Below are 112,403 nucleotides of genomic sequence, written 5' to 3' on the forward strand. Positions count from 1 at the left end.
GGCTCAACTGAAGACAGCAGCGTTTCGAACATTGTCGCCAAAGTTCCAAAGCGCAATTTGCGTTCTTGAGATAAATCCCCGGCGACCAGAATTCCAATCTTCATGCGTTTAATGTCCATCAAACAGCGCCTTACCGCGCGCCTTTCGGTCAGCCCAAAGAATGCCGCAAGACGACAAGAGTCAACATACCGACAGCCACCATAGGCAATATCGATAGGCGCAGCCCTGCGGCGGTGGCGACAGCCATTGCAGCCCATTCAGCAGGCCCGCCGCTGACCACGGCAGGGGCCATCAGTGTAGTCAGAACAGCAGCGGGAACCGCATCAAGTCCTGCTTGGACACGAGGATGGATGTGTTTAAAGCGCGATAAAACCACATGGCCGCCAAAGCGCGTCAAATACGTAACGAGGGCTCCGCCAAGGATAATCCAAAGAGTTGAAGACATCACACCGCACCCTCATTCGACACGCTCACTTCGGCGGGGGGCTGGCCTTTGGCATTGGGCGCAAAAACCGCGGCAAATAGAATGCCCGCCATAGCGCCAATGGAGACGTGCCAAGGCGAGCCAACCGTCTTGCTTGCGATGATTGATGCTACCGCACTCACGGCCACAACAGGCAGCCAGAAGGAGCGCTTGCGGAACCCTAACACCAAACCCATGAAGTAGATCGGCAAGATGAAATCAATCCCCCATTTTTGAGCATCGTTTAAGAAGTTACCCAGAATTGCGCCCAGCCACGTCAGTGCGATCCAGCCGATATAAATAGGGATTACAAGACCCAAATACCATGCAAACTGGACTTCAAAGCCCCTTTCATGGCGGCGCTCAGCTTCTGCATACACAGGATCGATCAAAAAGAAGAAGCCGAAAGCTTGCTGCAATATTGGCCAATGCGAGATATGCCGGCCAAGTGACGCGGAATAAAGAATATGTCTGAAATTGACTGCAAAAATGGACATGACAACAACCCAAGCAGGGATGGCCTGTCCAAACAATTCAAGCCCCACCAACTGGCTGGCACCAGCAAAAATTGAAGCACTCATAATCACAGCTTCGGAGACTGTCATGCCAGCTTCAACAGCCAAGGCACCAAACAAAGCACCAAAAGGGCTAGCGGCAAGAATAACGGGTAGGCAGCGTTTTGCGCCTTCAAGGAACAAAGTGCCGGTCGTCATACTATCATCGGGGAGTCTTTTTGAGGTCATGAATGATCTATAAGGCAGTCTGCTTCAATCGTCACATCAATAAATTTGAATCATTGATCATTAATTCCGATTGAAGTGTTACGCCAGTTTACCCGCTATGACATATTTGAGAATTTGCACGACCTGAGCAGGTGTTTGTGCCACCGCCAAAGCTGCGGCATCGACCTCCTTCAAGGCATGCTGATGATCGTCACCATGCATGACAATGATAGGTTTGTTTCGTGCAGCAGCATAACCAGCGTCAAACGCTGCATTCCATTGTTTGTATTTTTCACCAAAGCGAACAACAACAATATCAGCAGCCTCAATCAAAGTTCGGGTGCGAATGGCATTCATCTGGGCGCCTTTGTGGTCATGCCAGAATTTGTCGTCCTCAGCGCCTAAAATAGCAACACCACAATCATCAGACGCGGCATGATCGGTCACGGGGGCTGAAAATTGCACCGCCAAACCCAACGCTTCGGCCCCCTGCTCTACTTCTTGGCGCCAATTGCTGTGAATTTCCCCTGAAAGATAGACCGACCAAATCATTGTGCATCTCCAAATTTTGAATTGCCGTCATCACCACCATAAACCGGATACAACAACAAGACCGGATGTTGATTCCGACAGGCATTAAACCGAATTATCCCATTTTTCATGCCTGTTAGCAGATCAATGTTCATGTAAGCAGTGGGTATGGTCGGCAAGACTCTCAATGACCTCGCAATCAGCCACGCTGTGCCCCTCACATTGGGTCATACGGACCAGTTCGGTTTCCAATCGCGCCAATTTGGCAATCCGTGCTCGAACATCGTCGAGATGGCGGGCAACAATCTCGTCTGCTTGAGTGCAGGAGTGACTGTTATCCTCGCTAAGTGTCAAGAGCGATCGGATATCGTCCAGCGAGAACCCCAAATCTCGCGCATGACGGATAAAAACCAGACGTTTCAAGCCATCACGCTCATAGCGCCGTTGATTGCCTTCACTTCGGTCTGCAGGTTGCAGCAGACCAACTTGCTCATAGTAGCGAATGGTTGGAACCTTGACGCCGCTGGATTTCGACAATTCACCGATCGAGAACATTTGTCACTTTTCCTCTTGAAGCTATAGCCACTAGAGCAATTATAGTCTGGGTAACCGAAACAAATCCAGTCAGAAGAAAGACAATTCATGAGTAAATCCTGCACAGCATCTAAAGATTGCACATCGCCCTGCTGTGATACGCAAAGTGATAAGAACCAATCAGAAAGCCAAACCACGTCATGCGGATGTTCAGGCAATCCGGTTTTTGATGGTGTTGATGCACGTTACAAGACCATTCTTTGGGCGGTGATTGCCTTGAATGGTGTGATGTTTCTGGTTGAACTGCTTGCGGGCAAGTTGGCAGGGTCTCAGGCTTTGCAAGCTGACGCATTGGACTTTCTGGGCGATTCCGTCACATATGGAATGAGCTTGGCAGTCATCGGCATGAGTTTGAAGGTGCGTTCAACTGCGGCGATGATCAAGGGATTGAGTTTGTTGGCAATGGGGCTTTGGATATTTGGATCGACGCTTTATCAGATCGCTTTTCTTTCCGTCCCCAAAGCAGAAATTATGGGAAGCATCGGATTTTTGGCGCTGGCTGCAAATGTCGCCTCCGTGCTGTTGCTAGCTCGCTATAAAGACGGCGATGCCAATGTGCGTTCGGTGTGGCTGTGTTCCCGAAATGATGCCATCGGCAATGTCGCCGTAATGGGAGCAAGTCTGACCGTATATTTCACAAGTTCAGCGTGGCCGGACATTGTGGTTGCCCTGGTTATGGCAGGTCTTTTCCTTCGCTCTGCTCAACTCATTCTCATACAGTCGCGTCAGGAATATCAGCTAAGCCACGCCTAACATGCGCCATTAGGCGGGCGACATAACGCCCGCTCCAGCGGGAATTTAAGGCAATCAGTAGCGTATAAAATGTGGTATACTTGCTCCATCAAAATTATATTTTTGGGGGAAGGATTGATTTGATGCGTGCACTTCGATGGATGGCCCTATTGATCGCCACACTGCTTGTCCCTTCACAGGGATTGGCGTCGGACTTGGCTGACAAACTCGCCACTGCTGAGACACTTTTGGTTTCAGGACAACCAAATGCCGCATATGAAGCATTGGATGAACTGATGGATGCCTATTGGCAACGTTCACCGATGTTTGTGCGAAAAGCAGAGTTTGCCACAGAAATCACCGGATACGGTATTTACAAACCACATGGCTCCATTTTCAAACCCAATGAACCACAGATAATATATGTTGAACCCATCGGATTCGGGTATGGCACCACAAGCGACGGCAGCAGCTTTGCCAAATGGTCGATTGATTTTGCCCTGTCCAATCCCGGCGGCACAACGCTGTTTCAGAAAGATGATTTTCTCAATCTCGCCTTACCTCTGGGGCAGCATAATCGCGAGATCCATTTGACGCTTACCGTCAATCTTTCGGGGCTTAAACCAGGCAGCTATGTGTCGCATTATTTGCTCAAAGATGCCAACTCCGAGAAAACTGCCAAATTTTCTATGCCGTTTAAAGTGGTCCAATAATGCCACTAGTCCTGAGGCATTGCGGATATTGCTGTGATGCCTTTGTGAATGTCCTTGCTATGATGCCACGCGGGCAAGAAAGAGCTATTGCAACGTTGGACGCAGTTCGGCAGTCTCTATGCCCGCTGGCACTTGGTACAGAACGACACTTGACGCCATTTCCGTCATCTTTTCACTCAGCATAGACAGCATTACATCGCTGCCCATAAAGGTGGCGCTAATAGCACCAGTGACGATCAAGCTATATAAAGCGAATTGCAGGACCATCAGCCGTAGCCAACGATTGAACCCGGATTTTATGGGCAATGCTTTAGTTACAGCTGCCTTTAACTGGGCCCAATATGCGTGACTAAAGTGAGATACCGGCTGCATGAAACTTCGTGTTTGTTCGTTACTGATCCAAACATTTACGCCTCGCTGCACAATTCTGATTTGATTGCCTTCCCTTGCCATCATTTTTCGTCTCCCAGCCCATCTGTTCGTTTTTTGGCTGCATTCCTACAGTGAGGATAGCTCCCCTTTGCAGATATGCTTGTCTGTGGCGTTGGGTTCAGAATGGCTTGGAACAATCTCCCAATTATAAATTACGCAGCAAGTTTCGCCCTTCGGATGCGTGTTTGCAAAAGTAGCCTTTTCAAATGGTTAAGAGCTTGGATTAAATCTTACCGACTTGTTTCGATGCCGTTCAAAATGAACGAACGGCACCTGTACAGCGTTAACGCGCGATGCAGAAATATGGTTTCGCAAGTGTTGAGCCTTGAGGGCTCACTGGCCTTGCATTGGCTTTTTTTGCTTTTGGGATTGTAATTTCAACCCGCGCGCAGCACCCTGTCAGCCGTCCTTTTCATGTCAAATACGGTCGAGAAAATGCAGTCCTCCTCCTTCACCCCACCCACTCTTAGATCAATGCAGACAGAAGACGCGGATGCCGTTCTTAGAATTTATCAAGAGGGTATAGACACAGAGAACGCGACATTTACCGCCAAGGCCTCTGAATGGTCTGATTGGAATCAATCGCATTTGCCCAATTGCCGTATTGTCGCAACCATAGACAGCATCGTAGTGGGTTGGGCTGCATTGTCGGGTGTTTCATCGCGCTGTGTTTATGATGGAGTGGCGGAGGTCAGCATCTATGTTTCTCCGTCAGTGCTTGGCAAAGGAATTGGCTCCATGCTGATGAAAGCGCTGGTTAAAGAAAGCGAAGAGTCAGGAATCTGGATGCTACAAGCCAGTATTTTCCCTGAAAATGAAGGCAGCATTGCGTTGCATCGTAAATTTGGCTTCCGCATCGTCGGAATGCGCAAAAAAATAGCACGTATGAACTACGGCAAAATGAACGGCACATGGCGTGATGTTGCATTCGTTGAGAGGCGTAGCAGTATTGTCGGCCTCGACTGACCGCTCAAAAATTAAATTTCCCTAGTCTGTTACAGGTCGCCTTTGGGCAACATCATTATGGCTGCAGCCATCGCTACGCTGCATAGCGTGATTAGCAAACCAAAAAAGAGCAGCGCCATCGGAATTAGCGGGTTTTCGCTGCTAGAAATCAGGTCATATAGTCCCGCTGCATTGGTAATCAACAATCCGCTAAACACCACGATCGTTGCAACCAGCCCAATGAGCCAATTGATCGCGAGTAGCCGGAATAGAGGGTTCTGAAAAACACCCTTGGCTCCTTGTTCAATGCGCCTTTCTGGAGGCACCAGATCTGTAATGGGCATCAGGCATATATCCTAAATCAGATGATATTTGGTTGAGATCACTCTACCCCATACGCACTTTTCCGTAAGCTTTTATCAGGCGCTCAGCAAAGACACATTGACGCATATCCACCTGTCATATATTTATTTGATATATGAACTAGAAATATATATCAAACGTACATATACAGAGCAGCAAATTGCTTAGAAACCAGAACGCTCAGTCTGGTTTTTGTTACGATGAATTGAGCAATCAAGATCAGGAATAAATCCATGAACGTGCGTACCATCTGTTTGGCAGTTTTGTTTTGCGGGGATAAATCCGGTTATGACATCCGCAAGTCATCGACTGAAGGTCCTTTTAGTTTCTTTGTCGAAGCAAGTTACGGATCAATCTATCCTGCATTATCCAGATTGGAAGCGGACAAACTGGTCATCGGCCGTCACGAAACGCAAGAAGGAAAACCTGCACGCAAGATCTATTCAATCACGGATGCTGGACGCGAAGCGTTCTTAAGTGAACTTATTCTGCCGCACCGACCAGATATATTTCGGTCAGAGTTTTTGTTGATTTCAATCTTTGCAAGAATGATTGGCCCTGACGCAATTGAGGCCGCTATTGAAAGACAAATTTCCCAACTTGAACAAGAGATTATGTCGATCAACTCATGCGATGAAATGAACCAGGAGGGTGCTTTGAATTGTCCGGCTCAGGATAGCGAAGAGCAATTTGAGGACGTGGCACTTTGGGCTCAAAACTACGGCCGCTATTGTGTTCAGGCAAGCATAGACTATCTGAGGAAGCATGGTGTGGAGTTGGTGGAGATTGCCCGGCAGAGCGTTCTGCCACAGAATTTAAATCAAGCGGGCCTTGAGTAAGATTCAAAAAGCTTTGGCGAATTTTGTCAAAGAGCATTGTTTTATTGGATGAGACCACCCTTCTTTGCTGAAGGGATTAGGATGAGGGATAAATCATGGCATTGCGACTTAAAGGCTCATACGGCCTAGCTCTGCTGTTTACCGCTGGCATTGTCGGTTGGATGGCAACCGGACACACTGTAATTAGCGGTGAGGCAAGCGAAGGCGCGGTTCCGCCGCCAGCCGTTCGCAATCAACTAACCGAGACAGAGGCCGTTCGGGTCGCTGTACAAACATTTTCATCACAGGAACGCCAATCGCTCCTGACCATTCGCGGACGCACACAGTCGGACAAAACAGTCACTGTGCGTGCTGAAACGACTGCTACAGTTCTCTCGCGTTCAATAGAGAAGGGCCAATGGGTCGAAAAGGACACCTTGCTGTGCGAACTGGATGCTGGCTCTCGCCTTGCAAGTTTGGCGCAGGCCGAGGCAGCCCTGGCACAGGCCGAGTTTGATCTGGACGCCAAAGAAACCCTCGCGAAAAAAGGCTTTGCAGCCCAAACCCAAATTGAAGCGCTTAAAGCACAACGAGATGCAGCATTGGCTGGGGTAAAAATTGCCAAAGTCGAACTGGCCCGAACCAAAGTACTCGCGCCGATTGCCGGATCGGTTCAAGGCCCCTTGGCTGAGGTGGGAGATCAACTCAAATCCGGCGATGCATGCGCTGTGTTGATGAATCCCGATCCAATGCTCGTTGTTGGTCAGGTTTCCGAACGTGATATTCCCAGAGTACATGTTGGTGCAAAAGCACAGGTGGAGCTGGTTACGGGTGAAAAAGCGGATGGTGTTGTTCGCTATGTCAGCACCGCCTCAAACATAGAAACCCGCACATTTCTCATTGAAGTCGAAGTCCCTAATCCTGATCGTTCCCTGCGCGATGGTGTCACTGCGATAGCTAATTTGGTTCTGGATCCCTTACAGGCCCATTTGATGAGCCCCGCTCACCTGACCCTGTCTGATGAAGGCATTGTTGGCGTTATGCGGGTGGAAGACAGTCATGCGATTTTCACACCGGTGAGCATTCTGGCCAATGATGCTGAAGGCGTTTGGGTGGGTGGACTACCCAGCATTGTAGACGTGATTACGGTCGGGCAAGAATATGTAAAGAGCGGTCAGCTTATTGAAGCCGTCTCGGCCAGTTCATTACGCGAAGGCATGGACAAAAAAGCATCCCTTAAAGCGGAGAGTGCACAATGAATGGTATTCTTGACACAGTCCTGCGGGCGCGACGAACTGTCCTGACGATGATGATTGTATTGGTGGCAGCCGGTATCGTCAGCTATATCACCATTCCTAAAGAATCCCAGCCGGACATTGATATTCCGGTTCTCTATATATCAATTAGCCAAAGTGGCATTTCACCTGAAGATTCTGCACGGCTTTTGGTCAAGCCAATGGAGAATAAGCTACAGGCTTTGGACGGCGTCAAAGAAATCACAGCCACCTCCTCTGAGGGCCACGCAGGGATTCTGCTTGAGTTCGATGTCGGGTTTGACAAGGACAAGGCTGTTGCCGATGTGCGAGACAAGGTCAAGCAGGCGCAAGCCGAGCTACCAGCCGATGCTGACGAACCGACCATCAACGAAGTCAATTTCTCTCTCCAGCCAACTCTCTATGTGACACTGTCCGGTGAAGTCCCCGAGCGGACGCTTTATCGCCATGCACAGCGACTACAGGATGAAATCGAAGGTATTTCAACGGTTCTGGAAGCCAGCCTTTCGGGGCATCGCGAAGAGCTGCTTGAAGTTGAAATCGACCTGCTCAAGCTCGAATCTTACAATGTTACCCAAACTGAACTTGTTAATGCAGTCACAATGAATAACCGCCTTGTTCCTGCTGGTTTTCTGGACAATGGCAAAGGCCGCTTTAACCTCAAAGTACCCGGCTTGATCGAGTCAGCCGAAGATGTCTATTCGATCCCCATCAAACAATTTGGTGAGGGCGTGGTCACTTTGGGTGATATCGCGACGATCAAACGGACCTTTAAAGACCCCTCCTCTATTACCCGTGTGAATGGCAAACCTGCGATCTCAATCGAGATCAAAAAGCGCCTTGGCACCAACATCATTGAAAATAATGAGGCTGTGCGAGCGGTTGTCGAAAAAGAAATGGCAACGTGGAACCCAGCCATTAAAGTTCGGTTCCTGCTTGATGAAGCCAAACCGATTTTTGAAATTCTGGGATCTCTCCAGTCTTCGATCATGACTGCAGTTGCGCTTGTGATGATGTTGGTTCTGGCGGCTCTGGGCTTGCGATCTGCCATATTGATCGGGATTGCGATCCCCACCTCCTTCATGATCGGGTTTTTGATCCTGTCCGGCATCGGCATGACCGTGAATATGATGGTTATGTTCGGACTGGTATTGACTGTCGGCATGCTGGTCGACGGGGCTATTGTGATCGTGGAATATGCGGACCGAAAGGTGGCAGAAGGCATGGAGCGAATGGAGGCTTATATTCGAGCCGCCAAATTGATGTTCTGGCCGATCTCCTCTTCAACAGCGACCACATTGGCCGCCTTCCTGCCTATGCTCTTGTGGCCCGGCGTGTCAGGCGAATTTATGAGTTATCTGCCGATCATGGTGATCATCATTCTATCGGCAGCTTTGCTTACTGCAATGGTCTTCCTTCCGGTTATGGGTGGTTTCATCGGCAAAAAGCGAGCAACAGAGGAAGAAGTTGCCAACGCCAATCATTTGTCCGGTGGCCACACGTTCAACCCCAGTGACATGACCGGCCTGACAGGCATTTATGCGCGTGTATTGCATGTTCTGGCCTCAAGCCCGTTAGGCAATATCGCAACCATTTTGTCGGTGATCATCGCCTGTTACGTCATTGCGACCAGCTTCGGCACCCATAACGCCGGTGTTGAATTTTTTGTTGATGAAGAGCCGGACAAGGCCATGGTTTATGTCTCGGCTCGAGGCAACATGAGTGCCTTGGAAAGCCGTGTTTTGGTCAAGGCAGTGGAGGACGAGGTTCTGCAGGTTGTTGGCGTGCGCGATATTGTCACCAACTCCGCTCCGTCTGGCGTTAGCACCGGAAGCATCGGGGGCGGCAACAATTCCAAGCCAATCGATGCCATCGGTACCATCAATATGGAGTTTGATGATTTTTGCTGCCGTCGTCCGGCTAAAGAAATTTTCAATGAAATCCGCGAACGGACCGCTGATATCCCTGGCATCCATATTGAAGTCCAGAAAGTCGAAGGCGGGCCGCCAACCGGCAAAGATATTAGTCTACAGATCTCATCATCCAGCTATGAAAAAGTTGCTGAAGCCACACGCATGGTGCGCGACCATTTCGACGGAGTTGACGATCTGATTGAGATTGAAGACAGTCGTCCCCTGCCCGGCATTGAATGGGAGCTTAACATCGACCGCGAAGCTGCCGGTCGCTACAACGCGACCATTGGATCTGTCGGCTCGATGGTTCAGCTCGTCACCAACGGTGTGATGATCGGTAAATATCGCCCAGATGATTCCGAAGACGAAGTAGAAATTCGTGTTCGTTTGCCGCAAGAACAACGAAGCATCAAACAGTTGGATCAACTCAAGTTGTTGACACCAAATGGTCAGGTTCCCATTAGCAACTTCGTGCAGGTAGAACCACGCAAGAAAGTCTCGTCCATCACAAGGCGCGACGGTTTCTATGCCATGAATGTCAAGGCAACCGTGGTGCAGGATAATGGCGTAACGATCGACGAAAAGGTCAAACAGATTGACCAGTGGATCAATGCTCAGACCTGGCCTGAGGGTGTGTTGTTCAAATTCCGTGGTGCGGATGAAGAGCAGCAGGAATCCATGGTATTCCTTGGCAAAGCGGCCATCGGTGCGCTGTTTATCATGGCGATCATTCTCATCACCCAGTTTAACAGCTTCTATCAAACCTTCCTGACGCTTTCGACGGTGGTGTTGTCCGTCATGGGTGTGCTGCTCGGCATGATGATCACGGGGCAGAAATTCTCTGTTATTATGACCGGAACAGGTGTGGTTGCCCTTGCTGGGATTGTGGTGAACAACGCCATTGTTCTGATCGATACCTACAACCGGTTCCGCGAGGAAGGGGTTGAAGTGATCGAAGCGGTGGTAAAAACCGCCTCACAGAGGATTCGCCCGATTCTTTTGACGACGATCACCACCATCGCAGGCCTCATTCCCATGGCGACCAGCGTGAATTTTGACTTCTTTGAACGAGTGATTTCGGTAGGTTCGATAACCGCTGGATGGTGGACACAGCTGTCAACCGCGGTGATATCTGGCCTAGCATTCTCCACTCTATTGACGTTGGTTCTGATCCCTGTGCTTTTGGCCTTCCCGTCTGTGACGCTGAAACCAACTTTCGCGTTGCTTTGGCGATTGGTAACGGGCAAAAGAAATGGCGCCAAAGAACCCATGCCCAGCATTGCCCTGGAAACAGCTCTTAACACCGGTTTGGCAACTACTTCCGGAGCGTCGGTCACTGCACAACAATCAAAGCTGGTTGATCTGCAGGAACGCAAAGCAAAAGAAAAACCGGTTGATCCGATATCGGATTTGCCACAAGCAGCAGAATAACAGGGCACTCCCTTCGTTATTATCAAAACAAAAGGCCCGCCGAGTTAGATCTCGGCGGGCCTTTTGTTTATCGGTTCGAAGCGCAAGTTGAATGAATCCCGAAAGACACATTAATCCGATGGACTATAAAATCAGCAGGACTGGCTAGTCTTTCAGATCGTCCTGCTCATTGATTTCATTCTGGTTGGTTGTTGCCTCTTCTGCCATTTCTCGATTGGCTTTATGCCAAGCGCGTCTGGCCAAGGGAATCGAGATCAGATAAAGCGCGACGACCACCAGCATGGTAATCCACGTATAGGAAAACAGCATCGCTATGGTCGCAACAAAACCAACGATCAACGGCACCACATGGGCCCGAGGAATGCGGAGCCCGACTGTTTTACCCGAGTAAGTCGGAATGGAAGAGACCACCAACATGGCAATGAACAAAGTGTAGATCATCACCAGAATCGCCAGTTGATCGTAATGCGGCATGCCTGCCAGCTCCAGATAAATTGGCGCCAAGACGGCAATTGCACCTGCAGGCGCTGGCACTCCGACAAAAAAGCCCCGTTTCCAAGCTGGCTTGTTTTTCTCATCGAGAGCAACGTTAAAGCGGGCCAACCGCAGAACCATCGCGATCGCGAAAAGCAAGGATGCAATCCAGCCGATTGATGGGATGGCGTTCAAAATCCAGATATGGAGAATAAGCGGCGGGGCAACACCAAAATTGACAAAATCGGTTAGTGAATCGAGCTCAGCACCAAAGCGAGACGTCCCTTTGAGCATGCGAGCCACACGGCCATCAACCCCATCAAGGAAAGCAGCGGCGAAGAGCGAAATCAACGCCATCTCAAAGCGGCCTTCGATGGCCATGCGAACGCCGGTCAAACCGGCGCACAACGCCATCAATGTGACCAGATTGGGCGCAATCAACCGAAATGGAACAGCCTTGAAACGTTGTTTCGGGCTATTTTCTTCTGGTTCAAAAGGCTGAAACGGATTGGTTAAGCCGTGATCCTGTTCGTCGTCCATGAACGTCCTGTCCGTTTTGATGAGTTTGTTGATCGCTCTTATTTTGCCAGTTTTCTTTATTGCTCGCGATGAGCGCGAGAATCGCTTTGTGGGCCTTCCATATTGGCAAGAACGGTTTCACCGGCGATCATCGTTTGGCCAATCACAACCGTAGGAACGATGTGAGAAGGCAGATAGACATCAACCCGACTGCCAAAGCGAATGAGGCCAAAGCGTTCACCAACAGGGAGTTCTTCACCATCCTGAGCCCAGCAGACAATACGGCGGGCAATGAGGCCCGCAATCTGGGTCACACCTACAGCACCATATTCGGTGTCGAGGATCAAGCTGTTGCGTTCATTATATTCACTGGCTTTATCCAGCTCGGCATTAAGGAACTTACCCGGCTTATAGGCCACACGACGCACTTTTCCCGGCAGAGGCGCACGGTTCACATGGACGTTAAACACATTCATGAAAACAGACACCCGCATCATGGACTCGTCTGACAAACTCAGCTCTTTTGGTGGTGAGGCGAGACCAATGCCAGAGACAATGCCGTCGGCAGGTGAAATCACCAAGCCTTTTTGCAAGGGTGTGATACGCGCAGGATCTCGGAAAAAATAAGTACACCAAAGCGTCAGAAACAGACCGATCCAGAAGAATGGTGCAAAGAACCAGCCCAGAACAACGCTTGCCAAAGCAAACAAAGCAATGAAGGGGTAACCTTCGGGGTGGATGGGAACCACGCTTTTGCGAATGGAGTCGATGATGGTCATGGTGACGTGCCTTTTTGCAGCAAACGGGCCTTTAAAGTGAGGATAGTACAAAAAGATCACACACCAAAACAGGAAACTGACTATTCGCAAGCCGTTTTGCATGTTTGTTGGTCACTTTTAACGAAACTTTTGCCACTCGCCAACCCGAAAGCACACGCGCGTCCGAACAGTGGGCTGAAATGAGACTGAAGGGCCTATTCTCCAGCTCTTTGAAGCGCCGCCTTCGGAACAGGAACCACCGGTGCCCCGCTTTGCTTGATGTAACTGTCTAGCAGGATTTGTTCCGTTTGTGTCAGGGTGACATTGCGCGGGTAGAAGGGTATATGGCGATCTTGCACGATTGGAGTTTGCCAACCGTCAGTCTCCGCGATAAAGCGTTCAACGCCTGCCTCACCAAATTTGTGCAAGAAACCCTGCATCACTGCGTCTACATAAGACTGCAAAATCGGGAAATGCGGATCAACGGTGTCCGAGTGAGCTGGCTGTCCCACATAGATGTAACAATCCACGCCTAGAGGCATCGCATGTTCGGTTTGGAAATCAGCCAAATCGATCAGAATACGGTCATACATATTTTCGCGTTGATCGACATTGGGCAGATGGTCTTTGCGGTCAAAGATCAGTAATCCATCACAAAAAGCTTGGCTATTTGCTGTGACGGAGAGTGCTGCGACACCACCAAAGCCAAAGGCCTTGCGCTCTTCACTGCTGTGCCAAATAGACCAGCGGCGGCGATATCCTTTTAGCCGACCGGCAAATCCAAAACTTTCAGCATTTCTCGTATTATCATTGACCAATGAGCCATAGCCGAAGTAGCCCACCCATTCGTGCGGCGCACGTCTTACTTCCTCAAGTGTCACGTCTTGTCTTTCTACTTTTGTTCGCTTCGCTCATAATGAAACAATACCAGACACGGGCCTATATGCCAGCGGCAAGCGCATCTGGATTTTCTCTACCATGCACTCCAGAATTGGATCACGCTCAACTTTTCGTCCACATTCCACAAAATCATGTTTGTGATAGAAGGCGATGGCACGTACATTGCCGACTTGAACCTCAAGCGTCAGGTTGGCATGGCCAAACTCACGAGCTGTGGCCATAGCGTCCCGAAGCATCAAGCCTGCTGTGCCCTGCCCTTGCCATTGTTGCGGAACCCACAAATCAGTCAGTTCAGCTGTAACACTATCGAGGTTATAGAAACCGGCAATCTGACCGTCCAGCTCAGCAACAATTAGATGGTCTTGATCATTGTCCCGCTTCATCAAGTGGGCGAGGAAAAAATACTGAAAGGTCTGCTCGATCTTAGAAAGATCTGAAGCTTCGAATTTGTCAAGCAAGGGCGCAATTGTACTGACCCATGCAGCAACGCCGCATAGCGTCGCTGCATTCAGGTCATGAGCCGTTATGGGGCGAAGAACCGCCGTCATGAGACATCGCCCCTTTAATCAGTTTATTCAACCGTTTTTACGGATGCGCGAGGTAGGCTCTTTCATTGTCACCAACTCTTCAGAAGCAGTTGGGTGAACCGCCATGGTCGCATCAAAGTCGGCTTTTGTCGCGCCCATCTTGACCGCGATTCCGAGCAATTGGGCCATTTCGCCTGAATCGGACCCTAGGACGTGACAACCGATGACTTTATCGCTGTCCGCATCGACGATGATCTTCATCAGCATTTTCTCGTCATTGCCGGCCAGTGTATTCTTCATCGGACGAAACTTGGCCATGTAGATATCGAGATTGTCAAAGGCGGCTTCTGCTTCAGCCTGCGACATACCGACTGTGCCGATTTCAGGCTGTGTGAACACCGCCGTTGGGATGTTTTCATAATCAATCACAGTTGGATTGTTATTGAACAGGGTTTCGACCAAAGCCGCCCCTTCCCTAATCGCTACGGGGGTTAGGTTTACCCGATTGGTGACATCACCAACAGCAAAGACATGATCGATATTGGTGCGATTATGCTCATCCACTTTGATGGCACCCTTGGCATCCAGCTCTACACCCACGCGTTCCAGCCCGAGGCCTTCGGTGTAAGGCGAGCGACCGATGGCAGAGAGGATTTGATCGGCCATGAGAGTTTCACCGCCCTTGGTCTTGACGATCAGTCCGTCTTCGCCCTTTTCAATGCTCGAGATCACATCATTACAGATGATCTGAACACCTTTCTTTTCCATTTCTTCATGCAGCGTCGCACGCACATCGTCGTCAAATCCGCGCAAAATTTCTTCGCCGCGATAAAGGACAGTGGTATCTACACCAAGCCCGTTGAAGATACCTGCAAACTCGAGGGCAATATAACCGCCACCAACCACGACAACCCGATCGGGTTTGTCTTCGAGGTGAAACACCTCGTTTGACGTGATCATATGCTCGGCACCGGGCAAGTGCTGTGCAAAATTGGGCCGGCCGCCCGTTGCAACCAGAATATATTTGGCTGTCACGTGGCGATCTTGACCGGTCAAACGCACACGATGGGGGGATTCAATCTCGGCACGAGACTGGATAATCTCCACATTATGGCGTTCGAGATTCTTGATATAGAGACCATTGAGCCGATCGATCTCGGCATCCTTACGGGCAATAAAATCTGACCAGCTGAAACTGGAATCGCCGACAGTCCAGCCAAACCCTGCAGCATCTTCGAAATCATGGGCAAATTTTGAAGCATAAACCATCAGTTTTTTCGGTACGCAACCACGGATGACGCAGGTACCGCCGACCCGATATTCTTCAGCCACAGCCACTTTTGCACCATAGGTCGCCGCCATGCGTGCAGCACGAACACCACCCGACCCCGCGCCAATCACGAACAGGTCATAATCAAATTCATTCATCGATGAGCCTCACAAATTTCGCAGCGCCCTCTTCGTCATTCCACCTTGTGGCTGGCATGATTGAGAGCCTTGAGTTACTCCCAACATAAGCAGACTGGCAAAGAATTAAAGTCCTGAAAGGATTTAACTGTTCACACTATCCAGCACCGCGATGACATTTGCGCGACTGAATGCCCATAGCTGAACGCAGCAGCAATCAAATAGACAAAAAAACGCACCGTAAAAGGTGCGTTCTTTGGATATCATAAGTCTCAAAGTGTCATATGAGTCTGCTGAAAGTCTACTGAAACTTATGACCTTTTGCATTGAGTGTTTTTTTGGCTTCTTGGACGATTGCCTGTGTCATCAAACCCGAAAAATCTTGAATGCTTTTAATTGTTTCACCCAGAATTCGAGGTTGATAGTTGGCGAATTTCTGACCAGCAGGCGTTTTGAAAAATGCCAAGACTTCCTTCAGTTCATCTTCTTTCAAATAACGCGCCCAAGCAACAGCAGCAGCTCTTGCGATGGAATCGGTCTGGTCTTTGTAGAGTTCTGCAGCAGCATCGACAGCAGGACCGATGTCTTTTTCCGCATCTGGTTTTTCGCGAATGAGCCAGTTTTTCGAATTTGTAACGATCAGCTTGAATTGGTCATTAAAGTTAGGAAGGTTGCCAGTCTGTTGGACAACCTCAACCGCGGCATTCAAATGAGAGTCAATTTTGGTGTTTACTTCGGTCTTGGTTGCATCTTGTGCGAGAGCAGGCACGACAAGGGTGAAACTCATCGCAACGCCGGCGAGCATGGAAGCAAGGGCGGTATTATTCATGTTTCAGTCCTTCATTTTACAATTTTTGAATGTCTTTTCCAAATTCAGTTTTGGCCGTTCACGCGCGCGGTTCAAGTATGACCACACCCTCTTTACCCGCGACAACAGCTTTAGAGGCGATACCGATAAACAGGCCGGTTTCGACAACACCGGGAATAGCCCTCAATGCCATATCCAGACCGTCTACATCGGAAATGCGGCCAAAAGAGGCATCAATGATAAAATGCTGCCCATCAGTCACAAAATTCTCACCATCGGCCTTTTTGCGGAGAGCGAGCCCACCTTGCATGCCAAACCGTGCGCAAACATTTTCAAGTGCAACCCAAGTTGCTCCCAACCCGAATGGCATGACTTCTATCGGCAATGGAAAGGCACCCAGAGTTTCAACGACTTTGGATTGATCTGCAATGACGATCATATTTTTGGAAGCGGCCGCCACGATTTTCTCGCGCAACAACGACCCCCCACCACCTTTGATCAGTCGCATCTGAGGGTCAATCTCGTCGGCTCCATCAATGGCCAAATCAAGTTGTGGCGTTTCTTCCAGAGTCGTTAGTGGCACGCCCACTTTTTCGCAAAGCCGTGCGGTCCGCTCCGAAGTCGGAACACCAACCACGGTCAGCCCTGCAGCCACTTTTTGCCCGAGAAGTTCGACAAGATGAACGGCTGTTGATCCTGTACCAATGCCCAATTTCATGCCGTCGTTGACAAATTCCAGCGCAGCCGCAGCTGCTTCCCGTTTGAACTCTTCGCTCATTTTCCCACACTTCTTTTAATTTGCCTTCTTGCCTAACAAGCTTTGACCAAACGGGTCGTTGCAACGCAAGCCGAGCGTGTTACGCATTCTGTGTCGCTCATATCACGCAACCGGCACAAGGAAAAGGCCAAGATGCTTCGTTTCAGAAATTGTATTAAACAGAAGCTCCGTTTTATTAAGGTAGGCAAGTTGGTTGAATTGACGGTTGATCTGACTTTGATCGTCGGCTAGGTGATATATAAAGCAGTCAAATTACCCTCCTCAGAGCCACAGCTTCACTCCAACACAATCAAATGGGATCATGTTTCATGTCAACCGGCCCTTTTTCCTGCATTCTCTTTGATCTCGATGGCACTTTGGTTGACACAGCGCCGGACTTAACCGGTGCGCTCAATCATGTTCTCGCCCTTAACAAGCTGGCTCCGGTATCGGTTGACCATGTTCGGGATATTGTCGGTTTGGGTGCCCGAGTAACGATTGAGCGGGGCTTTTTTCACTATGGTCGCACCCTTACAGATGACGCACTGGACGAGGCCCTCGAACAGTTTCTTGCCCATTACAGTGCAAACATTTGCGACACAAGCGTTCTATATTCTGGCGTGGAAGAATCCGTTAAAGGGTTTCGCGATGCAGGCCTAAAGCTTGGCGTGTGCACCAACAAGACCGAGCATCTTTCGGTCTCCCTTTTGGAACAGTTGGGTCTGGCGCATTGCTTTGATACGATTTGTGGCTCTGACACCGTACCAAACCGCAAACCGCATCCTGATCACATTCATGCAGCCCTTGCTCGTGCGGGAGGAAACGCCGCCGCCAGCATCATGATTGGAGACAGCCAAGCCGACGTGGACTCAGCCAAAGCGGCAGGCTTGCCCGTCATCGCCATGAGCTATGGTTACACAGCAGTTCCGGCGCATGCGTTAGGAGCAGATGTTGTTCTGGATGCCTTCTCAGACATCCCCAACGTTCTGGCCAACTGGAAGCGGTAAGGTCTTGTTAAGCATCTCCCATTGAAGCCACCTGACGGCTCAGGTCTCTATATCAATTCAAGTGAAATGTTTAAAAGATCCTTTTATTCAATCTCTTAATAAAGTATTTCACCTGCACGGATGTTTACTCTTTTGAAATCATAGCAACAGAAACCGCATCAACTCAGCACTAATTCAGGGCTTCTTTGATGGCGCGGCGACATGAAATTAACCATTGACCACCAGTCTGATCACATCAAAACGGCGCGTTAGTACGCGAGCGCAATGGTGAGGAAGAGGAAGCAGATATGTTGGTTGATCGCAGAATAAGCATCGTTGCAAAGACCTTATTGGTCGCAGGGACCCTATCGCTTTTCGGATTGGTCCCAGCTGCTGCTTTTCCAAAACTGGCGTTACCGAACGTTATTCAGCAAAACCTGGAACCAGGGAAAACACAGCCACGAGCTTCTGCTAACAGTCACAGAGACCAGAACACATCGCGATCGCCTCTAATCATGGACATCGGAGCCCGGACACAATTGTTCGATGGTGACTTTCTTTGTGTATCGAGCGACCAACGTTCCAACCTGTTCGCAAATTCAAACCAGTTCTAGCTCTTTTGAGACGAGCCTAGTCGGCGTCACTTTTTTTGTTTCCAATTGATTCCAACAATTGATCTTTTACGTGATTGATGTGATCGGCGAGCAGTGCAGCTGCGACTTTTGGGTTTTTGTCTCTGGCAGCATCAACAATCGCCTGATGCTCTTTGTGCGCGCGTTTCTGACTATCCTGTGTTAGTGCAATCTGCAATCGCACATACCTATCGATATTGTCATGGATACGGCGCAATATTTTCATTGTTGCGTGTTTTTGTGCTGACCGGTAAAGCGTTTCATGAAATTTCCAGTTGAGTGTGCCCCACTCCTGAATGGAGGCCTCGTCGCGCATCTGACTGATTAAAAGCTCTGCTTTTTGCAAGTCTTCTTCTGTGATGCTGGCAATCGCTTTTTCAAATAGCCAGTTTTCGAGCATGATACGAATTTCGAACAATTCCGCTATTTCGGATGGTTCCAGTCGCGTCACCACGGCGCCTTTGTGGGACACCAAAGTGATCAACCCCTCAGCTTCCAATTGACGCAGGGCTTCTCTTACCGGAATCCGGCTGACCCCCAACTCGTTTGCAATGGCTTCCTGTTTGACCTGCACACCTTCGTTGAGCTGTCCGGTAAGGATCCGTTTGCGCAATTCATCAGCAACAATGGTAGTGGTGGTGCGTCGCACGATCTGAGCCATATCGATCTTTCCAACTTGGTGTAACAGCCGAACAAATCGTCGAAGGATGCCAGCTCTGAAATAATATAATATCCAATACTCAACGTTGCGCAATAGCAATTGATGCGTCCACAGGGTCATGCAGTACCATAACGGGCTGTTTCAACATATTGATTTTCTATAATTAATTATCGCTTAGCCCATGAGAAACTCATAATACTGTCCTCTTTTATGGCTTTCCTTGTAGCAGTTTCTTTCATTTTTGGATCCAAGATTTGTTTCGGACTTGCGCCATGATCCGTATTTATGCATATTGTATCCAATTATTGATTTACAAAAATCTGAAACCGGATTGTGCGCAAATCATTCGCATACAAGGCTATCGGGTGCAGACTTCGCTTCAAAAACACGAAAAGCACCCCACTTCACGTATTAGACAGGAGGCTACAATGGTTAAATGGCAGGGTGTTTTTCCCGCAGTTACGACAAAATTTAATGACGATATGTCCTTGGACTATGCTGGCAACGTCTCCCATATCGCATGGCAAATCGATAATGGCGTCGACGGTGTTGTCGTGTGTGGTTCCCTTGGGGAAGCCAGCACTCTGGAGGTTGATGAAAAAGTCCAAATTGTAAAAGCAGCCAAAGAAGCCTCTCAAGATCGCATTCCGGTTATTGCAACCGTGTCCGAAACAGCAACCCTGCGCGGGCTTTCCTTTGTCGACAAAGCCCAGAAAGCAGGAGCTGACGGCTTTATGGTGCTACCCGGAACGCTTTATCATGCGGATAGTCGCGAAGCAGTCGCACATTATCAGACGATTGCGGATGCGTCCGACAAACCGATCCTGATTTACAACAACCCAGTGGGGTATCGCGTCGATCTGGGGGAAAGTGAACTTGCTGAACTGGCGAAGGATCCCAAGTTCCAAGCCATTAAAGAAAGTTCGGATGACATCCGGCGCACAACCACCCTACGCAACCGCTTTGGCAACAGGTTTTCACTGATGATGGGTGTCGACAATCTGGCGCTCGAAAGCCTTATGATGGGAGCTGACGGTTGGATAGCCGGTCTTGTAGATGCGTTTCCGGCCGAAACGGTTGCCATTTACAAGCTGGCCAAAGCAGGTCGTTGGGATGAAGCCAGAGAAATATATCGCTGGTTTGTTCCGCTCCTGGAACTAGATGTAAGCACCAAGCTGGTTCAAAATATCAAGCTGGCCGGATTGGTGGTCGGACGGTGTAACGACGTGGTTCGTATGCCTCGCATGCCACTGGCCGGTGCAGACAGAGACAAGGTTGTTGGCATTGTCGAAAAAGCCATAGCCAGTCGCCCGACATTGCCTACCGATATCTAACGCTCAAAGATTGGCCACAGTTGAGGGGGCATGCTTGCCCAAAACACTTTCGAACTCTCTTCATGTGGTAGTTACCCTTGCTGGATAATCACAGCGATGGCACGATACTGGCGGGACGTTGCATTGCCTGACGCCCTGCCCCTTTGTTCAGACCTTGAGGGAAAGTTATGCCGAGCATAAAGCCCAATACATTTTTGTGCATTGATGGCCACACCTGTGGCAATCCCGTGCGTTTGGTTGCAGGCGGTGCGCCAATACTTAAGGGAGAGACCCAGAGCGCAAGACGGCAATATTTTCTGGAGCATTATGACTGGATCAGAACGGGGTTGATGTTCGAACCACGTGGTCATGACATGATGTCGGGGGCTATCCTTTCACCGTCAACCAGAGACGACTGCGATATATCTATTCTCTTTATAGAAACCTCGGGCTGTTTGCCGATGTGTGGGCATGGCACCATCGGCACGGTGACGTTTGCGCTGGAACGCGGATTGGTTCAGCCAGCACAACAAGGCACTTTGACATTGGACGCCCCTGCTGGACGCATTGTCGCGCATTATGAACAGACTGCCAACGGCAAAGTCAGCAAGGTCAAGATCACTAATGTGCCATCCTATCTGGCGGCAAAAGGCATAAAAATTGAATGTCCAGAACTGGGCACATTGACAGTCGATGTGGCCTATGGTGGCAACTTCTACGCAATCATCGAAGAACAAGAAGGGTTTGACGGTCTCCAGACCATGAAACCGGCTGATGTTCTGAGACTGTCGCCCGTCGTCCGTGAACGTGTCAACGAAGCCATCACGCTTTCGCATCCGGAAGATAAGACAATCGAAGGCGTAAGCCATGTCATGTGGACCGGTTCCCCTACCAATGCAACGAGCGACATGGCAAATGCAGTTTTCTACGGAGACAAAGCCATAGACCGAAGCCCCTGCGGCACAGGAACATCGGCACGCATGGCGCAATTGGCAGCGACAGGCAGACTGAAGGTCGGCGATCACTTTGTTCATGAGTCGATTATCGGCAGCCAGTTCACTGGTTGCGTAGAATCAGCAACCAAAGTGGGTGACTTTGAGGCCATTATTCCCAGCATTGAAGGCTGGGCCGTTCAAACGGGATACAATACAATTTTCCTCAATGAGGAAGATCCGTTTGTTCATGGGTTTCAGGTTGTTTAAGTCCCATCCAACGCCTTGTTCGGCGCCGTTCGCCCTGGAAATTTGGGTTTTCAGCTTTTGGCCAAGGCGCTCTCAACCGCTTGTTCCAATCGGTCGTCACCCCAAAACATTTCCCCGTTTTGAGTCACAAAGAATGGAGCGCCAAACACACCCAGAGAATCTGCTTCATCTGTAAGGTTTCGTAATTTTTGTTTCACCGTCAGACTGCCAGCCTTTTCCAGAACACTTTTGGCATCAAATCCAAGCTGCTCGAGAATGTTTGTAAGTGCTGTCGCATCGGTCAGCCCCGCGCCCTTTTGGAAATGAGCGGAATAGACCGTTCGTGCAAACTCTGGCAACCGACTGTCACCCATTAGATGGCAGGCAATACGGGTGGGTAACAATCCATTTTGAGGGAATGGGTCGGGGACCTTAAAAGGCGACAACCTGTATCGGTGACTTTGACGCGCAACATCCATCCACATGTAATCGGCTTTTTTGGGATTCTTCGTCATTGGACTGTCGATTGACCCCAAATCTTTCTTAAAAATGGCCCCAAGCAAAAACGGACGCCAGTCCAGCTCCACACCAGAGCGATTTGCGGTCTCCTCAATACGCATTGCGGATAGATAAGAATAGGGTGAAGCAAATTCGAACCAGAACTGTAACCGTGCAGTCAAAATGATATTTCCCCACCCTTAAGACGATTATTTATCCAGACATATACGTATAGAAACCAATTTCCAGTCTCAAAACTGCAATATCTTGTGGTTATAACCTATAAAATCGTAAACTGCGCGGAGCTGCGACTTAAAGTGACAGGAGCCATGCGCATGTTTCATAGATTTTCCCATAAGAAGCACTTGATCTTTTGCGCTGGGAGTCGCACCAATGGGACGTTGCTTTTTCCGCCTGCTGGCCAGGGCCAAGCCCTCTCGATAGAGACACCAGCTGCGGACCCCGATCACGCAGATCTAAGCGGGCGATTTGGCCAGCTATAAAAGGACCAATGATGAGCTATCAGGCGAACAAACTGTTCCCACTTGGGAAAGACCAAACACCCTACCGCAAATTGACTTCCGATTATGTTTCAGTGGAAACTTTCAAGGGCAAAGACGTGCTCGTGGTTCAGGAAGAAGGCATTCGCATCCTTTCTGAACAAGCCTTTATGGATATCAACCATTTGTTGCGCCCCGAGCACCTAGCGCAGCTACGCAAAATTCTCGACGATGAAGAATCAACTGGCAACGACAAATTTGTCGCTTTCGATCTTTTGAAAAATGCCAATATTTCTGCCGCCGGTATTTTGCCTATGTGTCAGGACACGGGCACAGGGATTGTTGTGGGCAAAAAAGGCACCAGCGTTTGGGTTGAAGGCTCTGACGAAGGCGCGCTTAGCCAAGGTGTATTTGACGCTTACAACAAAAAGAACCTGCGCTACAGCCAGCTTGCTCCGATCTCCATGTTTGAGGAGCAAAACACCAAGAACAACCTGCCGGCACAGATCGATATTTTCTCAGAAGGCGACGACGAGTATAAATTTCTATTCATGGCAAAAGGCGGCGGCTCGGCCAACAAGACGTTCCTTTATCAGGGCACCCCTTCCCTGTTGACCAAAGAGCGCTTGCTTGCCTTCCTTGATGAAAAGATCAAGACTCTGGGCACAGCTGCTTGTCCGCCATACCATCTGGCTGTCACCATCGGTGGCCTCTCGGCAGAGATGAACCTAAAAACCACTAAATTGGCCTCCGCTCATTATTATGACGCATTGCCAACCACGGGGTCCGAGACAGCCAACGCGTTCCGCGACCTTGAGATGGAAGAAGAAATCCACAAAATGACCCAAAAAATGGGTATTGGCGCACAGTTCGGTGGCAAGTATTTCTGCCATGATGTGCGTGTGGTTCGTCTTCCTCGTCACGGGGCATCATTGCCCATTTCCATTGGCGTATCCTGTTCTGCTGACCGTCAGTGTAAAGGCAAGATCACCAAAGACGGCATATTCATTGAAGCCCTGGAAACAAATCCCGCAAAATACTTGCCAGACGTAGACAGCGAGGAGCTCGGCGGCGATGTGGTCAAAATTGACCTCAATGCACCAATGGCTGAGCAATTGGCCGCGCTTTCAAAATATCCGACCAAAACCCGTTTGTCGTTGACTGGCCCGCTGATTGTGGCTCGTGATTTGGCCCATGCCAAAATCCGCGCACGTCTGGAAGCTGGCGAGCCGATGCCGGAATATATGAAAAACCATCCAGTCTATTATGCAGGTCCTGCAAAAACACCTGAAGGTTTTGCTTCAGGGTCCTTTGGCCCAACCACTGCGGGACGTATGGACAGCTTTGTTGATCAGTTCCAGTCATTCGGTGGCTCAATGATCATGTTGGCCAAAGGCAACCGCTCCAAAGCGGTCACCAACGCCTGTAAAGAGCATGGTGGTTTCTATCTTGGGTCCATTGGCGGGCCTGCCGCACGACTGGCTCAAGACTGCATAAAAAAGGTCGAATGTGTTGAATATCCAGAACTGGGTATGGAAGCTGTATGGCGCATTGAAGTCGAAGATTTCCCTGCATTCATCGTCGTCGACGACAAAGGCAACGATTTCTTTGCTGAACTGAATTTGGGTTAATTTCCATTCTTCTGAGTTCTGCACAAACAAAAGAAAAGCCCGGTGATCAGCCGGGCTTTTTCTTTTGTATCAGCACCTTGAATCAAACTCCTAAGAAAATGATTCCACCTAATTCAGGTTACCTTACCAACGGACACGCAATCCAACCGTGCCTGTGTGATTGCGTTCAATGCTGTTAAAGGCAGCAGAATATCCAGCAGACAGAGCGACATTTTCGTTCAGATTTGCCATTACAGACGCATAGATATTAGCGACATTCAGCGGCGGTTTTGCCCCCACATATTCGTAGCTAGACCCTTGATTGGTTGAAATGCGACTGGCATTGGACAGTTCGCCAAAACGATGGCTCCAGTATCCTCCGATGGTTGGGACGATCGACATATAATCTCCCACGAAAGCGGATGATAGATTCAGCCCCAGCTTGGTGCTACCAATCATTGTCGTATTCTTGTCGGTCAAAACGGCTGCAGATGCATTGCCCTGTTCAAGCACCTCATCTTGCATGAGCCAATTCATTTCGACTCCGGCCAGCGGCTGGATCACCACGCGGCCCGAGGTTAAACGGAACCCGGATTCAAAGACTGCACTAATGCGCTTGTTGGTGAATTTTGACCACATAGGCCACAAATTGCCATTGTTGTTGACATCGACGGTGCGGCTGGTTTTGGTACGCTCGATGCCATATGTGCCAAGCCCATCCAAATACCATTTACCCACTTCCAGGGTTGCTGTGACGCCACCTTTTAATGCGAGAACGTCGAATTCGTTGTTGTTCTCGTTGATCGCAACGGCAACGTTGGCAACAGAGCCAAGCAGGCCAACGCGGAAATATTCATTTGAATAAATGTCCATCCCAGCCATCAGGCCCCCAGATTCAATTTTAACGCTCGCGAGGTTTGCTGTTGCGTTCTTGCTGCCAATGGTACCCAACAATTTTACCCAAATGCCTTTTTCCAGCGGCGGCACATCATCTTCGCTCATTTCTTCATTAATGGCCTCTGATCCTGCAGCGTCGGCAGCACCGGATGCATATCGAAGAACCATCGCACCAGCTGATACGCGCTCACTGGGTGTCATCGTCATAGCGCCAGTTGCTGCACCTCCACTAGAACTCGCAGCTACCGAGCCGGCAGAGGCGGAGCCAGCAGACGATTTACCGCCGGATGACACTTCACCAACCTGAGTTTGATAGGTCCAGAAAGCGGCTGGAATAGAGGTACAAAAGGGACGTGTTGCTGAAGACAGAAATATATATTGAAAATATTCCGAAAGATCGCAGCTGTTGTTGCAAGTCCCTTTGTGCTTGGGACCAGCGGCGACCGTACAATCATCTGTCGCTTGAGCAGATGCCTTGTCAGACATCAGCGTGAAGGCGAAAAACGCAACAACCACAATAATGGCGAACTTCACAAAGGCATTCAGATTTTGCTTCATCATTTCAACAAACTTAAAACAAACGGCCCTGATTGCTCACCAACGACCTAATGATCATTTTTGGCCCAGACTAATTTTGCATTAACAACATGTTAAGCTCAGGGGCATTTTTAAGCAAACTGAAACCAAATAGCAACTGCATCGCGTGCCTGCATATTGAGCAATCGCGCAAAGAAGCATGATGAAAACAGCATGGACCCGCATAATGAAGTGCAACCCCAATTGAAGTATAGAATCATTTTTGATTGGCCTGAGAATTAGCATCTTTCAAAAGATACCAATTGGTGCGGTTTTTGAATAACCACCTAAAAACGCTTCTCAAACTGTTGCAAAAACGCCACAAAGGACAATTGCTTAGATCAAAAACATAATTGTGATCGAGAATTGATCAAATAAATCTTGCGCTCCCTACCCTTTTTTAGAAATTATCGTATCAAATAACGCTGGTATATTCGTTCGGCTCTGTCTTTTTCTGATTTTTTAGGTCTGAAAGAGGGCGGAACAGGCAAATCATTAGGTTCGGGACAAACTAAATGCGGAAAATCATTACACTTGCGGCAAGCCTTGCTATCGGTTTTGCTGTTGCCGTAACGGGTGCTCAGGCTTCCAAATATTACGATATGGAATCGCAATCTTGGAAAGAAGTCAGCGGCAACACTCGCGGCGGACGCTCACCAATTAAACGCGCTACAGTTAGCTATGATGGGCCTCACTCGAAGGCCCCCAAAGGTACAATCATCGTCAACACCAAAGAGCGTCGCCTGTATTACCTATTGGGTGAAGGCAAAGCGGTCAAATACGGTATTGGTGTTGGTCGCCCTGGTTTTCAATGGACTGGCACAAACCGCGTGAGCCGCAAGGCGGAATGGCCGGGCTGGACACCTCCTCCTGCTATGCGCAAACGGGTTCCAAATCTTCCTGCACACATGGAGGGCGGACCGAAAAACCCACTGGGCGCTCGGGCAATGTACATTGGCTCCACAATCTATCGAATCCATGGTTCTAATGAACCTTGGTCAATCGGTCAGGCTGTTTCTTCTGGTTGTATCCGTCTTGCCAATGAAGACGTGATTGATCTGTATGAACGCGTACAGGTTGGTGCCCGCGTGCACGTCATTCAGGCAAACAAATAATCAAATTCGGGGTCTTTTATACCCAGATATAGAAAAAGCCGGTCACTTTTGTGATCGGCTTTTTTATGCGGACCCGACGGAGCAACTACCCCCTATTGAGCCCCTTAGCACTCAACTCAGATAGGTATGTTTGCCAGATTTCGTCTTTTGCCTTACCCGATTGCAAAAAATAATCCCAAGTATAGTATCCAGTGTCGTGTAGATCGGTGAAAGACAGACGTACAGCATAATTACCGACAGGCTCAATATTCATAATTTCAACGTTGCGTTTGCCGCCAATAGTCTTTTTTTCATCAGCATTATGCCCCTGCACTTCAGCGCTGGGTGATGTCACACGAAGAAACTCTGCGGAAAATTCATACTTTTCACCAGTATCAAAGGACACAGCCAACGTCTTCTTATCTTGGCTCAGACGGATATCAGAGGGCCAGGCTTGGGTCATGTCACACGATTCCTTCGTTTCTTCGATGTTGCATTTCTAGGTATTTTATAACGCACAAATAGAATTTCACTTGTGAAAGGTCAATGAGCCAGCCGCTTAGCTTAATTGACGCAGGGACTATCGTCTGGATACCCTGCCTTCTCTGCCATGCTCCGCCAATACCCGCATCTTGGCGAATTTGTAATCTAGTACGCATGATTGATGATGGATTTTTATCGCTGAGGTCGGTAAAATCCCATATCGTCGAGACGCTGGGCCTATTATGGGAATCCAGTATTTTTTGGAGACGATCTGGCGGAACCTGAAACTCCGTCGGAAAGTAGGAGCATGTAATGCGGTTTGAAGATGAGCAACATAGCAGCCCATCCCTTATCGACCCATTCGGTCGCACGGTTAGCTATCTTCGGGTTTCCGTTACAGATCGTTGCGATTTTCGATGCTTCTATTGCATGGCTGAAAATATGCATTTCCTACCCAAAAAGGAAGTTCTCAGTCTGGAAGAACTGGATCGGCTTTGCACGGCGTTTGTTGATCAGGGTGTAAAGCGATTGCGTCTGACAGGCGGGGAACCTTTGGTTCGAAAGGGTATATTGACCCTGATTTCATCGCTATCGCGTCATTTGGACAGCAGCAAACTCGATGAACTGACATTGACAACCAATGGCTCTCAGCTCAAGCAGATGGCTGGCGATCTTGCCAGCATGGGCGTCAAACGGATCAACGTATCGCTTGACAGTTTACGCGAGGACCGATTCCAAGAGATCACCCGCTGGGGACGGTTTAAACAAGTCATGGACGGCATAGAAGCCGCGCTGGCTGCCGGCATTAAACTCAAACTCAATGCGGTTGCCCTCAAGGGCGTCAATGAAGATGAATTTGATGATATGATCCGCTTCTGCCATCAGCGCGGTATGGACCTGACATTTATCGAAACCATGCCGATGGGTGACATTGATCACGATCGCCTTGATCTGTATTTGCCTTTGTCTCAGCTCAAGCAAGACCTTGCCGAAAGATGGACATTGGAGCCATCCACGCACAAGACCGGTGGCCCTGCCAGCTATATGACCCTAGCCCAGACCGGGGGCCGTATCGGTTTTATCACTCCGATGACCCATAATTTTTGTGAGAGCTGCAATCGCGTTCGTGTGACATGCACCGGGACATTGTATATGTGTCTCGGGCAGGATGATGCCACAGACTTGCGTGCGCCCCTGCGCGCTTCCGAGAGTAATGACCTGCTCAATCAGGCTATCCGAGAAGCAATCACCCGAAAACCAAAGGGTCATGACTTTGTCATTGACAGAGACAATAATCGCCCTTCTATTGGAAGACACATGTCTGTAACTGGCGGCTAGCTATTTTTACTGTCAGAATTTCAAAGCAAGGTTATACCCAATGACAACGGCTCCGCAAGGAACGGCCGCGCGCCGATTGGACTCTTCTCCTCAGCGTGAAGACAAAGGCAATCTATATGGCATTGTGGTCATGCAGATCACAATGTTGTTCTTTGTTACCACTGACACACTATCCAAACTGGTTAGCGACGAGCTGGCAACCGGCCAATTGATTTTTGTGCGAGGCATGTTTGCCGTTGTCGCCATTCTGGTTATTCTAATTTGGCGCGGCGAATTGCGTCATTATCGGCATGCCTTCAATAAAATAGTTCTCTTGCGCGCGGTTTGCGAAACGGTCGCTGCGATTCTATTTTTAACAGCTTTGAAGCATCTGCCACTTGCCAATACAGCCGCGATTCTTTTGACGATTCCACTGGCCACCACCGCCGCTGCCGCGTTGTTTTTGGGCGAACAGGTGGGCATTCGTCGCTGGACAGCGGTTTTTGTTGGATTCTTAGGTGTGATGGCCATCGTAAGGCCGGGGCTAGATGGGTTTAATTCTTACTCTCTCTTTGCGCTTGCCGCTGTGGTGGGGGCATCCACGCGAGATTTGGTGACACGGCGCATTCCAAGTGGCACCTCCTTGTGGGTTGTAACCCTTACAACTCTGTTTATTTCCGCAATCGGAGGTGGGTTGTTAGGGGTGACGGAAACCTGGCAACCCGTCAGCAATCAGAATCTTATTATTCTTTTTGCAGCGGCGTTTTTCCTGACCATGGGACAATTTGCTGTTGTGATAGCCATGAACAGCGGAGAAATTTCTGTTGTCTCTTCCTTTCGCTACATCTCCATGCCCATTGCGCTGACTTATGGTTATCTGCTTTGGGGTGATATACCCGATACCCTGACATGGGTTGGCATTTGCCTCATTCTAAGCGCGGGTATATATACGATATTTCGCGAACGAAAAGTGAGCAGACTGCGTAAACAAGCTCAACAGGACGCCTCCATATCTAAGTAATGCAAGACGTTTTATTGGGTCGGTTGCGAACCAACGACCAACGGTCAGCCCTTAAATCCAACCTTAAATCCAAAGCTTTTGTCGTTGACAGATGCTTTCGACGCCTTTTACTGTCCGCAAATGATATCCGGTTTACCGGTTTGATCCTTCTACTTTTTCACATATCTCATAACTCTCCACTTCAACCTTCTTTGTTTTGAGGCAATTGCTTCCATGTCTACCGCACCGCGATCTTCGGCGGCTGGAGGTGGTGATATCCAATCATCACGCTCTGGCACCAATCGAGGAAATCTCTATGGGATCCTCATGATGCAATTGGCAATATTTGGGTTCGTTACAAATGATACCATGACCAAAATGGTGGGAGCAGATCTACAAGCTGGACAGCTGATATTTGTGCGGGGAATCTTTGCATTTGGTCTGATTTTTACTATTTGCTTGATTACCGGCCAAATCAGCCACTATCGACAACTGGCCAACCGCGCAGTCTGGATAAGGTCTGTACTGGAGGGCTTTACAGTTATTCTATTTGTCATCGCATTGCTGCAATTGCCCTTGGCCAATCTTACAGCGATCATGCTGACGGTTCCCATGGCAACGACCGCGTTGGCGGCCATCTTTCTGGGAGAAAAGGTCGGCATTCATCGCTGGAGTGCCGTTTTCTTCGGATTTGTGGGCGTATTGATCATCGTGCGACCAGGCACAGACGGTTTCAATTTCTACTCACTGTTTGCCCTTTGCGCGGTTGTTTTTGCCGCCGTGCGCGAAGTCATAACCCGCAACATTCCCGCCAGCTATTCCACCTGGATCGTTACTCTGGGCACAATGATCGGCTCATCCGTAGCAGGCATTCTGATGGGCGTCACGGAGACATGGGGAGCGATTGAGACTGAGAATCTGCTGTATCTCGCAGGATCTGCAATATTCTTTATTATCGGGCACTATTTTTTGGTGATCGGCATGAGTCACGGTGAAATATCGGTTGTTTCATCCTTCCGTTATTCCAGCATTTTTATCGCATTGATCTATGGCTATGTTATTTGGTCCGATATTCCCGACGCCATAACTTGGCTAGGAATTGCTCTGATTATGATGGCAGGGCTGTATACCATCTATCGGCAGCGCAAGATTGCACGACAACAACGAGGCCATGCAAAGGTCGAGACAATAACGGAAGTAAATTCATGACCATTGCAACATCGGGCGCCCCTGTCCCCGCCCCATCAGGCACTCTGCGGCCTTCCATTGCGATTTTGGTAGCAGTCACTGCTGTCAATCCTCTGGCTCTGAATCTCTATGTTCCGTCGATGCCAAGTGTACAAGCAACCTTTTCGGCTCCCGCTTCACTTGTCCAGCTTACCTTGTCACTGGGGTTGGTCGGCACAGGGCTTATTCAATTGGCTATTGGCCCGCTTTCAGATCAATTCGGTCGCAGGCCAGTGTTGCTGTGGGGGCTGGTATTCGCTGTCGTGGCCTCGATCTATTGCTCAATCACCCCGTCCCTCAATGGTTTGATTGTCGGGCGCGTTATACAGGTGGCAGGCGGTGCTGCCGGTCTGGTTTTGGGCCGTGCGATCGTCCGCGATCTGCACAAACCTTCAGAAGCTGCCAGCATGTTAGGCTATGTCACAATGGGCATGGCCATGGCTCCGATGATTGCCCCGACCATCGGCGGGATGCTGGATGATTTTGCGAGTTGGCGCGCCGGCTTTGCCTTCACGGCAGTTTTTATAATCATTGTGCTCGCTTGGGCTTGGTATTCATTGCCCGAGACAAACCAACATATTGGTCAGTCTCCTTCAATTAGAGCCATGTTAGGCGACTACAAGCTTTTGCTTGGTTTGAAGAGTTTTTGGGTGTTTACGATGGTCACGGCCTTCACAGGGGGATCCTTCTTTGCCTTTTTAGGCGGCGCGCCCTATGTCAGCCGGCATATTTTTGATTTGGGTGCCACGGAGTATGGCCTGTATTTCATGCTTGTTGCCATCGGCTATAGCTTGGGCAACTATATCACGGGTCGTTATGCCTCACGTCTTGGCCTGTTCCGCATGATCCTTGGCGGTGGCTTGGTGACGCTAGGAAGTTGCGCAAGCATTGTTTTGCTTAGTCTTGTTGGCATAGAAACACCTGCAACCCTGTTTGGTGGGATGTTCTTTTTGGGTGCAGGCAACGGCATGGTCATGCCCAGTGCCAGCGCTGGTGTTGTCAGCGTTCTACCGCGTCTTGCGGGAAGTGCGTCAGGTTTATCCGGGGCAATTGTGACCCTGATTTGTGCTCTATTCAGCTATGTAGTGGCATTTGTGCTCACAGACAGCCTCATGCCAATGGGGCTATTAATGACGGCTTCAGGTCTGGCGATCCTCGTGTTTGCCATAATGGTGCCAAGCGTCTTGCAGGACGCAGACGCTTAGCACATTTCAGGCAATCACCAAGGATTGGTCTTACTCAAAAGTGATCTTGGGGGCTGGTCTACTGGATGTTTGCAGGCCTTGGGCCACATCTTTTGCGAGTTGCAAATAGATTGCGCTGTGTGGGTCGTCGGGTTCGGTCGCCACGATCGGGCAACCGGAATCAGACCTCTCGCGAATGTCCATATACAGCGGAATTTCGCCCAAGAATGGAATGCCGATTTTTTCTGCCGTTTCGCGTGCTCCACCATGGCCGAAAATATCATGTTTCTCGCCGCAACTGGGGCAAAGGAAATAGCTCATATTCTCCACAATACCAAGAATGGGAATGCTGACTTTCTTGAACATGGCGATACCCTTACGGGCATCCAGAAGAGCCAGATCCTGAGGGGTAGAAACAATCACTGAACCGGAAAGCGGCACCTGTTGAGCCATAGTCAATTGTATGTCGCCGGTTCCCGGAGGCATGTCGACAACCAGCACATCCAAATCGCCTTCCATGTTCCAAGCGACATCGCGCAGCATTTGTGTCAGGGCGGAAACCACCATCGGGCCGCGCCAGATCATTGGAGCATCTTCCTCAACCAACAACCCGATAGACATGGCCGCAATGCCATATGCCATGATTGGTTGGAGAATGCGGGTGCCTTCCACTGTGGTTGGCTTTTCCTTGATATTAAGCAGGCGTGGGATCGACGGGCCATAAATATCGGCATCCAGAATACCAACCTTCAGACCGTTTGCCTTCAAAGCCAAAGCTAGATTAACGGCTGTTGTCGATTTACCGACGCCACCTTTAGCCGAAGAAACAGCGACAATATGCTTGACGCCTTTAACATCCAGTTTGGCAGGTGGCGCTCCTCTTTGTGCCGGCGCTTTTGGGGGCTGAGGACGCGGCTGTGACGGGTGCGGAGGCGTCGCAGCCTGCGCACGATCTCCGGCTTTGCGCTCCGCAGTGAGTGCGACCATCGCTTTTTCAATACCGGGAAGGGATTTGATCTCTTTTTCAACCAACTGGCGCAACGGCTCCATAGCCTGCGCCTCCTCTGCGGGGACCGTCAGCGAGAACATCACCGAGCCGTCTTTTATGAAAATGTCAGAAACCAGCCCAGCCGAAACAATGTCTTGCGCACCGGGGCGCACCGGGATTCTTTTGAGTTTTTCCAGAATATCATCTTTGGTCACAGCTTGGTCACTCTTCTTTTTCCAGAACACGGGAGAAACCCCTATCAATTCTATGGTGGACAGCAGTCGTTTTGATCAACAACGGATCGATTTAACAATGCATCTTTGCAATGGAACTTACAGCCATTTGCCTGAGGCTTCTTCAATGTCAGATATAGCTGGAACTTATCTTGTCAATCGTCAAGATCGTACTGACCATTTGCCGCACTATGCCAGATTCTTGTTTGCTTACACAAAGAGTTGTTGTTTTCAACCAACGGACCCTGTGCCCACGCAGAAAACCTGATTATAGTCGCTACACCCTAAAGCCAACTTTCATAGAGGCTTTTAGCGCACAAATCCATTGCTGCGCGATTGGGGACAGTTGGAGCCAAATATGATCTACACGAAAGAAGACCTCCTTAAATTGGATCGCGCAGCGATGGAACAGTCAGGCTCGCTGTTTGATCAACCGGTCTACGCCAAAGACTTTACAAATCGCTGGGCCCATCGTGCGGTTGGCGCTGTTTTGGCTGGCGGCCAAGCGACCCGTATGGGAGGATTGGATAAGCCCTTTATCAACATTTCAGGCAAATCCTTGCTTGACCGGTGTGTGGATCGCCTTTCGATACAGGCCGACAGTGTTATTGTGAGTGCCAATGGGGATTTGAACCGTTTTGACACCGATCTTCCCGTTGTTGCGGACACATTCGCCGATTTTGCCGGGCCGCTGGCAGGTATACTTTCAGCGATGCGATGGACACAAGCCAATGCTCCTCACGCCTTTTGGGTCGCCTCTGTGGCAGTGGATACACCTTTCTTTCCTGAGGATTTGGTCTGCAGGTTCGTGATGGCAATGGGTGGCCCTGCTCCATCCGTGGTTTTGGCGCAATCTGGTGAAAACATCCACCCGACCTTCGGGCTTTGGCCCGTTGCCTTGGCTGACGATCTGGAAGACTTCCTAAAATCCGGAGAGCGAAAAATTCGGGTCTGGGCAGAGAAACACAATTGCTGCCACGCGGTATTTGGTGGCATTGCCATTGATGATTTGGACATTGACCCCTTCTTCAACGTCAATAACCGCGAAGACATCCCCGTCGCGGAAGCCATTGCTGACAGTCTTGCTGAGTTGACGGCGTAATGCAGTCCCTATTCACCCTACAGACGAGGGCATTTTCATGGCGCGCAACGATCAAAATGCTGACGATGTCGACTTGCTGTTTGGCCACAAGGTATTTGGCATTACTGGGTGGAAGAACTCAGGTAAAACGACCCTGATCACAGCGTTGATTGCTGAACTGACCAAACGTGGATACAGAATCTCGTCGGTCAAGCATGCCCATCACAAATGCGATATCGACAGAGAAGGCACTGATAGCTATCGGCATCGGCAAGCAGGCTCCGGAGAAGTAGCGCTGGTCGCTGCCGGTGTGCGCTGGGCGATCATGCATGAATGCGTTGATGAGCAAGAACCCTTGTTGAATGATATTCTACCGCGCTTGGCGCCGTGTGATCTGGTTTTGGTGGAGGGCTACAAAACAGAACCCTTCCCCAAAATAGAAGTGCGCCGCGCCGATGCCAATCATACAGACCCTCTTTCGCCACATGACAACAGGATTGTCGCGGTGGCCAGTGATGCCCCTGAACGATTGTGCGGCATTCAGTCTTTGACGGTCTTTGAGCTGGATGCAGTGGCTGAGATAGCCGACTTTATCGTCCGAAAAATGAAGTTAGCGATTTGATCAACCACCTGACGCCAGCAATTTGCCGGCCATCGCGATTTGCTCGTCATTTTGCCAATACATAGAATTTTCAAGACTGCATAAACCTTCTTCATTTGCCTAAATATCGGGCATCATTAGGTATTTTCCCGCAAGCTCTGTGGAATTCTTGCCAGCGAAATTTTCACCTTTTCCCAAAAACCACCGCATATCCTTTCAAATAGACGGCACTAGAAACATTTTTATTCTAGGTACGCCTAGGAATTGGGCGAAATCGAACGATCGTGCAAGTTTTATAGAATTGCCTGTTGTCAAATTGAGCAAAATAGTGGGAATATGTCCTCCAAGCGGAGTTTAACCCGCCAAATCCGGAGTAACCTGACACAGGTTCAAATATTGTGAGACCGCTCGTCTTTATGGGCAGTCTATCTTCATACAATATGTAAGAGGGAATATCTTATGCGTCTCGTAAAGAAACTCGCACTCACCGCAGCAGCTGTCATGATGGTCGCTGGTGGCGCAGAAGCTGCTGACAAAGTTCGCATCGGCACCGAGGGTGCCTATCCTCCATTCAACACACTCACCTCAGATGGCAAACTGGTCGGCTTTGATATCGACATGGCCGACGCGCTGTGTGCTGAAATGAAAGTTGAGTGTGAGTTTGTCGTACAGGATTGGGACGGCATGATCCCGGCTTTGATCGCCAATAAGTTTGACGCGGTGATCGCATCCATGTCCATCACACCAGATCGCCTGAAAAAAGTTGATTTTTCCAAGAAATATTACAACACCCCACCGGCAGTTGCTGTTCTTAAAGACTCCACACTAGAAGCCAACGTGGACGCTCTTGCAGGCAAGGTGATCGGAGCGCAATCATCGACAACACATTCCAATTATGCTGAGCAAAAGCTCAAAGATATTGAGCTCAAGCTTTACCCGACCCCTGATGAGTATAAGCTCGATCTTGAAGGCGGCCGCATTGACGGTGTGGTTGATGATATTGTGGTTCTGTCTGACTGGGTTGCTTCTGAAAAAGGCGCTTGTTGCAAAATCCTGATGCCTCTACCAATTGACCCTGTAATTCATGGCGAAGGTGCCGGCATTGCCGTGCGTAAAGGCGACACCGAGCTGGCTGATAAATTCTCTGCAGCCATCGCCGCCATCCGTGCAAACGGTAAGTACAAAGAAATTAACGACAAATACTTCTCATTTGACGTTTATGGTGGCGAATAAGATACGCCGCTAGATTGATTGCCCGGCGGGATATCCCGCCGGGTTTTTAATATGGGTTAACACTGCATGACAGACTATCTGACACTGCTGTCTTTCGGCCCGAAGGGCTGGAGCGATGAAATTTTCAATGGCATACTGGTCACAGTTTCGCTGGGGCTCGCAACTCTGCCCTTCGGCCTGCTGCTTGGATTCTTTCTTGCTCTGGGCATCAATTCCAAAGAACCGACAATACGAGCCGCGTCTAAAATTTTTACAACGATTTTCCGCGGTTTACCCGAGCTATTGACCCTTTTCATTGTCTATTACGGCGGTCAGATCCTCATCAATATGCTGTTTCAAAAGCTGTTTGGAATGACAGTGGAGGTCAATTCCTTCATCGCGGGCATGATAGCCTTGGCTTTCGTGTTTTCGTCCTATGCAAGTGAAGTGTTTTTATCTGCTTTTAAGGGCATCAATCAGGGGCAATATGAAGGCGCCTTTGCGCTTGGTCTGACACGTTCCAAGACCATGCGGCTGATTATCCTGCCGCAACTGATCAAACTTGCCTTGCCCGGCCTCTCAAACCTATGGCTTGTCTTGCTAAAGGAAACATCACTCGTTTCACTCATCACCTTGGTCGATACTATGCGTATGACTGGCCTTGCTGCTCGTAACACCAAAGAAGCCTTTCTGTTCTTCTCGCTGGCCTGTTTGATCTACCTTGCACTCACCTTCCTATCGTCGATTGGTCTTGAAAAAATAGAAAAGCGCGTTAATCGCGGCGAGGTGCGATCATGAAAATCGAAAGCACTGTCGCTGCAGCCATGATCGAGGAGCGCCCTCGCCCCGAGTCGATCAAAGGCGCTTTGATGAATATAAGCCGTGCTGTAGGCCTCATATTGCTGCTCGGATGGGTTGTCTTTTTTACAAGTATTATCTGGTTTCTTTACACTAGTTATGATCCCAACTATATAGCTCGCTATGGTCCCAAGTATTTTCATGGTTTCTGGACCACACTTGAACTGGTGTTTTGGTCGCTGATTCTTGGTGGCTTGCTGTCATTGCCTGTTGCATTCGGCCGGATGTCATCCAACACTCTGGTGAGCCGTATATCGTTTGGCTATATCTATTTTTTCCGCGGGACGCCGCTGCTTGCACAGTTGTTCTTGCTCTATTACGGCTTTGGACAATTTCGCCCCTTCTGGCAGGATATGGGTCTGTGGTGGTTATTCAGAGACAGCTGGTCCATAGCGCTGTTATCCTTCACGCTGAATACCGCGGCCTATCAGGCTGAAATTTTGCGTGGCGCGATTATGAATGTGCCAAGAGGCCAACTCGAAGGGGCCCAGAGTCTGGGCTTGCCCAAGCTCGTGACCTTTTTCAAGATCACACTGCCGCAAGCATTGATTGTGGCCCTGCGCCCCTATGGCAACGAAATCATTCTCATGGTCAAAGGATCCGCTGTGGTATCTATCATTTCAGTGTTTGACCTGATGGGCGAAACCCGGCGAGCGTTCTCCCAGACATATGATTTCCAAGCCTATATTTATGCGGCGATTTTCTATCTGCTTTTCGTGGAAATCATGCGCCGTCTATGGGACATATTGGAACATCGCCTCACCCGCCATTTGCATCGGGATACCGACTAAACGGCGCTCAAGCTTGCAAATTTTGAAAAACAATGGGGGCTATAGGCACTCAAACACGGTTTTATGTCATTTTACCAGTGACATTTTGCCCCCTGCTTGCTAGGTCAAAGCCTCAGATATTTCCAACAATTCGCGCAAATCGAGACCACTATGCCAGACCTTCTGCTTGAGCTATTTTCCGAAGAAATTCCGGCCCGCATGCAGCGCCGGGCTGCTGAAGATTTGAAAAAACTGATCACCGGGGGTTTGGTGGATGCCGGTTTGACCTATGAGGGTGCGCGGGCCTATGCCACGCCGCGCCGGTTGACGCTGACTGTTGCAGGACTGACCGCATCGTCTCCCGATATTTCAGAAGAACGCAAAGGACCGCGTGTTGGATCGCCCGAAAAAGCCCTCGCGGGATTTTTGCGCGGTGCAGGACTTACGTCCATCGACGATGCGACGATTCAGACAGACCCCAAGAAAGGCGACTTCTACGTTGCTGTAATCAACAAGCCTGGTCGTAAAGCAGATGAGATCATCGCTGAGCTGGTGCCTGATGTGATCAGAAAATTCCCATGGCCTAAAAGCCAGAAATGGGGCCAAGCCGGTGAAGGCGCGCTCAAATGGGTACGTCCACTGCATTCCATTTTGTGCACGCTGGCGGTTGATGGAGATGTGTCTGAAGTCGTGTCTTTCTCGGTTGAAGGCATTGAGAGTGGCAACCTGACCCAAGGCCATCGCTTCCACGGCAAAGAGAACTTTGCGGTCAAACGCTTCGAAGATTATGAATCAGGTCTCAAAGCCCGCAAGGTCATTCTGGATCTGGATGAGCGCAAAGACATCATTCTGAACGATGCCAAGACCCTCGCATTTGCGCAAGGGTTAGAGCTGGTTGAAGATATGGGCTTGTTGGAAGAAGTTGCCGGTCTTGTCGAATGGCCGACGGTCTTGATGGGCGAATTTGAAGCCTCCTTCCTCGACATGCCGGACGAAGTAATTCAGACTTCTATTCGCGAACATCAAAAATGCTTTGTGCTGAAGGACAGCAAAAGCGGCAAGCTGGCAAACAAGTTCATTCTTGTTTCCAATCTGATCGCGACCGATGGTGGTGCAACCATTGTGGCAGGCAACCAAAAAGTTGTTCGTGCGCGTTTGTCCGATGCGAAGTTTTTCTGGGAAACAGACCTGAAAACCGGTTTGGAAACCCGACTTTATAAGCTGGACAACATGGTGTTCCATGAAAAACTTGGAACCCTGAGTGCGCGCGTATCCAGCATTGTAACGCTGGCTGAAAGTCTGGCCCCTATTGTTGGTGCAGATCCCGCTCTGGCCAAACGCGCAGCGACGCTGGCAAAGGCCGATCTGGTCACCGACATGGTATTCGAGTTTCCTGAATTGCAAGGTTTGATGGGGCGTTATTATGCCTTGGCCTTGAATGAGGACCCTAGTGTCGCCGAAGCCATTGAGCTTCACTACAAGCCGCAAGGCCCATCGGATGAAGTTCCGACCAATCCAGTGTCCATCGCAGTTGCGCTAGCAGACAAGCTCGATTTGCTGACCGGTTTTTGGGCAATTGACGAAAAACCAACGGGCTCCAGAGACCCCTTTGCGCTGCGCCGTGCCGCGCTTGGTGTTATTCGCATTCTCGCAGATAATGATATTCGCCTGTCGCTGCGGGACATCTTTGCCAAAGCACGAGACGGCTTTGCCCAAAGCGATGATCTGATGTCCTTCTTCGCAGACCGCTTGAGTGTCTATCTCAAAGACAAAGGCGTTCGGTATGACTTGCTCGATGCCGTTTTTGCATTGGGAGATCAGGATGACATTGTCATGATTTCCAAACGCGTGCAGGCGCTGGGGTCTTTCTTGTCGACCGACGATGGGGAAAATTTGCTGGCAGGATATCGCCGCGCGGCCAATATCTTGCGAGCCGAAGAGAAAAAGGCTGGCACCACCTATCAGGGCCTCGTTGAAGGCGCTCATTTGCATGAGGAAGCAGAAATCGCCCTCGCCTCAGCTATTGAGAAAGCACGGGTTGCTGCGCAGGAAGCCGTGGCCGCCGAAGACTTTGAAGCCGCGATGTCAGCGCTGGCCATTTTACGAGCTCCGGTCGATGCCTTCTTTGATAAAGTTCTCGTCAATGACGAGCGCGAAGAAGTGCGTGTGAATCGGCTCAAAATGCTAACCCAAATCCGTCAAACCACTTTGACCGTTGCAGATTTTTCCAAAATCTCGGGTTGAGACAAATCAAGTCACAGGGCGGCTCATTTGCCGCCCTTTTTTTATTGCGGACTATTTGGCCAGACGTGGTCTTACACCAATTTCGAGGGGAAATATGATATGGCAAAAGTTGCATTTCTAGGACTGGGTGTGATGGGCTATCCGATGGCTGCGCATCTAAAAAACCAAGGCGGGCATGATGTCACGGTGTATAATCGCACCTCCACCAAAGCGGAAAGCTGGGTTGCTGAGCATGGTGGGGCTTTTGCCAAAACACCCGCAGAAGCAGCCAAAGATGCTGATTTTGTCTTCTGCTGTGTAGGCAACGATGACGACTTGCGCGACGTGACCATAGGGGATGAAGGCGCGTTTGCCACCATGCAGACCGGTTCAATCTTTATTGATAATACCACAGCCAGCGCCAAAGCAGCGCGCGAACTGTATGAAGTCGCAAAAGTGCAAGGTCTTGGCTTTATTGATGCGCCGGTCTCGGGCGGTCAAGCCGGTGCAGAAAATGGCAATCTAACCGTGATGTGCGGCGGCGATGAAGATGTTTTTGCCAAAGCCAAGCCTGTCATTGCTGCCTTCGCGCACATGGTTGGGCTTATGGGGCCCTCCGGGGCCGGTCAATTGACCAAAATGGTCAATCAAATCTGTATTGCCGGTTTGGTTCAAGGGCTGTCTGAAGGTGTGCATTTTGCCAAACAAGCCGGTCTCGATGTTGGCGCTGTGATCGATGTGATCTCCAAAGGAGCAGCTGGTTCATGGCAGATGGAAAACCGCGCCTCAACCATGGCCAAGGGGGAGTTTGAGTTCGGATTTGCTGTAGACTGGATGCGCAAGGATCTTTCCATCGTGCTGGATGAGGCGCGCAGCAATCAAGCTCGCCTGCCCGTCACGGCCACTGTCGATCAATTCTATGCACAAGTGCAAGCGATGGGCGGAAACCGTTGGGATACCTCTTCTTTGGTCGCTCTGCTCGACAGAAAATAGCGGCTTCAGCGGAGCTATTTAGCCGCCCATCTTCTATGTCTCCGATACGCTTTCCTCACGAAGTTCGGGCGTATCTTGGGGTCGGCAACCGCTGGGATACCTCTTCTTTGGTCGCTCTGCTCGACAGAAAATAGCGGCTTCTGCGGCGCTACAGAGTATAGGTCTTCAATCGAAGACAAAAGAAAACCCGCTACCAACCTGGTGCGGGTTTTTCTTTTCAAGTGCGCAGATAGACTTTCATGTGTCGCAAGAAGGTCAGAAATTCAAATCTCAGCGCGTCTCTTTTTCTGGCAAATAATTCAGCGGCAAGGCCGTCGTATATTTTATCTGCTCCATAGCAAAGGTAGTAGAAATATCACCAACTTCAATGCGCGCGATCAATCTTTTGTAAAAAGAATCGTAAGAATCGATGTCGGGAACCACGACCCGCAGCAGATAATCAACTTGCCCCGCCATACGGTAGAACTCCACAACCTCTGGAAAATCGCGTATGACATCTGCAAATCGTTTCAACCATTCTGCGGAATGCTCTGTTGTTGTTACCGCTACAAAAGCGGTCACCTTGGCATTCACTTTTTCAGGATCGAGCAGGACCACGCGGCCGGTGATCACACCTTCTTCTTCCATCTTCTGTATGCGTCGCCAGCATGGAGTGGTTGACAACCCCACGCGGCGGCCGATTTCAGCCACTGGCATAGTGGCATCTTCCTGAAGAATTTGAAGAATACGGCGATCCAATCTATCCAGCATTTTGTGGTTCCATTGCGCAATGCCCAGCCAGCAAGGACCTGACACGGGCGAATAATATTCTCATAATCATTTCTAGACAGCATGATATAAGAAGAAATTTCTAAGATCAATAGATTTTATGATCAATATCCGCTCAGTACTGCATCTATGACCGAATTCTGAGTAAAATATTTCGCTACGTACAATCAACTAACTGAGCGACTTCCCTGCGCAGCAAGGGAAGGATTTGTGCTTCAAACCAGGGATTCTTTTTCAACCAACCGGTATTCCTCCATGAAGGATGAGGCAGCGGCAAATAGCGGGGCCTGTCTGTCGCGCGCCATATTTCCCGCGCAGCGGCTACTGTTTCAGTCACCCTTTTTTGCCTTAATGATCCCAAATGATAGCGTTGTGCGTATTGGCCAATCACCAATATCAACTCCAACTGAGGCATCGCATCAAAAACCGCATCGTGCCATGCGCCGCGACACTCCTTGCGCGGTGGTAGATCCCCACCCTTATTATCATAACCGGGAAAGCAGAATCCCATCGGTACAATGGCGATCTGCTTGGGATCGTAGAAAACATCACGACCGATACCCATCCAATCGCGCAAACGATCACCAGATGGATCGTTGAAAGGAATGCCTGTATCGTGCACCCGCTTCCCCGGTGCTTGCCCCGCAATGCAAATCTTCGCCTCTGTCGAAAATTGCAACACAGGTCTCGGTTCATGGGGCAACACTTTTCCCGTTGGGTCATCACGGCACAGACGGCAGGCATGTATTTGTTGCAATAATGTAGCCACCCCCATTGCCATATCCCGTTCAAGCCTTTCATTTCTTTTCATAATTGGCAAAATAGGAAGCGTGCGCGATATGTCAATTTTTATCATCGCAATACAGGCTCAAGTCTGGCTAAGCTAGCATTGCGACCATCATAAAATTTACAATTTATTAACCAGATTTTTCAGCAGCTTTTTAAGATAAACCAACGACAATGACCCTCAACAAATTTTACTAAATTTTCTTTTGGGGGGTGGCCAAGCATGGCCGGTGTTTCTAACTCCGCGCGGTCACAAAAAGACAAGCGCGACGCGAACAGTGAGCGTGCTTCCAGACGTCGCGCTGTGCTTCGCACCGTGCATGATGTGCGTGAGCAGCTCAATAGCAAAGACGGATATCGCCCTTCCTTCCGCCATGAATTGATGATGATGTATGCCAAAAATCGCACAAGTGCGTATTTGGCAATTCCAATTCTGGTTTTAATTGTAGGGGCTGTATCGACTTTATGGGCAGAACCACTGCATTCGCTGTTCTGGATACTGGCAGCAATTACTGCACATGTTATCCTGTATCTGGTAACCCACAAATTTGAAACGCTATCAGTTGACGAAATTAACTTACGTCATTGGACGCGCCGTTTCCTTGTTTGGGAATGTATGAGTGGACTGGTCTGGGCCAGCATTTTACTGCTTCCCACCACGCGAGATGCGGTATATTTGACTGAATATTATTTCGCCATCATGCTGGTGGTGGTCGCTGTGACGACAATGCTTGCTTTTTCCATCCCAGCGGCTGTCTGGGCAGGCGCTTTTCCTATTTCTGCCGTGATCGTTTACAACACAATTGTTCATGTTGGTGTGGTGGATACCACCCTCTCCCTGATGTCGATTGGCGCGATGATCTTCTTTATGATGCTATCCAAGCGCCTTTATGCTTCGACGTTGGCAATGCTCAATTTCCGAATGGAGAAGGATTTTCTTATTACGGAACTGGAACAAGCCAAGGCAGTGTCTGACGAGTCTCGTCGTCAGGCCGAAGAAGCAAGCACCGCGAAAAGCCGTTTTCTCGCCACGATGAGTCATGAGTTGCGCACGCCACTCAATGCTATTCTCGGGTTTTCCGAGATTATGCAAAATGAGGTTCTTGGCCCCCTTACCAATGAGAAATACAAAGAATATGTCGGTGACATACACTCATCCGGATCACATTTACTAAATCTTATCAATGAGATACTCGATCTATCGCGGATCGAAGCGGGTCGTTATAAACTGAATGAAGAAGCGGTAACACTGGCCTATATTGCCGAAGATTGTGAAAATCTACTGCGTCTACGCGCACGCGCCAAAAATATTACAATCAAACTGTCACTCGACAGTAAGTTGCCCAAACTATGGGCGGACGAGCGGGCTATGCGGCAAATTATCCTCAATTTGCTAACCAATGCAGTCAAATTCACCCCACTGGGCGGCACAATAATTGTGTCGGTTAAAAATGACGAAGATGGCGGCCAGCATGTCTCGGTAGAGGACAACGGACCGGGTATTCCCGAGAATGAAATCACGACGGTTTTAAGTGCGTTCGGTCAAGGTTCTGCGGCAATACATAGTGCTGAAGAAGGATCGGGTCTTGGCCTATCCATCGTTCAGGCATTGGTCGAGATGCATGATGGCAAGTTCGACCTGAAGTCGGAATTGCGAAGAGGCACCAAGGTTACGGCAAGCTTCCCGCCTGCCCGCGTAATGGATATTGCGCCGCCAGTCGGCAAGAGCAACCGCATTACTTTGCAGCGCGCCATCTAGTGCGTGTCGCGCCTTGCCGTGACATCTTAAAGCAGCAGGCAACAAAAAGCCGGACCCAGGTCCGGCTTTTCTTTTATGACGATGGATCGACATATCTGATTATTCAGGAAGGTCAACACCGGCCTGTTCAAAAGTTGCCATGCCTTCATGCAGCTTACACGCAGCTTTGACGATACCTGCAGCAATCGCTGCTCCGGTGCCTTCACCCAAACGCATCCCTAGATCCAACAAGGCAGTCTTACCCATTTTGTCGAGAGCGTTTTTGTGTGCGCCTTCAGCCGAACAATGGGAGAAGATACAATGATCTATGGAGGACGGATCCAGCTTATACAGGACAGCGACGGCTGCCGTTGTGTTAAAGCCATCAACAATCACTGGAATATTTTGCTGACGGGCTGCCAAAACGGCACCTACCATCGCGGCAAATTCGCGACCGCCCAGACGGCGCAGCACTTCAAGCGGCTTGCCTAGGTGATCTTTGTGGGTTTCCAGCGCCTGATCTACAACGTCGATTTTGCGCTGTAGTCCAGCATCATCCACTCCGGAGCCGCGGCCAACCCAATCGGCACCTGTACCGCCAAACAAAGCGGCAAACAAAGCTGCTGAAATTGTTGTATTGCCAATGCCCATTTCGCCCAAACAAAGCAAATCAGTGCCCCCAGCGATGGCCTCCATACCAAATGCGATGGTTGCGACACATTCTTGTTCAGTCAACGCTGCTTCAACTGAAATATCACCTGATGGATAGTCCAAAGCCAAATCAAAGACCTTCAGGCCCAGATCATTGGCAATGCAGATCTGGTTGATGGCTGCGCCACCAGCTGCAAAATTCGCGACCATTTGGTGGTTGAGCGACGAAGGAAATGCCGAAACACCCTTAGAAGCAACACCGTGATTGGCGGCGAAGACAGCGACCAATGGACGCAGGATTTGTGGTGGAGATTGACGCTGCCAAACAGCAACCCATTCTGCCAGTTCTTCCAAACGACCAAGTGAACCCGCAGGTTTGGTCAATTGAGCCTCACGGTCGCGTATTTTGGCGCGCGTGTCTTCATCTGCCGTTGGCATGGTTTTCAGCAAAGAAAGAATATCATCAAATGGGAGTCCAGTTGCGGAAGCGGTCATTTATGCACCTTTACGGCTTGGTTGAAGCGTTCACCAGAGGTATAGCCTCAATTTGGAAACAGGACGATTGGGCTCAATCAAAAAGCGAACAAGGATAAGTTTGGGAATACGACTTGCCTTGCCGCGTCGAATTTGCTCAGTTCTCAAAGTTGTTGCCAGAGATATACTGATCTGACTTAGTCGGGGCAATAAGCAATTGCCACGATCATGACAAAGGGAGAGGTAAAATGTCTAAACCACTTGATAAGAACGAACACTCTTCCCTTATTCACATTGTCCTGTCAGACCTTCTTAATTGGCGGCAGGACATTGTAGACTGTCTCGCCTTTTTCACCCGTTTGCCAGTGCCCGCTATTTTGGGGCCGGTCACTCAAGGGGTGCCGCAGTTTTCGCGCACATCCCGTGCGTTACCGTTGATCGGTTTGCTGCTGGGTGCCATCTCAATTGTACCGGCTGTGCTGTTTGACCGTTTTGCCTACACCACCCCGTTACCGGCGCTGCTTCTTGCAGCATTGACCATTGCAGCTATGGCTATCATTACCGGTGGTTTGCATGAAGATGGTCTAGCGGATGTTGCTGATGGTTTTTGGGGTGGACAGACCATTGCCCGCAAGCTTGAAATCATGAAAGACAGCCGCCTTGGTAGTTATGGAGCCCTGGCTCTCATGCTTTCTCTGCTCATGCGCGTCAGCATTCTGTTTTATCTGTTTGAAAATTACGGTGTGTCCGCAGGCAGTATCGCATTTTTGGCGTCCTGCCTCGTTTCACGCGTTCCTATCTTGCATGTTTGGTATAGTCTGCCGCCTGCCCGCTTAAACGGACTCTCAGCAACGCTGGGCCAGCCTTCCAAGCAAACCTATGCAACTGGTATTCTTTTGGCTTTGGTTGCAACAGGCTTTTTGATCATCCCGACTTTTGGACTGTCAGCCGCGATATCCGCACTGGTAATGCTGTCTGGTTCTACATTGTTGGTGGTCAGCACGGCGCGGCACCATATAAAGGGACAGACTGGCGATGTGCTTGGTGCGTCTCAACAGCTTGGCGAGATCGCGTTTGGTATCGGCCTGTTGTTGTTTGCTTCTGCGGCTTAAAGGCAGGCTTTGCTTTTCGCTTCATTTCATTCTTTTCAAATACAGACCGTGACTGACAACGCCTTATTTGTTTAAACTTGCCCTTGTGTCTCAATTGACGCAAATGGCTTGGCGGCCTTACAACCGTGAACAGCCGTTGCTACAAGAGCCCGATAAAAGCCCTATTGGAGTGCCGTTATGGCCGTTAAATCCCCCTGCATTCAAGTCTGCACGATCGATAAAAAGAGCGACCTTTGTTATGGCTGTGCACGCAGTTTGGATGAAATCAGGGATTGGGGAATGATGAGCGATTCCGAACAAGAGGCCATCGTCGCCCAGATTGATGAACGTATGCTTGTACATTTTGGTGTCAACCGGGTTAAGAAGCCTGCTTGATCAGCTCGGAGCCATACTTTTCTGATCAAATCAGAGAGAACGAATGCACTTTGCAAGAACGCTTGCGTAGCATTGACATACTTTCATCCCTATATCCTGACATATAGTTTGTTACCGCAGCCCTTGCACGGGGGTGGTTGGCACGGATTGTCTAATATCTGACGCACTCATTCGTAGGAGATTGAAGCCATGTTTTACGTCATTTTGGGAATCATGGCCACCGCCGTCGCTGTGTTGATGTTCAACCATGAAGCGGGCGAAGTCTTTGGTTATCCCATTGAAATCGTTGCTAGCATAGCACTTTCCTCGTCTCTATTGCTGTATCTCATTGGAGGAAATCTGGGACGCAGCAGCCTTCTTCAATCTTTAAAACAGGCAGCAACCTGGTTGTTGATTGGCTTTGCGCTGGTGCTTGGTTACAGTTTCAAGGACGATGCCAAACTGCTTGTCAGCCGCGTAACAGGTGAACTGCTACCCGGTGCCGCAGTCGTTTCACAAAGTGGAGAAGTTACATTCCGTAGGTCTGACAACGGGCATTTCATGGTTCGCGCTCAAATCAATGGCGAGACAGTGCCCATGCTGGTGGATAGCGGGGCCAGCTCGATTGTGTTGAGCTATTCCGATGCAACAAAAACCGGGCTGGACCTTGGTGCTTTGTCCTTCTCTGCTCCGGTGAGCACCGCAAACGGGCGAGCGCTCGCGGCTCAAGTTTGGTTGCAACAAATCTCAGTCGGCGGAATCGAAGCGCAAAGCGTCCCCGCCATGGTCGCGCAAAAAGGAGCGCTACGGGAAAGCCTTTTGGGCATGAGCTTTTTGGATCGCCTTGAGGGCTGGTCTGTGTCCGGAGATCGCCTGACGATGATCCCTTAACTGTCGTTGAGCGCCAAGAAAAATCGAATGGCCACAATGATTAGAAAAACACCGAATGCCCGCGATAGTGTTTTTTTAGGCAGAGCGTGAGCCATTTTTACCCCCAGAGGCGCAAACACTATCGTAACAGGGATGATCAGAATGACGGCTAGAAGGTTGATAAAACCAACTGAAAATTCGGGCAATCCCGATTTACCCCAACCCGCAATCACATAGCCGATGGTCCCCGGAATGGAAATCAACACCCCGAGACCAGAGGATGTCGCAACGGCCTGATGGATGGGGCGATTATAAAGTGTCATGAAGCTGTTGTTCATCACACCGCCCCCAATGCCCATCAGCGACGAGAAGAATCCGATGACGACACCAGCAATCGCGCGCCCTTTTGTACCAGGTAGGTCCTTACCCAGTTTCCAGCTTTCCTTGGCGAACAGCATCTTGAAAGCGACAGCCAATGCAATCACAGCGAACACCGCTTTGAGGCTATTTGCCGAGATGAAAGCGGCCGTTAATGCACCCAAGAAAACACCCGCAGGCACCGCTATCAAATAGCTTCGCAGCAAATCATCATCAACCGCGCCCCGCTTATGATGAGATACAAATGATCGCAGAGATGTGGGAACAATAACGGCCAGAGATGTGCCGATAGAAATATGCATGCGCACCGCTTCATCAACCTGCAAAATACCCAAAAACTGATACAGAACCGGCACCAAAACAGCCCCGCCACCAATGCCAAACACACCAGCCAACAGGCCGGCGATCGCGCCAGCCCCGATCAAGGCAATGGCTAATGAAACGAGGGTCGGATCAAAGGACTGCAACATTGCCGGTTTTCCCTAATTTCAAATTGTTGGGCTTAGGCAAGGCCAGTCTGGATGCCTGATCGTGTGTCATCGCAGTGCCGCCAGCGCATCTTCAACAACCTGTGACGTTGCGTCGGGCTTGACCGATTCTACAGTCAAAATTTGCCGCCAGCGTTTGGCTCCCGGTCTGCTCTGAAACAAGCCAAGCATATGGCGGGCGACCTGATTTACCCGTCCACCCCGTTCGACATGAGCATCAATATAGGGGATCATCGCGCGAGCAACATCAAATAAATCGGGGCTTTGATCCGCACCGAATAATTCTCGATCCACATCAACCAACAGTGCAGGATTGTGATAGGCAGAGCGCCCCATCATCACCCCGTCCACGTGCTCATAATGTGTTTGGGCAGCGTCAAGACCGGTGATGCCACCATTGATCGCAATATGCACATGAGGCAGACGCTGCTTTAGACGATAGACCCGATCATAGTTCAGCGGTGGGATGTCCCTATTTTCCTTTGGGCTGAGACCTTGTAGCCACGCTTTGCGTGCATGAACCGTCAACCCGTCACAACCAACACTGAGCACCTGATCAACAAGAGTGTCTAAAGCTTGTTCTTCATCTTGTTCATCAATCCCGATGCGGCATTTAACCGTCACCGGAATATCGCAAACCGCCTTCATCGCCTCTACACAGCGGGCAACGAGGTCTGGCTCGGCCATCAAACAGGCACCAAAGCGGCCGGATTGAACACGATCAGACGGACAACCAACATTAAGGTTGATTTCATCATAGCCCCAATCGGCACAAATGTGTGTTGCTTCTGCCAGAGCCTGAGGATCCGACCCACCCAATTGCAAAGCAACTGGATGTTCGGTGTCATCAAACCCGATAAGATGGTCACGGTCACCATGAATGACGGCGCCTGTCGTAACCATCTCTGTATAAAGCAACGCCTGTTTCGAAAGCTGCCGATGGAAATAGCGACAATGCCTATCCGTCCACTCCATCATGGGCGCAACCGAGAACACCTTAGCCATTGATTTGTATTGTTCTTTTATATTTTCCAATGACTTGACTGCCTTTTGATGTGGTACGATTTGTTCTCATTCAAACCCATTATTGACTATTTCTGCCTATGCAGTACGATTTAGTCGTACCATTTTCAAGAAAGTCGTACTCATGGGAACTATAAACGAACGCAAGCGAAAAAACGGGTCTGTTGCTTATTGCGCGCAGATTGTCATAAAGCGAGACGGCAACATTGTCCACCGCGAGAGCAAGACATTTGATAGAAAGCGGATCGCAGAGAAATGGCTGTATAAACGTGAAGATGAGCTATCAAAGCCTGATGCACTAAAGAAGCAAACAGGCAAGACGCTTGCAAATGCAATCGACAAATATGTAAAGACCAGCCAGAAGCAGATTGGCAGAACCAAGACGCAAGTGCTCAACACCATCAAAAACGAGTATGACATTGCCCAGCAAGATTGCTCTGACATCAACAGTCAGGCGCTTGTTGAGTTTGTGGAAGAGCTGAATACCAGAATGACCCCACAGACAGCACAAAACTACATGTCGCACCTTGGGGCTATTTTTTCGATTGCCAAACCGGCATGGGGCTTCCAGCTCAACAAGCAAGCCCATGTTGACGCGATGGCCGTATCAAAGAGATTGGGGCTGACCGGCAAAGCTGTAAGCCGAGAGCGCCGCCCTACTCTGCAAGAGCTCGATTTGCTGATTAAGCATTTTCAACACAAGGCAAAGTTTCGCAAGCAAAGCATTCCCATGCAGCACATCATTCCCTTTGCGCTTTTTTCAACCAGACGGCAGGAAGAGATCTGCACCATCCAGTGGGATGACCTAGACAGAGAAGGAAAACGTATTCTTGTGCGCGACATGAAGAACCCAGGCGAGAAGATAGGTAACAATGTCTGGTGCGATCTGCCTGACCCTTGTCTCGACATCATCGAAGCGCAGCCTGAAACAGCAGCGCAGATCTTTCCCTATAATCACAGATCAATCAGCGCGGCCTTCACGCGGGCGTGCCACTTCCTTCAGATCGAGGATTTGCGGTTTCACGATCTGCGCCATGAAGGTGCAAGCCGCCTGTTCGAGATGGGCTATAACATCCCACACGCTGCAGCCGTCACCGGCCACCGTTCCTGGTCTAGTCTTAAGCGCTATACGCACATTCGGCAGACCGGTGACAAATATGAAGGATGGAATTTCATCGACAGCTTGTTCTTCCAGACACAAAATGACTAAACCATTACGGACTCAAGCCACTAGAATTTTGGTTCTGGTTCTAAATTTTAATGCACTTTTTTGGCGTTTTGCTTTCACCACATTTTATGGTGAAGCAAATATTCTCATCAAGAGTTAAGTCGCGAACAAAACTGATTTTTCTCCAATAGGTTCCTGCCTTTTCCTCATTGAAGATTGGTTGCAAAAAATGATAGGTTTGCATTCTTCTCCTTACAAACTCTGTTTTCATCGCGTCATCAGCATCACTTTCTGCAGAAAACTCGGGAACTTTAGATCCTGATATTGTTTCCTCCAAATACACAGGCTCATCACCGCCGGCGAAAACGTCGTGGCCAAAATCCACATACATTTGGCAATGACTGTAGTCACCGATTCTGGTTTTACGAACCAATAATTGGCCTCCAACTATTAAGACATCTTTTCCGATAGATAACTGAAAATCAGAAAAATTTTCGTAGCCGATTATAGATAAATCATTGGCATCTGCTGCAACAAGATCAGTTATTTTTACCTCCGACTTAACATCGTCAACCAAGTCTTTGTACACATCTCGAAAAAGATAAGTAGTACCAACAACCGAAATGATCGCCGTCCCCCAAACCATCCAACGGAATTTACTAAATCTCTGTGGAAAAAGTATTCCACCAGAACTCAAAAAAAGAAGAGCTAACGCGACGAATTTTAGAGTCAGCAACACTGGTGAACGACTTTCGGTTGTTGGAAATTTGATTTTTTGAAAGGCCTGACGGCCTTTTACAGTTAGATACTACAGGACTATATTCAGCACTCAAAACGCTTTATACCGAGATACGTTTAACTTCACATATCTATTTCTGCGCTTTCTATTTCTAACTTCTCTAACCACTGATAAATATGTAAAATCGAATCCCCAAGTCGACAGCGTCACTTATCCGCCTTCTCGTCCAGCTTCTCTTCAATGCGCCTGAGACTTTCAAAGATCCGGTCAGTGGCCTTGCCATAGCCTTTCATACGCTCTTCAAGCACCATGATTTTTGCCCGTTGCATGAAATGAGAACCGGACACAGCGGCCACGATTGCGGCTATATAAAGCAAGTCTTTGATTTCAGCGCTCACCATGCCCTCACCTATCGCCCACACTGTTGGCGGATCACATCTTGATTGACCTTCAAATCTTTCAGGAAGTCTTCAGCCCCCGTGGGAGCATCGGTTTTGAGGTGACCATTGGCCGTCAGCCATTTGCGAAACTCTGCCTTGACCGCTGGCGACACGCGCACCACACGCGCTTCGCACAGGCTGTTTATGATGGCTTGGTCAGTCTGACAACCAGCCAACAGGCCACTAAAGGCCATCAATGAGAGCGCCAAAATCATCTTGTGCATCGGTTTTTTCCTTGATGGTTTGCGCCTGGTCTTTCACTTTGAGCTGTTCTTTCAGCGCATCATTCTGCGCCTTCAATTCCCCTGCTTCACGCAAGGCAGAATTGGCAACACGGTCCTGATAAAGCCCCCGCAGAAACTCACCTAGGAAGCCAAGCAGAGCACCTATAATCCATTCCAACATGCTGCCAATCCTTTTGTTGATTTGCGTTAAGCGCCAGCCTGCGCAGACATATCCATCTCAACCAGCAGCTTTTCACCGAACTTGGCTTTGATCAGATCGGCCAGCTTGTCTGGGGTAAGACCAAAATACCGGACCGCATCAGGGCTCATCTTGACGACATAATTTGCGACCAGTGCCACCACTTCGCTGTCAACATCGAATGAGGTTTTGCCGTCCACCTTCTTCACCATCACTTCAAGGCCGCTGCCTATGCCGCGCTCGATCGCGCCGTGCAGGCTCTCGCGCTGTTTGGCGTCCAGCTGAAGGCCAAACAGCTTTTTGCCAGCCCACGCCAAGGTACCCACCAGAATGGCGGCAATAATCTCAGCCAAGCCCTGAACGACATCACCTGCCAACGTTGAAAGGGGGGAAAGATCAATGGTCGCCGCATTGGCTGGTATGGCCAGTGCAACAAAAGCAAGAGAGCCTAAAATCAAACAGGCTTTCATCTTGGAAAAGTTAGATAGTGTCATGGGTTCATGCTCCATAGAGTTTGTTTAAAACGTCGATGATTCATGATCCCACGACTTCTGGATTGGTTGATAAGTCAGGCAAGACCGCAAAGCGGTCGAAGCCGAACGCAAGCGAAGCGCGCCAGTTCATTGCCAGGGCAATGAACGAGAGCAATCGCCATCAAGCCTCGTTGCGAGACACCACTCCATTCGAGTTGACGACCGGCAGATATTCAAAGCCAACCTTGCCATAGACTTCAACGCCAGCCGGATAGTGGTAGGAAACCACCCGATCAGTCGAGAATGGTTTGATGGTCACCGCATCGCCCTGGTTGCCACCCAACACCATCAGATTGCCATGCTGGTCACGGCCCACAACAATGCCGACATGACCATATTTGCCGTTGCGTGTTTTGCGCCAGAAGACAACAACCGCCCCCACCGCTGGCCCGTCCAGCCCCTGCCCCCATCCTTGCCAATAGTAGGATTTTGCGCCCGCCGATCGCGTCGACCGGATCCCGCATTCCTCCAACACCCCGCCAACAAATCCCGCGCACCATGCGGTTTCATCATCGGTGAAAGGCATACGGATCAATTGCCACCATTCAAGGATTTTTGGATTGTGCCGGTTGCCCTTATATTCACGCAAGCCCAGATAGGATCGGCCAACCTGCAGCCAAATAGGCTCTTGGCCGTCCGCCTCGATCTTCTCATAATCCTTGCGGTCAGCGGTCACCGTATCAACGCTCCCGTCAAACAACGCTGCCTCGGTCAATGGCCCCACATACGACCGCGCCCGATAGCCGATGGACTTTTTGAAATTGATGATGGCCCGATCGGTGATAAGCCCTCGAATCCCGTCGACCCTGGCCAGATAAAAACCCTTGGCTTTCAGGGCCATTTGAATGCGTTTGATTTTGCTTTTAGTCATAAAAAATCCCCAGATAAGGTTGAACTCATCTGAGGATAGGTGCGGATTCAGATCGGTTGATTAGTTGCCTTCACGCGCTCAACAAAGCAACTAAAACAATCTGCCCGCCTGTTAATTTTGTTTCATTAAAACAAGTGACTAAATACGTTTTCTGACATACTCAGGATTGCATTTCGAATAATTCCAAATTACTATATATTTGTACTTAGGAATATTCAAATGCTCGTAACACTTATCTCTTCTGCGATATTGACCGGTTTTTTAGCAATGAGCGGCTGGCTCTTGATCCCACTAGCTTTAAGCTATGGATTAATTGCAGTTGAACAGGCAGACACAATCTATTCAAACGCATTTGCGCTGCTCATATCGATCTGGATCCTTCTAAATTTGATCCCTTTTTGTTTGATTATGTGGCATGCATACGCTTCTGACGACGATAAAGAAGAGTAAGACTGAGTGAATTTTTCATTCACTGGACCACTGCACGATCAGTAATCCTGCGCCAGTTGCCACCGTCAGAGAAAGCCGGCACCGCCCCGCCAGTCTCGTCATAAACATAGATCATGGCTGATGACCCAGCCACCGCTGCATCGGGCAAACCGGCAACCGAATATTGTTTCAGCTTCATAGCCGCACCAAATTCCACCATGCCGCTGTTGCGATCGATGGTCATGGCTTGATTCCAGATCGAGCCGTCTGCACTGACCTTGAATTCAAAATCATCAGAACCGGTCAAGCCTATCTCGGCACGGCCAGACCAGTTGGACTGGAACAAAAACGAAGCCGTATCACCCACCGCATTTTTGTTGACCTTGACTTGATGGCCCGCGCCCGCATGATTGAACAGGCTGGCCGCAGACCGGATTGCCAGACGGTTGGTCGCGTCTGCCGTGGTGTTGATCCCAACCATGGCCGCATTTTGCAGACTGGTGATTTCATTGGCGACGATCCACGCAGCACCAGACCAGACATAAAGCCTCTCAGTGTCCTCGATCCACGCACGCCAGCCATTTTGCGGCTGATAGAAAATCCATGCTCCGCCCTGCCAACTGGCGATCTGATTGTCTTTGCCCACCCAGTCACCTGACGCACCGACCCCGACAATATATCGCGCTCCATCATCAGGGCTGGCTGGTGCAACATCCAGCGCCATAGATACAACAGATAGATGCAACAGGGCATCGAGCATCAGCAATGCTTCATTGTGCGTCACATGCTTTTGCGCCTGATCAGAGGCAATATAGGGCAAGGCCAGATTGCTTGTTTCTGTGTCGCTCATAATTCACCTTCCACAATTGCACCGCTCGCAAGCTTGATTGTCGGCATATCCAGCACCATGCCTGTCCAGGGCCGTGTGATCCCCACACAGCCATTAATATTTTCAACGGTAAAGCTTCGAATATGCGTCAACAGGTTGGCCTTGCGCGGCTTGATGATGACGGTTCCAGACAGTCCCCAAATTGCTGATATCAAATCTGTGCACTCGCTTGGAACAGATAGCCCGATCATAAAGGCTTCTGGCTGGAACAGCTCTTGAGGCGCAACCATCCCCTGTTCACCGTCCTCGCCCGCTTCAAATTCGGCCCAACGATAGACAATGTGCGTATCAAGCGTTGCGGCATGGTGCCAGGCACCGGATAAATCAAACACAGGCCGGTCTTTTTCTGACCGGACAGCAACGCCCTGATTATCCAGCAACAGGCCAATGCCAACCGCAGCAAGCGCCGCAACAGCCTGCGCCTCGGTTGGATAGATCAACAAAGCATCTGAATAGTTCATGAGGAAACCTCGCTTTGCAGAAGCTCAGTTGTGAGCCCGTCAGCCGGTGCAACAAACAGTTTCAACTCATCGGTACGAAGCGTTCCAGAACTGCCGCCTGTGTGTGATATGCCCAAAAATAGAGTTGTCAGATCAACCGAACTGTAGGCGAGTAAATCCGCGACACTTGTGGCCATCCCGTCAATGATCAATTGGGTAAAGTTGGGCCCGATACCAAAGACAATCTCGTGGGATCCAGACCATAAAAAATTACCAGTCACCGGTGCCGGTTCATTTACCGCTTCGGACACATCATAAAATGATAAACGCAGTTGATCGCCTGTGCCTGTTGCCCTGAGCATAATATGGTCATGCCCACTGGTTGAGCCCAGTTCCAACACCCGATCCCAGTTGTCATTCCAACCGGCCACCTCACCCCTCCATACGCCATACACCCCATTGGATAGGTCAATCCCAGACAGATCAAAGCCCAGTTTGTCCGCCGCCTGCACACCATCGTCAAGGATAGGCTGTGCCAGATACGCTGTCTTTGTGAGGTTGGGACTGCCCAGACGAATACGGCATGAAAGCACCTCACCCACGGGGATGGCGCACCCGACTTGCAAAATGACAGATACGGTATCAGCGCTTGTCACTTCGCGGGTTACCCAATAGCGGCTGGCTGCATTGAGGTTTACTGGCGACGCCCCTTCATAACTATTCGCCCCGTCTTTTTCTTCCGCAAGAAGATACATTTGTTGGTTTGAAGATACGGCATCAGCCCAGATAGAAGACGTGAAATTGTCGCCCAGAATCGCTGCCGGACTAAATCCGGAATTGCCTCTCAGGCGAGGATAAGCCGTTGAACCACCGGCGCTGTTGTCTTTATCAAGCTGGAGTTCGACCCACGGAAAGCCGTCGCCCTGCCCGATAGCAACAATTTCAACACGATCAAACCCTGAAGCATCCCAATCAGTTGGCAGACTTCCACCCGAGCCCGTGACACCAACAGCGACACCAGCCATAGAAGGATTGGGGAAATGCTGTTCGATTGATGGCCCTGTATAAACACCGGCATTGGTTGCCCGCACCACCCCAGGATCAAACTGTTGCACCACGCCGTCGGCATCCAAGCCCCAAGCGTCAGACGCCCGCACCAAATCAACGCTTGGATCTGTGTAGAGTTTATTCACCCCGTTGATGGACAACTTACCATAAAGCAAGTGAAGCGCAGAGCCTCTTGCTGCCCATCCGGCACGCTTTTGCCAATCGACCCAAAAAGGTGCGCTTGTACCGAGCGAGAGCATTACCATACCCCCACAACATCGCTTGCCGTGGTGTCCGTTGCATTCAGGCGTTTGACGCGCAACGGCATCCAGCCCGAGGCATTCTTGAAGGTGACCGCATCACCGGAAGCCAGCACGACCGACAAGTCACCGGCCACGCCAACCCACACGGCCCGCGTCACATAGGCCAGATCATTGCCGTCATCTGGCGCAAGGCTGGCTGCATTATATCCAGGGCTATCAAGCCCGCTTGCTCTGTTCTTGAATTGATCCATGGTCAAACCTCTTTTCCAAAGTGCAAAAAAGCCTAACCCGAATTTCAAATCGGTTGATTAGTTGGACAAAGCGTCGGCGGTCAGCCCTTCGCCCCGCCCGATCAATGCGGATATTTGATAGATATTCACCTGATAGGCCACATCAGATCCACCCAGATCAACCACCCGATCAGCCGCGCTATAGCGCACTTGCGCAGTGCCCGCTGTGATCGTGCGTAGCACATCGCCCGCCATGCTCAACACATCCACTTCATAGGCTTCGACATCTTCCCCAAGCGGTGTTTTGTATAAATCCCAGCTATCCCCATCCAGTCGCGTGCGCCGGATCCAGCTAATCCCGTGATCACCATTGGCCTCGATCGACCAACGGGCATGTACTGGCGCAAAGGGTTTGAGCCCCCGACCGGTAAAGGCAAATTCTTGCGTTGTGAAACTGTCAGAGCCGACCGCCTCACCCGTTGGCCCATAACGCCAGTAATAAGACCGGCCAAGGTCGGCCAGTTCCATGCTGACTTGCGCCACCCCATCGCCCAAAAAGACCACAGGGGCACCCGTTTCCACCGCAGAACGCATCGCATCTTGGGTGCCACGCTGACCACGCAACAGCCGTGACAGACGATATTTATTCGCCTCGATCAGCTCAACTGTCCCCGCCTGGAACACTTCCCAATCCCCGTCCTCATTCTGGATGGCAAAGGAATTGGCTCCACCAAACAAAGCCTGGTCATCGACCGACAGCAAAGACCCACTGTAAATCTCGATATCCAGACTGTTGCCACGGTCAAACACATAAAGCGGCCCTTTGCCAAAATCACTCAGGCTTTCGCCCAATATGGCAGGCAACGTCACGCTGGCATTATCCAGCCAGCCGCTTGTTGTTTGCGAGCGCAACACAATCGCCCCGCCCGACCAAGGATCCGACGACAAAGCCACATAGCCCGCCCTTGAATCATGGCTGCTTTTGAGCAAGGGCAGATCCATAAACACCGCCAACAATCTGGCCAGCCGTGGTTTGGCTTTGCTTGCAGTCTTGCGATAGGTCAGGCCCGACACGCTCAATTGCGCATCGATAAAGGCACTGGCTTTGCAATCGCGCCCCTCAGCATCGGCCACACTGGTCAGACGCAATTCACGCGACCCGCTTTCCCGTTCCAGTCGCACCACGTCGCCAGGTTCAAGCGCCAGACTGGATGGCATCAGCGAGAAAGACCCGCTTTCGCGTGTCGCCCACGCATCGGCCAACAGATAGTCAGCAATGGATTGCGCCCGCTCTTCGTCCAATACGATCGACAAAGCGCTCTCACTGATTCCGCTTGCCCCGACAAAACCGGCCTGCGCTTCAACACTGGCCACTTGATAGGCCTTATTGGCATTGATAAACCGCAGCCGCACTGCGCTTGGTAATTCGCTTTCCTGCGCCCGTGTGATCGGAGCCAGCTCGCTTGCCTCGCTTTTGTCATCATCCATCAGGCCATCCAGATCAACCGTTGCCCGCAAAGGTACGGCCCGTCTGGACACAGACTTGATCAGCCCGCCGGTTTCCATTTGCTCAAAGCCGAAAGCCAGAGCCAAGGGCGACAACGCATCGCGCAGGCTCATGGTGCTGTCAATCACATAGCCGTCACAGGCACCATAAGCCTGGTCAAAATCATGCGCGGTAAAGCCATAATCATCGGCAATATGGCGCATCAAGTCGGGCACATAAACAAGCCCGACCCGCGCTGACAACCAATGGCCATAACTCCAGTTTGCCGCATCCGTCCAGCTGTCACCATCCAGCGGCCAGCTCGGGAAAGGCCGCGTGTCCCATGACCAGATATGAATGCGGTCCACCTCAACCATCGCACCGCCATAAGTGCCAGAGGCTGGATTGATTGTCTCATCAGACCAATAATCGATCAACGCTTGCAAGGCTCTATGTTGCTGCACATCATCCCGCGCACCGCTTGAAAAATAGGGCAAGGCTGACTCGGACGATTTGGGATCAAAAAACACATTGGGCTGATTGGTGCCGAGATCCAGCGCAGGACAGCCAAGCTCTGTGAACCAGATCGGCTTTGACTTTGCCTGCCAGTTTGAGGTGCTTTTGTCTCGCACACCGTCAGGGCGATTGTGGTGGTCATTGCTCCACCAGCCGCGCAGGTCTTTTTGCCGAAAGACCCAGTCTTCCCCATGCGCCCCGTCAACAATGGGCGTGCGATCCTGCGTCACCCTTGCGGAATTGTCGGCATAATACCAATCATAATATTCGCCGCCCTCGATGTTGGCTTGCAAATAGTCCAGCTCATAAGGTGTGACATGGCCCGCCGCTGCATCATAGTCCAGATGATCCCTGCCCCGTCGCCAGTCCGACAGCGGGAAATAATTATCAATGCCGATAAAATCAATATCCGCGTCAGACCACAAAGGGTCCATGTTGAAAATCACATCACCGGTCCCGTCAGAAGGCCGGTGCGAATGGTATTCTGACCAGTCCGCCGCATAACCCAGCTTGGTGCTGGCGCCCACGATGGTGCGCACGTCGCCGGCTAATGTTTTGAGCGCTGTCACAAAGGGATAAGAGGTCGCAGCATCGCGCACTTGTGTCAGCCCGACCATTTCAGACCCAATGCAAAAGGACGCCACCCCGCCCGCAGCCGTGGCAAGGCTTGCCAGATGCAACACAAAGCGCCGATAGCTCCATTCATCCGGCCCGCTGTAAATCACTTCTTGAGCGCTGACAGCGAAGTGCGCCGCAGCGCAGACACCAACGAAGCTGGCCACTTGTGCAGCAGCCGCACTGGTCTGGTTAACGCTGTCCGGTTGCCCTGGTGCCGGATCACAGGTCAACCGCCCACGCCACGGGAAAGCCGCTTGCGTGACATAGCCATAGGGATCGGGCAAGTCATTGTCCGACCCGATATCACCCATCAAAAACGGATAGAGCATCACGTCATAACCGCGTGCCTTGAGATCCTCGATCGCGTGAATAACCGACTTGTCAGACGGACTGCCGCCATAGGCTGGAGTGTCTTCTCCGTCCACATCAATTTGCGTCACCAGCAAAGCGGTGTCCCGTGTCAGGCCAGCCACTTGCCAATTGTAGGGTGCTGTTGGTTTGCCCTTGATTTCCACCTTTGGCCGGATCGAGCATGCGCCCGCCCGCACATCATCAAAAAACCAACTGACCACCAGACAGACAGATTTGACATTGGGCATGGTTGCCGCCATCTGATCGAGCGACACCGCCCAATCAGACAGGCCCTGTTTCTGGTGAACATTTTCATATTCTTCTGACGTCACCGTACCATTCGTTGACAGCACCTGTTTGAGCATCACGTCAGGCTCATAACCAAATTCGGTTGCGCCAGGTATGAGATTGACCCCCGCTATGTCTTTCTCAAGGGTGCGCGATGGTGACGGTCGCACAATTTCAAATGTCAGTTGCGGCACCCGATTGCCATAATTGGTCAGATCCAATCGTTCGAAGACAACATAACAAAGCCCGCGATAGGCCGGAGCATTGTCCGTCCCTTCGATGCTTTCAATCAGGCTGTCAGGCTCTTGGGTCTCACTGCCCTCATAAAACCGAAAGGTGACTTTTGACATATCGATTTCAGAGCCATCAGCCCAGATCCGGTTGAGATACCCCACCGGACCAACACCCAGTCCAACAGCAAAATTGGCATAATATGTGTAGTTGGTGGTGGTGGTTTTGGCTCCACCGCCCCCTTTGCCGCCTGCGCTCTGGCTGGTCGTGGTGGCAACCTCTTCCAAAGACGTCGCCCAAAGAATTTCACCACCAACCCGCGCCCGTCCATAAAGCTGTACAATTGAATTGCCCTCGGTCGAGCTGGTCACGTCCATGCTATCCAGACGCGGCCCTTCATAATTCTGGTCTTTGCCACCGCCAAACAAAGCCTGATCGATCAGCGTACCGCCAACCACCGCCGCTGTTCCCAGCAGCGCCGTTCCGACCGTCCCCAAACCTAGCAGACCAGGTGCAAAGGCACTTACCAAACCAGTCAAAACCAACGTTGCCATACTATCACCTTTCAGGGTTAGCCCTGTTTTGCGTCAGGAAATCGGAAAGCAGCGGCAATCATTGCCCGCCATTGTTTGGACAAGGTGACCTCGATCACCCCCTTTTTCTCATAGGCATGAATGAACCGCGCACCGGTTGCCGTCTGGCTGGTAACAATGCCCAGATGCTTGGCGCTCTGCGCACCCTTCCAGCGCAGAGCAAACACATCCCCTGGGCCCATATCCCCGATCGGAATTTCAATCAAATGGCGACGGCCCGCAGCAAGCAATTGTTCCGCGTCCGACGCGTCCCCCCAATCTGGGCTATAGGCTGGCACGGCTTCGGCTTCGCAGCCATAAAGCCCACGCCACACTCCACGCACCAGACCAAGGCAATCACAGCCAACACCTTTCAGGCTGGCTTGATGGTGATAGGGTGTCCCGATCCAGTCGCGTGCAAGCGATATGATCCTGTCTGCCTGATCAATAGGTGTCATAGCGATAGTTCCCTGAAAGGTCGTCATCATCGGGTTGCGGATAGGTCGTCACATAATCGTTGCCAGGCATATGCGGGAATCCGCGAAAATTGACACCGTTGGCAAACTTGTCGACACAGGACGCAAACCGCTTGTCACAGCCTGCAGTCAGCGCCAGCCCGTCCCCGATCGCCACCGGATAAACAAAGGGCGACCAGACAGACAACATGACAATGCCGCTGGTGATCTGGTGCAACTGGATCGGATAACGCAGGCCGATATTGTCGCCGCTGGTAAATTCCAGAACGCCACGGCCAAACCAGCCATTTGCCTTGTCGTCGATCCCCTCAACAATAAGCGCCTGATCTCCAGACAGACCGGCCACACTGGCGCTGGCTTTCAGGTCCGCTTGATCCAGATTGACCCCACAGCGCCCGTCACCCAGCACCGCATCACAACAGGATTGATAAACCCGCCCCTGCTTTTGCTGCAATTGCGCGGCCAGCCCGCGCACCTCAACCGAGAAGTAATTTTCCCCGCGGCTGATTTCGCCAAGGTTGCCTTTGCGCATCAACAGCCGCTGGCTTGGCTCGGACCAATTGACCCGCCAGATTTCCACCTCGGCCCCGTCATAAAGCCCGACAGAAATATCAGCCTCGGTGATGGCATCAGAAGACAGCGCCCCCTGCACATCGATATTGTCGACAGACAGACCAAGGCTTGATTGCAGCTCTGTTGCACTGAAACCACTATCTGCCTGATAGTCGACGCCATCAAAGGCAAGCGACGCATCATGATCTGTAAAGCCCAACACACGTTGGTCAAGCCGCGTCAATTTCCAACACCAACATAAGGTGGTTGCGCCGCTGTCTAAATGCGCTTGCAGCCCTTCAGGTAAAACTCTCATAGCGCCAACTCCACAATGGGGATGATCGGCACTGAAATCAGTGCGTGACCGTCCCATGACAAGGACAATTCGTCTGTGTCAAACCGCACCGGAATATAGAATTCAAACCCCGCTTTGACGCTCACCCCGTCCGCTGGCGCATCATCCAGCGTCACCAGACCGCTTGCATGGTTCACCGCATAAGCGCTTGGATCCTGCGTCACACCATCGACCGCAATCAACACCGTGTCACTTTTGGGTTTGGTTATGGTGCGATCATAGGGTTGGACAGTTCCATAGCTCTTGATCAGTTGAAACTGTCTAGCTGTGCCGTTGCCGGTGCCGATCAGCTGGTCATGGGCAGAGGGTTGGCCCACCACCGCACAGCTTTTGCAGTCCAGCGGATCATAAAATAAAAAGCCGCTCAAGCGCCCGCGCACCTCTTCAAAGAATGCGCTGATTTCTTCAGCCTCTTCAATGTCGCGCACGCCGGTACCAACATTCCACGAACGCCGTGAATTGGCCCATTGCTGGTTGCGCTCTTCCCTGCCTGATCCAGCCGTCACCACTTGCGTGCGCCGCTTGGGTCCACCCGTCGCGCCAAAGCCTATTTTGGTCGGAAAGACAATTTCAAGAAATTCTTTCATTTCAAACTCACAATTTTGCTGCCCTAACCGTTGCGCCGCCCACGCGATACCGCTTGCGCCAGACTGGCCGAAATCTGACTTTGCGATCGCTGGAATGACGACGCGTCAGGCGTTGAAATATTCATGATGATGGCAGGCCCGCTGTTTGCCGCATCCGGTGTGCTGGCAATCGCTGGCATTTTGCGCGGCTCTATGCGTCCGGCAATCTTGGGATTGAACAAATCCTTGCCGACAATCCCGCCCGATGCATAGCCCCGTTTTCCAAGCCGCATGGCCTCGACAACCGCAGCACCGCCCGCCCGCGCAATGTCACGCTGTGACCAGACAACCTCACCCTTATGCACCACGCCAGCGGGTTTGTTTTTTGGCCCGTCACCGGTATAACCACCGCTGCTATAAAGCTGACCAGGGCCAAGATTGACAGCACTCGCCCCCAAGCCGGTCAGTGAGCCAGCAAGGGAGGAAAACAGCCCGCCAAGCACACCGTTTGCACTGCCACCCATGGAAGAAAACAGCCCCCCCAGCGGCCCCTGACCAAACAGCATCGCCTGCGCTGCTGCATTAGCAATCTGCAAAGCCATTTGTTTCATCGCGTCTTCAGCCGACATCGAACCGGTGACAATAGACGTCAGCATATCAAGGCCGGACTGGCCCAGATATTCAAAGCTCTGCGCAACCTGTTCGGTCCTTTGTTGCAGCGCCTCTTCCGCAATCATGGCATCTTGTATCGCCAGTCTCTTGGCCTGCAGGCCCGTAACCGCGCTGGCAATCGCCTGCCCCTGTTCGCCCTCTAACGAGACACCGGCCTGTGACAATGCATTGTAAAGCTCTTGTTGGTCTGATGTACGCCCCAGTTGCTGCGCTTCCAGCTCAAGCGCCAGCACGACCTCGCGCACCTTGTTGGCCCGCTGTGTTAGCCCTTTGCTCGGTTTGTCTTCATCCTTTTCATCGTCATCAGGCTTTATTTTGGGGGGCTTTAGCGTTGGCTTGTCTGACACCAGACCAAGGCGTTTTTGCACATCCTTGATATCAAGCCCCGAAACAGCGATCGCCCCGCCGCCCAAATCATGATCCGCCTTGGCGATCAGCTCAGAATATTTTTTGACCTCGGCCAATTGTTTTTTGACTTCAGCCGCAGCATTGCCCGTTACACCAACAGGACTGCCCTGCGCACGAAAACCGACCAAAGTTTCTTGTGCCCGCTCAAGCGCGGCCTGCGCTTCTCGGTACTCATCAGCAAGGCGAAACACCGTGTCGATCTGACCGCCCGCTGAATCCCCGATGATGGTGTCATCAAAGCTGTTTCGAAACTGCAGCAAAGCCGCAGTGGCCTCGACAATCGCCCCTTTCAGCTTCACACCAACGACCGTAGAAAGCGTGTTGAATTCTCGATTGATTTGCGCGGCCTGCTTGGCGACATCTTCCTCCAGAACAAGCCCCAGTTTGCGCGCTTCCTTGCGTGCGTCTTCAAGGCCCTTCTCGCCCATGCTGATCATCTGTACAAATTGCTCACCACCGGTACCGCCGAAAATCTCGTCAGCAACGCGAATTTGTGCCGCCTTGTCCAACTCACCCAATCGCCCGATGATGGTTTGAAACAATTGATCCGGTTTTTTCAGAGCCTCCTTCAGAGTCTCCGCATCAAACCCCAACCGCGCAAAGGCTTCAGCCGCTGACCCCTTGCCGGTCACGATGAATTCATCAGCCCGCAACTGCAGCTCTTTAATCCCGTCTGTCAGTGCATCAACACTGACACCGCTTTTCTGTGCAGCAAATTGCAACTCCTGAAAAGCCTCGAATGATAGACCGGCCCGCTTGGCCTCCGCAGACATCGACGCAATATCAGCAGCAGCCGACTGTGCCATTTTTCCGAGCCCGACAATGCCCGCACCAACAGCCACACCGGCAAAGCCCGCGATTGATGTTGCCAGCCCTCTGGCCACAACAGCCGATTGCTTCATTTGACCGCTGAATTTATTGACACTCTTGGAACTTCTGGTGAAGCTGGTTGACGTGTTGCGCTCGATCTTTTTGAGCGCCTTGTCAAATTGAGCCGTCCGCGCTTCCATTGTGAGCACAAGTTTTTCAAGCTTATTATCTGCCATATTGCGCCTTCAATTCCTGGAACCTGTCTTGCGTCATGCCGCCTTCACTCCCTGACGCATGCAGGTCGTTAAAGCCGTCAATTGCGGCCATATAGTCGCGCAGGGTTGCTTGGCTGAAATCGGTTGGTTTCCAGCCAAGCACCGAAAAAGCAACTTGCTTTAACCGCTGCCACGGGATTTTGTCGTCGCCTCTGGTGGCTTTCCCGGCTTGTCTTCAGCCTCCGGCATGCCCACCGCCAATGCCGCCGATATCGCCGCATTGGCATCAGCGCCATACTTGCCGAACAACAGGCCCTCGATCGCTGCGCGATTGTCAGACACACAAAGGCATTTGAGCCCGCCATAGGTGACGCGTGGATCATTGACCGCCAGCATGAATTGCAGATCCCGTAGACCGGTGATCCCCAATTCAGCCATCAAGGCGGCAACATTGGGCATCGTCGCTTGAAGGGTGAAGCTATGCTTGCCCAAGGAAAGCGACACTTCACCCGTCAATTCATTGACTGTGTTTTCCATGTCCCGCCCCTATGCCGCAGCCGCAAAGACCGGCACAGATTCCCAACCGAACTCGGTAGAAATGGCCAGGTCCTCATTTGTGGATCCGGTAAAATTAACGCTGACATAGGCCGGACCGGTAAAGTCGCCATAGGCAGGAACAACGACTTTAAAATTCAAGGTCGTGCCCAGACGTGCTGCATCAAAAATCGCCTTGGTGCGTGTGTTCATTTCGGCGATACCGGAACCGGAAAAGTTCAGATTGATATTGCCCGCCCGTTTGGTGACCGCTGCAGGCTTGGTCCGGTCCCCGTCGCACTCAGGCACAACGCGGTCAATCAGCTCAGGCCCCATCTGAAAATCAGTGCTGGTAATGCCGCAAAAATCGATATAGCTGGCAGGTGTTTCAGGGTCTTCAACCTGAATGAATAGCTCTTGTCCCAAGTGTTTTGTCATGACTAACAATCCTCTTCATGATGAATGCGGAACCGCATAGCGCCACGATACGCCCGCCCGTCCGCGTCGTTGAAAACTTGTGTATTCTCCCAGACAATGCGCAGGCTCTGACCGTCCGAGACGGCCAAAGTCAGGCGATGCAGAAGCGCCTTAATGGCGTCAGAAATTTGCTGTGCCTCGGCTTTGCCGCCTGCTTTGGTCCAGACTTGAACAACCTGGTAAAGCAGATCCCGCTGCGCCCGCCCGACGTCATCCTCCTCAATGCGCAAATCATCAAGCACACAGAAGGGATACACCTGCCCCACGGCACCTTTTTGGCTGGACGAGCTCTCAGGCAGGAAGTCATAAACCCGACCGTCACAAATGGCCGCATCGGTCAATTTGATGACAAGCGCCTCTTGTGCCTTTGCTGTATCCAATGCCATGCGCTATCTCCTCACAGCTTTTTTGACTGCCTTGTTGATCGACCGCGTCGTGCGCCCCTTCAAGCGTCTTTTCATGGCCCGAAAGGCAGGCCACAAATGCGGCTGTGCCGGATTGCCTGGATGGCTGCGATACACACGCCGATCGCGACCGTTCACATTGGCGCGGGTGCCCCGCCGACCGGATCGCGTACCGAACTCGATAAAGCGCCACACCCAATCAGCAAACACACCCCATTTGGGCACGCCGGACGCGTCTTCAATTTCTTTGGCGTTGATGCTGTCCGCATAATCACCGCTGACCTTTGGCGCAAAATCATGCGCCATTTCTGCGACCTCCTCAGCATTCTGCTTCAGGCCTTTGTTCAGTTCATCACTGACCGCAGGCGCGACCCTGCGCAGCTGCTTAAAGGCCTTTTGGGTGCCAGCCCATTTATGAGAAACCACCATCAGCCCAACGTCCCTTTTGTCACCACCATATGCAGCTCACGTCCGCGCTGGTCTGGATTGGTAATCGCGTCAATGCGATATTCATCGCCATTGATCAGCACCCGCCAGTCTTCCCCGATCGCTCTTGTGTCGCTTGATCCGCGCACCTTCAGCAAACCGCTGACGCTGGCCTGCAACCGTCCGCCGTCTTCGCTCTCACTGCCACGGTCAGGACGAAAACCACCCCAGACGGTCAGATCATCGCCCCATACTTCCACCCGTCCACCGCTGGCGTTGATCGTGTGTAAAGGCTCCAGAAAGGTCACGCGCTTGTTAAGGTTGCCCGCTCTCATGGCTTGATCACCTTTGATCTGTATTTTGTATGAGCTGTGATAAAGCCAGCCACCTTGGCCAGATCAATGCCGCCTACCGTGTATTGGCAGAACATCGCCGCCGCTAAATACAAGCGCCACCACCAGGGCAATCGCACTTTTAAAAGAACCTTGATTTCTTTGCTCATGGCTTGACCCTTCTGTGTGGCGTCAACAACGCGTCAACCGCCAAAGGCAACTCTGATGAAATGGTACCCACGACCACCGCTTCACGACTTTCGAACCAATGCCCGACCAACAGTTTCATGGCCTGTTTGATCGCGTCCGGCACTGCACCTGCATCGCTATGACCGGCCCGCCATGTCACGGTAATTGGCCCATAGGAAAAGTCTGCATTCGGCCATGACGCCACAGATTTGAGCGCGGCAAAGGTATCAATCACCCGCCGTTCAATACGCACCGTCGACAGATCGACGCTTTGCGGATCGCCATTGCTGTCAAAATAGCTGATTGATAAAAGATCGATCACCGGACCAAGGCACAGGGGAAAGTCCTTCCAGCGGTCAAACTCCTGCGCCCAAGTCTGAGGCATCAGGCATTTGCCCAATATGCCGCTATAGCCATCCAGATAGGACACCGCCGCCCCGATCGCCGCCGTCAGATAATCGTCATTGTCTGTGCCATCAACACGGCAATGCGCCTTGGCCTCGATCAGCGTTAAAGGCAGGGCAGAAGGTGGCACAATCTGGATTGGCTCGAACTTCATTTCGCTGCCCCGTCTTTGCTTTCAGCTTTATTGGTTTCACCGGTTGGCGACACTTTGCTGACCGGCACCAAAGTCGCGCCCACAGGCTCACCAAGCAAGGTGCCTTGATCTGCTTCAGACTTACTCTTGGCGTCAGCCTTGGCCTGTGCCTCGACTTCTGCCTTGGCTTTGTCTTCTGGCGACAATTCCGGCTCACGCTCCACACCCTTCTCAAGCTGCAAGGCAACCACGGCAACACGGCCATAAACGACGTCACCTTCTTTGATGGTCTTGGGATAAACGGACCCAGGCACCACCATTTCAAAGTCTTCAATGACTTCGACACTTTTGCTATTTTCCATAGAGTTAGCTTCCTATCATTTCCAATGACTAAATTTGGAAGGCAGGATTTACCCCGCCTTCCAAGGTGCCGGACCCAAAGCCCAATACAGGCCCTGACAGGTTCGGCCAGTTAGGCCGCAAACTTCATGAGCTTGATGGCGTCGTCATTCTCCATGCCACCGCCAACACGTTTTGTGGTGTAGAAAAGAATGAAGCCTTTCTCACTGAATGGATCGCGCAGCACCTGCGTACCCATGCGATCAATCACCGTGTAGGCACGTTCCCAATCGGCCAAGGCGATGGACAGGGAATCCGCAGCAATTTGGGGCATTTCTTCAGCTGATACGACTGGACGTTCAAGCAGAGACGTCGCTTCCCCAATAGACAAACCAGGCTGCCAGATATAATTGCCATTGCTGTCTTTGAGCTTGCGTACTTCAGACACAGTCTGGCTGTTCATCATCCATTTTGCATTCTGGCGATAACCAGCCTTGAGCGCATAAAACAGATTGATAAGCGCGTCAGTCGCATCATTGGCCGCAAAACCACCAGCCGCGCCGGAAAGCACATGCTGGATATTGCCATAGGTCCGGCTGCCGTCTTTGTTGGCGTCCGTTGTATGGGTCAAAAATCCCTTTGGTTTGTTGACCCCATCACCGGAAACAAAAGCAACGCCTTCTTTCTCGGCAAATGTACTTTCGACCTCTTCAGCCAACCATGCCTCGACATTGAAAAAGGCATCATCAAGAATGATCCGCGTTGCCGCTGGCATGGCATACATTTCACCAAAGGATGGCTCGAAGATATTCAAGCCAGGGGAATCTGTTTTAGGCCGAACATCCTTTTCACCAACCCAGCCAGAAGCCGCAGCGCCAGAACCGGCTGGTTTTTTATAGTTGCCAACAGACACCATGATATTGCGACAGACCGAACGAACTGGAGAGACATCTTTCAAACGCTTGATAATGTCCTGATCCAGATGCTCGGGCACCGCATAACCACCCTCGGCATCGACACTGGCACTTAAGGCCTTGGTTTGAAGGGCACCCAGATTTCCTTCAGCGCCTTTCTTGATATAGTCCTCAAAGGCTTTTTGGTGCTCGATCTGATCAGCATTCAGATTGTCCAGACCATTGCCACCACGCGGACGGTTTGCCTTTTTGGCCAGATCTTCGATTGCCGATTTTTGCGCTTCGATCACTTCTTTCAATTTGGACATATCGCCCAAATCCGCATCGATCTTGGCCAGTTTTTGTTCGGTGACAACGTCAGCAGAGCCGCGCTTTTCAATTTCCTGCATGCGCTGGTCATTGGTCTTTTTATATTCTTCAAAGCTGGTGCCAATGCCTTCGATCAGTTTTTTAACTTCCGCATCCAGATCACCCGCATCTTTGGTTTCCAATGCCGTACCGGCCAGAGATTTTACTTTCACATGTTCCATTTGCTGTTTTCCTAATGTCCAAATTGCTCAGCCATCCGCTGCAAAGCAGATGACAAACCGGCCTGATCGCGGGAATCCCTCACCGTCTTCAGGCCATCAAAGCCGCTGCGCGAAATTGCTTCGGCTTCACTGCGCGAAAAGCCACCCTCATCCCGAAGGCGCTTTTCCAAGTCTCGAATTGATTTGACAGAATTGACCATTGCCGCTTCATTCATCGGGAAAGTCACAAAAGAGATTTCCCAAAGGTCCAGTTCGAACAATCGGCGAACCAGACTTTTTTCATCGCGCCTGGCACGCACCGTGCGAAAGCCGATCGACAGACCGCCAATGGCCTTGGCCTGCAACAGCGCATAGATTTCACGCGCCTTGACAACGTGATCAATCAGCAGCCGCCCTTCGACATAAAGTCCCTTGGTGTCCTCTTCGATTTTGGTAAAAACACCAACCGGCTTTTCAGGGTCATGTTGCCAAAGGCAACGAACACCGCTCGCGCCTCTGACTTGCAGGCTATTGGCAAATGCGCCTTTCTCAACCACATCTCCACCGCGATCCTTATTGCCAAAAATCGAGCCATAACCGGAAAACTCACCCGCTTCATTAATGTCCTTGATTTCCAGCGGACTGTTAAATGTCTTGATTGCCATTGGCTCAATCCTCGATGCTCTTGTCTGTTTGGGCTGGTGCTGCCATCTCAACCGGATTAGGCAATTCATCGCCACCAGGCAGCGGGTTCAAATTGTCTTTTCGGCGAACTTCATTCTTTGTCATCCAGCCACCCGAGCCACCAGATCCAAGCGCCTTTGAAAAATATTCTGCCCGATCCTTTGCCGCCCCGCGCAACAGCCCGTCGACAACAAACTCACAGTCAACATTTTCCCCCGATAAAAGATCCCGTTGAAAAGTCTGCTCGAAACGCACGAACCAAGGCCCCAAAGTGTGGACAACATGAGCAATAAAAAACTGTTCCGCGCTGGCGTAAGTGCTAGATTTATCGGCCTGCATCATCATTTGAGGGAAGACACGAAAGAAGCGGGACACCTCTTCGATTTGAAAGCGCCGACTTTCGATATGCTGACTGTCAACGCCGTTGAGCGCCGTTGCTACAAACTCCCAAGCCCCGTCAAGAACAGCGATTCCCCCTTCGCCGCTTGCCCCGTAGCGCTCGGACCAGGCTTCCCGAAGGCGGTTTTTGGCTTCATCACTGACCTTGCCTTCTTTGAGGGATAGAATGCCTGGCGGTTGCCCGCCCTTGGCTTGCAGTTTGGCTTGTGCATTTTGCAGGGCTTCAGACAGCCCCAATGTTTCCCGCGCCAGTTTGACCATGGGCAACCCGTGAAAGCCGCTAAACATCGGTCCGCGAAAATGAATGATCTGGTCATGGCTATAGACCCCGACAACACCCTTTTTGTCGCTGGCAGTATAGGTCAGGCTCCAATCGTCATTTTGCGTCACGTTTACATTTTCAAGCGGCAACAGCTCCATGACACGCCCGTCAACCGGACTTATGTTTTTCAGGCAATAGCCATTGCCGCGAAAAATGGCGTGATACATCATCATTTCGCGCAGCTCGAAACTGGTCATCCAGTCGTTGGGTTTGGAGTGCAAAAGATCCCACGCCCAATGGTCCCGCGCCTCATGTTTAAAGCTCTGATTGTTGACAATCTCGGTGCGATACAATTTGAGCGGAACTTGCGCAACACCTTCGGACAGCACCCGACCGGCACACATCGCCGCCGCTGTTTGCAGGGCTGTTTTTTCCGTTACAGCCACCCCCGACCGAGAGGACGAACCGACCAACATTTCAGCAAGCTTTTGTGAGGTAAGCGGGAGTGACCCGCCCGCCGATTTTTTATTTATCGATATGTGAAGGCTCATAGAAATAACACGTCCTCTTCTTCCAAATAGGTGCCCTCGTCCGGTTCATCAGCCATGGCCATGCCAAGCGCCATGATCAGCGCAACCGCGCCGTCAATCTTCTTTTCAACCGATGGTTTGCGAGGGAAAACATTGTCGTTGGCGTCAGCCTTGGCGATGACGTTTGACATCATCCAGGTCAAAACCGCATTGCCGTCATGGTGCAAGCGCCCGTCTTTCAACAAAGCCTCGACCCACTTCATAGGCTCGGAAAGATTGGCCACCCGTTGCGGGATCTCGACCACCTCTATGTGCAGCTCATCTTGGATTTCTTGCACAAGCTGTGTCGCGCCCCATGGGTCATAGCCAACGCGTTCATAGGGAAAGGTTTCGTGATCGTCTTCGATATCATCCTTGATGACCGAAAAGTCGATGATATTGCCGTCAGTGACTTGCAACGCACCACTGTCTTTCCATTCGTGATAATGCTTTTTTTCGGGATCATCCGCCGTCTCGGACGGCAAATAGAAGCGCGGACCAATCACAAAATAATGGTGCTTGCCCTCGATCAACGATCGCCACAAGCTAACATTGGCGGTAATGTCAATTTTGCTGGACAGATCGAGCGCCGCGAAACGCGCCACATCAGCACCGGCTGGAATGGTCAAATCCGGATTGGCCTGTCGTCGCCAGTCTTCCATATTGAAATAAGCCGATCGGGCAGAAATCCAGATATTCAAATGCTTGGTTTTGAATCGTGCCTGGTTGCGCGGTGACCGAATAGCCTTTTTCAATTCGGACAACAAAAACTCGGCCCGCACCGACACACCAAAATTGGGATTGGCCTTGATCAGATTAGCCGTGTCGGTCCAGTCGTCGCCATCATCGATGGTGTAGATAAGCCCGAATAACTCGTCATCTTCGATCACGCCTTCAAGCACATTCTTGAGCTCGTCAAATGAAAGATAACAAGGTCCTGCAATGTTATCGCCCGCCGTGGTGATAATCAGCATCAGCGGCTGTTCACGCGCTCCCATACCAGTCTTGAGCGTGTCATATTGCTTGTCTGTTTTGTGTTCGTGATATTCATCGACAATGCCACAGGATGGCGACGCCCCGTCGCCAGGATCACCGATCAGCGGTTCAAACACGCCACCGGTTTTGGTCAGCAGCTTCTTTGCTGCTACTTCCACACCGTAATGCGCACAAAAGGCCGGTGTCTTTTTGGCCATCAGCCGCGCTGGCTTGAACACCTCAAACGCCTGTTTTTCTGTTGTCGCACCTGAATAGACTTCAGGCCCGTACTCGCCATCTTCGGTCAGCATGTAATTGCCGATACCAGCGGCCAGTGCAGATTTGCCATTCTTACGCGACACCTTCAGCCGCGCTTCGCGGTAGCGCCTAAGTCCATTTTCCTTTTTCACCCAACCAAAAATCGACGCGATAAAAAACAACTGCCACTGCTCAAGTACCAGCAGCATATTCTGCGCCGCCCATTTGCCCTTGGTGTGCGGCATCAATTCAATGAACTTGATTGCCTTCTCAGCCTGTGCAGCATTGAACCGATAAGGCCAATCAGGATCTGCCGACCGCTGCAAATCCGCCCTGTGTCGCTCACAGGCCAGACGCACCCAACGACATGATCCAATCTTGCCGGTCAAAATATCATCGACATATTGGAAGGCGACAGCCGTGCGCATATATCGGTCAGGATCAAAGGGCAATGTGGTCATGATGACCCGCCCAATTTGGAGAATGGATTCTGTTCAGGGAACAAATCGCCCTGACCGGCCAGCATGCGTTCAGCCGCAGGGCTTAAATAAAGCTCGCCAACCAGCGCACGCCATTGCCGGAATGTCTCGTTATACTGCGCGACTTGTGGCTTTGATTTTTCCTGTGCCCCGTTGCGGCCTTCGACAATATAGGTTTCGCCCTCTTCCAGCAGCTCGCGCCGAATGGCTTTGAGCCGCACCACAGCAACACAATAATTCTCGATCACATCGACATAATGAGATTTAAGACGCCCTAGCAGCGCCATCTGAGGCGCAAGCCGATCCCACACCGCACCCTCAGCCTCAGACAGATCAACCGGCTTCAGATCAGCTGCCAACCGCGCACACTGATCCTCATGCGGAACACCGTTCTCGTTTTTAAACGGAACTACTTTTTCAGGATCTGGTTTTCTACCTCTAGCCATACCCAGATACTGAGGCCAATCTCAGATCGGTTGATAAGTCGTGCACTCGAACTCTTGACAGCGCTCTTATGGCTCATGCTATGCGCTGGCTATGCAACAAACTCTCGAACCGATCGACGCATCAACACTTGGCCACATGATCGACAATGGCGATCAGCTTTATATTGTCTGCATGAATGGCCCCTGCAGTCATGGCGCTGAAATTATTGTTGCCTGGCTTGTCGACCTACTAGGCCGGAATCATTCGTCATTGGAAAGAGACCTTATATCAGGCCTCAAACGCCATCACCGCCGCTTTCGCTGCAAACGCTGCAACGGATACAAAATTTCATTCCGCCGCGTGTCAGGCTGTTACACTGGCTACGCAAGCCTAAATACAAAATGAATTATTCCTTCTATCTTACTGAATTGGCTTTAGTAAATGGGTTTTTCCTTTTGAATTCCCACCTCGTAAAAATGCTTCCTCCCCGCCGGTCCCGATGGTTTGGGTGGTAGAGATTTAGGCCCCCCTCCCTTTAGAAACTGACGTCGATTTCGGGCTCAAACGTTCGGCTTTGCACTTCGCCGCGTGCTTCCATGCGTTGTTTGTCTCGGTTGTGGTGCGTGGCGCATAGGCTTTGGGTGTTGGCGTAGCTGTAGAATAATTCCCGATCGCCTTTGTGTGGCACGACATGGTCAACAATCTCAGCCGCCTTTGTTACACCATCAGCCAGACACATCACGCACAGTGGATCCGCAGCCAACCGCCGCGCCCGAATCCGCTTCCAGGCGACCAGCTTGTACCAGTTGCGCCATGGGTGACGCTTGCGCCGGTCCTTGTCGTGATCCTTGTTGCGATCGGCTGACACAGCTTGCCTTGGTGCCCATGGTGCCTTGAATGTCTTTGGTGCTGTTGGCATGGTCTAGCCCCTTTTCCTGTCTTGCCCGCCCTGCGATCTCTGGCCTTGCGCTGGCGTTGCTGGTGGCCACTCGCTGTCAAACCACCACCCAGATTGGAACAAACCAGTCTCGGGGTTCTTGCGGTCCATGGCGCTGTAGGACTTGCCGCTGTGCTTCCTCCAAGCCTCCCACTGAGGCGAGTATTGCTCAACAAAAACCTTCTGCCGTTCGGGTGGAGCTGGCGTGCCGTTCTTGGCCCTCGATCGTCGATCGGTCCCCACAGCTCGCGGATTGGTCCCCATCTGCCGTGCCGTCTTGCCAAAGCTGGCTGGCGTCAGGCCGTGCGCCTTCATCGCAGCTGCTCGATCAGGTGGCCTCATGGCCATCAGGTCGTCAAAGCTCGGCGGCTCAGTTTGCGGTTCGTTCCGCTGCTCGTGGGGTTGGGGTTTGTATATATAATTATTTATTTTATTATTATTACTTGTTAGGTGCGGATTTGCCGACTCCGGCTTTTCCGGCTCCGGGTTTGCCGTATCCGGCTTTCCCGACTCCGGCTTTTCAGGGCGTGGCTCATCTGGCGCACGCTCTTCCCGCTCAATCTCGCCCACAGCACTGGCCTCTTCAGCGGCGACAGGACAGTCATAAACGCAGAATTTCGTCTTCTCGAATGACTTGGTGTCCGCATTGCGCTGCCGTTCACGCACGATATAGCCGCACCCTTCCAGCTCTTTCAGGATCTTGAGCAGCTTGTCGCGCCCTATGCCAAACTGCTTGCGCAACTGCATTTGCGACACGATCCAGTTTGCCGGTCGCGAAATAAGATAGGTCAACAGCCCCAGCGCCTCCATGCCAAGACCAGCCTCAAAGATCTCGTTGCGCACCACGGTATAGTTGCTGCTTGGCGCTGACCGGTGAATGAGTATGTCGCTCATGCGCTCAACTCCTCACGTCTCAGTTCTGAGAGCTTTTTGTGGGCGTTGGCGGTCATTGCTTCCGCTTTGGCTTGATGGTCGCTCAGGATGGACAGCAGGCTGATTAGCGCCCGTCCTTCCTCGCCTGAAGGTCCGCCATCATTGGCGATGAATTGCATGGCGAAAATCAGCGCACGCTGTTCGTCCAGTGCAACATCGATATTTTCTAGGGAAAGCGACAGAGCGCACAAGCGCCCTTGTCGGTGTCGTTGGTCGGTCATCTCAAAGCCTCTTACATGGCAGTTGAAAAACCACTGCAAGCAAGCTTTTGAGACCCACTGGCAGCGGGGGCTCAAAACCCGTGTAAGACGGGCGGGATTATTTCCGGCAAGCCGGTATTGTATTCTCCGCACCCCCGCCATAGGGAAATGCGCTCGGAAACCGGGCGCAAAAATACCGCTGGCTGACGGGTGCGGTGTCCGCTTACAAGAGTTTTGAGCTCCGTCAGCAAAGATGCTCTGATTTGTTTGGATTGTCAAATAGGGTGGATTGACTCCACTACTACCTATCGTGAACGATGAGAATAAATGCAATCTCAATATAAACAAATTAGGCCGAGTTTCATGATTAGCTCCAAACTCCTCCCAAATGCGCAGGATCTCGAACAAGTACAATCCGATCGCGACACTTGGATTGAATACCTTGGGAATATGAGAGCAGAAGATGCAAACTGGCGTCCTGTGCTTGCAGGTGCTGAATTTATTGATCAAGTATTTAGAAGGTATGATTTCAGGAACGCAAATCTCATCGGGGCCAATTTCGAAGGTGCAACCCTTACCCAAAGCCGTTTTAACGATGCAAACTTGGAAAATGCCAATTTTAGAAATGCCGATCTTAAAGGTGTCAATTTTGAGGGAGCAAACCTGAGAACCGCAGATCTTAGAGGCGCAGTTGACTACGAAGAAGTTAGTTTCTCCAACACCATTTTGACTGGAGCTAAACTGCCAGGTCATTTGCAACCCGACAATGAACTGTTCAAAGGAGCAATATTCGAAGATCTGGGCGAAACTCACGGCCTCGAATTCATGAAACCGAACTGGAAGCGGATCATGGAGGAAGAGCCTAATTATGAAGAAGACCTTGGCCTTGCAGCTATCAAACACAGCGCAAACCCAAACGAGAATCAAGGTATGGCTGGAAATGAGGAGCACGAGGATCGCGTCAAATCCCTTGAAGACCTTCTGGCTCAAGTCGATGACAAAATAGTCTTGCTCGAAAGCGTTTTTAAAAAAGCCGATACTAGGCTTTCGCGCTCGGAAACGACCCAAAGAAGCTTCGAGCAAACAGTCTCTAAAGCTAATCAATTGACTTCCGATTTCGAAGCCACACATGCTGAAATTGAACACATTATTGAAGGCGCAAAGAGTAAGGCATCCGACAGTTTTCTCGCGACCATGCGCCCCGAGCTCGATGCAGCAAAGGCAGAAGTCAAAGTCGACGGAATCATGGGAACCGCACATGAAGCTTGGGCAAGAAAGCAGAGAAACCATTGGGTAGCTTTTGGCATTGGAGCCTTTGTATTTATTGCTTCCATCCTCACATTGCTGATTGTCGGAGTAAGATTCGAGGATGCAATTGCAGAATTTGTTCGAGCAATGAGCGTTGTTGAAGTCCCAAGCAATAATGCGCAAACCACTTCTATGACTTCGATATTCGGACGGCTCGCTGCTATCACAATTCCAGTCGCAGCAATCGCTTGGATCCTCCGGTTGATTTCCAGATTTACCTTGCAAAATCTCACTTTGGCCAATGATGCGGGACAACGCAAAATTTGCATTGATACCTACGCAAAACTCGTTGGCACAGAAGGAGCTCTTGACGAAAAAGACAGAGCCATAATGCTGAATTCTATTTTCCGCCCTCTTCCGGGTTCTCAACAAGAGGATATCAGTCCGCCGAACCTGCTGGATTTGGTCAGCAGAAAGGGCGATTAAGCTATGTTCAAAAGCTCCAACATCCTTGCCTTCAGCTTCGGCGCTGGCGTGACTGTTCTGTTGATGCTTTTCATCGGCTATCAGATCGACGGAGACACGGGCCTCTGCACGCTCGAAGCGGCAGGCAACGCCGCCGAGACCCCAGCCACCTGCTTCCGCTCGTGGCTCGGCGCTCTGAGTGGTTGGGTGGCTGCAATTTCCGCTTTTGCAATCGGTTGGCCAACATTGAAATGGCTTCGTTTTCAAGCCCAATTGCCTGAATTTCAGAAGGAAATTGATCAGATATCCAAAAGCATTGAAGCACTGCAAGAAGGAGCAGGCGCATTTGACAACGTTGCTTTTCCCGTGTCCCAAAGAGATGATGAAATCGTTCAAGATATCAAACAATACAACAGAAAAGCAGCCAGCGCGTTTCTCGACAAATGCGTTGCAGTGCCCAATATTCCAGAGATAGACGCGATCAGAAGCGAATTTCGCGAGTTCTTTAAGCCAGTGCGCCTTAGAATAGTGAAAGAGATGAGAAACTATTTGAACGAACACCAAAACCGAAATCAACTCATCAAACAAGAAGAGCTGTTTGATGAAGTTGAAGAAAAATTTGCCAGTTTTTATGACCAACGGTATAAAACCTTGATTAACCGTAGAAAAGAGCTGAATTCTCATATTTCCAATCACAGACTCCGATGATTGGCCGAAAACTATATTCATCACGCCACCTCCCGCTCTGTCAGTGGACAGTAATAACCAGAAGTTGCTTTTGGAGCTGTGTTATCGTTTGCTGCTACCTGTTTGAAATCAGCAAGAGTGAGCTCATGGAATCGCGCGACAAAGCAGCCGTCTGGATCGTTGGCATCATCACATTCGGTATCGTGCTGATAAATTTCTTCTTCGCGCTTGAAACAGCCAGCACGAATAACGGATTCGAAAGCTTCTACTTTCTCGCCACTCCGATTGTGACGGCCGCAGCCGCAGGCGGAGCCATCTACTATGCGTTGAAAGTGAGAGACGGAAATCTGCTGATCCAGGATCAGGTTCAAATTGCCCGAGAAGGTCAGCTGGCTGAAAGATATGCAAAAGCGGCAGAGATGTTGTCTAGCGGACAGCGCGGCGAACTTCGGGAAGCTGGCATTTTGTTGCTCAAGGCTCTCGTAGTCTCCGATCAAAGCGGTAACTACTATTTTCCTGCACAAGACCTCCTGTGTACTTTCATTCGGTCGAGAAGCAGATCGCTTAGCAATCAAAAATCCGTATCGAGTAGTCTGAAAGCGGCAATTAGAACCTTCTCTTTTCTCAGAACAGAAATTGGCCTCAAGCATGAAAAGGCTAACGAATGGAGGCCACAGCTCGGAGACGCCAATTTCAGGAAATTTACCGAGCAGAGAATTGCCATAAACTTCAAGAACGCAGATTTGTTTAACAGCAACTTTATGCTTTCTAGGTTCAAAGCCGCAAATTTTGAGAATGCCAATCTCAGCGGTGCAAATTTGGCAGGTAGCCGGTTCACCCAATCTAATTTCGCTGGTGCCAAATTGACCGATACGAACCTTGAAAGCGTCGTTGTTGATCAAGCGACATTGGAGACAATTGATCTCGACGAAAGAAAATGGACAGCAAGCTTTAAGGGTGATCACTTCCGTATTGAACATGCACAGCCTAAGCAAGCTTCCGAGTAACCCCATCCCCCTACTCCGCCGCAAACAGCGTCGTGAAACGCTCGCCCAACCGCGCCATGCCCTTTGACGTGATCCGCACTTGTTCGGTGATCCTGCAATTGCCGTCCGCTGTGGTGACTTCATTGACCCGATGATCCAGCAGGCCTTGCTGGACCTTCGCGGCATAGCCGATCCAGTGGCCGTTGCCAGCACGGCGATAAATCCAGCGCATGGCTTGAAGCTCGCTAAACAGGTCTTTTGGTCGTTTGTTCAGCGCCTTGGCCGCATCGCTGATGCACAACGTGCCGCCAGCTCGGGTTAGACGTTCATAAGACGCTGCCAGCGGCTTCAGCTCGCCATTCTCGGCTTGCAAGGCAAGCACCTTTTCGACATTGTCCAGCAGCAATGCCCGCAGCTGTGCAGGATCGTTCAGCGCCACCACAGGACTGGTGTTTTGCTCTTCTAATTGCTGCCAGCGTTTGATCACTTTGTAGCGAAGATCTGCACGGTAGCCGGTAACCAGTGTAACAGTCAGATCCTTGTTTAGTTGAAATTCAGTGACGTACCCTCGTTTATCACGTGCCCATTTAAAGCCCCGAGTAGGATAAACCCGATTGGGATCATCTCCGAAGATGGCTCCCATGATACTATCTGCATTCTCTCGAATATACTCAGAATGCCTATTCCGATATTGCTCGGGAACAATCTTTTCAAGATCTTTACCACCGAAAATGTCGATCAGCATTTTTCGAATGTCTCTCAATACATGGGGATGCTTTTTACCGCACAGCTCGGCAATCTCCACGCTCGTCATTGTCATTTCGTTTGAAAAGTTCACCAGATCAGTCATTGCTCGCCCTTTCCTCTGTTGGCAAAATCTCGTTCAGCCGGTCGCGCAGCTCGATTGCTTCATGCAGGAACAGATTGCGCTCGCGCCAGTTTTTGGCCGTCCACGGCCCCGCCATGCTGACCACTGGCGCATTCAGCCCACGCGCCTCGACAAGACCCACGCGAATGCGCCGCGTTTCGAGCCGCTCAACAGATGGCCGATAGGATTTTTGTCTTGGTTTCAGCATGGCGCACGCTCACCGCTTCGCCCCTCAATCGCACACTGTGCGACATGGTCGATAAAGGCCCCGCTGGTTTGATAGTCAGCAAACAACAGCGACACCATGGCCCGATTGCCAAGGCCGCTTTGCGTGTGCGTGATCAGAACCTTGCGCCCCAGCGTGCCCACAATGCGCGGCTCGACAAACCGGCCAAACACAGCCAGCCCACAGACGATGCAAGCACATTCATAATGGGCCGTTGGCCAAAGGGTTTTGGTCATTGCACCGCCCCCCTCACACGATCACGGCCAAACGATCTTTCAGCCCTTCACCGTTACCGGCCAGCGCCCAAAGATCGATGATCACATGTTCCAGATTGTCCAGTTCTGCCTCTAGTGCAGGGCTGGCCAACCGCTTGGCCGCCACACTGTTGACCGAGTGCCGCACGCTGGCATGAGAGCGATTGAACGCCCGCCCCACGGCCATGGTTGAAAAGCTGCCATTCTCCACCGCGATATGCTGGCAAATGTGCCGCACACCAGCAGGCTCCAGCGTGTTGCGCGTGTTGGTAAACACCTCTTCAGGCCGCAAAAAATAGCGGCTGGCCACCGCGTGCGCCGTAATCAGGCAATAGGCGAAACAGCGCATGTCCTTGTCCGACGGGTTCACGCCAATGTCTCTGGCCGCGCTGATGAAGTCTGCCAAGCTGTAAGACCGCCGTAAGCCAAGCTGGCGCTCTGCCCGCATGGCCAGCAATCCATAAGGGTCCGCAGAACAAGTACGCGGCCCCTGCTCGCCCCGCTTTTTGGGCGCACGAACCACCGGCACATGGGCCAGAAAGTCCGGCCCGAACCCCAAAGCATCAAAGGAAAGCTGCAGTTCAGTCATCACCGCCCTCCTCGATCGCTTTGATTTCGGCATCCATCGCCACCACAGCCCGCAACAAATCATCGATTTCCTTGCGCAAGCGTGTCTGGATGATCTCGTCTCGTGTGACACAACCATCATTCGCCAGACATTGCCCGATCCGTCCGGTCACATCGGCCAGCTCGGCATGCAGTCGCCCCAAGGTGCCCACCACATCGCCACGGCCCACCCCATCGGGCAGCTTGACCAACGCGTGCCCGCTGGCCCGAGCCATGGCCGCGCTCACAACCGGCACACCGCAGTCTTTTTCCAGATCTATGATCACATCAATGCGGGCATATTCCGGGCTTTGAACCCGTTGATACCGCGACAGCGTGCCAAAGCTGACCCGCGTCACATCAGCGGCACATTCCACCCCGCCGCACTTGCGCGTCAGTTCGCGCACCTTGCCAATCAGCCGCAAATAGGTCTCTTCAGAGTGAACACGGCCAATATCCGTCATGGCAAATAATCCTGATTGTTGTCAGTGACAGGAGCCGCCAGAACGAAAAGAATGGAGTGGGACCCATCCGTAACGAGGCGACAAATCACCTCAATAATCTAATTTTATTGGATTTTGTCAATATGATAAATGCTAGATAGTCTAAAAAATATAGATCGTGCTAATCTATCAGCCATGAAACAAAAAGAAATTACAGGACGTTACGCCGATATTGCCCTGCGCCTACGCGCCGCACGGTCTTATTTCGATATGCCGCAAAAGGATTTTGCCGAAGCAGCAAACGTTCAGCAGAAATCCTATAATCAATGGGAGAGCGGCGATTTCCGTATTTCCATTCAGGGCGCAATCAAATTGCGTGAAAGATACGGGATCTCTTTGGACTTTATATATGTCGGCAACATGGACGCATTACCTACCAAAATGTCCAATGCATTGGCGTCCATATTGCGAGACAGCGCCTCCAGCGCATCAAAAGACAGCGGCGAAGACTGAGCCCCCAGCAGCAATTTCTGAAACCTCTCATCTTCCGTCATACGCATACTCCTCACATGCTGCATTATGAGAACAAACAAAGAACTTTGCAACTTGTGATTTCTGACTATGCATAACAAATCAACTATCGATAGGACTGTCGGGTTAAACTCATTCAGCATCGCCTGGTTCATATAGACTTTGCCCAATAAACGAATTGTAACTTGAACAGCCAACCCAGAACAATTTAGGCTTAAAGAGTCGCAAGGCTCCAAATCAGGAACAGGCAAAGTGCTGTATATTTATAGTGAGATTGCCGCGATTATCATTGCTGTACTGATTGTCTATTTGATCAAACGCGGCCCAAAATCACGGACAAAAGAGGCTTTGCACCATCGCATGGCCCTTAAAGAAGCCCTGCCCCAAACCAAAGCCACAGTAAAGAACGGCAGCCAAAGGATCGACGACGCTGTCGCCGTGCTCAAATCAACCGACGAACAACCCAACCCACCTCAACCCAAAGAGTAAATGGCAACCAATAACAAATCTAATTATTTTAGATAATAATATTGACAGTCTAATATTTTTAGATAATCATCCTCCTGTATATTTATACCAGCTTCAGGAGGCAGGCTATGTCTTTCCGGCTATCCAAACCAGCACGCGAAGAAGCCTTGCGCTATGCCGCATCGCTTCGTTTCCTCCCCGAAGCACTCTTCGCATTGGCCGGATCAAGCGCCTGTCTCCTGACCCTCTTTTTGATAGCAGGAGCAATCTAATGACCAGTCATGGTGGTGTTGCAGCGGACCAACTCCGCGCCCTTGTGGAACGCATCGAGCGTTTGGAAGAGGAAAAGAAAGCCATCTCGGATGATATCAGCGATATCTATTCAGAGGCCAAAGGCAACGGCTATGACGTCAAAGTCATCCGTCAGGTCGTGCGCCTGCGCAAGCAAGACAGCAACGAGCGCGAAGAAATGGAAGCGCTGCTCGATCTCTATTTGCATGCGCTAGGAATGGCACCGGCACCGGAATAACTGCCGACGCGGCCCATTGCAACACAATGCATAAGAGCGATAGAAACAGGCATCAGTAATTACGCATCAACCACCCTCACCTAGGCATAAACATGAAATACCACGCCGGAACAGTTTCTTTCTTGGCCATCACAGCAGTTGCCGTCTGGTTCTTTACCGGTCCAATGCCAATTTGCTCATTCGGGTCTCGCTATTCGTGTGTGGTGGATGGTGACACCTTTTGGCTAGAAGGCACCAAATACCGCCTCAAGGGCGTGGACACACCAGAGATGAAGGGCAAATGCAGCAACGAGCGCAGACTGGCCGAGCGCGCATCAGAAGCCCTCAGTGCACATCTAGGCCAAGGCGAACTCAAACTGCAGACCTTTGGCGAGGATCGCTTTGGGCGCACCTTGGTCAAGATCTCATCAGACGGCCAAGACGCAGGCCAAATGCTCCTCGACAAAAAGCTCGCCAGACAATGGCCCGATGGTCAAAAATTCTGGTGCGATAACTGATAGGTCGAGGCTATGAAAACCATATTCCTATTGATGGCGCAATATGACGGGCAAGCCGTGATCCCGCTGGAGAATATCTGCGAAGACTTCTTCGGCCTGACGCATCAGAAGTTCCTGCGCAAACTAAATGACGGCCAAATAGACCTGCCCGTCATCCGCATGGAAGGCAGCCAAAAATGCCGCAAAGGCGTCCACGTGCAGGACTTGGCGGAATACATCGAGCGCCGCCGCCAAGCCGCGCAGAAGGAACATCAGGCGTTTTGGGGGTGAGTGCTTTAACTTGCTAACCGAGCCATTTGATTTTTGATTAGTTCACTTATGCGATTAACAACTCTTTCCATATCACGCTCCTTCCCCAAATCGGAAACAATTGAATTTCTTCCGAGCAAAAGCAGTTCAGAGGTACCATCTTCTTTTCTAATTCTCCGAAAGAACTGCGCATTTGTAATTTTCTGTTCATTAGACCTCGAATTATCCAGAAATAACACGAAAGAGTTTTCTGGAATACTCCTATAGGCGGTGTCTAAATAATGTGAAATCTCTTGATCAATATCTTTTGATTGGACCGAGGCCATCGAAATCGTATCAATCACAGTGGTAGATGGCTTATTTACCAATACCTCAATACTTCCAGTTAGTCGGATTGAAAGTTGCTTCAATTCCTGATTCTTCATTGGTAGGAAAATAATGTGAGTAGGAAGCTTTGATAGGTCATCTGCCGTCTCTACCTCGCTTTTCGATTTCTCCTCTAACGTTTTAATGATCTTTCCTGCCCACTCAAACTCAGGCCTAAGAGCTGCAATTTTATCTATTAGACCTCTATTATCTTCTACAAATTGAGATATACCTTCAAGCAATTTTGGTTGTCCATTGCCACCAACAGCTGTCAGCCTATCCAACTGACCCGCAAGGTCATCAGTCACAATTTTAAAATGCTGCGTCTTCTTGATGACTTCCCATACGAACTTTCCGGACCCAGCCGCAGCTAATCCGCCGATTAAAGGACTTGCGGTTGCAACCCAAGCAGCACCACCAACAAACACCACGAGGGCCGAACTAGCAAACATCAAGCGCATGCCTCTATTGCGAGCGAGTTGCGGATCATTTGGAATGGGTGCTGTTATATCTACAATCGCTTCTGCAGCTTCTGCTTCCACCACTTCGGATGCGGCGGCTACTTTGGCACCGAACTCCGCGATTAGCTCCATCTCTTTATTATAAATTTCTGGTGTCGTCTCAAACTGGTGGGCATCGGCCACCAGTTTACGGCCAGTCTCTGACGCCATAATGAGAGGGCCATGCATCGAGCAAACGGAATCAATTGCTTCTGCTTCAATTGGCCCAGGTGCGGGCCACTCGCCAGAGGTTTCCTCAACTTGGGCCTTAGCCCGAGCAGCAATTATCCGAGTCCCAATTGCGTAGAGAACTGTGTAGTTTACTTTCCTGAGTTCTTTTGAAAGCTCTGCTTCATAACGTTGTATCAAAGGTTGATACAACTCTGCTTGCGGGATATTGGACTTCCTGAATTTATCTAACAAATATTGCAGAGGACCTTCTCTCGCAAGCAATTCGTTCCGAAAGACTTCGATTGTATCGTAATCGTTTTCCTCAACACCGGTTGAAACAAGAGACAGCTTTGAGTTTTCGGACACACCAAATCTGACAAATGATGATTGATCAGGCACTGATTTCAAAATTTCGAGTGAAGTATCAGATGTCAAATCTACACTTTCTGCAGAACCAATTTGAGGCTGGAGCTGCAGTGCGTTGATTAAGCTCATGCGGAGGAGAGACACAGTCCGCTCAATTTCTCCTTGGTTTCTTGCAAATTCCATCTGAATAATATTAATCGGATGAGGGATTGTGCTAACATCCATCTCAGTCACAACCACAGGGTAGAGTAATTTGTTGTATTGAATTGCAAGCTCTGCCTCTTTGAGCACCATGCTTGAGTTTATGGAAGTGGGGGTGACCAAAAGAACGACAGCGTCGGATTCCTTGATTGCGGAATCAACCCCTCCAGTCATCCTCATTGTATCTAGTGTTCCTGAAAAAAAGACCTTGGGAGCTATAACATCCACATTTGAGGCAAGTGCACGAGCAAAGGGCATTACCAGGTCTTCGTCAGAAGCTGAGTACGAAAAGAACACTGCTGCTTTGTTGATGCTGTTACCGGAAATATCATCTGACATAAAGAATGGATCACAACTTAGAGATTGCAAATTTGATGAGGCTCACCCGCGCAGGCGTCGCACCCACTCACTACATAATTGTAAAACCAACAATTTGACAACTCAAAATACTATTACTTCATTTTGGAACATTGTTGTGAGGCAGCTTCAAACATGAAGAAAATACAACATTCAGGTACAACAAACCTCAACAACATTGCCTATGCACTTGAACTTTATAATATTTTTTTTCAATGCACCCCATCCATCATGGGCGCAACCGAGAACACCTTAGTCATTGATTTGTATTGTTCTTTCATATTTTCCAATGACTTGACTGCCTTTTGATGTGGTACGATTTGTTCTCATTCAAACCCATTATTGACTATTTCTGCCCACGTTGTTCCGCAATGTTGTACCGATTGGTGGGATGTTGTACCGATGGGAACTATATCAGAACGAAAGTGCAAAAACGGATTCTTTCCGTGGCCTTTCTTGCGCAGATTGTCATAAAGCGGGCTGGCCAGATTGTCCACTGCGAGAATAAAACATTCGATCGAAGGCGGACAGCCGAAAAATGGCTTGAAAAGCAAGAAGCCGAACTGGCTAAACCAGATGTCCCAAAGAGGCACTAATTTCTTCAGTCTCTTCAATATCCCGAACACCGGTAGCGACATTCCAAGTACGCTGTGAATTGGCCCACTGTTGGTTGCGGTCTTCCCTGCCCGATCCAGCCATCACCACTTGCGTGCGCCGTTTGGGTCCACCCGTCGCACCTAAATCAATTCTGGTTCAAGACGCTTGCCGCCGGTATTCTGTCGGAGACAGGCCGACTTCTTTTTTGAATACCTTGCTGAAGTAATTCATGTCCTGAAAAGACAAGTCGAGCGCGATATTGGTGATCGGCAAATCGCTGCTTATCAGTAGTTCCTTGGCGCGTAGGATGCGCCTTTGTTTGACATAGGCGATGAATGTTTCATTCATCGTTTTCTTGAAAAGACGACTGAAATAACTCGGGCTGATGCTGGCGCAATCGGCCGCTTCTTCAAGGGTTATTGCCTTGTGTAGATTACGCTCTATGAAGTTCAGCACATTCTGCATCCGCTCGGGAGAGCGTCCGAAATGATCTTCCGACACTTCAAACAGGATGTCTATCATTTGACAAAAGATATCCTGAATTGCATTGCGGCTACGTCCGTCCAGCTTATGACCCTGCAAATTGTTTATCTGATCGAGCAATGCATCAGGAAGTTGCAATTTTTTCTCATCGGTCAATTCCAGCATGGCCGTTGAGAATTCAAGGATGGACTGACGTGGAGACACCCCCTTTTGCGCATAGATCCATTCTATATGACGCCGCACTTGCGAAAGGCAATCACAGTAGCAATTCTGTTCCAACAGATACCAAATCTGGCCCGCAATTTCGCTGTTGGTACGGTGCGATCCTAGCTCTTTAAGACAATCATCGACCGCTTGCAACAAGGCTTCTGTTCGCACAGGTTTGAGCAAATACTCATCGGTTTTTAGGTGGATGGCCGTCTGCATAATTTCAAAATAATCATAGGCGGTCAGGATTATAATTTTGGTGTGGAGCTGTCTGTCTCGCACAATCTGGATGATTTCCAGCCCATTTGGTTTGGGGATATTGATATCGACAAGCATCAGATCAATGGAGTGATTATCAAGCAAGTCAACAGCTTGTGCACCGTTGCGCGCCTCGCCGATGATATTGATCTCACTTCGGTTTCGGGTCAGAATCGAACTGAGGGCCCTCCGCTCCAGCTCTTCATCCTCAACGATTGCAACATTATACATCAGCGCATGCTTTCATCTGTTGCGGCCCAATCAAACCTTGTCCACCATTAGAAACTTGCAAGGATCAAATTCCATAGGGAAACGGATACGCACCAATGTTCCTTTACCGTTGCGATAAGGGCTAACCATTTCAAGCGCATAATCGTCTCCGAAGAAATGCCTAAGGCGACTATCCACGTTATGAACCCCAATACTTTTGCGATCCCCGTGGTCTGCCTCGCCCTTCAAAACCGCTTGCTTACGTTTTGGAGTTATACCTTCGCCGTTGTCCTCGATATCAATGATTATATCCTGACCGTCAGAATAGGCACACAGGTCGATCACACCGCCCTCTTGGCGTGGTTCTACCGCATAGTTTATGCAATTTTCAACGATAGGCTGCAGCACCATGAACGGGCATAGCACATCGTTAAAAGCTTCCGGCACGTCAATTTTGATCTCAAAGCGATCGCCTAATCGAAGTTGCTGTAAATAGAGATAGTTCCGGACATGCTCCACTTCGGTTGCCAATGGGGCAAACTGCGAGCCACTTTTCTTTAAAACGTAACGCATCATGTCGGCAAAGGCATGCACGGTGCGTTCCGTTTCATCTGCATTCTCAATCAGCGCAAGGCGGGATATTGTGTTCAACACATTAAACAAGAAATGCGGATTGACCTGATAGGACAGAGCTTGCAGTTCAGATTCCCGCAGTGATTTTTCCAGCTCCACACGCCGTTTGGACTCTTCCATGAGGCGCAAATTTTTACTGTAGAGCTCCTGAGAAACCACATTGGAATAGCTCTCTTCTACCAAATAGGAGGCGATATTGAGCAAGGAAAAGGCGGCGCTACGCAATCGCTTGTAGGAAATATCCCAAGTCTCACTGTGTAGAGAGAGAAGATTTGCATCTTCTTTCCAGGATTCTGCGGTTGCAAATATCGTAGACATGTCTTCAAGCTTGACGTCCTTGTCGTCGCCAGTCAGCTTGACCTGCCCTCCAACCACAGCCCCGATATAGTGCCCTTTCATCGTGATTGGCGCTGCAAAATCCACCAGACCACAATGACATTTGTAGATTGAGGGCTCGCCCGTAGACAGTGCAATTCGGCCACCCACCGCATCACAATGAAAGCAGCGCTCACGAAACTTTTCTGTTTGCCGGATGGTGTTGCAAAAAGACGTAAAACCACTCGGTTTTGTAACGGGTACACCATCGGGATCGACAATAACAATGGCAACACCAACTGCATCACTAAAGTCATCCTGCACTTTTTGCAGAACATCCACACTGATCAGGTCTACTAAACTCTTGCGAGTAACACCCTCTGGCTCTCCTGTCACAGATTTTCCTGAACTCATTCTAGTGCTGATAAATCCCTCATCCGCAAAGCCTTCGTAGGATTGCTGCACGGTCTATTTCCTCCCATAGAAATCCTTTGTGCTCTCTCCCAAAATGCCCATATGCAGCCGTGTCTTTGAAGATTGGACGGCGCAAATTCAATGCTTTGATCATGCCTGAAACGGATAAAGAAAAAACCTCTTTAACCGCGAGAACCAATTTTTCGGAATTGATTGTCGCTGTCCCAAAGGAGTTTACATCGATCATCTCGGGATCAGGTTGACCTATAGCAAAAGCGAGAGAAACTTCACATTTTTTGGCAAGTCCGGCAGCCACAATATTCTTGGCGATATAGCGCGCCATATAGGCAGCAGACCTGTCAACTTTGGTCGGATCCTTGCCAGAAAAAGCACCTCCTCCGTGCCTAGCAATTCCCCCGTAAGTATCCACCATAAGTTTGCGTCCGGTCAACCCGGTGTCGGCAATCGGCCCGCCTTCAACAAAACGGCCAGTGGGATTGATCAGCAACCGTGTTTGGGACGTCAACAAGGAACCAAAGACAGGATAAACAACCTCTTCAATAACGCCTCGGATGATGTTTTGTCTATTAACTTCAGCATCATGCTGGGTTGAGACAATTACACAGCTCAACCGATCTGGGCGATCATTTTCATCATAGCTCATGGTGACTTGAGCTTTGCCATCTGGTCTGAGCCAGGGAAGCGCGCCACTGTGTCGCGCATCTGCCAACCTTGCTGTTAACTGATGGGCATAGTGGATTGGGGCCGGCATGAAACAATCGGTTTCATCACAGGCAAAACCATAAAAAATACCCTGATCGCCAGCACCTAAGCTATCGCCGTGAGAAACGCCTTGCGCGATGTCTGGCGACTGTTCACGCAAACTGGTGACAATGAAACAAGTGTCAGCTTCGAACCCTAACGCGGGATCATCATACCCTATTTTATGCAGTGTCTCCCGCACGATCGGCGCAATTTCAACATGGGCATGAGAGGTTATCTCCCCCGCGATGAAGACCGTATCACCTGCGACCATAACTTCAGCGGCAACCCGGGCGTAAGGGTCTTGGGCAAGATAGGCGTCCAGGATGCCGTCTGAAATCTGATCACAGACCTTATCGGGATGCCCTTCGGTAACGGATTCCGAACTTACAAATTTCATTGACATCCTTCTTTCGCTTTTTGGTCTGTTTTACAGCAGATGTTAGATCTGTTGTCTGCCCTCTTCATTCAGGTTCGGACGACAGGTTCATTTCCCTTGGGTTTGGTATCCATTCAACTGTCAACCGCCAATAACGCAGGAAAAACCGGCTTCCTCGACGACCTTGACCAAGGGGCCTATTGCATCCTTTGGCATAGCCTCAAGATTTCCCATCGGATAAGGGCGCCCTAACAACGCATATTTATTCTCGCCATAGCTGTGATAAGGAAGAAGATGAATGGTATCGACACCGGGCATGAGTTTGGCAAAGGCGGCAATATCGCCAATCGCTTTTTCGCTATCATTAAAACCCGGCACCACAGGAACGCGGACCACTGTCTTGGTAAGCGAGGCCATACAAAGCGCATTTTCCAAAATGATACGATTATCGACACCGGTATTGGCCAGATGAACAGCTGGATCAACCACCTTTAGATCCAACAACAAATGATCCACATGAGGGATAACATCACGGGCGATTTCCCGTGTCGTATAACCGGTGGTTTCAATCGCGGTGCTCCACCCACGTTCGTGACATGCCTTCAACAATTCCTTGGCAAACTGGTGCTGGAATAGTGGCTCGCCTCCCGACAGGGTGATACCGCCACCGGAGCGACGATAGTGTGTCGCATCCTTTCCCACTTCATGAATTACCTGCTGGATAGACATACGACGCCCAGATTGAGTCAACGCATTGGTCGGACACACTTCTGCGCATTTGCCACAAGAGATGCATTTATCCCGATCAACAAACCCCGGATTGTCACGCGAAAGGGCCTGTACCGGACAAACGGGAATGCAACGTTCACAATGGATGCAATCAGATGCTTGATAGAGAAGCTCAGGTTCAGGATTTTGAGATTCAGGGTTGCTGCACCAGCGGCAGCGAAGCGGACAGCCCTTCAAGAAAATAATGGTTCGAATTCCGGGGCCATCATGGATCGAATAGCGCTGGATGTCGAAAACAACACCCTCTTTTTCATAGTCAATCTGGTTCATTTTGGTCCCGCTTGTTTTTCAGGCATCACTTTGCCATGGTGTCCCCATGGCTCGACGCTTCGTTTGTTTGTTGTGCAATCCGGTCAGTCAAAAGCCAGGCTGTTCTGCCGCCTTGATCGCGTCCATGGCCGCCTTCACCGCAGACGTCTCACCCAACACCGCCAATGTGGTAACGTGCTGCGGACAGGTGCCGTAGATCTCGACGGTAAAGACGTCTGACGCCTTCATGGCCAGATCCGAGAAGAAAAAGAGGTCAGTAACACTGGCCTGAATGAGGCCGACAGACCCCACCCGATGCTCTTTTGCCCATGCTCTGCCATGCGGAGGCATCCGCCGCTGGAGCATTTGCAACACTTCAGGCTGTGGCGCATTAATGATCCGGACATTCATAGCGGAAGTTCCTCCCTCAAGAATTTTCTAGTCTTGGTCACCCTCTTCAGGGCATGTTTTTTGGATGAAGAACGGGATCGGTGTAGATCAATCCCGTTCTTCTGGGACGTCATCGTACGTTCAAAGCTTCGACCATGACGCATTTGCGACGGCGGGCGAACGATTTGGGTGATGTCAGCCCCTCACCGGTTGGTCCGGCAATGGTGAAAGTAGTATAGCCTTCGCCTCCGACCCCGATGCCTGCATAGGACGGGCCGTTTTTGACAAAGATCGTGGTCTGAATGAGCTTGGCCATTTTGGTCAGTTTGCGCACATTGGTGGAGTGCATGATGGCCGTGTGCCGGTTGCCATGTTCCACTTCGACAGCCAAATCAATGGCTTCATCAACGGTTTGCACCCTTACCAGAGGCAAAATCGGCATCATCAATTCTTCCTGAACAAAGGGATGGTCTTTGGGAAGGTCGATCAAGATGATTTTCACGCTGTCATCCACCGTGATGCCAACCTTATCCAGCAAGTAAACAGCACTTTTCCCTACACAGGAGGTTTCTGGTGTTCCTTTTGTGTTGATCACCAGCTTTTCCAGTTTGGTGATGACGGCAGGATCGCTAACCAAGTAAGCACCGCATTTTTTCATACAGGAAATCAAATAATCGGCAATCTGATCGACCGCGATGATTTCCTTTTCGGCAATGCATGGCAGATTGTTGTCAAAACTGGCGCCGTTGACGATATCTTGCGCGGCTTTTTCGATATCCGCAGTCTCATCAACAACGACTGGTGGGTTGCCCGCGCCTGCCCCGATGGCTTTTTTACCCGTAGACATCACCGTTTTGACGATGCCCGGACCACCAGTTGCCACCAGCATGCGCACTTTGGGGTGAGCCATCATGGCGTTTGTGTTATCGATGGAAGGCGTCTGCACTGTTACAACCAGATTGGCTGGAGCGCCCAACGTAGCAAGTTTGCGGTTGATCAGCTTGATCATAAGCAAAGATACTTCCGTCGCTCTTGGGTGTGGACTGAAGACAACGGCATTGCCTGCGGCCAGCATACCAATCGAATTACAAATGATGGTTTCTGTCGGATTGGTGGTTGGCGTAATGGCACCAATGACCCCGAAGGCCGAATATTCAACCAATGTCAGTCCATTGTCTCCGCTCTGCGCTTCGGTGGTCAAATCTTCGATGCCCGGCGTTTTTTCTGCAGCTATCCGGTTTTTGATCAACTTATGCTCATAGTTCCCCATACCGGTCTGCTCAGCGCCCATGCGTGAAATGCGTTCAAGATTGTCCTGCACCAAGGTTACTTCACGAATGCCGTCAATGAATTGCTGCCGCGCTTGCATGGAACAAAACTGATATTGGCGTTGAGCAAGTTCCGCAGCGTTTACCGCTTCGTCCATGCTAGCGAAAACACCATCACCAAGCGTCGTCATTTCTCCTTCAGCAACCGTGATGGCGTCAGAAGCCTTGTAGGGGCAGCCCACTGGAGCGGAACAATCAGAAACACGTCCGCCATGTTTTTCAGCCAGTAGCTTGGCGACAATATCGGTGACCATAATATCGTTTGGGCTTTCACTGCTTTTGCTACGTTCCCAGCCACATTTGGTTGGGCTTGGTACATATTCATTCTGAGCATCAGAGCTGGGAGAAGTCTTTCCGGTCTCGCTCATGATTTTCGCCAAAATTTCGGAAACCATATTGCCGGGAGCCGCACTGGTTGGACTATTGTTGACCTTTGGCGCGTCACTCACGGGTGTCGTGTTGGTGCCTCCAAAACCGCTGAGAACTTTCGCTACAGCGTCTGCGATCTTTTGATCGTTCACTGCTTTATCCTTCCTCAGGGCAGCGCCCTGCATGTTCCAAAAAAATGTAAAGCGCGTGGTCAGCGATCAGCATGTCTTCATCTGCTGTGCCACCACTGACACCAATCGCGCCAACCACAACGCCGTTGCGGCGAACAGGCACGCCGCCGCCAAAAAGAACCGTCCGCCCACCATTGTTGGCTTGGACGCCGAACAACATGCCACCCGGCTGTGCCAACAGCCCCAATTCATGGGTCGACATCCGAAAACTTGCTGCGGTATGCGCTTTATCGGTCGCCAACTGTGCGCTTGCTGGTAGACTTGACGTCATCCGGTGAAACAAAATCTGCTGACCTTCTGTGTCCGCAATCGAAATGACAATAGGAACACCAATCGCCTTCGCTTTCTGTTCCGCCAAAGCCGCAAGATGTTTGGCCTCCTTCAGGGTCAGCGGTCCAGGGCTCTGTTGCGAGATCTCTTGCTGGATCAAGTGAGCAATCTGCGCTCTGTTTTCTGCCGTCAGCATCCGCTTGATCCTTACCAATCATGCTTTGTCTCAATGGTGTCCACGATGCCCACGATAGTGGCATCGGTGACGGAATCTTGCAGCAAAGCAGCTTGTCGAGCCGAGCTGTTGGTGGTGACAATGACTACTTCATCATTGCCGGCACCGACCGTATCCACTGCGATTTCGGTGTAGCCATCCGGCTCCAGTTTTTCGTTCAATCTGGCCACAACAAGCAACTTGGAACCAAGTAGGGATTCATCCTTGCTGGTCGAGACCACTGTTCCGATGACTTTTGCAATATGCATTGCTTCCCCCTAGCCTTTAATGATGCGGATGTTGCGGGCACGCAGTTCTTCAGCGGCCAACGGCGTAATCAATTGATTATGGTCCAGATGCAGGGCCTGACCCTTGAAGCGTTTTGCGTCACTCCAGCCGATGACCCGCTTTCCGGTTTGCGATGGCGCGTTAACGCGCGCTGGCGCCTGACTTACCAAGCTGTTTGACGTGGTTTGACGCTCGCTTGGTATTAGGCCCATCACGGCCTGTGCCAAATTTGTGGCATCACACAGTTTGACACCGTAATTTACCAACGTTGTCAGATGCGACACCATCATGGCGCGATAGGCAGAATTGGCACCAAAGCCGCGGTCTTCACGACCGCGACAGGTTGGGCAACATCCGTCTCTAGCAGCGACAATCGGTTTGCCCAGCTCCAATGCGGTTGTCAGCAGGCGAGATACGGGATCGTCGGCAATGCCCATCGTCACTTTTGCAGCCAGAGACACAGCCATGCTGGCAGCAACAACGACACCACAACCATCCAGCCGCTTTTGAATATCCGCGCCCGTTAGATCTGTTGCTGCAGTGGATTTGCATCCAGCACAAGCTTTGTGGGATTGCCCACATGCTTCTTTCGCGCAGAACAGATCGAGCTTCCAGCCTGCCTCGCGTAATGCCTCAACAGACTTATGAGCGTCAATCAGGCCATGGATAGACCCGTCAAATACAACAAGGGCGGACTGTTTTTGTGCGGTTAGCCGCTCCACCACACGCTCGGAGACTAGCTTGATCAAAGCCATGTTTATCGCCTGTTCCAAAGGGGTCATTGCAGGCTCCCTTCTGGACCGTTATTCTCATACATAGCGATGCCAAGCGGCGTAACCAGCAGAGGCTCGGCTGGCTTATGAACACTTTTGCCGGTCTGGCTGGCGAATACCTTTTCAAACTGGGAAAAAACACAGGCACCACCTACCACATAGATGTCATCAACATCATGGTTGACCAGAAAGCCGGAAACGATACTGGCCATCTTATCGACGACGGGCTGCACCACCGCAAATACATCGCGTTCGTTTGCCGTATCTAATTTTGCTACCTCGGCCGCTTCAAAGGACAATCCACGCGCACCGGCCAAAACCAATGTCATGTGTGTACCGCCGGTCGCTTCATCAAAGGCATCAAGGACTTTGCCATTTTTGAGAATACTGATGCCGGTTGTGCCGCCGCCAACATCGACGACGGCACCATCGCTCACCTTGAGAACGCGCGCCGCAGCAGATGGCTCGTCAATAATTTCCATCAATTGGAAGTCAGCAGCCTCAACCACATTGCCTATCGCTTTGGCATTGCCCGGCGAAATGCCCGGAGGGATGGCTGTTGCGGCTTGCAAGAGAGGCTCACCAAGTCGTTCTTCAAGCTCGGCTTTGAGCTTTCTGACTGCTTGCACCGCTCCGATATAATCAACGACAATGCCGTCACGTACGACAGTTGAACGATGCGTTGCACCGGCGACGGGACGATTGTCTGCATCCAATACCGATAGAACGATGTTGGCTGTCCCTAGATCGACGCCGCATTTGAGCGGGCCGGAAGCACGATCCTCATGGGCGACGATGGTTTTGTCCCGGATTAGCGTGGCAAATGCGTTCAATATGGCATTCGAATCCGTCATTTCAGTCTCTCTTGTTTGCTGCGTTTGCCGCCACATTTATGCCTTGAGGATACGAACATGATCGTCATTTTTCAGCCCAAAAGCATTGGCCTCTTCAATGTCAATATGCATTTCAAGGCCGGATGCTTCAGCGGCGCGAATGGCTACGTGATGCATGATGCCGCCGCGCGGGCCGCCTATTTCAACACTGACTTCTTCGCCATTTTTAATGCCAAGAGAACGTGCGGTTTCAGGCAACATATGAATGTGCCGCTGCGCTACGATCACACCGTCTTCTTTTTTGACGCTGCCATTGGGTCCAACAACTTCAATACCAGCAGAGGCCTCCAGCTGACCAGACATGCGCAACGGCGCTTTGATCCCCAAGGTGAAACCATCGGCGATTGAGACTTCAATTTGGGTTTCCTTGCGCAGGGGCCCAAGTACCCTCACCTTTCCGATTTCGCCTTTCGGGCCGCGCAAAATCACCGTTTCTTCCGCCGCATATTGACCGGGCTGTTTCATGGCTTTCTTGCGTGTCAAATCGGAACCCGGTCCAAACAAGGCATCCAAATCGGGGCGCGATAAATGAATGTGACGATTGGAGACGCCAATCGGTACAAGCGATGGATCTTGCTCTGCAATAACGGCGGTTTGACTGGCAGCCTGACCCATGGCTTTTGCCAAAATTTCGGCGACGACCCGGTCGATCATGTCATGTGTGTTTTGCATGGGGTTTCTTTTCTTTTGGTCTTATAGGTCGTTTGTTTGAGCTTTATCCGCGTCTTCGACGAGATCTTGCGCTTTTATGTACCGTTTTGGAGGGGTCAACCGGCTGCGCCTCCGCAGAACTCTGTTCTTCGGTTTTCAACTGTTGAACAGACACCACGTTGTCGGCTTCCACTTGTTCAGGCTTCAGCTCGACAGCCACCAATTTTTCTGTATCGCCAGAACCCGCTTCTTGAGGGCTAGGCTCTGGGGGTTGGTCGGACTGGTCATCAGGCTTGGTGTCTTTGCCGCCACCATCGCCCGAGGGAGTGGCATCTGGAGGGGTGTCATGTGGTGGTTTGGGGAGATTTACACCCACCGTGTCTGCATTTATGACCATCGCTTCCACGCCATCAGCTGGGCGTGCGATGATGCTCGTCGACACAATCTGACCCACCTTAGCGGCGGAAACACGCGCTGCCGAGACAGCGGCATTAATGGCGCCAATCTCTCCGTAAAGTTTGATGACCGTCATGCCACCGCCTTTAGCAAACTCGTAGCCCACCAATTCTACATTGGCTGATTTCACTGCGGAGTCTGCCGCTTCAATGGCCGTAAGCAAACCAGTTGCTTCAATCAATCCAAGGCTTTTCTGTACCATGACGATCCTCTTTTTTTCTTAGATATATGGGGTTGTCGAAGACACGACGTCCGCCGGATCGAGTGCTGCGATCACTTGTTTGCCAACTTCGCGAGCTGCAATGATGGCTTGACGCACGGCACCTGAGTCACCGGAAAATGTGAAGATGACTTCGTTGCTGAAACTGGTGCCATTGCCTGGTGAGGAATAGCCGATAGCTTCAATGGTTGCTGCTTTGGCAGCCGTATCAGCCAACAACACACCGATGGCAGCAGGTGCCCCAACAGTGATACCAAATGACTGCCCCAGAGGAGCGCCAAAGGCTTTGGCAAGTGCGGAACTGGCCCGAGCGGTATACTGGAATTCCAGATGACCAGCGGGGGTGCCATAAACATCACCGAAAGTGCGTTCAACTTCACTCAGAGTGACTTCAACGGCACGGCGCGCGTCAGACACATCCTCTGCACCAAAAATGATCAGAGAACCGTGACCGGCCCCACCTTCGGTGTCGCGAGGCAGTTCAATCAAAACAACTTCACTGTTGGTTGCCTTGACTGCTTCGTCAGCTGCAAAAATGTGCGGCCCTGCGCCTGTGCGAGCACCAACAATGCCGATCGACCGGTATTTCTTGTCGATATTCATCTTTTCATGCAGCAGTGGATCAACATTAGCGATGACCAGACCGATTGTGTTACCGATGGCTGTGCCAACGAATTCGGTCAGACCACAGCCGGCCATTGCGCCACCAAATGATTTGGCAGCTTGGGCTTCAGGTTCTGCCTGGGTGGAGCTTTCGCTTCCACCCATTTTGCGGATAACCTCGCCCATGATCTGTTCGACAAGATCGTCTTTCATTGTCGATACTCCTCTTGATCAGGGGTTACTATTCTGACTTGATCTGTGGCAGAATTTTTTCAACTTCGGTGTGTGGCCGTGGGATGACATGGACAGAAACCACGGATCCAACTTTCTCGGCAGCGACAGCGCCTGCATCGGTTGCAGCTTTCACTGCGCCCACATCGCCACGCACCATGACAGTGACCAGCCCGGCGCCAATTTTTTCATAGCCAACCAAGGTGACATTTGCTGATTTGACCATTGCGTCAGCGGCATCAATTGCGCCGACGAGACCTTTGGTTTCAACCATTCCCAACGCTTCTTGTTGCATTGTCTTCTCCATATTTGAGTGTTCAGAAATTGACCTAGTAAGGTATCAAGTTTGTAATTTGAGTGATTGGCGTCCTCCTGTCCTCCTATCCCCTAACCGCCAACACGATGCAGCAAGATCGTAAGGTCTTGTGCTGTCGGTTTACGCGGATTGGTGGCGGTGCACGCGTCCGCAAGCGCGGCATTGACGAGAGTTTGCTCACTACGAGCGTAGGTGTTCATATCGACACCATGCGCTTTCATAGTTTTTGGAATTCCGAATTTGGCATTCAGCTTTTCGATTGCATGGACCAGCGCGTAAACGCCCTTCTCAGTACTCGGGAAATGCAACCCAATTCTTTTTGCAATCCGAGCATATTTTTCAGCCGTTGGTCGGCAATCTGGAGACATTGCAGGCAGACCTGCATTATATTCGATGACGATCGGCATCAGCATCGCATTGATGCGGCCATGCACGATATGCATTTGCCCGCCGATGGCGTGCGCCAAGCCATGATTGATACCCAGCCCCGAGGCAGTGAAGGCCAGACCGGCCAGGCAGGACGCTTGATGCATGGCATCACGCGCGGCCAAATCGTTCCCATCGGCATAGACCTTTGGTAAAAATGCAAAAGCCAGTTCCAGTGCTTTTTCAGCACACGCATCAGTGAAATGGTTTGCTCCCGTCGCAACAATAGCTTCAATCGCATGGGTAATGACGTCCATGCCGGAATCGACGGTCACATTGAGCGGTGCTGTGCGAACAAACTCCGGATCCAGCAAGGCGACATCGGGCACGAGATCCCTTGAAACCAAAGGTATTTTCTTGCCGTTTTCCGGGTCAGAAATAACCGCATAGGCTGTCACTTCCGATCCGGTGCCGCTGGTTGTTGGAATGGCGACCAATTGTATTCTACGATCAGGCTTCACTTCCCTAACAACGGCAAGAATGGCTTTTGCGGCATCGATGGCCGACCCACCACCAAGCCCAATCAACACGTCGGGATCAAAGTCTGAGAAAAGGCTTGCACCCTTGGACACTGTTTGTACAGGTGGCTCTGGAATGGCTTCGTCAAACACGAGACATTCGCTTCCGCCAAGATAGGCCTGAACCCGATCCAGCGCACCCGACTTCACCATGAATGCATCAGTGACAATACCGACCTTCTGGCCGCTATAGGCGTGCAATCGTTCTAGCAAGTCTGGTCCGAAGACAATCTCGGTCTTGGGATAAAAACACTGGTAACGAGCCATTAAACAGAAGTCCTTAACTGCTTGATTTCTTGTTGGGAAGGCGCTGCCGGAGAACTGGGGAATTCGCCGACAGCGTCATGCTAGCCACCAGATCCGGAAAACTTGAGTGACCGGATCTGGTCCGAAAAGTCAGGGACTTCTCAGCAGCTTGCTGTCAAATTCTGCTCCGTACGACTGATGATGTCGTCTTGAACCTCTTTGGCCAGCACCACGAACTGAGCGCTATAGCCAGCCACGCGGACCACAAGGTCGTTGTGTTTTTCCGGTTCACGCTGCGCATCGATCAAGGTTTGCCGGTCAATTACGTTGAATTGAACATGCATGCCCTTGTGATCGAAGTAAGAGCGCACCACAGAGGTGAAGTTGAGGATGCCGGTATCGCCAGCAAGGGCAGAAGGCAGGAACTTCTGGTTATAGAGTGTGCCGTTGGATGCGATGAAGTGATCCAGTTTAGCAACCGAATTGGCAGCGGCCGTTGGACCGTTGATATCCTTGCCTTGACGAGGAGACACACCATCAGCCAGAGGAGCTTTGGCCGGACGACCATCTGGCAGAGCTGCCACATCTTTACCGAACAAAACATTGGCTGACACTGGATAGATACCAGCTTGGAACTGACCACCACGTGGGTTGGTATATTTTTGCACTTCCATGCAGTAGATCTGAGCACATTTTCTAGCAATCATATCCACTTCATCGATATCATTGCCGAAGCTTGGAGCACTATCCAACATGCGGCGGATATCTTCATATTTTGAAGGGGTAGCACCGGATTTGTTGGTTTCCAAGGTGCGATAGACTTGATCCTTAAGACTGGAAACATCCATCGAATTGTTATTGTTCAGCACCTTACGGACTGCCGCATAAACCTGATCTTCAGTCAGGTCTTCACCAATAGCGGAAGCAGCCTTAGCTCCAACCGGTTGACCGAAGTTGGCATCAAGTGCCTCTTTCAGGTCGGCCATGGAGATTTTTTTCTCGTCAAAGACAAATTTCTTCATGGCATAGACAGAGTCACCGGTGTCCGCGACACCAAAGGCCTGAGGGCCGGTGAAGTTATACAGCGCTCCGCCTTCCTGAACGGATGTACCGCGGCCGATGCAATCGTCAACCATGGCAGACTGGAATGGCAAAGGCGCTTTTTCTGCGTGCGCAATGTCAACGCAGTTGTCAGCTTCGACCAGATATTTGACGAAATAGGCCATTTGGGCTTCAAAGGCGGCGTAAAAGTCATCCAGAGAATGCCAATTGGTCATCTCACCGGTAACCGGACCCAGTTGCGTGGTGCCGTTTTTGCCGTTGTTCAGCGTGATTTCCAGAACTTTGGCAACATTAAAGAATGCAGCGTCGTGCCAGCCTTCGGTTTTGTGAATAGCCTGCGGTTCAACACAGCCGACGATGCCATAATCACGGGCGTCTGCAAGAGAGACACCACGGTTCTGAAGAGATGGAATGATCACTTCATCATTATACATGGCTGGAACACCAAAGCCGAGACGAACCACTTCGGTTGCCCGGAAGAGGAAAGCATCAGGGGTGCCCTGCCAGACACGAACCGAGAAAGAAGGCGCGGGTAGCTTTGTGTGAGCAACCGCTTCCATACACATGTAGGACACATCATTGGTTGCATCCAGCCCATCAGCAGTCTGACCACCAACGCATAGGTTCTGGAACACGGCATAACCGGCAAAGGCCTGCGCGGAGACTTCATCGCGGGTTTTGTTGACGTCGTTGAGCTTGACCCAGATGCAATCAATCAGTTCTTGAGCCGCTTCACGACTGATAGATTTGTCAGCCTCCAGATAAGGATACATATATTGGTCAAAGCGACCAGGAGAGATGGAATGACCAGAGGATTCAATCTGCAACATGCTCTGGACAAACCAGAAAGACTGGCAAGCTTCCCAGAAGTTGGAAGCAGGATATTCAGGGACGTGAGCACAGTTTTTAGCAATCTGCTGCAATTCCTGTTTGCGGGTTGGATTGCTTTCCGCTTTGGCAAGTTCATCTGCCTTGGCAGCATAACGATGAGCAAAATTGATGGCCGCGTTATAGGTAATGATAATCGCTTCGTAGAATTGCTGTTTTTTGATGTAAGAGGGATCCATACGATCCATTGCATCCATAGCTTTTACGGCTTCTTCGATGATGCCCCGGAAACCGATTTTCAAGATTTTGCCATAATCAACACAGACGTGGCCGACGCCGCCATAGAAATAGTTACCGACAGTGAACACACCATTGGCGATGCAGTCTTTGGCTTCTTTTGACATTAGGGAGTCAGCATAATCACTGGTGGTATTGCCGGGCCAGTATTTGAAGGCCTCATGCAGATCAGCCGCTGTATCCTTAGGAATTTCAAATGGGTCGGCAACGCGGCTTGCCATTGTGTCAAATTCATTTTCAACCCAGTCAAATGAGAACTCCGGGCAAATTTCGGTCGAACGCGGGTTTTTGGTAATAGAACCGACTATCAATTCGTCTTCACGGATGGTGACTGGCAGATTGTTGAAAATCTTTTCTGCTGCCTTGGCGCGACGCATGATCGCGGAAAGCCCTTCGGTTTCCTTGTAAGCCTCGGTAACCAGCACTGCGCGTTCGGACTCGACAAAAGGCCGCGCGTTCAGGATCTGATTTTTCAACCTCACAATACGGTCGGTTGGTTGTGAAAAACCTTTTTCTATCATTCTTTCCTCCAGGCCATAGCAACCGGGTTCCTTACGCATGCGCCAGAAACAGACCGGGCTACCCTTCAGTGCTCGTTTCGCGAACCAACAGTGAGACAAAATCGCGCAACATCGCCGGGTGACCATGCCAAGCAGGCGCCGTCACCAGATTTCCGTCAACGACAGAGGCTTCCGGTTCAACTTTGATAAATTCACCACCGGCCATGCGCACTTCCGGTTCGACAGCTGCATAGGCTGTCAGACGTCGGCCACGCACAACATCGGCGGCAGTTAAAATCTGAGCTCCATGACAGATCGCCGCGATAGGCTTTTTCTTCGTCATGAAGTGTCGAGCAAGGTCCAGAACCGCTCCGTTCAACCGCAAATATTCGCAAGCGCGCCCTCCCGCAAGATAAAGACCGTCATATTGCTCAGCTTCAATCACCCCGAAGGATGCATTGAGGCGAAACAAATGTCCGGGTTTCTCCGAGTAAGTTTGTTCACCTTCGAATTCATGGATGGCCGTACGGATAAACTCTCCCTTTTTCTTACCCGGGCACGCAACATCGACTATAAAACCAAGCATAAGAAGCGCTTGATACGGAACCATGACTTCGTAATCTTCAGAATAATCACCAGCTATTATGATAATCCTCACCATTACGCCAAGTTCCTCCTCCGACGTTACTGGCGACGAACGTTTTACTTTCGCCGCGTTTGCAAACGTTACGCTTTGGGTTCACTTTTGGTCAACGGACAGGTTTGTCTTTCACGGGTAATATATTGCCTTCGACTAACAACTTACCGCAAAAACTGATTTTCATTATATATTTCAAATATTTATATATATTTTTAGAGAAAATTTCGTCTCAAGCCTCACCTCACACAGGGAAATATCTGTCATTTCAAGGCGCAAAACTTCCCTCACCTCGGCCACAACGACAAAAGATAAACGCTTTGAGAAAAGCATGCGGGATATGTATATGGATGTTGATCCTCAGGACCATAAACGTTCTATACCATTGTTTTTATTACTTAATAATTCAACCCAAGGCCAATGTTTCATAGCATTTGAATGCTGAAGATGGGTGTTTCCGAGAAGCTCTGAACCGCAGACATCCAGCATGTCAAATATTTACCTATGAAGATCAAATTGATCCCGTTGACTTGCGCGGCATATTTTCAATAAATCTAATTCAAGTATAGCTACTGACTGTAGCGATTATTACTTAATATTGGACTATTTCTAGATAGAAAATTCTAATTTCTACTCGAAATACAATCAAACCCATACATAGCCGACGCTCTGAACATAGGTAGGAACTCAACAATCTTCTCGGCCGGGGTTCTTATGACAAGCCATCTGGGAGAGTGATGGAAATGGTCTGCGTCGGGCTTTGTGATCCGCATTTTGGATCGCGGACAATTAGAAAGTTTTAGGGAGAAAAGAATGACCGCAATTGGTTTGCTCGTCGCTTTTGGCGGCGGCATATTTGGTGCAGCGATAGGTGCACTATCCGCCTTTTCCTTCATCGGATTTCTGACTATGATTGGCGTCGCTATACAGTTAAGTGTCGCGCCTGAAGCAACAGATTTTTTCGGCGTCCCCTTTGGTGCCTTTGGGCCGCATGTGGGTGGCTTTGCTTCAGGGGTGGCCGCTGCGGCTTATGCTGCCCATAAGGGTAAACTTGAAAGCGGCCGCAATATCGTAACGGCTGGAATGGGATTGAACAGCCCGGACGTACTACTCGTTGGCGGCGCATTCGGTATTCTGGGATACGTGTTATGCTGGATTGTCTCACAAGTACCCGAGTTTGGACCAGGTTTGGCTTGGACCGACTATCCCGGTATTTGTGTTGTTATTTCCGCCTTCATCGCGCGTCTTCTATGGGGAAAGACCGGCATTTTTGGCAAAGCTGAAAAAGGGCGCAAGTTTTTTGACCCAACAGATTCAACCAAATGGCTGGCCTTCCAGAGCGAATGTGGTCAGCTTGCTGTAATAGGGCTCGGTGTCGGGCTGCTCGGCGGTTGGCTTGGCATTACTTATGGCATGACCGGTGCTCTGCTCGCTTTTGGTATTGCCGCCGCTAGCCTGTTTTTCCTGGCACTCGGTCTATCATTGCCCGTGACACACCATATAGCCCTGCCCGCTGCTATCGTTGGCGCTGCGTCCGGAAGCATGATCTGGGCATGTATTGCAGGGTTGGTTTGTGCCTATGCCGGTGAAGTGGCTGCTCGCTTATTCCTGTGCCACGGCGACACCCATATCGATCCACCAGCCTGCACCATTGCCCTCATGACGATGGTGTTTAACTTCCTGACCGCTGTTGGATTCTGGGCGATGATCCCGATGCCAGTTTAGTCCGGCCACTTCTTATATTGAACACAATCAGTGCGGAGCCTTACAGGCTTCGCATTGTTTGTTTGAAGCCTGCCCAATATCAAATCTACGATCCCCCGTTGACGATCCTAAGCCGGTTTTAGCGTTTGTGGGCACATGCTGAAGCTATCTGGCGACACAGAACATACTCCAACGCATAAAGCAGCTGCACAAAGTCTTGTTTGGTTCATATTCAGATGCAGCATTGCGCCAGTGTTCCCCATTCCAAACAAATAGTCCCAGAGATAAGCCCTCTATTGCAAAACAGGCAGCACAGGCGTGAGCCTCCTTCGAGCGAAGACAGCTAGGCCTTACAATTTTCAAGTAGATTTTTCGACAACCAGAATGGGATGGCCTGGTTTAAATGAGCCAGCCCCTAGACTTGAACTCCGAAGTAAGAAACAAAAACCATTGAATGAGACAGCAACATCCCAAATACATATAGTTGCAAAATAGACTTTACACACCTTTTGCTGATTAGTTCACTCAGTAATGATAGGTACTACTGCGCAGATACTTAAAATATACAATTAAAACCACCCTTGTTATCCAAACAACTTCAGAATTTAACCAAATGTTAGACGGAATTTATAAAAATTCTAATGTTTATGACTATACGAAGGCTGTGAGGAAACGATGGTTTCATTTTCCAATATTTCGCTATCAAAAAAAATCCCGCTTCTGATTGGAGCGGTCGCATTGGTCTCTGTGGTTGCCATCAGCATCTTGAGTGTTGTGAAGTCCAGTGATGCTCTCAAAACCCAAAGCGCAGAGCAGTTAACGGCTTTAGTGGCGGCAAGATCTAGTGCACTGGAAACATATTTGGGTAGCATCAAGGAAGATTTGACGACCCTAGCAGCATCGGAACAAGCAAAACTGGCGCTGACGGCCTTTTCATCCTCATTCAAAGATTTAGGTGCAGACGCCGAAGATATTTTGCAAAAAGACTATATAGTCAACAACCCTCATCCCGAAGGTGAAAAACAAAAATTACTTCGTGCGAAAAGCAATAATAGTTACAACGCCGCTCATGAACGGTTTCACCCTTGGTTCAGTTCTTTTCTGGAAGCACGCGGCTATTACGATATCTTTTTGTTCGCACCAAATGGCGACTTGGTTTACAGCGTATTCAAAGAACTGGATTATGCGACAAATGCCACCTCAGGGCGCTGGAAAGACACGAATCTAAGTAAAGTATTTGCAACCGCAAATCAGGGCGGCCCCTCAGAAGTAGCCTTTACTGATTTCCAAGCCTATAGCCCAAGCAAAAATGCCCCTGCAAGCTTCATTGCCACCTCAATTAGGGACAATGGAAAGCTCCTAGGTGTCCTCGCTTTCCAAATGCCGATTGAACGCATCAATAGCCTGATGCAGGCCACAGATGGCATGGGAGAGACCGGTGAGACCTATCTTGTAGGCGCAGACAAACTTATGAGAAGCGATTCTCGGTTTTCAAAAGAAAGTACTATTTTGACCCGCAAGATAAACACCTTGGGGGTGCAATCCGCATTCAACAATAATGCTGGTGTTTCCGAAACTTTGGATTATAGGGATATCCCGGTTTTGTCCGCATATCGCCCCTTTGAGTTTGAAGGCGTGAAATGGGCTGTCATAGGCGAAAAAGATCTTGCTGAAATAGCAAAACCCGTCGACTCACTCATCTTCTCTATTGTCGTTGAGGCTATCATTATACTTGTTATCGTTGGTGCCTTGGGTTGGGTGATTGCACGCGGAATTGCATCCCCCATTCTTGCTATGACCGGTGTCATGTCTCGTCTAGCCAATCAAGATTATGAAATTGACGTGCCAAGCCGCGACCGAGAAGATGAAGTTGGCAAGATGGCCAAGGCCGTTCAACTGTTCAAAGAAAAAATGATCGAGGGTGATCGATTAAGAGCAGAGCAAAATCATAGGGAGCAAGAAGCGGCAGGACAAAAGAAAGCCATGATGCAACAACTTGCCGATGAGTTTGAGGGGTCAGTTGGCGCCATTGTAGAAATTGTTTCTTCTTCTGCAACCGAGCTCAACGCAACGGCATCGGCCATGGCCGCAAATGCGGAAGAAACATCCAGCCAAGCAACAACGGTTGCAGCAGCCTCTGAAGAAGCAAGCAGCAATGTTCAAACGGTGGCCGCAGCCACAGAGGAACTGTCTGCGTCAGTCGGTGAAATAGGGCGACAGGTGAACGAGTCAGCACAGATCTCTCAACAAGCCGTCTCAGAAGCAGATGCGGCCAACGTAACCATCAATAGCTTGCTCAAGGGTGCGCAAAACATCGGTAGCGTTGTGCAAATGATCCAGGATATTGCCAACCAAACCAACCTGCTAGCGCTGAACGCAACGATCGAAGCGGCCCGTGCAGGGGAAGCTGGCAAAGGGTTTGCTGTTGTGGCGTCAGAAGTCAAAGCATTGGCAAGTCAAACAGCAAAAGCCACGGACCAGATTTCGTCGCAAATCATTGACATGCAGGCCTCAACGCAAGAATCTGTTGGTCGCATCGATGGCATAAGCCAGACCATTACACGGATGAGCACCATCTCGGACTCAATCGCTGTAGCTATCGAGCAGCAATTGGAAGCCACACGAGAGATTGCAAATAATGTTCAGGAAGCCGCAGCTGGTACAGGGGAAGTGTCCGAGAATATTTCAGGTGTAACCCACGCAGCCGCTGAGACAGGTTCCGCAGCTGCTCAGCTGCAATCCGCATCAGCAGAGTTGGCATCGAATGGCGAACAGCTCTCGGTTAAGCTATATGACTTTCTTGACAAAATCCGCGCAGCATAAGAGGTGTGGCGCTGCTACTTAGGAAGTCGATAAAACCAAAAAGCGATATTGGAGACGGGATCTGGGTGCATAGACTCAATTTGTTTCAGGTCCCCCTTCAAAGCTTCCCATATACTGAGATTTCCGCACCACAGGCGCTGAAAACATTTGGCATTGCCTAAAAAACTCTCCCTATTTCAGATTGTCATCATAAAAACTAGTGAACTGAAAACAGACCAAATGAAGACTTCATTGCGTTCGGATTGGCTCTGAAGGGTAATGAAGCTGAAGCGATACATCATCGGTTTGGTCTCGATGAAAAAGGCAATAATACTGCGCATGCACTTATCTCCCATAACGAGGGAACGAAGCGGCTAACGTTGCGCATGACTTTTTGAAAAGTTCTTATTATCGGTGTAGCGGTGGTTTCGCAAATAGCCGCTTTGGTGCCACTTCTACCCTATCATGCACAGCCAGCAGATCATTTAAGTGCCGAAGAAGCATAGCATCGTCATAGCAAATTTTTACGGTGGCCATGCGTAACAAATTGTCACCAATACATCAGTATTTGCTTAGGTTTTTCCCTTTTTAAAATACTGAAGAGATTTCTGCCGAAGCTTTTGATTACCCGGAAAGTGACGCCCCTATCCGTTTAGGTTTTGGAGGACAAACAATACAGAACCGTCAGGACAATTGCCCTGCCAGTCATGCCACTTAACCAGTTACACTGCCTTTTATAAACCCTCGGGCACGTCAATACCTTCGAGCAGCCTACTTCTAACAAATCGCTGAGATGCAGCAGTGAACATATCTTCCCAAGACGAAAATTTGGAGTGCTTCACCAATATTTCTTGCCACACGGCATCGGAAATTTTGTCCAAAGATTCTTCGCTGACTTCATCTTGTCCGGCAAGTGCAAAAATTTCAGAAATATCATTCAGATCTGTGTGCTCCTGAATGAATTGAGGATCGAGCAAGACAGTCAATGAGACGGTTTTCTCAGCTTGCAGGCGCTGGGAATTATCCATGATGGCATCAATATTGCCATAAATCAGATCTCGGGCCTTGGCTGCTCGGTTCATAGATCTCTTCTCCAAATACAATTCAAGTCAGGAGGAGACATTGCAAAACCAATGCCTCCCCCCCTTTCTGATACTAACGAATTGTTAGTCCGCCATTTACGTCAATGCTCTCACCATTGATGAAATCATTATCGATTAGCAATTTAATTGCAGAGGCAATGTGGCTTGGTTGACCATTGCGCTTGAGAGGATTGCCCTCAGCCCAGGCATCCATTTGCTCGGGAGTGGAAACTTTCTCATGAAACGGCGTATCGATGACACCCGGAGAAACCGAGTTTGCACGAATGTTTGGTGCCAACTCTTTGCAAAGTCCGCGTGTGAAGGTATCAACCGCCCCTTTAGCCGCACCGTAAAGTGTTGCTGTCGGCGCGCCATGGCGAACGACAATTGAGGTGATATTGACAATATTGGCGTTGGTGCCCTTGCGCAAAAACGGCACGGCGAGAGAACTGATTTTCATCAAAGAAAATACGTTGAGGCTGAAGATTTCTTCCATCAACTGCCACTCAAGACCATCAACTGGCTGTCTGCGCACGAGTCCACCAGCGTTGTTGACCAAAACATCCAAACTATCGGTCAGTTCTCCGATTTTTCTGAATAGCTCAATGCAAGCGATTTCACTTGTGATGTCGCTCTGCAGCAAATTGACCTTTGCGCCAAGCGCAAGCAATTCCACTTCGAGTGCTTTGGCTTTGTCTACGGAACGATTATAAACCAGAAACAACTCATTATTCGGGGCCAACAAGCGTGCCGTTTCCGCACCGATTCCGGTGCTGGCTCCTGTGATCAAAATTTTAGCCATATGTTTAATCCTTTCCGGTTTTATACGCTGTCATTGTTCGAGAGGTTTTTTGTCTTGTTATAAGCCGCCAAATTTCTTAAATGCGCGGCTAAAAAGAACAGCGATACGATGGTCATATATACACCCGTTACAGGCATCGCGATATAGAAGACCTTCCTTGTAATCTGGAAAATGGGCGATGCAGCTGCGGCTTTTAGAACCAGAGTCGTGCTGTAATAGGCGAACACGCTAAGAAATAAGATGTTGATGCACTCAATCAAACTAAGAAGTGCATACCGGCATCTGGTTCCTTCAAAAAGGACCTCCAAAAAGTCTATCTGCGGATGTTCCCGATTGCGCCAAAGCATTGCGGCTGTTGTAAAAACCAACCATGCGAAGGATAGCTCAACGATTTCATCAAACCACCCCATGGAGTATATGGGAAAAAACCGAAGGAGCACATTGAGTGAAGTCAGAAAGAACAGCAAGCAAAGCAACGTGATAGAAACGATACGAAAAGCTCGATACAGGACCTTGTCGACTTTTAGAATTGCAGCAAGCATGACATCACCCGATCAAAGAGGTTATTGTGAGGGAAATGGCCGGAATGAATGCCACGAGAAGAAGCACGACGAAGATCCCGAATATATATGGCAGCACTTCCTTACTCAGAGCCATCACTTTGACATTTGAGATGGACGCAACCGCATACAGACACATTCCCACTGGCGGGCTAAGCAGGCCAATCATAGAGGCCAAAATCATGATGACACCAAATTGAATGGGGTCCATGCCGATCATGCTGACAAGAGGCATGAAGATGGGAACGCAAATCAGAATAACGGCGATACCTTCCAAGAACATGCCAAGGATTAGCAAAACGCCGATCATTATAAGCAGCAGCAGCGTTGGAGATTGGGTCACTGAGGTCAAGCCAGAAATTAGCGACTGAGGCGCTTGATTGAGAATGAGAACCCAAGCGAAAAATCCAGCGGTTGCCATGATGAACATCACACGCACAGTGTGAAGCAGCGTATCTTCCAAAATGTCGATAAGCTTGGCCCAAGTCAGCTCACGATAAACGAGACCACTAAGAATAAGAGCATAGATACAAGCGATAATGGCCGCTTCAGTGGGCGTAAACCAACCACCCAAAATGCCACCCACGATGATGACGGGGGTCAAAAGCGCCAGGAACGCATCTTTGAAGCTGTCCCACTTTTCAGCGGAAGAAGCCTTTGGTCTGCGCGGATAGTTGCGTTTTTTGGAAATTAGATTGACGGCAACTGCCATTGCTACGGCCATCAATATGCCAGGGACCATACCTGCCAGGAAGAGTTTGCCGACAGACAAGCCCGTCATTGATCCATAAATAACGAATGGAATGGATGGGGGAATAACCGGACCGATTGTCGATGATGCAGCTGTGATTGCTCCTGCAAATTCGGGGTCATATCCATCATCGACCATGGCTTTCACTTCGATTTTCCCGAGGCCTGCGGCATCTGCAACTGCAGCGCCAGACATGCCGGAAAAGATCATGGAAGATACGATGTTAACTTGACCCAAGCCGCCCCAATAGTGACCAACCGACGCCTTGGCAAACCGAAATATTTTTTCGGTTATACCACCGGTGTTCATCAAGTTGCCGGCCAAAATGAAAAAGGGAATAGCGAGAAGCGTAAAGCTGGTGGTTGAAGAATACATGCGTTGAGCCATAAGCCCAAGAGCAGGAAGATTGTCGGTCATAGCAAGAAGGGAGATGCTGCCCAATGATATTGCAATTGGCACCCCTAGCATAATGAAGAAAATCAATCCGGCAAAGATGAGTGCTGGTGACATTCGTTCCTCCAACTCATTTTTTGCTATTAAAATGGCGCTTGGTCATGAAATAGACCAAGCGCCGAATGATCAATTAGTCAAGCATTTCGAGGAAAGTTTTCATATTTTCCTCGCCTGCGTATTTGCCAATTGTTTCATAGGCAGGACCCATTTGGGCTTTAAAAGCAGCCTTGTCAGGGTAGGTAATTTTCATGCCTTTTTCTTCAAGCTTGGCAATCAGGTTTGCGTCTTCTTTTTCCATCAAAGAGCGCATCAAGTTACCAGCAGATGCACTTTCTTCTTTGAGGATTTGCTGTTGATCGGCAGTAAGCTTATCCCAACTTATTTTAGAGATGACACTGACCATCGAGTTGTAGACATGCTGTGTGATGGCAAGGTTATCTTGTACTTCAAAGATTTTGTTGTGGTAGATTACTGAAAGAGGGTTTTCCTGACCATCAACAACACCTTGGCGCAAAGCAAGATACAACTCGTTGAATGCCATCTGTGTAACATTGGCACCCAATGCCGACATGGCAGACTGAAGCTGCACTTCAGGTGGAGTGCGTAGTTTCAACCCTTTAACATCATCAGGTACATTGATGGGGCGCTTGCCGTTTGTAATGTTCCGGAAGCCATAATCCCAGTTTGAAAGATAAACCAAACCAGCAGCATCTAGATCCGGGGCTGCCCAATCCATGAATGGACCGTCTAGGACTTCGTAAACATGTTGGCGATCACGAAATGCAAAAGGGGTCATGACAGTAGCAAATTTTTTGGAGTATTTGTCGAGATGGCCCTGCGTAGGAAGGGACATATCGATAGCACCAAAAACGTTCTGCTCTAGAACTTCATTCGGAGATCCCAACTGATTGGCCGGGAATATTTCGATTGTTACTTCACCATTTGTGCGTTCAGCAACCTTTTCAGCCATCTGCATTGCAGCAATGTTACCGGGATGGTCCGCTTCAACATAGTG

The 112,403-nt window shown here is 50.3% G+C and carries 125 protein-coding genes (2 of these 125 cut by a window edge); 39 read left to right on the top strand and 86 right to left on the bottom strand.

The annotated features are described in order from the left end of the window. The 5 genes from C0081_RS11780 to C0081_RS11800 all read right to left on the bottom strand — a co-directional run. Window positions 1-104, bottom strand: partial view of a type 1 glutamine amidotransferase gene (locus tag C0081_RS11780; RefSeq protein WP_180966866.1) — the start only. The gene continues 625 nt to the left of window position 1, outside the view; only the first 104 of its 729 coding nucleotides appear in the window; its start codon is at window positions 102-104; the stop codon falls past the left edge of the window. Between the two features lie 44 nt (window positions 105-148). Beyond that, window positions 149-445 (bottom strand): AzlD family protein, encoded by a 297-nt coding sequence (locus tag C0081_RS11785; protein ID WP_101534031.1) that lies wholly within the window; start codon window positions 443-445, stop codon window positions 149-151. Further along, window positions 445-1,206 (bottom strand): AzlC family ABC transporter permease, encoded by a 762-nt coding sequence (locus tag C0081_RS11790; RefSeq protein ID WP_101534032.1) that lies wholly within the window; start codon window positions 1,204-1,206, stop codon window positions 445-447. Before C0081_RS11790 ends, C0081_RS11785 begins: the two co-directional genes overlap by 1 nt. Before the next feature lie 78 nt (window positions 1,207-1,284). Then, window positions 1,285-1,737 (bottom strand): YtoQ family protein, encoded by a 453-nt coding sequence (locus C0081_RS11795; protein ID WP_101534033.1) that lies wholly within the window; start codon window positions 1,735-1,737, stop codon window positions 1,285-1,287. Between the two features lie 123 nt (window positions 1,738-1,860). Continuing rightward, a complete protein-coding gene (locus C0081_RS11800) occupies window positions 1,861-2,271 on the bottom strand; it encodes a MerR family transcriptional regulator (protein WP_101534034.1) in 411 nt (136 codons plus the stop codon). A gap of 87 nt (window positions 2,272-2,358) precedes the next feature. Between C0081_RS11800 and C0081_RS11805 the strand changes: the two genes are divergently transcribed. Together C0081_RS11805 and C0081_RS11810 are read left to right on the top strand one after the other, a co-directional pair. Continuing rightward, window positions 2,359-3,063 carry a cation efflux transmembrane domain-containing protein gene (locus C0081_RS11805; RefSeq protein WP_101534035.1) on the top strand — a complete coding sequence of 235 codons (705 nt, stop codon included), beginning with the start codon at window positions 2,359-2,361 and terminating at the stop codon, window positions 3,061-3,063. Window positions 3,064-3,185: 122 nt separating this feature from the next. Then, entirely contained in the window at window positions 3,186-3,755 is a 570-nt protein-coding gene (locus tag C0081_RS11810; RefSeq protein ID WP_101534036.1) for a hypothetical protein, read from the top strand. An 84-nt stretch (window positions 3,756-3,839) separates the two neighbouring features. On the opposite strand, the gene C0081_RS11815 is transcribed toward C0081_RS11810, so the two are convergent. Beyond that, window positions 3,840-4,211 carry a hypothetical protein gene (locus tag C0081_RS11815; RefSeq protein ID WP_101534037.1) on the bottom strand — a complete coding sequence of 124 codons (372 nt, stop codon included), beginning with the start codon at window positions 4,209-4,211 and terminating at the stop codon, window positions 3,840-3,842. Between the two features lie 390 nt (window positions 4,212-4,601). Here C0081_RS11815 and C0081_RS11820 point away from each other — a divergent pair, with 390 nt between their 5' ends. Then, window positions 4,602-5,153 carry a GNAT family N-acetyltransferase gene (locus tag C0081_RS11820; protein WP_245417933.1) on the top strand — a complete coding sequence of 184 codons (552 nt, stop codon included), beginning with the start codon at window positions 4,602-4,604 and terminating at the stop codon, window positions 5,151-5,153. 29 nt (window positions 5,154-5,182) lie between these two features. Here C0081_RS11820 and C0081_RS11825 read toward each other — a convergent pair whose 3' ends face one another. Beyond that, the gene (locus tag C0081_RS11825) at window positions 5,183-5,476 is read right to left on the bottom strand and encodes a hypothetical protein (RefSeq protein WP_101534039.1); all 294 of its coding nucleotides are present in this window, start codon (window positions 5,474-5,476) and stop codon (window positions 5,183-5,185) included. Window positions 5,477-5,728: 252 nt separating this feature from the next. Here C0081_RS11825 and C0081_RS11830 point away from each other — a divergent pair, with 252 nt between their 5' ends. From C0081_RS11830 to C0081_RS11840, 3 genes are all read left to right on the top strand, one after another. Further along, on the top strand, window positions 5,729-6,334 hold the full coding sequence (locus C0081_RS11830) for a PadR family transcriptional regulator (RefSeq protein WP_101534040.1): 606 nt from the start codon (window positions 5,729-5,731) through the stop codon (window positions 6,332-6,334). Between the two features lie 95 nt (window positions 6,335-6,429). Further along, the gene (locus C0081_RS11835) at window positions 6,430-7,572 is read left to right on the top strand and encodes an efflux RND transporter periplasmic adaptor subunit (protein ID WP_101534041.1); all 1,143 of its coding nucleotides are present in this window, start codon (window positions 6,430-6,432) and stop codon (window positions 7,570-7,572) included. Further along, window positions 7,569-10,931, top strand: coding sequence for an efflux RND transporter permease subunit (locus C0081_RS11840; protein ID WP_101534042.1), 3,363 nt, complete (start codon window positions 7,569-7,571; stop codon window positions 10,929-10,931). Before C0081_RS11835 ends, C0081_RS11840 begins: the two co-directional genes overlap by 4 nt. Window positions 10,932-11,075: 144 nt before the next feature. Here the strand turns inward: C0081_RS11840 and C0081_RS11845 are convergent, their stop codons facing one another. The 7 genes from C0081_RS11845 to rpiA form a co-directional block, all read right to left on the bottom strand. Beyond that, entirely contained in the window at window positions 11,076-11,945 is an 870-nt protein-coding gene (locus C0081_RS11845; protein ID WP_101534043.1) for a CDP-alcohol phosphatidyltransferase family protein, read from the bottom strand. Between the two features lie 56 nt (window positions 11,946-12,001). Beyond that, window positions 12,002-12,805, bottom strand: coding sequence for a phosphatidylserine decarboxylase (locus C0081_RS11850; RefSeq protein ID WP_280952871.1), 804 nt, complete (start codon window positions 12,803-12,805; stop codon window positions 12,002-12,004). A 92-nt stretch (window positions 12,806-12,897) separates the two neighbouring features. Then, the gene (locus C0081_RS11855) at window positions 12,898-13,563 is read right to left on the bottom strand and encodes a gamma-glutamylcyclotransferase family protein (RefSeq protein WP_146006449.1); all 666 of its coding nucleotides are present in this window, start codon (window positions 13,561-13,563) and stop codon (window positions 12,898-12,900) included. Window positions 13,564-13,593: 30 nt separating this feature from the next. Next, window positions 13,594-14,130, bottom strand: coding sequence for a GNAT family N-acetyltransferase (locus C0081_RS11860; RefSeq protein ID WP_101534046.1), 537 nt, complete (start codon window positions 14,128-14,130; stop codon window positions 13,594-13,596). A gap of 27 nt (window positions 14,131-14,157) precedes the next feature. Next, window positions 14,158-15,537 carry a glutathione-disulfide reductase gene (gene gor, locus C0081_RS11865; RefSeq protein ID WP_101534047.1) on the bottom strand — a complete coding sequence of 460 codons (1,380 nt, stop codon included), beginning with the start codon at window positions 15,535-15,537 and terminating at the stop codon, window positions 14,158-14,160. 280 nt (window positions 15,538-15,817) lie between these two features. Further along, a complete protein-coding gene (locus C0081_RS11870; RefSeq protein ID WP_101534048.1) occupies window positions 15,818-16,345 on the bottom strand; it encodes a DUF2059 domain-containing protein in 528 nt (175 codons plus the stop codon). 58 nt (window positions 16,346-16,403) lie between these two features. Beyond that, window positions 16,404-17,102 carry a ribose-5-phosphate isomerase RpiA gene (rpiA, locus tag C0081_RS11875; protein WP_101534049.1) on the bottom strand — a complete coding sequence of 233 codons (699 nt, stop codon included), beginning with the start codon at window positions 17,100-17,102 and terminating at the stop codon, window positions 16,404-16,406. Between the two features lie 308 nt (window positions 17,103-17,410). Here rpiA and gph point away from each other — a divergent pair, with 308 nt between their 5' ends. Then, window positions 17,411-18,088 carry a phosphoglycolate phosphatase gene (gene gph / locus C0081_RS11880; protein ID WP_180966867.1) on the top strand — a complete coding sequence of 226 codons (678 nt, stop codon included), beginning with the start codon at window positions 17,411-17,413 and terminating at the stop codon, window positions 18,086-18,088. 609 nt (window positions 18,089-18,697) lie between these two features. On the opposite strand, the gene C0081_RS11890 is transcribed toward gph, so the two are convergent. Further along, window positions 18,698-19,360: a GntR family transcriptional regulator gene (locus C0081_RS11890; RefSeq protein WP_180966868.1), complete on the bottom strand. Its 663-nt coding sequence runs from the start codon at window positions 19,358-19,360 to the stop codon at window positions 18,698-18,700. A gap of 428 nt (window positions 19,361-19,788) precedes the next feature. Here C0081_RS11890 and C0081_RS11895 point away from each other — a divergent pair, with 428 nt between their 5' ends. Together C0081_RS11895 and C0081_RS11900 are read left to right on the top strand one after the other, a co-directional pair. Further along, entirely contained in the window at window positions 19,789-20,694 is a 906-nt protein-coding gene (locus C0081_RS11895; RefSeq protein ID WP_101534053.1) for a dihydrodipicolinate synthase family protein, read from the top strand. Between the two features lie 176 nt (window positions 20,695-20,870). Further along, window positions 20,871-21,875: a 4-hydroxyproline epimerase gene (locus C0081_RS11900; protein ID WP_101534362.1), complete on the top strand. Its 1,005-nt coding sequence runs from the start codon at window positions 20,871-20,873 to the stop codon at window positions 21,873-21,875. A gap of 50 nt (window positions 21,876-21,925) precedes the next feature. On the opposite strand, the gene C0081_RS11905 is transcribed toward C0081_RS11900, so the two are convergent. After that, window positions 21,926-22,534, bottom strand: a complete 609-nt coding sequence (locus C0081_RS11905) for a 2-hydroxychromene-2-carboxylate isomerase (RefSeq protein WP_210200481.1) — start codon at window positions 22,532-22,534, stop codon at window positions 21,926-21,928. Window positions 22,535-22,863: 329 nt separating this feature from the next. On the opposite strand from C0081_RS11905, the gene C0081_RS11910 reads away from it, so the two are divergent. Then, window positions 22,864-24,483, top strand: coding sequence for a fumarate hydratase (locus C0081_RS11910; RefSeq protein WP_180966869.1), 1,620 nt, complete (start codon window positions 22,864-22,866; stop codon window positions 24,481-24,483). Window positions 24,484-24,606: 123 nt separating this feature from the next. Here the strand turns inward: C0081_RS11910 and C0081_RS11915 are convergent, their stop codons facing one another. Beyond that, on the bottom strand, window positions 24,607-25,920 hold the full coding sequence (locus tag C0081_RS11915; RefSeq protein WP_101534055.1) for an autotransporter outer membrane beta-barrel domain-containing protein: 1,314 nt from the start codon (window positions 25,918-25,920) through the stop codon (window positions 24,607-24,609). 530 nt (window positions 25,921-26,450) lie between these two features. Between C0081_RS11915 and C0081_RS11920 the strand changes: the two genes are divergently transcribed. Beyond that, on the top strand, window positions 26,451-27,050 hold the full coding sequence (locus tag C0081_RS11920) for a L,D-transpeptidase (RefSeq protein ID WP_101534056.1): 600 nt from the start codon (window positions 26,451-26,453) through the stop codon (window positions 27,048-27,050). 85 nt (window positions 27,051-27,135) lie between these two features. On the opposite strand, the gene C0081_RS11925 is transcribed toward C0081_RS11920, so the two are convergent. Next, a complete protein-coding gene (locus C0081_RS11925; RefSeq protein WP_101534057.1) occupies window positions 27,136-27,492 on the bottom strand; it encodes a gamma-butyrobetaine hydroxylase family protein in 357 nt (118 codons plus the stop codon). Between the two features lie 332 nt (window positions 27,493-27,824). Here C0081_RS11925 and moaA point away from each other — a divergent pair, with 332 nt between their 5' ends. The 4 genes from moaA to C0081_RS11945 all read left to right on the top strand — a co-directional run bounded on the left by moaA (window position 27,825) and on the right by C0081_RS11945 (window position 32,261). Beyond that, complete coding sequence (gene moaA, locus C0081_RS11930) at window positions 27,825-28,850, top strand: GTP 3',8-cyclase MoaA (RefSeq protein WP_101534058.1); 1,026 nt, start codon at window positions 27,825-27,827, stop codon at window positions 28,848-28,850. A 40-nt stretch (window positions 28,851-28,890) separates the two neighbouring features. Next, window positions 28,891-29,850 (top strand): DMT family transporter, encoded by a 960-nt coding sequence (locus C0081_RS11935; RefSeq protein WP_101534059.1) that lies wholly within the window; start codon window positions 28,891-28,893, stop codon window positions 29,848-29,850. A 213-nt stretch (window positions 29,851-30,063) separates the two neighbouring features. Then, the gene (locus C0081_RS11940; RefSeq protein ID WP_101534060.1) at window positions 30,064-31,038 is read left to right on the top strand and encodes a DMT family transporter; all 975 of its coding nucleotides are present in this window, start codon (window positions 30,064-30,066) and stop codon (window positions 31,036-31,038) included. Next, a complete protein-coding gene (locus tag C0081_RS11945; protein WP_101534061.1) occupies window positions 31,035-32,261 on the top strand; it encodes a multidrug effflux MFS transporter in 1,227 nt (408 codons plus the stop codon). Before C0081_RS11940 ends, C0081_RS11945 begins: the two co-directional genes overlap by 4 nt. A 30-nt stretch (window positions 32,262-32,291) precedes the next feature. Here C0081_RS11945 and apbC read toward each other — a convergent pair whose 3' ends face one another. Next, window positions 32,292-33,443 (bottom strand): iron-sulfur cluster carrier protein ApbC, encoded by a 1,152-nt coding sequence (apbC, locus tag C0081_RS11950; protein WP_101534062.1) that lies wholly within the window; start codon window positions 33,441-33,443, stop codon window positions 32,292-32,294. 376 nt (window positions 33,444-33,819) lie between these two features. On the opposite strand from apbC, the gene mobA reads away from it, so the two are divergent. The 7 genes from mobA (at window position 33,820) to C0081_RS11985 (ending at window position 41,199) form a co-directional block, all read left to right on the top strand. After that, window positions 33,820-34,563, top strand: a complete 744-nt coding sequence (mobA, locus tag C0081_RS11955) for a molybdenum cofactor guanylyltransferase MobA (protein ID WP_210200482.1) — start codon at window positions 33,820-33,822, stop codon at window positions 34,561-34,563. Between the two features lie 37 nt (window positions 34,564-34,600). Beyond that, a complete protein-coding gene (gene mobB, locus C0081_RS11960; protein WP_180966870.1) occupies window positions 34,601-35,164 on the top strand; it encodes a molybdopterin-guanine dinucleotide biosynthesis protein B in 564 nt (187 codons plus the stop codon). Between the two features lie 438 nt (window positions 35,165-35,602). Beyond that, entirely contained in the window at window positions 35,603-36,376 is a 774-nt protein-coding gene (locus C0081_RS11965) for an ABC transporter substrate-binding protein (protein ID WP_101534063.1), read from the top strand. A 66-nt stretch (window positions 36,377-36,442) separates the two neighbouring features. Beyond that, window positions 36,443-37,153: an ABC transporter permease gene (locus tag C0081_RS11970; protein ID WP_101534064.1), complete on the top strand. Its 711-nt coding sequence runs from the start codon at window positions 36,443-36,445 to the stop codon at window positions 37,151-37,153. After that, window positions 37,150-38,004 carry an ABC transporter permease gene (locus tag C0081_RS11975; protein WP_425349472.1) on the top strand — a complete coding sequence of 285 codons (855 nt, stop codon included), beginning with the start codon at window positions 37,150-37,152 and terminating at the stop codon, window positions 38,002-38,004. Before C0081_RS11970 ends, C0081_RS11975 begins: the two co-directional genes overlap by 4 nt. A gap of 150 nt (window positions 38,005-38,154) precedes the next feature. Further along, window positions 38,155-40,227 (top strand): glycine--tRNA ligase subunit beta, encoded by a 2,073-nt coding sequence (gene glyS / locus C0081_RS11980; protein ID WP_101534065.1) that lies wholly within the window; start codon window positions 38,155-38,157, stop codon window positions 40,225-40,227. 99 nt (window positions 40,228-40,326) lie between these two features. Further along, window positions 40,327-41,199 (top strand): NAD(P)-dependent oxidoreductase, encoded by an 873-nt coding sequence (locus C0081_RS11985; protein WP_101534066.1) that lies wholly within the window; start codon window positions 40,327-40,329, stop codon window positions 41,197-41,199. 270 nt (window positions 41,200-41,469) lie between these two features. Here C0081_RS11985 and C0081_RS11990 read toward each other — a convergent pair whose 3' ends face one another. Both C0081_RS11990 and C0081_RS11995 read right to left on the bottom strand, forming a co-directional pair. After that, window positions 41,470-41,946 (bottom strand): Lrp/AsnC family transcriptional regulator, encoded by a 477-nt coding sequence (locus C0081_RS11990; protein ID WP_210200496.1) that lies wholly within the window; start codon window positions 41,944-41,946, stop codon window positions 41,470-41,472. Between the two features lie 178 nt (window positions 41,947-42,124). Further along, window positions 42,125-42,742 (bottom strand): uracil-DNA glycosylase family protein, encoded by a 618-nt coding sequence (locus C0081_RS11995; protein ID WP_101534367.1) that lies wholly within the window; start codon window positions 42,740-42,742, stop codon window positions 42,125-42,127. Between the two features lie 234 nt (window positions 42,743-42,976). On the opposite strand from C0081_RS11995, the gene C0081_RS12000 reads away from it, so the two are divergent. After that, window positions 42,977-44,512 (top strand): sensor histidine kinase, encoded by a 1,536-nt coding sequence (locus C0081_RS12000; RefSeq protein WP_180966871.1) that lies wholly within the window; start codon window positions 42,977-42,979, stop codon window positions 44,510-44,512. A gap of 99 nt (window positions 44,513-44,611) precedes the next feature. Here the strand turns inward: C0081_RS12000 and cobT are convergent, their stop codons facing one another. Further along, a complete protein-coding gene (cobT, locus tag C0081_RS12005; protein ID WP_101534068.1) occupies window positions 44,612-45,637 on the bottom strand; it encodes a nicotinate-nucleotide--dimethylbenzimidazole phosphoribosyltransferase in 1,026 nt (341 codons plus the stop codon). Window positions 45,638-45,864: 227 nt separating this feature from the next. On the opposite strand from cobT, the gene cobS reads away from it, so the two are divergent. From cobS to C0081_RS12020, 3 genes are all read left to right on the top strand, one after another. After that, window positions 45,865-46,728 (top strand): adenosylcobinamide-GDP ribazoletransferase, encoded by an 864-nt coding sequence (gene cobS, locus C0081_RS12010; RefSeq protein WP_101534069.1) that lies wholly within the window; start codon window positions 45,865-45,867, stop codon window positions 46,726-46,728. Between the two features lie 177 nt (window positions 46,729-46,905). Continuing rightward, window positions 46,906-47,103 carry a DUF1289 domain-containing protein gene (locus C0081_RS12015; protein WP_101534070.1) on the top strand — a complete coding sequence of 66 codons (198 nt, stop codon included), beginning with the start codon at window positions 46,906-46,908 and terminating at the stop codon, window positions 47,101-47,103. 189 nt (window positions 47,104-47,292) lie between these two features. Continuing rightward, a complete protein-coding gene (locus tag C0081_RS12020; protein ID WP_101534071.1) occupies window positions 47,293-47,973 on the top strand; it encodes a retropepsin-like aspartic protease family protein in 681 nt (226 codons plus the stop codon). Here the strand turns inward: C0081_RS12020 and C0081_RS12025 are convergent. Both C0081_RS12025 and dusA read right to left on the bottom strand, forming a co-directional pair. Further along, window positions 47,970-48,800: a sulfite exporter TauE/SafE family protein gene (locus tag C0081_RS12025; RefSeq protein WP_101534072.1), complete on the bottom strand. Its 831-nt coding sequence runs from the start codon at window positions 48,798-48,800 to the stop codon at window positions 47,970-47,972. The two genes, C0081_RS12020 and C0081_RS12025, sit on opposite strands and share 4 nt — an antisense overlap. 66 nt (window positions 48,801-48,866) lie before the next feature. Then, entirely contained in the window at window positions 48,867-49,853 is a 987-nt protein-coding gene (gene dusA / locus C0081_RS12030; protein WP_101534073.1) for a tRNA dihydrouridine(20/20a) synthase DusA, read from the bottom strand. Between the two features lie 112 nt (window positions 49,854-49,965). On the opposite strand from dusA, the gene C0081_RS12035 reads away from it, so the two are divergent. Then, a complete protein-coding gene (locus C0081_RS12035) occupies window positions 49,966-51,051 on the top strand; it encodes a site-specific integrase (RefSeq protein WP_101534074.1) in 1,086 nt (361 codons plus the stop codon). Between the two features lie 40 nt (window positions 51,052-51,091). Here C0081_RS12035 and C0081_RS12040 read toward each other — a convergent pair whose 3' ends face one another. The 6 genes from C0081_RS12040 to C0081_RS12065 all read right to left on the bottom strand — a co-directional run bounded on the left by C0081_RS12040 (window position 51,092) and on the right by C0081_RS12065 (window position 54,015). Continuing rightward, window positions 51,092-51,748, bottom strand: coding sequence for a hypothetical protein (locus C0081_RS12040; protein ID WP_146006450.1), 657 nt, complete (start codon window positions 51,746-51,748; stop codon window positions 51,092-51,094). Between the two features lie 206 nt (window positions 51,749-51,954). Then, window positions 51,955-52,149, bottom strand: coding sequence for a hypothetical protein (locus tag C0081_RS12045; RefSeq protein ID WP_101534076.1), 195 nt, complete (start codon window positions 52,147-52,149; stop codon window positions 51,955-51,957). Between the two features lie 8 nt (window positions 52,150-52,157). Next, window positions 52,158-52,412, bottom strand: a complete 255-nt coding sequence (locus C0081_RS12050) for a hypothetical protein (protein ID WP_146006451.1) — start codon at window positions 52,410-52,412, stop codon at window positions 52,158-52,160. Then, window positions 52,372-52,593: a hypothetical protein gene (locus C0081_RS12055; RefSeq protein WP_101534078.1), complete on the bottom strand. Its 222-nt coding sequence runs from the start codon at window positions 52,591-52,593 to the stop codon at window positions 52,372-52,374. Before C0081_RS12055 ends, C0081_RS12050 begins: the two co-directional genes overlap by 41 nt. A gap of 26 nt (window positions 52,594-52,619) precedes the next feature. Further along, the gene (locus tag C0081_RS12060) at window positions 52,620-53,105 is read right to left on the bottom strand and encodes a hypothetical protein (RefSeq protein ID WP_146006452.1); all 486 of its coding nucleotides are present in this window, start codon (window positions 53,103-53,105) and stop codon (window positions 52,620-52,622) included. A gap of 160 nt (window positions 53,106-53,265) precedes the next feature. Further along, window positions 53,266-54,015 (bottom strand): NlpC/P60 family protein, encoded by a 750-nt coding sequence (locus tag C0081_RS12065; RefSeq protein WP_245417935.1) that lies wholly within the window; start codon window positions 54,013-54,015, stop codon window positions 53,266-53,268. 219 nt (window positions 54,016-54,234) lie between these two features. On the opposite strand from C0081_RS12065, the gene C0081_RS12070 reads away from it, so the two are divergent. After that, on the top strand, window positions 54,235-54,465 hold the full coding sequence (locus C0081_RS12070) for a hypothetical protein (protein ID WP_101534080.1): 231 nt from the start codon (window positions 54,235-54,237) through the stop codon (window positions 54,463-54,465). 19 nt (window positions 54,466-54,484) lie between these two features. Here the strand turns inward: C0081_RS12070 and C0081_RS12075 are convergent, their stop codons facing one another. From C0081_RS12075 to C0081_RS12200, 26 genes are all read right to left on the bottom strand, one after another. Beyond that, complete coding sequence (locus C0081_RS12075; protein ID WP_101534081.1) at window positions 54,485-55,294, bottom strand: DUF2793 domain-containing protein; 810 nt, start codon at window positions 55,292-55,294, stop codon at window positions 54,485-54,487. Continuing rightward, window positions 55,291-55,794 carry a hypothetical protein gene (locus C0081_RS12080; protein WP_101534082.1) on the bottom strand — a complete coding sequence of 168 codons (504 nt, stop codon included), beginning with the start codon at window positions 55,792-55,794 and terminating at the stop codon, window positions 55,291-55,293. Before C0081_RS12080 ends, C0081_RS12075 begins: the two co-directional genes overlap by 4 nt. Then, on the bottom strand, window positions 55,791-57,080 hold the full coding sequence (locus C0081_RS12085) for a hypothetical protein (protein ID WP_146006453.1): 1,290 nt from the start codon (window positions 57,078-57,080) through the stop codon (window positions 55,791-55,793). The genes C0081_RS12080 and C0081_RS12085 overlap by 4 nt, the downstream gene beginning before the upstream one ends. Further along, window positions 57,080-57,334, bottom strand: coding sequence for a spike base protein, RCAP_Rcc01079 family (locus tag C0081_RS12090; protein ID WP_101534084.1), 255 nt, complete (start codon window positions 57,332-57,334; stop codon window positions 57,080-57,082). Before C0081_RS12090 ends, C0081_RS12085 begins: the two co-directional genes overlap by 1 nt. Window positions 57,335-57,391: 57 nt before the next feature. Beyond that, entirely contained in the window at window positions 57,392-61,357 is a 3,966-nt protein-coding gene (locus C0081_RS12095; protein ID WP_101534085.1) for a baseplate multidomain protein megatron, read from the bottom strand. Between the two features lie 17 nt (window positions 61,358-61,374). Next, window positions 61,375-61,833 carry a C40 family peptidase gene (locus tag C0081_RS12100; RefSeq protein ID WP_101534086.1) on the bottom strand — a complete coding sequence of 153 codons (459 nt, stop codon included), beginning with the start codon at window positions 61,831-61,833 and terminating at the stop codon, window positions 61,375-61,377. Then, the gene (locus C0081_RS12105) at window positions 61,820-62,719 is read right to left on the bottom strand and encodes a DUF2163 domain-containing protein (RefSeq protein WP_101534087.1); all 900 of its coding nucleotides are present in this window, start codon (window positions 62,717-62,719) and stop codon (window positions 61,820-61,822) included. The genes C0081_RS12100 and C0081_RS12105 overlap by 14 nt, the downstream gene beginning before the upstream one ends. Then, a complete protein-coding gene (locus C0081_RS12110) occupies window positions 62,716-63,345 on the bottom strand; it encodes a DUF2460 domain-containing protein (protein WP_101534088.1) in 630 nt (209 codons plus the stop codon). Before C0081_RS12110 ends, C0081_RS12105 begins: the two co-directional genes overlap by 4 nt. Before the next feature lie 23 nt (window positions 63,346-63,368). Beyond that, entirely contained in the window at window positions 63,369-65,450 is a 2,082-nt protein-coding gene (locus tag C0081_RS12115) for a phage tail tape measure protein (RefSeq protein ID WP_101534089.1), read from the bottom strand. Beyond that, a complete protein-coding gene (locus C0081_RS12120; RefSeq protein WP_180966872.1) occupies window positions 65,440-65,592 on the bottom strand; it encodes a hypothetical protein in 153 nt (50 codons plus the stop codon). Before C0081_RS12120 ends, C0081_RS12115 begins: the two co-directional genes overlap by 11 nt. Window positions 65,593-65,609: 17 nt before the next feature. Further along, window positions 65,610-65,966 (bottom strand): hypothetical protein, encoded by a 357-nt coding sequence (locus C0081_RS12125; RefSeq protein ID WP_101534091.1) that lies wholly within the window; start codon window positions 65,964-65,966, stop codon window positions 65,610-65,612. A gap of 9 nt (window positions 65,967-65,975) precedes the next feature. Continuing rightward, window positions 65,976-66,401 (bottom strand): phage tail tube protein, encoded by a 426-nt coding sequence (locus C0081_RS12130; protein ID WP_101534092.1) that lies wholly within the window; start codon window positions 66,399-66,401, stop codon window positions 65,976-65,978. Between the two features lie 2 nt (window positions 66,402-66,403). After that, window positions 66,404-66,826 (bottom strand): DUF3168 domain-containing protein, encoded by a 423-nt coding sequence (locus C0081_RS12135; protein WP_101534093.1) that lies wholly within the window; start codon window positions 66,824-66,826, stop codon window positions 66,404-66,406. 3 nt (window positions 66,827-66,829) lie between these two features. Next, entirely contained in the window at window positions 66,830-67,273 is a 444-nt protein-coding gene (locus tag C0081_RS12140) for an HK97 gp10 family phage protein (RefSeq protein ID WP_101534094.1), read from the bottom strand. Further along, window positions 67,273-67,605, bottom strand: a complete 333-nt coding sequence (locus C0081_RS12145) for a phage head closure protein (RefSeq protein ID WP_101534095.1) — start codon at window positions 67,603-67,605, stop codon at window positions 67,273-67,275. Before C0081_RS12145 ends, C0081_RS12140 begins: the two co-directional genes overlap by 1 nt. Continuing rightward, on the bottom strand, window positions 67,602-67,772 hold the full coding sequence (locus C0081_RS23225) for a hypothetical protein (RefSeq protein WP_180966873.1): 171 nt from the start codon (window positions 67,770-67,772) through the stop codon (window positions 67,602-67,604). Before C0081_RS23225 ends, C0081_RS12145 begins: the two co-directional genes overlap by 4 nt. Beyond that, window positions 67,769-68,350 carry a head-tail connector protein gene (locus C0081_RS12150; RefSeq protein WP_101534096.1) on the bottom strand — a complete coding sequence of 194 codons (582 nt, stop codon included), beginning with the start codon at window positions 68,348-68,350 and terminating at the stop codon, window positions 67,769-67,771. Before C0081_RS12150 ends, C0081_RS23225 begins: the two co-directional genes overlap by 4 nt. After that, a complete protein-coding gene (locus tag C0081_RS12155) occupies window positions 68,347-68,691 on the bottom strand; it encodes a hypothetical protein (RefSeq protein WP_101534097.1) in 345 nt (114 codons plus the stop codon). Before C0081_RS12155 ends, C0081_RS12150 begins: the two co-directional genes overlap by 4 nt. Before the next feature lie 110 nt (window positions 68,692-68,801). After that, a complete protein-coding gene (locus tag C0081_RS12160; protein WP_101534098.1) occupies window positions 68,802-70,112 on the bottom strand; it encodes a phage major capsid protein in 1,311 nt (436 codons plus the stop codon). 11 nt (window positions 70,113-70,123) lie between these two features. Continuing rightward, complete coding sequence (locus tag C0081_RS12165; protein ID WP_101534099.1) at window positions 70,124-70,756, bottom strand: HK97 family phage prohead protease; 633 nt, start codon at window positions 70,754-70,756, stop codon at window positions 70,124-70,126. A gap of 4 nt (window positions 70,757-70,760) precedes the next feature. Next, window positions 70,761-71,987 carry a phage portal protein gene (locus C0081_RS12170; protein ID WP_101534100.1) on the bottom strand — a complete coding sequence of 409 codons (1,227 nt, stop codon included), beginning with the start codon at window positions 71,985-71,987 and terminating at the stop codon, window positions 70,761-70,763. Continuing rightward, entirely contained in the window at window positions 71,984-73,699 is a 1,716-nt protein-coding gene (locus C0081_RS12175) for a terminase large subunit (RefSeq protein ID WP_245417936.1), read from the bottom strand. The genes C0081_RS12170 and C0081_RS12175 overlap by 4 nt, the downstream gene beginning before the upstream one ends. Then, a complete protein-coding gene (locus C0081_RS12180) occupies window positions 73,696-74,163 on the bottom strand; it encodes a P27 family phage terminase small subunit (protein ID WP_101534101.1) in 468 nt (155 codons plus the stop codon). Before C0081_RS12180 ends, C0081_RS12175 begins: the two co-directional genes overlap by 4 nt. 515 nt (window positions 74,164-74,678) lie before the next feature. Then, window positions 74,679-75,062: an HNH endonuclease signature motif containing protein gene (locus C0081_RS12190; protein ID WP_146006454.1), complete on the bottom strand. Its 384-nt coding sequence runs from the start codon at window positions 75,060-75,062 to the stop codon at window positions 74,679-74,681. 3 nt (window positions 75,063-75,065) lie between these two features. After that, entirely contained in the window at window positions 75,066-75,974 is a 909-nt protein-coding gene (locus C0081_RS12195) for a helix-turn-helix domain-containing protein (RefSeq protein ID WP_101534103.1), read from the bottom strand. Continuing rightward, complete coding sequence (locus C0081_RS12200; RefSeq protein ID WP_101534104.1) at window positions 75,971-76,234, bottom strand: hypothetical protein; 264 nt, start codon at window positions 76,232-76,234, stop codon at window positions 75,971-75,973. Before C0081_RS12200 ends, C0081_RS12195 begins: the two co-directional genes overlap by 4 nt. Window positions 76,235-76,576: 342 nt before the next feature. Between C0081_RS12200 and C0081_RS12205 the strand changes: the two genes are divergently transcribed. The 3 genes from C0081_RS12205 (at window position 76,577) to C0081_RS12215 (ending at window position 79,620) form a co-directional block, all read left to right on the top strand. After that, on the top strand, window positions 76,577-77,947 hold the full coding sequence (locus C0081_RS12205) for a pentapeptide repeat-containing protein (RefSeq protein ID WP_180966874.1): 1,371 nt from the start codon (window positions 76,577-76,579) through the stop codon (window positions 77,945-77,947). A 186-nt stretch (window positions 77,948-78,133) separates the two neighbouring features. Next, window positions 78,134-78,634, top strand: coding sequence for a hypothetical protein (locus tag C0081_RS12210; protein ID WP_146006455.1), 501 nt, complete (start codon window positions 78,134-78,136; stop codon window positions 78,632-78,634). Continuing rightward, window positions 78,631-79,620 carry a pentapeptide repeat-containing protein gene (locus C0081_RS12215; RefSeq protein WP_101534107.1) on the top strand — a complete coding sequence of 330 codons (990 nt, stop codon included), beginning with the start codon at window positions 78,631-78,633 and terminating at the stop codon, window positions 79,618-79,620. Before C0081_RS12210 ends, C0081_RS12215 begins: the two co-directional genes overlap by 4 nt. A gap of 10 nt (window positions 79,621-79,630) precedes the next feature. Here the strand turns inward: C0081_RS12215 and C0081_RS12220 are convergent, their stop codons facing one another. The 5 genes from C0081_RS12220 to C0081_RS23230 are packed head-to-tail and all read right to left on the bottom strand — an operon-like array spanning window position 79,631 to window position 82,017. Next, window positions 79,631-80,449 carry a phage antirepressor KilAC domain-containing protein gene (locus C0081_RS12220; RefSeq protein WP_101534108.1) on the bottom strand — a complete coding sequence of 273 codons (819 nt, stop codon included), beginning with the start codon at window positions 80,447-80,449 and terminating at the stop codon, window positions 79,631-79,633. Then, window positions 80,442-80,675 (bottom strand): hypothetical protein, encoded by a 234-nt coding sequence (locus C0081_RS12225; protein ID WP_101534109.1) that lies wholly within the window; start codon window positions 80,673-80,675, stop codon window positions 80,442-80,444. Before C0081_RS12225 ends, C0081_RS12220 begins: the two co-directional genes overlap by 8 nt. Beyond that, window positions 80,669-80,929, bottom strand: coding sequence for a hypothetical protein (locus C0081_RS12230; protein ID WP_101534110.1), 261 nt, complete (start codon window positions 80,927-80,929; stop codon window positions 80,669-80,671). The genes C0081_RS12225 and C0081_RS12230 overlap by 7 nt, the downstream gene beginning before the upstream one ends. 13 nt (window positions 80,930-80,942) lie before the next feature. After that, window positions 80,943-81,536, bottom strand: a complete 594-nt coding sequence (locus tag C0081_RS12235; protein ID WP_180966875.1) for a hypothetical protein — start codon at window positions 81,534-81,536, stop codon at window positions 80,943-80,945. After that, window positions 81,529-82,017 (bottom strand): hypothetical protein, encoded by a 489-nt coding sequence (locus tag C0081_RS23230; protein WP_180966876.1) that lies wholly within the window; start codon window positions 82,015-82,017, stop codon window positions 81,529-81,531. Before C0081_RS23230 ends, C0081_RS12235 begins: the two co-directional genes overlap by 8 nt. Before the next feature lie 174 nt (window positions 82,018-82,191). On the opposite strand from C0081_RS23230, the gene C0081_RS12240 reads away from it, so the two are divergent. The 6 genes from C0081_RS12240 (at window position 82,192) to C0081_RS12260 (ending at window position 84,291) form a co-directional block, all read left to right on the top strand. Further along, window positions 82,192-82,509, top strand: a complete 318-nt coding sequence (locus tag C0081_RS12240) for a helix-turn-helix domain-containing protein (RefSeq protein ID WP_180966877.1) — start codon at window positions 82,192-82,194, stop codon at window positions 82,507-82,509. 270 nt (window positions 82,510-82,779) lie between these two features. Beyond that, window positions 82,780-83,016, top strand: a complete 237-nt coding sequence (locus tag C0081_RS12245; RefSeq protein WP_101534113.1) for a hypothetical protein — start codon at window positions 82,780-82,782, stop codon at window positions 83,014-83,016. 107 nt (window positions 83,017-83,123) lie between these two features. Beyond that, entirely contained in the window at window positions 83,124-83,267 is a 144-nt protein-coding gene (locus C0081_RS23235; protein ID WP_180966878.1) for a hypothetical protein, read from the top strand. Continuing rightward, window positions 83,267-83,524: a DUF2312 domain-containing protein gene (locus C0081_RS12250; RefSeq protein WP_101534114.1), complete on the top strand. Its 258-nt coding sequence runs from the start codon at window positions 83,267-83,269 to the stop codon at window positions 83,522-83,524. The genes C0081_RS23235 and C0081_RS12250 overlap by 1 nt, the downstream gene beginning before the upstream one ends. Window positions 83,525-83,616: 92 nt before the next feature. Continuing rightward, the gene (locus tag C0081_RS12255) at window positions 83,617-84,021 is read left to right on the top strand and encodes a thermonuclease family protein (protein ID WP_101534115.1); all 405 of its coding nucleotides are present in this window, start codon (window positions 83,617-83,619) and stop codon (window positions 84,019-84,021) included. A 12-nt stretch (window positions 84,022-84,033) separates the two neighbouring features. Further along, a complete protein-coding gene (locus tag C0081_RS12260; protein ID WP_101534116.1) occupies window positions 84,034-84,291 on the top strand; it encodes a pyocin activator PrtN family protein in 258 nt (85 codons plus the stop codon). A 5-nt stretch (window positions 84,292-84,296) separates the two neighbouring features. On the opposite strand, the gene C0081_RS12265 is transcribed toward C0081_RS12260, so the two are convergent. From C0081_RS12265 to C0081_RS12355, 19 genes are all read right to left on the bottom strand, one after another. Continuing rightward, window positions 84,297-86,213, bottom strand: a complete 1,917-nt coding sequence (locus tag C0081_RS12265) for a toll/interleukin-1 receptor domain-containing protein (protein WP_101534117.1) — start codon at window positions 86,211-86,213, stop codon at window positions 84,297-84,299. A gap of 585 nt (window positions 86,214-86,798) precedes the next feature. Further along, window positions 86,799-86,978 carry a DUF2460 domain-containing protein gene (locus tag C0081_RS23860; protein WP_101534118.1) on the bottom strand — a complete coding sequence of 60 codons (180 nt, stop codon included), beginning with the start codon at window positions 86,976-86,978 and terminating at the stop codon, window positions 86,799-86,801. Between the two features lie 6 nt (window positions 86,979-86,984). Then, window positions 86,985-88,007 (bottom strand): response regulator transcription factor, encoded by a 1,023-nt coding sequence (locus C0081_RS12275; RefSeq protein WP_101534119.1) that lies wholly within the window; start codon window positions 88,005-88,007, stop codon window positions 86,985-86,987. Between the two features lie 30 nt (window positions 88,008-88,037). Next, window positions 88,038-89,399: a sensor histidine kinase gene (locus tag C0081_RS12280; RefSeq protein WP_245417937.1), complete on the bottom strand. Its 1,362-nt coding sequence runs from the start codon at window positions 89,397-89,399 to the stop codon at window positions 88,038-88,040. After that, window positions 89,368-90,516 carry a methionine adenosyltransferase gene (metK, locus tag C0081_RS12285; RefSeq protein WP_101534121.1) on the bottom strand — a complete coding sequence of 383 codons (1,149 nt, stop codon included), beginning with the start codon at window positions 90,514-90,516 and terminating at the stop codon, window positions 89,368-89,370. The genes C0081_RS12280 and metK overlap by 32 nt, the downstream gene beginning before the upstream one ends. Before the next feature lie 114 nt (window positions 90,517-90,630). Continuing rightward, a complete protein-coding gene (locus tag C0081_RS12290; RefSeq protein WP_101534122.1) occupies window positions 90,631-91,548 on the bottom strand; it encodes a glycyl-radical enzyme activating protein in 918 nt (305 codons plus the stop codon). Between the two features lie 87 nt (window positions 91,549-91,635). Then, window positions 91,636-91,938, bottom strand: a complete 303-nt coding sequence (locus C0081_RS12295) for a BMC domain-containing protein (protein ID WP_101534123.1) — start codon at window positions 91,936-91,938, stop codon at window positions 91,636-91,638. Window positions 91,939-92,047: 109 nt separating this feature from the next. Then, entirely contained in the window at window positions 92,048-93,766 is a 1,719-nt protein-coding gene (locus tag C0081_RS12300; protein WP_280952872.1) for an aldehyde dehydrogenase family protein, read from the bottom strand. Window positions 93,767-93,770: 4 nt separating this feature from the next. Further along, complete coding sequence (locus C0081_RS12305; protein ID WP_101534124.1) at window positions 93,771-94,271, bottom strand: GlcG/HbpS family heme-binding protein; 501 nt, start codon at window positions 94,269-94,271, stop codon at window positions 93,771-93,773. Between the two features lie 11 nt (window positions 94,272-94,282). Beyond that, a complete protein-coding gene (locus C0081_RS12310) occupies window positions 94,283-94,558 on the bottom strand; it encodes a EutN/CcmL family microcompartment protein (protein WP_101534125.1) in 276 nt (91 codons plus the stop codon). A gap of 9 nt (window positions 94,559-94,567) precedes the next feature. After that, a complete protein-coding gene (locus C0081_RS12315) occupies window positions 94,568-95,359 on the bottom strand; it encodes a hypothetical protein (protein ID WP_101534126.1) in 792 nt (263 codons plus the stop codon). Next, a complete protein-coding gene (gene eutJ, locus C0081_RS12320) occupies window positions 95,356-96,204 on the bottom strand; it encodes an ethanolamine utilization protein EutJ (protein ID WP_101534373.1) in 849 nt (282 codons plus the stop codon). Before eutJ ends, C0081_RS12315 begins: the two co-directional genes overlap by 4 nt. A gap of 36 nt (window positions 96,205-96,240) precedes the next feature. After that, window positions 96,241-96,915 carry a phosphate propanoyltransferase gene (locus tag C0081_RS12325; RefSeq protein WP_101534127.1) on the bottom strand — a complete coding sequence of 225 codons (675 nt, stop codon included), beginning with the start codon at window positions 96,913-96,915 and terminating at the stop codon, window positions 96,241-96,243. 43 nt (window positions 96,916-96,958) lie between these two features. After that, window positions 96,959-97,552 (bottom strand): BMC domain-containing protein, encoded by a 594-nt coding sequence (locus C0081_RS12330; RefSeq protein WP_101534128.1) that lies wholly within the window; start codon window positions 97,550-97,552, stop codon window positions 96,959-96,961. 18 nt (window positions 97,553-97,570) lie between these two features. Then, window positions 97,571-98,386, bottom strand: coding sequence for a propanediol utilization microcompartment protein PduB (pduB, locus tag C0081_RS12335; RefSeq protein WP_101534129.1), 816 nt, complete (start codon window positions 98,384-98,386; stop codon window positions 97,571-97,573). A 28-nt stretch (window positions 98,387-98,414) separates the two neighbouring features. Further along, window positions 98,415-98,699, bottom strand: a complete 285-nt coding sequence (gene pduA / locus C0081_RS12340; protein WP_101534130.1) for a propanediol utilization microcompartment protein PduA — start codon at window positions 98,697-98,699, stop codon at window positions 98,415-98,417. A gap of 92 nt (window positions 98,700-98,791) precedes the next feature. Continuing rightward, entirely contained in the window at window positions 98,792-99,931 is a 1,140-nt protein-coding gene (locus C0081_RS12345) for a 1-propanol dehydrogenase PduQ (RefSeq protein ID WP_101534131.1), read from the bottom strand. Between the two features lie 140 nt (window positions 99,932-100,071). Beyond that, window positions 100,072-102,618, bottom strand: coding sequence for a glycyl radical protein (locus C0081_RS12350; protein WP_101534132.1), 2,547 nt, complete (start codon window positions 102,616-102,618; stop codon window positions 100,072-100,074). Between the two features lie 58 nt (window positions 102,619-102,676). Next, window positions 102,677-103,258, bottom strand: coding sequence for a DJ-1/PfpI family protein (locus C0081_RS12355; RefSeq protein WP_101534133.1), 582 nt, complete (start codon window positions 103,256-103,258; stop codon window positions 102,677-102,679). Between the two features lie 789 nt (window positions 103,259-104,047). Here C0081_RS12355 and C0081_RS12360 point away from each other — a divergent pair. Continuing rightward, on the top strand, window positions 104,048-104,959 hold the full coding sequence (locus C0081_RS12360) for a DUF7973 family transport facilitator (RefSeq protein ID WP_101534134.1): 912 nt from the start codon (window positions 104,048-104,050) through the stop codon (window positions 104,957-104,959). A 654-nt stretch (window positions 104,960-105,613) separates the two neighbouring features. Continuing rightward, window positions 105,614-107,761: a methyl-accepting chemotaxis protein gene (locus tag C0081_RS12365; RefSeq protein ID WP_101534135.1), complete on the top strand. Its 2,148-nt coding sequence runs from the start codon at window positions 105,614-105,616 to the stop codon at window positions 107,759-107,761. Between the two features lie 176 nt (window positions 107,762-107,937). Here C0081_RS12365 and C0081_RS23240 read toward each other — a convergent pair whose 3' ends face one another. The 6 genes from C0081_RS23240 to C0081_RS12390 all read right to left on the bottom strand — a co-directional run. Next, entirely contained in the window at window positions 107,938-108,081 is a 144-nt protein-coding gene (locus C0081_RS23240; RefSeq protein ID WP_180966880.1) for a hypothetical protein, read from the bottom strand. A 393-nt stretch (window positions 108,082-108,474) separates the two neighbouring features. Beyond that, window positions 108,475-108,822 (bottom strand): hypothetical protein, encoded by a 348-nt coding sequence (locus tag C0081_RS12370; protein ID WP_101534136.1) that lies wholly within the window; start codon window positions 108,820-108,822, stop codon window positions 108,475-108,477. A 73-nt stretch (window positions 108,823-108,895) separates the two neighbouring features. After that, window positions 108,896-109,624, bottom strand: a complete 729-nt coding sequence (locus C0081_RS12375; RefSeq protein WP_101534137.1) for an SDR family NAD(P)-dependent oxidoreductase — start codon at window positions 109,622-109,624, stop codon at window positions 108,896-108,898. A gap of 20 nt (window positions 109,625-109,644) precedes the next feature. Continuing rightward, window positions 109,645-110,166 (bottom strand): TRAP transporter small permease, encoded by a 522-nt coding sequence (locus C0081_RS12380; protein ID WP_101534138.1) that lies wholly within the window; start codon window positions 110,164-110,166, stop codon window positions 109,645-109,647. Window positions 110,167-110,170: 4 nt separating this feature from the next. Continuing rightward, complete coding sequence (locus C0081_RS12385; protein WP_101534139.1) at window positions 110,171-111,445, bottom strand: TRAP transporter large permease; 1,275 nt, start codon at window positions 111,443-111,445, stop codon at window positions 110,171-110,173. 73 nt (window positions 111,446-111,518) lie between these two features. Beyond that, window positions 111,519-112,403 carry the 3' portion of a TRAP transporter substrate-binding protein gene (locus tag C0081_RS12390; RefSeq protein WP_101534140.1) on the bottom strand. The gene runs 99 nt beyond the window's last position, so 885 of the gene's 984 nt are visible here — the last part of the coding sequence; its start codon lies off the right edge, out of view; its stop codon occupies window positions 111,519-111,521.

The organism is Cohaesibacter celericrescens, assembly GCF_002866925.1.
Classification (GTDB): domain Bacteria; phylum Pseudomonadota; class Alphaproteobacteria; order Rhizobiales; family Cohaesibacteraceae; genus Cohaesibacter; species Cohaesibacter celericrescens.

Bases quoted from the DNA above. Each gene is read 5' to 3' on its own strand.
- C0081_RS12265 (WP_101534117.1), bottom strand. From the start codon at position 86,213: ATGTCAGATGATATTTCCGGTAACAGCATCAACAAAGCAGCAGTGTTC.
- C0081_RS11890 (WP_180966868.1), bottom strand. From the start codon at position 19,360: ATGGCTCAGATCGTGCGACGCACCACCACTACCATTGTTGCTGATGAA.
- C0081_RS12290 (WP_101534122.1), bottom strand. From the start codon at position 91,548: ATGAACCAGATTGACTATGAAAAAGAGGGTGTTGTTTTCGACATCCAG.
- C0081_RS12130 (WP_101534092.1), bottom strand. From the start codon at position 66,401: ATGACAAAACACTTGGGACAAGAGCTATTCATTCAGGTTGAAGACCCT.
- rpiA (WP_101534049.1), bottom strand. From the start codon at position 17,102: ATGAGCGAAGAGTTCAAACGGGAAGCAGCTGCGGCTGCGCTGGAATTT.
- C0081_RS11850 (WP_280952871.1), bottom strand. From the start codon at position 12,805: ATGCAAAACGGCTTGCGAATAGTCAGTTTCCTGTTTTGGTGTGTGATC.
- cobS (WP_101534069.1), top strand. From the start codon at position 45,865: ATGTCTAAACCACTTGATAAGAACGAACACTCTTCCCTTATTCACATT.
- C0081_RS12080 (WP_101534082.1), bottom strand. From the start codon at position 55,794: ATGAACTATTCAGATGCTTTGTTGATCTATCCAACCGAGGCGCAGGCT.
- C0081_RS11805 (WP_101534035.1), top strand. From the start codon at position 2,359: ATGAGTAAATCCTGCACAGCATCTAAAGATTGCACATCGCCCTGCTGT.
- C0081_RS12345 (WP_101534131.1), bottom strand. From the start codon at position 99,931: ATGGCTCGTTACCAGTGTTTTTATCCCAAGACCGAGATTGTCTTCGGA.
- gor (WP_101534047.1), bottom strand. From the start codon at position 15,537: ATGAATGAATTTGATTATGACCTGTTCGTGATTGGCGCGGGGTCGGGT.
- C0081_RS12365 (WP_101534135.1), top strand. From the start codon at position 105,614: ATGGTTTCATTTTCCAATATTTCGCTATCAAAAAAAATCCCGCTTCTG.
- C0081_RS12000 (WP_180966871.1), top strand. From the start codon at position 42,977: ATGGCCGGTGTTTCTAACTCCGCGCGGTCACAAAAAGACAAGCGCGAC.
- C0081_RS12360 (WP_101534134.1), top strand. From the start codon at position 104,048: ATGACCGCAATTGGTTTGCTCGTCGCTTTTGGCGGCGGCATATTTGGT.
- C0081_RS12275 (WP_101534119.1), bottom strand. From the start codon at position 88,007: ATGTATAATGTTGCAATCGTTGAGGATGAAGAGCTGGAGCGGAGGGCC.
- C0081_RS12235 (WP_180966875.1), bottom strand. From the start codon at position 81,536: ATGACTGAACTGCAGCTTTCCTTTGATGCTTTGGGGTTCGGGCCGGAC.
- C0081_RS12020 (WP_101534071.1), top strand. From the start codon at position 47,293: ATGTTTTACGTCATTTTGGGAATCATGGCCACCGCCGTCGCTGTGTTG.
- mobA (WP_210200482.1), top strand. From the start codon at position 33,820: ATGATCTACACGAAAGAAGACCTCCTTAAATTGGATCGCGCAGCGATG.
- C0081_RS12145 (WP_101534095.1), bottom strand. From the start codon at position 67,605: ATGAGAGCGGGCAACCTTAACAAGCGCGTGACCTTTCTGGAGCCTTTA.
- C0081_RS11810 (WP_101534036.1), top strand. From the start codon at position 3,186: ATGCGTGCACTTCGATGGATGGCCCTATTGATCGCCACACTGCTTGTC.
- C0081_RS12085 (WP_146006453.1), bottom strand. From the start codon at position 57,080: ATGCTCTCGCTCGGTACAAGCGCACCTTTTTGGGTCGATTGGCAAAAG.
- C0081_RS12170 (WP_101534100.1), bottom strand. From the start codon at position 71,987: ATGAGCCTTCACATATCGATAAATAAAAAATCGGCGGGCGGGTCACTC.
- C0081_RS11895 (WP_101534053.1), top strand. From the start codon at position 19,789: ATGGTTAAATGGCAGGGTGTTTTTCCCGCAGTTACGACAAAATTTAAT.
- C0081_RS11840 (WP_101534042.1), top strand. From the start codon at position 7,569: ATGAATGGTATTCTTGACACAGTCCTGCGGGCGCGACGAACTGTCCTG.
- C0081_RS11845 (WP_101534043.1), bottom strand. From the start codon at position 11,945: ATGGACGACGAACAGGATCACGGCTTAACCAATCCGTTTCAGCCTTTT.
- C0081_RS11790 (WP_101534032.1), bottom strand. From the start codon at position 1,206: ATGACCTCAAAAAGACTCCCCGATGATAGTATGACGACCGGCACTTTG.
- C0081_RS12295 (WP_101534123.1), bottom strand. From the start codon at position 91,938: ATGAATGTCCGGATCATTAATGCGCCACAGCCTGAAGTGTTGCAAATG.
- C0081_RS12075 (WP_101534081.1), bottom strand. From the start codon at position 55,294: ATGAGCGACACAGAAACAAGCAATCTGGCCTTGCCCTATATTGCCTCT.
- cobT (WP_101534068.1), bottom strand. From the start codon at position 45,637: ATGACCGCTTCCGCAACTGGACTCCCATTTGATGATATTCTTTCTTTG.
- C0081_RS12370 (WP_101534136.1), bottom strand. From the start codon at position 108,822: ATGAACCGAGCAGCCAAGGCCCGAGATCTGATTTATGGCAATATTGAT.
- C0081_RS12050 (WP_146006451.1), bottom strand. From the start codon at position 52,412: ATGCACAAGATGATTTTGGCGCTCTCATTGATGGCCTTTAGTGGCCTG.
- C0081_RS12015 (WP_101534070.1), top strand. From the start codon at position 46,906: ATGGCCGTTAAATCCCCCTGCATTCAAGTCTGCACGATCGATAAAAAG.
- C0081_RS12255 (WP_101534115.1), top strand. From the start codon at position 83,617: ATGAAATACCACGCCGGAACAGTTTCTTTCTTGGCCATCACAGCAGTT.
- C0081_RS11800 (WP_101534034.1), bottom strand. From the start codon at position 2,271: ATGTTCTCGATCGGTGAATTGTCGAAATCCAGCGGCGTCAAGGTTCCA.
- C0081_RS12330 (WP_101534128.1), bottom strand. From the start codon at position 97,552: ATGGTACAGAAAAGCCTTGGATTGATTGAAGCAACTGGTTTGCTTACG.
- pduB (WP_101534129.1), bottom strand. From the start codon at position 98,386: ATGAAAGACGATCTTGTCGAACAGATCATGGGCGAGGTTATCCGCAAA.
- C0081_RS23235 (WP_180966878.1), top strand. From the start codon at position 83,124: ATGTCTTTCCGGCTATCCAAACCAGCACGCGAAGAAGCCTTGCGCTAT.
- C0081_RS11785 (WP_101534031.1), bottom strand. From the start codon at position 445: ATGTCTTCAACTCTTTGGATTATCCTTGGCGGAGCCCTCGTTACGTAT.
- metK (WP_101534121.1), bottom strand. From the start codon at position 90,516: ATGTCAATGAAATTTGTAAGTTCGGAATCCGTTACCGAAGGGCATCCC.
- C0081_RS12095 (WP_101534085.1), bottom strand. From the start codon at position 61,357: ATGGCAACGTTGGTTTTGACTGGTTTGGTAAGTGCCTTTGCACCTGGT.
- C0081_RS11970 (WP_101534064.1), top strand. From the start codon at position 36,443: ATGACAGACTATCTGACACTGCTGTCTTTCGGCCCGAAGGGCTGGAGC.
- C0081_RS12140 (WP_101534094.1), bottom strand. From the start codon at position 67,273: ATGGTGGTTTCTCATAAATGGGCTGGCACCCAAAAGGCCTTTAAGCAG.
- C0081_RS12055 (WP_101534078.1), bottom strand. From the start codon at position 52,593: ATGTTGGAATGGATTATAGGTGCTCTGCTTGGCTTCCTAGGTGAGTTT.
- C0081_RS12135 (WP_101534093.1), bottom strand. From the start codon at position 66,826: ATGGCATTGGATACAGCAAAGGCACAAGAGGCGCTTGTCATCAAATTG.
- C0081_RS12175 (WP_245417936.1), bottom strand. From the start codon at position 73,699: ATGACCACATTGCCCTTTGATCCTGACCGATATATGCGCACGGCTGTC.
- C0081_RS12250 (WP_101534114.1), top strand. From the start codon at position 83,267: ATGACCAGTCATGGTGGTGTTGCAGCGGACCAACTCCGCGCCCTTGTG.
- C0081_RS12315 (WP_101534126.1), bottom strand. From the start codon at position 95,359: ATGACCCCTTTGGAACAGGCGATAAACATGGCTTTGATCAAGCTAGTC.
- C0081_RS12115 (WP_101534089.1), bottom strand. From the start codon at position 65,450: ATGGCAGATAATAAGCTTGAAAAACTTGTGCTCACAATGGAAGCGCGG.
- C0081_RS12110 (WP_101534088.1), bottom strand. From the start codon at position 63,345: ATGAAAGAATTTCTTGAAATTGTCTTTCCGACCAAAATAGGCTTTGGC.
- C0081_RS12155 (WP_101534097.1), bottom strand. From the start codon at position 68,691: ATGGAAAATAGCAAAAGTGTCGAAGTCATTGAAGACTTTGAAATGGTG.
- C0081_RS12165 (WP_101534099.1), bottom strand. From the start codon at position 70,756: ATGGCAATCAAGACATTTAACAGTCCGCTGGAAATCAAGGACATTAAT.
- C0081_RS11860 (WP_101534046.1), bottom strand. From the start codon at position 14,130: ATGACGGCGGTTCTTCGCCCCATAACGGCTCATGACCTGAATGCAGCG.
- eutJ (WP_101534373.1), bottom strand. From the start codon at position 96,204: ATGACGGATTCGAATGCCATATTGAACGCATTTGCCACGCTAATCCGG.
- mobB (WP_180966870.1), top strand. From the start codon at position 34,601: ATGGCGCGCAACGATCAAAATGCTGACGATGTCGACTTGCTGTTTGGC.
- C0081_RS11920 (WP_101534056.1), top strand. From the start codon at position 26,451: ATGCGGAAAATCATTACACTTGCGGCAAGCCTTGCTATCGGTTTTGCT.
- C0081_RS12380 (WP_101534138.1), bottom strand. From the start codon at position 110,166: ATGCTTGCTGCAATTCTAAAAGTCGACAAGGTCCTGTATCGAGCTTTT.
- C0081_RS11935 (WP_101534059.1), top strand. From the start codon at position 28,891: ATGACAACGGCTCCGCAAGGAACGGCCGCGCGCCGATTGGACTCTTCT.
- C0081_RS11830 (WP_101534040.1), top strand. From the start codon at position 5,729: ATGAACGTGCGTACCATCTGTTTGGCAGTTTTGTTTTGCGGGGATAAA.
- C0081_RS12105 (WP_101534087.1), bottom strand. From the start codon at position 62,719: ATGAGAGTTTTACCTGAAGGGCTGCAAGCGCATTTAGACAGCGGCGCA.
- C0081_RS12100 (WP_101534086.1), bottom strand. From the start codon at position 61,833: ATGACACCTATTGATCAGGCAGACAGGATCATATCGCTTGCACGCGAC.
- C0081_RS11825 (WP_101534039.1), bottom strand. From the start codon at position 5,476: ATGCCCATTACAGATCTGGTGCCTCCAGAAAGGCGCATTGAACAAGGA.
- C0081_RS12090 (WP_101534084.1), bottom strand. From the start codon at position 57,334: ATGGATCAATTCAAGAACAGAGCAAGCGGGCTTGATAGCCCTGGATAT.
- C0081_RS12230 (WP_101534110.1), bottom strand. From the start codon at position 80,929: ATGACCAAAACCCTTTGGCCAACGGCCCATTATGAATGTGCTTGCATC.
- C0081_RS11795 (WP_101534033.1), bottom strand. From the start codon at position 1,737: ATGATTTGGTCGGTCTATCTTTCAGGGGAAATTCACAGCAATTGGCGC.
- C0081_RS11985 (WP_101534066.1), top strand. From the start codon at position 40,327: ATGGCAAAAGTTGCATTTCTAGGACTGGGTGTGATGGGCTATCCGATG.
- C0081_RS12180 (WP_101534101.1), bottom strand. From the start codon at position 74,163: ATGGCTAGAGGTAGAAAACCAGATCCTGAAAAAGTAGTTCCGTTTAAA.
- C0081_RS12350 (WP_101534132.1), bottom strand. From the start codon at position 102,618: ATGATAGAAAAAGGTTTTTCACAACCAACCGACCGTATTGTGAGGTTG.
- C0081_RS12205 (WP_180966874.1), top strand. From the start codon at position 76,577: ATGATTAGCTCCAAACTCCTCCCAAATGCGCAGGATCTCGAACAAGTA.
- C0081_RS11835 (WP_101534041.1), top strand. From the start codon at position 6,430: ATGGCATTGCGACTTAAAGGCTCATACGGCCTAGCTCTGCTGTTTACC.
- C0081_RS12195 (WP_101534103.1), bottom strand. From the start codon at position 75,974: ATGAGCGACATACTCATTCACCGGTCAGCGCCAAGCAGCAACTATACC.
- glyS (WP_101534065.1), top strand. From the start codon at position 38,155: ATGCCAGACCTTCTGCTTGAGCTATTTTCCGAAGAAATTCCGGCCCGC.
- pduA (WP_101534130.1), bottom strand. From the start codon at position 98,699: ATGCAACAAGAAGCGTTGGGAATGGTTGAAACCAAAGGTCTCGTCGGC.
- C0081_RS12355 (WP_101534133.1), bottom strand. From the start codon at position 103,258: ATGGTGAGGATTATCATAATAGCTGGTGATTATTCTGAAGATTACGAA.
- C0081_RS11915 (WP_101534055.1), bottom strand. From the start codon at position 25,920: ATGATGAAGCAAAATCTGAATGCCTTTGTGAAGTTCGCCATTATTGTG.
- gph (WP_180966867.1), top strand. From the start codon at position 17,411: ATGTCAACCGGCCCTTTTTCCTGCATTCTCTTTGATCTCGATGGCACT.
- C0081_RS12045 (WP_101534076.1), bottom strand. From the start codon at position 52,149: ATGGTGAGCGCTGAAATCAAAGACTTGCTTTATATAGCCGCAATCGTG.
- C0081_RS11940 (WP_101534060.1), top strand. From the start codon at position 30,064: ATGTCTACCGCACCGCGATCTTCGGCGGCTGGAGGTGGTGATATCCAA.
- C0081_RS12215 (WP_101534107.1), top strand. From the start codon at position 78,631: ATGATTGGCCGAAAACTATATTCATCACGCCACCTCCCGCTCTGTCAG.
- C0081_RS12150 (WP_101534096.1), bottom strand. From the start codon at position 68,350: ATGAAGTTCGAGCCAATCCAGATTGTGCCACCTTCTGCCCTGCCTTTA.
- C0081_RS11965 (WP_101534063.1), top strand. From the start codon at position 35,603: ATGCGTCTCGTAAAGAAACTCGCACTCACCGCAGCAGCTGTCATGATG.
- C0081_RS11870 (WP_101534048.1), bottom strand. From the start codon at position 16,345: ATGAATAATACCGCCCTTGCTTCCATGCTCGCCGGCGTTGCGATGAGT.
- C0081_RS12035 (WP_101534074.1), top strand. From the start codon at position 49,966: ATGGGAACTATAAACGAACGCAAGCGAAAAAACGGGTCTGTTGCTTAT.
- C0081_RS23225 (WP_180966873.1), bottom strand. From the start codon at position 67,772: ATGAGCAAAGAAATCAAGGTTCTTTTAAAAGTGCGATTGCCCTGGTGG.
- C0081_RS12160 (WP_101534098.1), bottom strand. From the start codon at position 70,112: ATGGAACATGTGAAAGTAAAATCTCTGGCCGGTACGGCATTGGAAACC.
- C0081_RS11910 (WP_180966869.1), top strand. From the start codon at position 22,864: ATGATGAGCTATCAGGCGAACAAACTGTTCCCACTTGGGAAAGACCAA.
- C0081_RS12125 (WP_101534091.1), bottom strand. From the start codon at position 65,966: ATGGAAAACACAGTCAATGAATTGACGGGTGAAGTGTCGCTTTCCTTG.
- C0081_RS11925 (WP_101534057.1), bottom strand. From the start codon at position 27,492: ATGACCCAAGCCTGGCCCTCTGATATCCGTCTGAGCCAAGATAAGAAG.
- C0081_RS12025 (WP_101534072.1), bottom strand. From the start codon at position 48,800: ATGTTGCAGTCCTTTGATCCGACCCTCGTTTCATTAGCCATTGCCTTG.
- C0081_RS12065 (WP_245417935.1), bottom strand. From the start codon at position 54,015: ATGACTAAAAGCAAAATCAAACGCATTCAAATGGCCCTGAAAGCCAAG.
- C0081_RS11975 (WP_425349472.1), top strand. From the start codon at position 37,150: ATGAAAATCGAAAGCACTGTCGCTGCAGCCATGATCGAGGAGCGCCCT.
- C0081_RS12200 (WP_101534104.1), bottom strand. From the start codon at position 76,234: ATGACCGACCAACGACACCGACAAGGGCGCTTGTGCGCTCTGTCGCTT.
- moaA (WP_101534058.1), top strand. From the start codon at position 27,825: ATGCGGTTTGAAGATGAGCAACATAGCAGCCCATCCCTTATCGACCCA.
- C0081_RS12060 (WP_146006452.1), bottom strand. From the start codon at position 53,105: ATGACACTATCTAACTTTTCCAAGATGAAAGCCTGTTTGATTTTAGGC.
- C0081_RS12310 (WP_101534125.1), bottom strand. From the start codon at position 94,558: ATGCATATTGCAAAAGTCATCGGAACAGTGGTCTCGACCAGCAAGGAT.
- C0081_RS12260 (WP_101534116.1), top strand. From the start codon at position 84,034: ATGAAAACCATATTCCTATTGATGGCGCAATATGACGGGCAAGCCGTG.
- C0081_RS12325 (WP_101534127.1), bottom strand. From the start codon at position 96,915: ATGCAAAACACACATGACATGATCGACCGGGTCGTCGCCGAAATTTTG.
- C0081_RS12190 (WP_146006454.1), bottom strand. From the start codon at position 75,062: ATGCCAACAGCACCAAAGACATTCAAGGCACCATGGGCACCAAGGCAA.
- C0081_RS11815 (WP_101534037.1), bottom strand. From the start codon at position 4,211: ATGATGGCAAGGGAAGGCAATCAAATCAGAATTGTGCAGCGAGGCGTA.
- C0081_RS12240 (WP_180966877.1), top strand. From the start codon at position 82,192: ATGAAACAAAAAGAAATTACAGGACGTTACGCCGATATTGCCCTGCGC.
- C0081_RS23230 (WP_180966876.1), bottom strand. From the start codon at position 82,017: ATGACGGATATTGGCCGTGTTCACTCTGAAGAGACCTATTTGCGGCTG.
- C0081_RS12220 (WP_101534108.1), bottom strand. From the start codon at position 80,449: ATGACTGATCTGGTGAACTTTTCAAACGAAATGACAATGACGAGCGTG.
- C0081_RS11945 (WP_101534061.1), top strand. From the start codon at position 31,035: ATGACCATTGCAACATCGGGCGCCCCTGTCCCCGCCCCATCAGGCACT.
- C0081_RS11820 (WP_245417933.1), top strand. From the start codon at position 4,602: ATGTCAAATACGGTCGAGAAAATGCAGTCCTCCTCCTTCACCCCACCC.
- C0081_RS23240 (WP_180966880.1), bottom strand. From the start codon at position 108,081: ATGCGCAGTATTATTGCCTTTTTCATCGAGACCAAACCGATGATGTAT.
- C0081_RS12385 (WP_101534139.1), bottom strand. From the start codon at position 111,445: ATGTCACCAGCACTCATCTTTGCCGGATTGATTTTCTTCATTATGCTA.
- C0081_RS12305 (WP_101534124.1), bottom strand. From the start codon at position 94,271: ATGCTGACGGCAGAAAACAGAGCGCAGATTGCTCACTTGATCCAGCAA.
- C0081_RS11995 (WP_101534367.1), bottom strand. From the start codon at position 42,742: ATGGGGGTGGCTACATTATTGCAACAAATACATGCCTGCCGTCTGTGC.
- C0081_RS12070 (WP_101534080.1), top strand. From the start codon at position 54,235: ATGCTCGTAACACTTATCTCTTCTGCGATATTGACCGGTTTTTTAGCA.
- C0081_RS12225 (WP_101534109.1), bottom strand. From the start codon at position 80,675: ATGCTGAAACCAAGACAAAAATCCTATCGGCCATCTGTTGAGCGGCTC.
- C0081_RS12375 (WP_101534137.1), bottom strand. From the start codon at position 109,624: ATGGCTAAAATTTTGATCACAGGAGCCAGCACCGGAATCGGTGCGGAA.